This is a genomic window from Anaerorhabdus furcosa, assembly GCF_900167375.1.
Lineage (GTDB): Bacteria > Bacillota_I > Bacilli_A > Erysipelotrichales > Erysipelotrichaceae > Anaerorhabdus > Anaerorhabdus furcosa.
Genome location: NZ_FUWY01000006.1, coordinates 57672 through 173014, shown reverse-complemented (window position 1 = coordinate 173014; position 115343 = coordinate 57672). Strand labels below are relative to the sequence as shown.

At 31.7% G+C, this 115343-nt stretch carries 96 protein-coding genes and 4 other annotated features (2 of these 100 cut by a window edge); of the genes, 77 read left to right on the top strand and 19 right to left on the bottom strand.

Annotated elements, in window-relative coordinates; translation table 11 throughout:
• The 7 genes from B5D14_RS09955 to B5D14_RS09920 form a co-directional block, all read left to right on the top strand.
• Positions 1-526, top strand: the 3' portion of a protein-coding gene (locus B5D14_RS09955) for a hypothetical protein (protein ID WP_078712484.1). 335 nt of this gene lie to the left of the window's left edge; 526 of the gene's 861 nt are visible here — the last part of the coding sequence; the start codon falls outside the window, past its left edge; the stop codon is at positions 524-526.
• A 5-nt stretch (positions 527-531) separates the two neighbouring features.
• A complete protein-coding gene (locus B5D14_RS12435; RefSeq protein WP_078712483.1) occupies positions 532-786 on the top strand; it encodes a PF20097 family protein in 255 nt (84 codons plus the stop codon).
• A 284-nt stretch (positions 787-1070) separates the two neighbouring features.
• Complete coding sequence (locus tag B5D14_RS09945) at positions 1071-1472, top strand: hypothetical protein (RefSeq protein WP_078712482.1); 402 nt, start codon at positions 1071-1073, stop codon at positions 1470-1472.
• Positions 1473-1875: 403 nt separating this feature from the next.
• A complete protein-coding gene (locus tag B5D14_RS09940) occupies positions 1876-2136 on the top strand; it encodes a hypothetical protein (protein ID WP_078712481.1) in 261 nt (86 codons plus the stop codon).
• Between the two features lie 574 nt (positions 2137-2710).
• Positions 2711-2935: a PF20097 family protein gene (locus tag B5D14_RS09935; protein WP_078712480.1), complete on the top strand. Its 225-nt coding sequence runs from the start codon at positions 2711-2713 to the stop codon at positions 2933-2935.
• 536 nt (positions 2936-3471) lie between these two features.
• Positions 3472-3942, top strand: coding sequence for a M23 family metallopeptidase (locus B5D14_RS09925; RefSeq protein WP_159443780.1), 471 nt, complete (start codon positions 3472-3474; stop codon positions 3940-3942).
• Positions 3943-4065: 123 nt separating this feature from the next.
• On the top strand, positions 4066-4467 hold the full coding sequence (locus B5D14_RS09920; RefSeq protein WP_078712477.1) for a DUF5301 domain-containing protein: 402 nt from the start codon (positions 4066-4068) through the stop codon (positions 4465-4467).
• A 279-nt stretch (positions 4468-4746) separates the two neighbouring features.
• On the opposite strand, the gene B5D14_RS09915 is transcribed toward B5D14_RS09920, so the two are convergent.
• A complete protein-coding gene (locus B5D14_RS09915) occupies positions 4747-6966 on the bottom strand; it encodes an EAL domain-containing protein (protein ID WP_078712476.1) in 2220 nt (739 codons plus the stop codon).
• 384 nt (positions 6967-7350) lie between these two features.
• Here B5D14_RS09915 and B5D14_RS09910 point away from each other — a divergent pair, with 384 nt between their 5' ends.
• The 7 genes from B5D14_RS09910 to B5D14_RS09880 all read left to right on the top strand — a co-directional run bounded on the left by B5D14_RS09910 (position 7351) and on the right by B5D14_RS09880 (position 16959).
• Positions 7351-9441: a hypothetical protein gene (locus B5D14_RS09910; RefSeq protein ID WP_078712475.1), complete on the top strand. Its 2091-nt coding sequence runs from the start codon at positions 7351-7353 to the stop codon at positions 9439-9441.
• Positions 9434-10396 (top strand): hypothetical protein, encoded by a 963-nt coding sequence (locus tag B5D14_RS09905; RefSeq protein WP_078712474.1) that lies wholly within the window; start codon positions 9434-9436, stop codon positions 10394-10396. Before B5D14_RS09910 ends, B5D14_RS09905 begins: the two co-directional genes overlap by 8 nt.
• A gap of 4 nt (positions 10397-10400) precedes the next feature.
• A complete protein-coding gene (locus B5D14_RS09900) occupies positions 10401-11807 on the top strand; it encodes a glycosyltransferase family 2 protein (protein ID WP_078712473.1) in 1407 nt (468 codons plus the stop codon).
• A gap of 328 nt (positions 11808-12135) precedes the next feature.
• Positions 12136-13431 carry a diguanylate cyclase domain-containing protein gene (locus B5D14_RS09895; RefSeq protein ID WP_078712472.1) on the top strand — a complete coding sequence of 432 codons (1296 nt, stop codon included), beginning with the start codon at positions 12136-12138 and terminating at the stop codon, positions 13429-13431.
• A gap of 8 nt (positions 13432-13439) precedes the next feature.
• The gene (locus B5D14_RS09890; RefSeq protein WP_078712471.1) at positions 13440-13970 is read left to right on the top strand and encodes an HIT family protein; all 531 of its coding nucleotides are present in this window, start codon (positions 13440-13442) and stop codon (positions 13968-13970) included.
• Positions 13971-14115: 145 nt separating this feature from the next.
• Positions 14116-15159, top strand: coding sequence for a hypothetical protein (locus tag B5D14_RS09885; protein WP_078712470.1), 1044 nt, complete (start codon positions 14116-14118; stop codon positions 15157-15159).
• 255 nt (positions 15160-15414) lie between these two features.
• Positions 15415-16959: a sensor domain-containing diguanylate cyclase gene (locus tag B5D14_RS09880; RefSeq protein ID WP_159443779.1), complete on the top strand. Its 1545-nt coding sequence runs from the start codon at positions 15415-15417 to the stop codon at positions 16957-16959.
• 39 nt (positions 16960-16998) lie between these two features.
• Here B5D14_RS09880 and B5D14_RS09875 read toward each other — a convergent pair whose 3' ends face one another.
• Positions 16999-18465 carry an SLC13 family permease gene (locus tag B5D14_RS09875; RefSeq protein WP_078712468.1) on the bottom strand — a complete coding sequence of 489 codons (1467 nt, stop codon included), beginning with the start codon at positions 18463-18465 and terminating at the stop codon, positions 16999-17001.
• 69 nt (positions 18466-18534) lie between these two features.
• The gene (locus B5D14_RS09870; protein WP_078712467.1) at positions 18535-18816 is read right to left on the bottom strand and encodes a chorismate mutase; all 282 of its coding nucleotides are present in this window, start codon (positions 18814-18816) and stop codon (positions 18535-18537) included.
• Between the two features lie 236 nt (positions 18817-19052).
• Here B5D14_RS09870 and B5D14_RS09865 point away from each other — a divergent pair, with 236 nt between their 5' ends.
• Entirely contained in the window at positions 19053-20333 is a 1281-nt protein-coding gene (locus B5D14_RS09865) for an EAL domain-containing protein (RefSeq protein ID WP_078712466.1), read from the top strand.
• Positions 20334-20368: 35 nt separating this feature from the next.
• Here B5D14_RS09865 and B5D14_RS09860 read toward each other — a convergent pair whose 3' ends face one another.
• Complete coding sequence (locus B5D14_RS09860) at positions 20369-21271, bottom strand: HD-GYP domain-containing protein (RefSeq protein ID WP_078712465.1); 903 nt, start codon at positions 21269-21271, stop codon at positions 20369-20371.
• A gap of 208 nt (positions 21272-21479) precedes the next feature.
• Here B5D14_RS09860 and B5D14_RS09855 point away from each other — a divergent pair, with 208 nt between their 5' ends.
• The 16 genes from B5D14_RS09855 to ppdK all read left to right on the top strand — a co-directional run bounded on the left by B5D14_RS09855 (position 21480) and on the right by ppdK (position 50695).
• Positions 21480-22832 (top strand): MATE family efflux transporter, encoded by a 1353-nt coding sequence (locus tag B5D14_RS09855; RefSeq protein WP_078712464.1) that lies wholly within the window; start codon positions 21480-21482, stop codon positions 22830-22832.
• A 251-nt stretch (positions 22833-23083) separates the two neighbouring features.
• Positions 23084-27991, top strand: coding sequence for a hypothetical protein (locus B5D14_RS09850; protein WP_078712463.1), 4908 nt, complete (start codon positions 23084-23086; stop codon positions 27989-27991).
• 84 nt (positions 27992-28075) lie between these two features.
• On the top strand, positions 28076-29029 hold the full coding sequence (locus tag B5D14_RS09845) for an L-lactate dehydrogenase (RefSeq protein ID WP_078712462.1): 954 nt from the start codon (positions 28076-28078) through the stop codon (positions 29027-29029).
• A 73-nt stretch (positions 29030-29102) separates the two neighbouring features.
• The gene (locus B5D14_RS09840; RefSeq protein WP_078712461.1) at positions 29103-29474 is read left to right on the top strand and encodes a GntR family transcriptional regulator; all 372 of its coding nucleotides are present in this window, start codon (positions 29103-29105) and stop codon (positions 29472-29474) included.
• Between the two features lie 3 nt (positions 29475-29477).
• On the top strand, positions 29478-30332 hold the full coding sequence (locus B5D14_RS09835; protein ID WP_078712460.1) for an ATP-binding cassette domain-containing protein: 855 nt from the start codon (positions 29478-29480) through the stop codon (positions 30330-30332).
• Positions 30325-31623 carry a hypothetical protein gene (locus tag B5D14_RS09830; protein ID WP_078712459.1) on the top strand — a complete coding sequence of 433 codons (1299 nt, stop codon included), beginning with the start codon at positions 30325-30327 and terminating at the stop codon, positions 31621-31623. The genes B5D14_RS09835 and B5D14_RS09830 overlap by 8 nt, the downstream gene beginning before the upstream one ends.
• A gap of 14 nt (positions 31624-31637) precedes the next feature.
• Positions 31638-32915, top strand: coding sequence for a hypothetical protein (locus tag B5D14_RS09825; protein ID WP_078712458.1), 1278 nt, complete (start codon positions 31638-31640; stop codon positions 32913-32915).
• A 100-nt stretch (positions 32916-33015) separates the two neighbouring features.
• On the top strand, positions 33016-37926 hold the full coding sequence (locus B5D14_RS09820) for a hypothetical protein (protein WP_078712457.1): 4911 nt from the start codon (positions 33016-33018) through the stop codon (positions 37924-37926).
• Between the two features lie 48 nt (positions 37927-37974).
• Positions 37975-38688 (top strand): hypothetical protein, encoded by a 714-nt coding sequence (locus B5D14_RS09815; protein WP_078712456.1) that lies wholly within the window; start codon positions 37975-37977, stop codon positions 38686-38688.
• A 117-nt stretch (positions 38689-38805) separates the two neighbouring features.
• Entirely contained in the window at positions 38806-40077 is a 1272-nt protein-coding gene (gene tig / locus B5D14_RS09810; RefSeq protein ID WP_078712455.1) for a trigger factor, read from the top strand.
• A gap of 40 nt (positions 40078-40117) precedes the next feature.
• The gene (gene lon / locus B5D14_RS09805; RefSeq protein WP_078712454.1) at positions 40118-42433 is read left to right on the top strand and encodes an endopeptidase La; all 2316 of its coding nucleotides are present in this window, start codon (positions 40118-40120) and stop codon (positions 42431-42433) included.
• Entirely contained in the window at positions 42433-43020 is a 588-nt protein-coding gene (gene yihA, locus B5D14_RS09800; RefSeq protein WP_078712453.1) for a ribosome biogenesis GTP-binding protein YihA/YsxC, read from the top strand. Before lon ends, yihA begins: the two co-directional genes overlap by 1 nt.
• A 33-nt stretch (positions 43021-43053) precedes the next feature.
• Positions 43054-43260, top strand: a binding site (T-box leader).
• A 36-nt stretch (positions 43261-43296) separates the two neighbouring features.
• The gene (locus tag B5D14_RS09795; protein ID WP_078712452.1) at positions 43297-43848 is read left to right on the top strand and encodes a GNAT family N-acetyltransferase; all 552 of its coding nucleotides are present in this window, start codon (positions 43297-43299) and stop codon (positions 43846-43848) included.
• Position 43849: 1 nt separating this feature from the next.
• Positions 43850-46462 carry a valine--tRNA ligase gene (locus B5D14_RS09790; RefSeq protein ID WP_078712451.1) on the top strand — a complete coding sequence of 871 codons (2613 nt, stop codon included), beginning with the start codon at positions 43850-43852 and terminating at the stop codon, positions 46460-46462.
• A 109-nt stretch (positions 46463-46571) separates the two neighbouring features.
• Positions 46572-47516 (top strand): alpha/beta hydrolase, encoded by a 945-nt coding sequence (locus B5D14_RS09785; RefSeq protein ID WP_078712450.1) that lies wholly within the window; start codon positions 46572-46574, stop codon positions 47514-47516.
• Positions 47517-47614: 98 nt separating this feature from the next.
• Entirely contained in the window at positions 47615-50695 is a 3081-nt protein-coding gene (gene ppdK / locus B5D14_RS09780) for a pyruvate, phosphate dikinase (protein WP_078712449.1), read from the top strand.
• An 83-nt stretch (positions 50696-50778) separates the two neighbouring features.
• Here the strand turns inward: ppdK and B5D14_RS09775 are convergent, their stop codons facing one another.
• Positions 50779-51291 carry a ferritin-like domain-containing protein gene (locus B5D14_RS09775; protein ID WP_078712448.1) on the bottom strand — a complete coding sequence of 171 codons (513 nt, stop codon included), beginning with the start codon at positions 51289-51291 and terminating at the stop codon, positions 50779-50781.
• A gap of 124 nt (positions 51292-51415) precedes the next feature.
• Positions 51416-51614, top strand: a binding site (T-box leader).
• Positions 51615-51650: 36 nt separating this feature from the next.
• Between B5D14_RS09775 and thrS the strand changes: the two genes are divergently transcribed.
• The 16 genes from thrS to B5D14_RS09695 all read left to right on the top strand — a co-directional run bounded on the left by thrS (position 51651) and on the right by B5D14_RS09695 (position 65103).
• Positions 51651-53390, top strand: a complete 1740-nt coding sequence (gene thrS, locus B5D14_RS09770; protein ID WP_078712447.1) for a threonine--tRNA ligase — start codon at positions 51651-51653, stop codon at positions 53388-53390.
• Positions 53390-54334 carry a putative periplasmic lipoprotein gene (locus B5D14_RS09765; protein ID WP_078712446.1) on the top strand — a complete coding sequence of 315 codons (945 nt, stop codon included), beginning with the start codon at positions 53390-53392 and terminating at the stop codon, positions 54332-54334. The genes thrS and B5D14_RS09765 overlap by 1 nt, the downstream gene beginning before the upstream one ends.
• A 101-nt stretch (positions 54335-54435) precedes the next feature.
• A complete protein-coding gene (locus tag B5D14_RS09760) occupies positions 54436-55167 on the top strand; it encodes an ABC transporter permease (RefSeq protein ID WP_078712445.1) in 732 nt (243 codons plus the stop codon).
• Between the two features lie 2 nt (positions 55168-55169).
• The gene (locus B5D14_RS09755; protein WP_078712444.1) at positions 55170-55670 is read left to right on the top strand and encodes an NADH-quinone oxidoreductase subunit NuoE family protein; all 501 of its coding nucleotides are present in this window, start codon (positions 55170-55172) and stop codon (positions 55668-55670) included.
• A 2-nt stretch (positions 55671-55672) separates the two neighbouring features.
• Positions 55673-56032, top strand: coding sequence for a DRTGG domain-containing protein (locus B5D14_RS09750; RefSeq protein WP_078712443.1), 360 nt, complete (start codon positions 55673-55675; stop codon positions 56030-56032).
• Positions 56019-56444 carry an ATP-binding protein gene (locus tag B5D14_RS09745; protein WP_078712442.1) on the top strand — a complete coding sequence of 142 codons (426 nt, stop codon included), beginning with the start codon at positions 56019-56021 and terminating at the stop codon, positions 56442-56444. Before B5D14_RS09750 ends, B5D14_RS09745 begins: the two co-directional genes overlap by 14 nt.
• Positions 56441-57631 carry a [Fe-Fe] hydrogenase large subunit C-terminal domain-containing protein gene (locus tag B5D14_RS09740; protein ID WP_342585679.1) on the top strand — a complete coding sequence of 397 codons (1191 nt, stop codon included), beginning with the start codon at positions 56441-56443 and terminating at the stop codon, positions 57629-57631. The genes B5D14_RS09745 and B5D14_RS09740 overlap by 4 nt, the downstream gene beginning before the upstream one ends.
• Positions 57618-57950 carry a hypothetical protein gene (locus B5D14_RS09735; protein ID WP_078712440.1) on the top strand — a complete coding sequence of 111 codons (333 nt, stop codon included), beginning with the start codon at positions 57618-57620 and terminating at the stop codon, positions 57948-57950. The genes B5D14_RS09740 and B5D14_RS09735 overlap by 14 nt, the downstream gene beginning before the upstream one ends.
• Complete coding sequence (locus B5D14_RS09730; protein WP_078712439.1) at positions 57950-58645, top strand: PHP domain-containing protein; 696 nt, start codon at positions 57950-57952, stop codon at positions 58643-58645. The genes B5D14_RS09735 and B5D14_RS09730 overlap by 1 nt, the downstream gene beginning before the upstream one ends.
• Positions 58642-59196: an ATP-binding protein gene (locus tag B5D14_RS09725; RefSeq protein ID WP_078712438.1), complete on the top strand. Its 555-nt coding sequence runs from the start codon at positions 58642-58644 to the stop codon at positions 59194-59196. The genes B5D14_RS09730 and B5D14_RS09725 overlap by 4 nt, the downstream gene beginning before the upstream one ends.
• Positions 59193-59555: a (2Fe-2S) ferredoxin domain-containing protein gene (locus tag B5D14_RS09720; RefSeq protein WP_078712437.1), complete on the top strand. Its 363-nt coding sequence runs from the start codon at positions 59193-59195 to the stop codon at positions 59553-59555. The genes B5D14_RS09725 and B5D14_RS09720 overlap by 4 nt, the downstream gene beginning before the upstream one ends.
• Positions 59556-59564: 9 nt before the next feature.
• Complete coding sequence (locus B5D14_RS09715; RefSeq protein WP_078712436.1) at positions 59565-61361, top strand: NADH-quinone oxidoreductase subunit NuoF; 1797 nt, start codon at positions 59565-59567, stop codon at positions 61359-61361.
• A 6-nt stretch (positions 61362-61367) separates the two neighbouring features.
• Entirely contained in the window at positions 61368-63125 is a 1758-nt protein-coding gene (locus tag B5D14_RS09710; RefSeq protein ID WP_078712435.1) for an NADH-dependent [FeFe] hydrogenase, group A6, read from the top strand.
• A gap of 110 nt (positions 63126-63235) precedes the next feature.
• Positions 63236-64189 (top strand): biotin--[acetyl-CoA-carboxylase] ligase, encoded by a 954-nt coding sequence (locus tag B5D14_RS09705; protein WP_159443778.1) that lies wholly within the window; start codon positions 63236-63238, stop codon positions 64187-64189.
• Entirely contained in the window at positions 64182-64709 is a 528-nt protein-coding gene (locus B5D14_RS09700; RefSeq protein ID WP_078712433.1) for a biotin transporter BioY, read from the top strand. The genes B5D14_RS09705 and B5D14_RS09700 overlap by 8 nt, the downstream gene beginning before the upstream one ends.
• A 43-nt stretch (positions 64710-64752) precedes the next feature.
• The gene (locus B5D14_RS09695) at positions 64753-65103 is read left to right on the top strand and encodes a pyridoxamine 5'-phosphate oxidase family protein (RefSeq protein WP_200804805.1); all 351 of its coding nucleotides are present in this window, start codon (positions 64753-64755) and stop codon (positions 65101-65103) included.
• A gap of 28 nt (positions 65104-65131) precedes the next feature.
• Here the strand turns inward: B5D14_RS09695 and B5D14_RS09690 are convergent, their stop codons facing one another.
• Together B5D14_RS09690 and B5D14_RS09685 are read right to left on the bottom strand one after the other, a co-directional pair.
• A complete protein-coding gene (locus tag B5D14_RS09690; RefSeq protein ID WP_159443777.1) occupies positions 65132-66163 on the bottom strand; it encodes a lipid II:glycine glycyltransferase FemX in 1032 nt (343 codons plus the stop codon).
• A gap of 55 nt (positions 66164-66218) precedes the next feature.
• Positions 66219-67913, bottom strand: a complete 1695-nt coding sequence (locus tag B5D14_RS09685) for a proline--tRNA ligase (protein WP_078712430.1) — start codon at positions 67911-67913, stop codon at positions 66219-66221.
• A 105-nt stretch (positions 67914-68018) separates the two neighbouring features.
• Between B5D14_RS09685 and B5D14_RS09680 the strand changes: the two genes are divergently transcribed.
• From B5D14_RS09680 to B5D14_RS09665, 4 genes are all read left to right on the top strand, one after another.
• Positions 68019-69527 carry an IMP dehydrogenase gene (locus B5D14_RS09680; protein WP_078712429.1) on the top strand — a complete coding sequence of 503 codons (1509 nt, stop codon included), beginning with the start codon at positions 68019-68021 and terminating at the stop codon, positions 69525-69527.
• A 78-nt stretch (positions 69528-69605) separates the two neighbouring features.
• The gene (locus B5D14_RS09675) at positions 69606-70061 is read left to right on the top strand and encodes a competence protein ComK (RefSeq protein WP_159443776.1); all 456 of its coding nucleotides are present in this window, start codon (positions 69606-69608) and stop codon (positions 70059-70061) included.
• A 31-nt stretch (positions 70062-70092) separates the two neighbouring features.
• Positions 70093-71259, top strand: a complete 1167-nt coding sequence (locus B5D14_RS09670) for a DNA recombination protein RmuC (RefSeq protein ID WP_200804804.1) — start codon at positions 70093-70095, stop codon at positions 71257-71259.
• The gene (locus B5D14_RS09665) at positions 71240-72103 is read left to right on the top strand and encodes a YitT family protein (RefSeq protein ID WP_078712427.1); all 864 of its coding nucleotides are present in this window, start codon (positions 71240-71242) and stop codon (positions 72101-72103) included. The genes B5D14_RS09670 and B5D14_RS09665 overlap by 20 nt, the downstream gene beginning before the upstream one ends.
• 12 nt (positions 72104-72115) lie before the next feature.
• Here the strand turns inward: B5D14_RS09665 and trpS are convergent, their stop codons facing one another.
• On the bottom strand, positions 72116-73105 hold the full coding sequence (gene trpS, locus B5D14_RS09660; protein WP_078712426.1) for a tryptophan--tRNA ligase: 990 nt from the start codon (positions 73103-73105) through the stop codon (positions 72116-72118).
• A 35-nt stretch (positions 73106-73140) separates the two neighbouring features.
• Positions 73141-73344: a binding site (T-box leader), on the bottom strand.
• Between the two features lie 3 nt (positions 73345-73347).
• A complete protein-coding gene (locus B5D14_RS09655; protein ID WP_078712425.1) occupies positions 73348-74724 on the bottom strand; it encodes an APC family permease in 1377 nt (458 codons plus the stop codon).
• Between the two features lie 108 nt (positions 74725-74832).
• On the opposite strand from B5D14_RS09655, the gene spx reads away from it, so the two are divergent.
• The 4 genes from spx to recD2 are packed head-to-tail and all read left to right on the top strand — an operon-like array spanning position 74833 to position 79330.
• Complete coding sequence (gene spx, locus B5D14_RS09650) at positions 74833-75267, top strand: transcriptional regulator Spx (protein WP_078712424.1); 435 nt, start codon at positions 74833-74835, stop codon at positions 75265-75267.
• Positions 75268-75323: 56 nt separating this feature from the next.
• Complete coding sequence (gene mnmA / locus B5D14_RS09645; protein WP_078712423.1) at positions 75324-76475, top strand: tRNA 2-thiouridine(34) synthase MnmA; 1152 nt, start codon at positions 75324-75326, stop codon at positions 76473-76475.
• Positions 76463-77161 (top strand): CPBP family intramembrane glutamic endopeptidase, encoded by a 699-nt coding sequence (locus B5D14_RS09640; RefSeq protein ID WP_078712422.1) that lies wholly within the window; start codon positions 76463-76465, stop codon positions 77159-77161. Before mnmA ends, B5D14_RS09640 begins: the two co-directional genes overlap by 13 nt.
• 3 nt (positions 77162-77164) lie before the next feature.
• Complete coding sequence (recD2, locus tag B5D14_RS09635; RefSeq protein ID WP_078712421.1) at positions 77165-79330, top strand: SF1B family DNA helicase RecD2; 2166 nt, start codon at positions 77165-77167, stop codon at positions 79328-79330.
• A 293-nt stretch (positions 79331-79623) separates the two neighbouring features.
• Here the strand turns inward: recD2 and B5D14_RS09630 are convergent, their stop codons facing one another.
• On the bottom strand, positions 79624-80310 hold the full coding sequence (locus B5D14_RS09630) for a 5'-methylthioadenosine/adenosylhomocysteine nucleosidase (protein WP_078712420.1): 687 nt from the start codon (positions 80308-80310) through the stop codon (positions 79624-79626).
• 251 nt (positions 80311-80561) lie between these two features.
• On the opposite strand from B5D14_RS09630, the gene B5D14_RS09625 reads away from it, so the two are divergent.
• The 22 genes from B5D14_RS09625 (at position 80562) to B5D14_RS09520 (ending at position 105548) form a co-directional block, all read left to right on the top strand.
• Complete coding sequence (locus B5D14_RS09625; protein WP_078712419.1) at positions 80562-80993, top strand: MarR family winged helix-turn-helix transcriptional regulator; 432 nt, start codon at positions 80562-80564, stop codon at positions 80991-80993.
• Position 80994: 1 nt separating this feature from the next.
• Complete coding sequence (locus B5D14_RS09620; RefSeq protein ID WP_078712418.1) at positions 80995-83928, top strand: acyl-CoA dehydratase activase-related protein; 2934 nt, start codon at positions 80995-80997, stop codon at positions 83926-83928.
• The gene (locus B5D14_RS12375; protein ID WP_200804803.1) at positions 83909-85159 is read left to right on the top strand and encodes a 2-hydroxyacyl-CoA dehydratase; all 1251 of its coding nucleotides are present in this window, start codon (positions 83909-83911) and stop codon (positions 85157-85159) included. The genes B5D14_RS09620 and B5D14_RS12375 overlap by 20 nt, the downstream gene beginning before the upstream one ends.
• A gap of 38 nt (positions 85160-85197) precedes the next feature.
• Positions 85198-85396 (top strand) — a binding site (T-box leader).
• 42 nt (positions 85397-85438) lie between these two features.
• A complete protein-coding gene (gene alaS, locus B5D14_RS09610; protein WP_078712416.1) occupies positions 85439-88063 on the top strand; it encodes an alanine--tRNA ligase in 2625 nt (874 codons plus the stop codon).
• Between the two features lie 54 nt (positions 88064-88117).
• The gene (locus tag B5D14_RS09605; RefSeq protein WP_078712415.1) at positions 88118-88381 is read left to right on the top strand and encodes an IreB family regulatory phosphoprotein; all 264 of its coding nucleotides are present in this window, start codon (positions 88118-88120) and stop codon (positions 88379-88381) included.
• A 2-nt stretch (positions 88382-88383) separates the two neighbouring features.
• Positions 88384-88803, top strand: coding sequence for a Holliday junction resolvase RuvX (gene ruvX / locus B5D14_RS09600; protein WP_078712414.1), 420 nt, complete (start codon positions 88384-88386; stop codon positions 88801-88803).
• A gap of 39 nt (positions 88804-88842) precedes the next feature.
• Positions 88843-89121, top strand: coding sequence for a DUF1292 domain-containing protein (locus B5D14_RS09595; protein ID WP_200804802.1), 279 nt, complete (start codon positions 88843-88845; stop codon positions 89119-89121).
• Entirely contained in the window at positions 89087-90187 is a 1101-nt protein-coding gene (mltG, locus tag B5D14_RS09590) for an endolytic transglycosylase MltG (RefSeq protein ID WP_078712413.1), read from the top strand. The genes B5D14_RS09595 and mltG overlap by 35 nt, the downstream gene beginning before the upstream one ends.
• A gap of 12 nt (positions 90188-90199) precedes the next feature.
• Positions 90200-90829, top strand: a complete 630-nt coding sequence (udk, locus tag B5D14_RS09585; protein WP_078712412.1) for a uridine kinase — start codon at positions 90200-90202, stop codon at positions 90827-90829.
• A 29-nt stretch (positions 90830-90858) separates the two neighbouring features.
• Positions 90859-91326 carry a transcription elongation factor GreA gene (greA, locus tag B5D14_RS09580; protein ID WP_078712490.1) on the top strand — a complete coding sequence of 156 codons (468 nt, stop codon included), beginning with the start codon at positions 90859-90861 and terminating at the stop codon, positions 91324-91326.
• Between the two features lie 43 nt (positions 91327-91369).
• A complete protein-coding gene (locus B5D14_RS09575) occupies positions 91370-91828 on the top strand; it encodes a ComEA family DNA-binding protein (protein WP_078712411.1) in 459 nt (152 codons plus the stop codon).
• On the top strand, positions 91819-93708 hold the full coding sequence (locus B5D14_RS09570) for a ComEC/Rec2 family competence protein (protein WP_078712410.1): 1890 nt from the start codon (positions 91819-91821) through the stop codon (positions 93706-93708). Before B5D14_RS09575 ends, B5D14_RS09570 begins: the two co-directional genes overlap by 10 nt.
• Before the next feature lie 4 nt (positions 93709-93712).
• Complete coding sequence (gene holA, locus B5D14_RS09565; RefSeq protein WP_078712409.1) at positions 93713-94669, top strand: DNA polymerase III subunit delta; 957 nt, start codon at positions 93713-93715, stop codon at positions 94667-94669.
• Positions 94670-94671: 2 nt separating this feature from the next.
• On the top strand, positions 94672-96045 hold the full coding sequence (locus B5D14_RS09560) for an L-serine ammonia-lyase, iron-sulfur-dependent, subunit alpha (RefSeq protein ID WP_078712408.1): 1374 nt from the start codon (positions 94672-94674) through the stop codon (positions 96043-96045).
• Positions 96042-96509 (top strand): DNA-deoxyinosine glycosylase, encoded by a 468-nt coding sequence (locus tag B5D14_RS09555; protein ID WP_078712407.1) that lies wholly within the window; start codon positions 96042-96044, stop codon positions 96507-96509. The genes B5D14_RS09560 and B5D14_RS09555 overlap by 4 nt, the downstream gene beginning before the upstream one ends.
• The gene (locus B5D14_RS09550; RefSeq protein WP_078712406.1) at positions 96506-98731 is read left to right on the top strand and encodes a peptidase U32 family protein; all 2226 of its coding nucleotides are present in this window, start codon (positions 96506-96508) and stop codon (positions 98729-98731) included. Before B5D14_RS09555 ends, B5D14_RS09550 begins: the two co-directional genes overlap by 4 nt.
• Positions 98732-98803: 72 nt before the next feature.
• Positions 98804-101746 (top strand): chromosome segregation protein SMC, encoded by a 2943-nt coding sequence (locus B5D14_RS09545; protein WP_078712405.1) that lies wholly within the window; start codon positions 98804-98806, stop codon positions 101744-101746.
• Positions 101743-102711, top strand: coding sequence for a signal recognition particle-docking protein FtsY (gene ftsY, locus B5D14_RS09540; RefSeq protein WP_078712404.1), 969 nt, complete (start codon positions 101743-101745; stop codon positions 102709-102711). Before B5D14_RS09545 ends, ftsY begins: the two co-directional genes overlap by 4 nt.
• Positions 102701-103015 (top strand): YlxM family DNA-binding protein, encoded by a 315-nt coding sequence (gene ylxM / locus B5D14_RS09535; RefSeq protein WP_078712403.1) that lies wholly within the window; start codon positions 102701-102703, stop codon positions 103013-103015. Before ftsY ends, ylxM begins: the two co-directional genes overlap by 11 nt.
• A 12-nt stretch (positions 103016-103027) precedes the next feature.
• The gene (locus B5D14_RS09530) at positions 103028-104224 is read left to right on the top strand and encodes an acetate kinase (RefSeq protein ID WP_078712402.1); all 1197 of its coding nucleotides are present in this window, start codon (positions 103028-103030) and stop codon (positions 104222-104224) included.
• Positions 104225-104226: 2 nt separating this feature from the next.
• Positions 104227-105156 (top strand): DHH family phosphoesterase, encoded by a 930-nt coding sequence (locus B5D14_RS09525; protein WP_078712401.1) that lies wholly within the window; start codon positions 104227-104229, stop codon positions 105154-105156.
• 110 nt (positions 105157-105266) lie between these two features.
• Positions 105267-105548 (top strand): HU family DNA-binding protein, encoded by a 282-nt coding sequence (locus B5D14_RS09520; RefSeq protein ID WP_078712400.1) that lies wholly within the window; start codon positions 105267-105269, stop codon positions 105546-105548.
• A 467-nt stretch (positions 105549-106015) separates the two neighbouring features.
• On the opposite strand, the gene deoB is transcribed toward B5D14_RS09520, so the two are convergent.
• The 9 genes in view from deoB to B5D14_RS09475 are tightly spaced (at most 10 nt apart) and all read right to left on the bottom strand, a layout consistent with a single transcriptional unit that may run on beyond the window.
• On the bottom strand, positions 106016-107200 hold the full coding sequence (gene deoB, locus B5D14_RS09515) for a phosphopentomutase (protein WP_078712399.1): 1185 nt from the start codon (positions 107198-107200) through the stop codon (positions 106016-106018).
• The gene (locus B5D14_RS09510; protein ID WP_078712398.1) at positions 107187-108095 is read right to left on the bottom strand and encodes a tyrosine-type recombinase/integrase; all 909 of its coding nucleotides are present in this window, start codon (positions 108093-108095) and stop codon (positions 107187-107189) included. The genes deoB and B5D14_RS09510 overlap by 14 nt, the downstream gene beginning before the upstream one ends.
• A 2-nt stretch (positions 108096-108097) precedes the next feature.
• The gene (locus B5D14_RS09505; protein ID WP_078712397.1) at positions 108098-109276 is read right to left on the bottom strand and encodes a DNA polymerase IV; all 1179 of its coding nucleotides are present in this window, start codon (positions 109274-109276) and stop codon (positions 108098-108100) included.
• Complete coding sequence (recN, locus tag B5D14_RS09500; protein WP_078712396.1) at positions 109269-110924, bottom strand: DNA repair protein RecN; 1656 nt, start codon at positions 110922-110924, stop codon at positions 109269-109271. The genes B5D14_RS09505 and recN overlap by 8 nt, the downstream gene beginning before the upstream one ends.
• 9 nt (positions 110925-110933) lie before the next feature.
• Positions 110934-112796, bottom strand: coding sequence for a 1-deoxy-D-xylulose-5-phosphate synthase (gene dxs / locus B5D14_RS09495; RefSeq protein WP_078712395.1), 1863 nt, complete (start codon positions 112794-112796; stop codon positions 110934-110936).
• Positions 112797-112806: 10 nt separating this feature from the next.
• Positions 112807-113643 carry a polyprenyl synthetase family protein gene (locus tag B5D14_RS09490; RefSeq protein WP_078712394.1) on the bottom strand — a complete coding sequence of 279 codons (837 nt, stop codon included), beginning with the start codon at positions 113641-113643 and terminating at the stop codon, positions 112807-112809.
• Positions 113640-113840 carry an exodeoxyribonuclease VII small subunit gene (gene xseB, locus B5D14_RS09485; protein WP_078712393.1) on the bottom strand — a complete coding sequence of 67 codons (201 nt, stop codon included), beginning with the start codon at positions 113838-113840 and terminating at the stop codon, positions 113640-113642. The genes B5D14_RS09490 and xseB overlap by 4 nt, the downstream gene beginning before the upstream one ends.
• Positions 113830-115167, bottom strand: coding sequence for an exodeoxyribonuclease VII large subunit (gene xseA, locus B5D14_RS09480; protein WP_078712392.1), 1338 nt, complete (start codon positions 115165-115167; stop codon positions 113830-113832). The genes xseB and xseA overlap by 11 nt, the downstream gene beginning before the upstream one ends.
• On the bottom strand, positions 115164-115343 hold the 3' portion of the coding sequence (locus B5D14_RS09475; RefSeq protein ID WP_200804799.1) for a transcription antitermination factor NusB. The gene runs 198 nt beyond the window's last position; 180 of the gene's 378 nt are visible here — the last part of the coding sequence; its start codon lies beyond the right edge, outside the window — the gene reads right to left on this strand; the stop codon is at positions 115164-115166. The genes xseA and B5D14_RS09475 overlap by 4 nt, the downstream gene beginning before the upstream one ends.

Below are 115343 nucleotides of genomic sequence, written 5' to 3'. Positions count from 1 at the left end.
TAAACTAAGATCAGTAACAGGAGATATTAAAATAACATCATATGAACAATGGTCAAATGGAGCTGTTCCTGTAAACGTTGATTCAAGAACAGTATCAAATTTTGCAGCAGCAGGAGCTATTTTGATTAGCTTAGTTCCTAGAATAAATATTGGATTAAGCGATTTGATTTCATCGGTTGCAGCAGTTGTTGGGTGGACAATTGATTCAAAGCTACCAATTCAAACTGAAACTAGAGCTGCTGTCAAATATAGAAGAAAAATTGGGAACTATTATTTAAAGACAGGTGTATGGTATCCAAGTGTTCATATTGGAAGAGTAGAATATTGGTACTATGTAACATGTTATCAAAAGAAAACTCAAGATGGTCCATCTATTCCATATCATAAAGATACAATTCCAAATAGTAGTGGAACTAATTATGACAAGTATCAAGAGAAACCTCATTACAGTGATACAAATTGGATTATTTCCAAAGTTAGAAGTTTAGGAAGTTCAGGAAGTACATATTTTGACTTTTATGGATAATTACTATGTGTGAATCAGTTTGCAAAAAATGTGGAGGAGTATTAGAGGAAGGAAATATATTTGCTAATAATTGTCATAGAATACGTTGGTTTCCAAAAAAATTAGCTATTCCTTTTCTCTTTACTAATCCATTTAAAGAAAGACAAAAATCAAAGGGAGTCAGATTTATAACAAGTGACAGTTTATTTTCAGTTATTCAAAAAAAGGCTTATTATTGCAAAAACTGTAACTGCATTATTGTACAATGTGACGATAAGTAATTATCTCATTAATACTAGAATATTTACTTTTCAATTAAAATAAATTGCAATGAAATTGTATGTATAGAAATTATTAGTGCTATATGCAAATCACTCCGTATTGAGGTATTTAATAACAAGATTAAAAGAAGATTAAGGAGAAAATATGAAGAAGATTTTTAAGTATTTATTATATGAATTTTGTATTTCTAACGTGTTAATTTATATAACTTATATAGATAGTTTTGGTTATAAGAAAATATATTCTAGAAATGTAGCTAAGGCATTATATCAAAGCACCGCATATGCTTAAAAAGTATAGAAAGGCAATTTGCTATATATGCGTAATATTATTGTTGTTATTGACTTCTTATAGCATATATATTACTAGAGAATATCATAAAGCAATTAATGGTTATAACCCATTAGGAACATATTCAAATCAGTTTATTGATCAATCAGAATTCTATCAAGAGCTTGTTATTTATTATGATGATGGACTGAAATGTGATATTTATAACCAATTTGAAATAATTATCAAGAGTAAGTTAAATAAAATTAGCAGTAATTTATACAAAATAAAATTAAATGATAATTCAGTCTACTATTTAGAAATTAAAGCTGATAGTTGCCAAGTATTTTCAGAAATGGATAAATATGAATATGAAAAATTATCTAATAATTCTGTTTATGCAAACATTGAGTAGATTAATAATTCAGGATAATAATCTAAAAATTAAGTATCTGATAAAGATATTATAATAGTTCAAAATAAAATATGTACCAACAGTAGCAAGTTTTAGTCGAATGGTAGAATGATTCCGAATGTTGGAGACATTCTTCATTTCGATTAATCAAAGAATTTATGGGAAATATAAAGAATAAGGAATATAAGCTACATGAAAAATGTTTTGCATTTAATAATTTGTGATTTCTATAGTTACGCTAACAATAAATCTGTATCCGTTCAGGTTCGTTGACAAAGAAAGAATTTGATTGCTATTGGAAATGGATAGCAAATATGCTTAAATATGTAGTTGTTTCATTAATAACAGTGAATAAGGTAGGAACTTTGATAAGTCCAGCAAAAGCAAGTTACGAGGTGCTCTTATGTCTTTGATAAATAAAGTAGCTAAGTTTATAAAAGAAAATAAATATTTTACTATTTTCACATTAATTAATTTGTTTGGTGGATTGTTGTATTTAATTAATGTTATCAGTTCCAATGCTTATCAATATTTATTCTATGGTTCAGCATTTATTATTTGTGTTATATATACAATTAAGTTATATCGAAGCGAAGAGAAAATATCCAGTTTAGTGATTGGATTAGTAGCAATCTCGTTTTTGATTGAATTGATAATTATATAAATTTAATCTTAAAATGCTCAGAACTACAAAATTATTAAATAAAAAAATACAATGTTGACTTAATGGATATAATACGAAATAAATAATAATATTAAAAGTTATTAATAGCAAATAGAGAATTAAATTATAGAATATTTCGTTAATATGAATCTAACTATACTGAACAGAATGATTGAATTAGATGCATTTAATGATGGTTAATGAACTACTCAATAATTTATGTTTGTTTTAAATAATTCTAATTGAGAACATCATTGAAATTAAGTCCCTTATTTAGGGACTTCTTTTGTTATAAATAATTTAAATATGTTTCTGCTTGCTAATCTTATGATATCCATAATTCAAAAGTGCTGCTATAGATTCGATAAATGTCATGATATAATGTATGTATAAATTAGAAATCTCAAACGAGGTAATTGAACATAGGTACTAGTTTTATATTCACAATAAATGATAATTATTTCATAGCCATGAATTTTGATAATAATGGCATGAGTTATAGCATTAACATACAAAAAAAGATTGGTTTATTATATATGTAGATATATTATAGGTATAAAGAAGGAATTATTAGATGAAATGTCCATTTTGTTCAAAAGATATGATTGAAGGAAGTATTACACAAGATAGATATGCATTAAAATGGGTAGCTTTAGATAAAGATAGAGGTTTACTTAACTTTACACCAATTGTAAAAGGTATCAAACTAACATCTGCTTTACAAAATCAAAGTGTGAAAGTATTTTATTGTGAGCAATGTAGAAAGTTTATTATTGATCAAGATAATTTATTGGTCTAATTTATGCAGCTAGATTACGACGTTTGTATCAATTTCAAAAAACTAGATTTATTCTTGGTATAGATAATTAAAAATGATACAATGACTTTAAATCACAACGATTTGAATAATGTAGAGGAGTGTAGACAGTTGATGAATAGTTTTCTTAAAATATTAGATAGGTTTTATTGGTTTGGTTTGTTAGGTATTCTTGGTAGTTTTCTTAATATTGAATTTTTCAAGTACTTTTATCTTCTGTTTTTATTTGCTCTGATTAGTATTTCTATTAAAATTATTTTGATATTTACATCTAAAAAAGAAATTGAAGAAGTGAGAAACTTGAAGCTTGTTTTGCAAAATGAACTTATGGCTATAGGTATTCTAGTAATTAACATAAAATATAGATCTAATTTTCCAAGTTATGAAAACTATGATTCAGATAACACATATACGCTCCTTTCAATGGTGAATGGACAGTAGCCAATGGAGGGATTAATAAAGAGGATTCCCATTCATGGGCGGTTTGTAATCAAAGATATGCTTATGATTTTTATATCGTGAAAGATAGTAAAACATATAGTGGAGTTCGAGAAAATTTAAGTAACTATTATTGCTATGGTAAAGAAATCATCGCTCCTCTTGATGGAGAAGTTGTAGAAATCAAGAACAAATATGAGGATACCCAAATTGATCATGATGGACAACCAAATTGCGCAGCATCAGATGTAAGAGGAAATTTCATTAAAATACGACATTCGAATAATGAATATAGCTTGATTGGTCATATTTTAAAAGATAGTTTTAATGTAAGAGTTGGCGATAAAGTGAAAAGAGGGGATTATTTGGCAAATTGCGGTAATAGTGGAAATACAAGCGAACCTCATATTCATTTTCAAGTACAAAAAGGGCCAAGTTTTTATTTTTCTACTGGACTTCCAATTAAATTTGAAAGAGTAATAAATTTTGAGTTGAATCAACCATTAAAATACATAACAAGAAATCAAATTGTTATGAATAAGTTTGAGTAACTTATAAACCAGTATAAGTTATATTTAATTTCTGATTGCTTTAAAGAAAATATTACATATTTCTAAAAATATAGGTGACAAATTAATATTACTAAATTAATAGTAAGAATATGGAGAAAAATTATGAAGAAAAAATACATTGTTGTATTTTTAGTTGTGATTGTTGGGTTTATATTGGGTTCGTATTTCATCTATATAAATATGTTTCCATATGTAATGCCAATTGATTATCCAAAGTTGCAAGAAATAAATGAATCAAAGATAGTTTATTATGATGAAAATGATCAAATGGATATTGATGTTTCAATAGAAGAAGTAATGAATTATATTAAGAGTTCAAAACCAACACGCACACAAAGTTTTAATGAGATTCCTAACAAAAAACCGTATTATTGTATAGAGTTGAAAACAACAAACCAACTTTATACATATTATATCTATGAAAGAAACTCGCAACTCTTTGTTGAATTACCATACAATGGTGTTTATAAAATTGATGAAGAAGTAAAGGATCTATTATCATAAGCATAATAATTTTCTTATCTAGAAGGAGATAAAACAGTGGATAACTCAATTCTTATTTTGTTTGGTGATACTTGTTGTTAGTATTATACTTTGGAAAATGAAGAAACTATCAATTTATCGTGTTTATAAAATTGGTGCATTACTGGTTATTATGATACTAGTTTCATTATTTTATATGTTTAAATAAAAGCGTAAATAAAAACTAACGAATGCAATAATGCTACGTTAGTTTTTTTATTGTATTTAGTGATTCTCTTGCATGAAAATATAACTTCTATTTCATCGAATGAAAATTCCCTTGCTTAGTAAATCAATAAATGCTGATTCACTTAATGGCATGGAGTAGTAATATCCTTGAATATAATCACAATTTACGCTTTTCAAGAAGACTACTTGTTCTAAGTTTTCAACACCCTCAGCTACAATCTTTAAATTTAAATCATGAATAAGTGATACTATATTTCGAATAATAGTATTTGCTTTTTCTTTTTCATCATCCAATGTAGCAAGTAAGAAACCACGATCTAACTTAACGACATTTAAAGGCATTGAACGCAATGTATTTAATGATGAATAGGCTTGTCCAAAGTCATCCATAGCTACTGAATATCCTTCGTGTTGGAGTTGACCGAGAATAGCAATGGATATTTCAGAATCATACGCCATGGCAGTTTCTGTACATTCTATCTCAATACAACTTTTTGGAATACCATATTGTTCAACTAGCGTATTTAATCTTTGGACAAAATCATTGCTAAACAAATGTACTCTTGAGAAATTAGAAGAGATTGTGAATAATTGCTTACCTTGTTTTATTCGCATTTGTTGAAACTTGCAAACTTGTTCTAATACATAGAAATCAAGCTTTTGAATTTGGCCATTCTTCTCAAATAATTCAATAAATTGGGTAGGGGGAACAAGTACACCTTCATTATTGATCCATCGCACTAATGCTTCAGCACCAATTATTTCATTACTATCTACATCTACTTTAGGTTGATAATAAACCACGAATTCATTTTGTGCTAAAGCTTGATCAAAACGTGAAAGAATTTTACTTTCGTATTGATGCAAATCATGTAAGTTTTTATCAAAAACATGAATAAACGAGTTAGCGTCATGTTTCGCAATCTTTTTGGCAATTGTTGCATAATCAAACATTTTGGAAATAGGAATACTACGATCTTCTATTGGGTAAATACCAAAACTAAAACGCATACTAGAATCAATTAATTGGTTAAACATGTTGTTAGCGCGTTTAATATCGGCTAATAATTCGGAAATATCATCCTTATAAGAGATAACTCTAAAGTTATCTGCATAAGATCGGCATATTGCATCTTGGTCACAAAGAAATGTAGTTACTATTTGTACAATCTTTTTTAATAATGCATCTCCTTGTTCCTTTCCATATAAGTCATTGTAGCTACTAAAATGAGATATATCAAAAACAGTGATGAAGTATTGTTTATTTGAACGAGCAAGAATCTTGGTAACTTGTAATTCAAAACCAGAATCAGTATATGCACCAGTTAAATTATCTTTAGATAACAATGCTTTTTCTTTTTGTGCACTAAATAATCGAGCTAATAGTAAAAATAGAACGATAAAAGATGCGGTACCTGCTAAAATGAAGAAACGATATTTGAAGATAGTTTCAAAGAATGAGTATTTATATGGATTATGGATAATATAAGTCATTTGAATGTTGTTGTATTCATCTTCGCCAATAGCGGCAATTGTCTTATTAATAATGGAAATTGCAATTTCATTATTTGGAGTATTGATTCCCATAATAACACTATCGACTACACGTTGATAAGGTGCAAGTACAGTGAGATTTTCATAGAAAGGACTTTGAAGTTCATAAATACCAACATAACGACTAATCATTGCTAAATCAGCTTCTCCGCGATTTACTGCATTGATAACATCATAATTGTTTAAATATAAAACGATTTCGTGATTAGGAAATTGCGTTTTTGAAAATTCATAACCAGCTTGATAACCTTGCATGACCGCAATCTTACCAGTTTTAACGATAGAAGGATTGGTATCTTTTTTTGCAATGCAAGTTGCAGAACCATCACAAAAACGATCTGATAGAATCAAGTTTTGGTCTTTTTCAAAAACATCCAAACGTATCGTTCCTGCAACAAGTTGAAATTCATTATCTATTAAAGCTTCATAAGGTGTTTTCTCTTCAGTGGGTACACAGGTAAATTCAAAACTCAAACCAGACATTTCTGAAATAAGATTTAACATTTCGATGTTTGTACCTTTAAAAGAACCTACTTCATAAGGACAAGCTGAAAGAGGATAAGCATGAGGGATAATACCAGTTAAAATAGGATTTTCTTTAGTATAGTCTATGTATGCTTTTTCCTCAGTAGTAAATTCAATTTCATCTTCTGCAAAAACTTGAATCGGTGAAAGCCATCCAACTGTTAATAAAAAAATATTCATTAAAATAATGTAAATCTTCCGTAATCCTTGCATTTGATATCTCCTGTATATATATAACTGATTATTAGTTAGTAGAAGAAATAAATCATTTGATGTGATACTTGATAGATATTACCTACATTCTAACACAAAGAAATTGATACAACAATGAGATGAAATCATAGTTTAGACAATTATATATCTGAAAACTTTGGTATGTAAATCGTTTAATTGTAGAGGTATAGTTGTAAACAATATGACATGATATTTCAAAATATATACGTTTCATTTGCATGAATACAAAATGAGTTAATGACTAATATTTAGTTTTAAAGAATAGGCGAATAATTTGAAAAAAAATTTAAATAGTATCTTCGCTATCAAGTAAATAAGTAGTATATAATGAATTTAAAGATAATTATCGGTTAAGGGGAATATATGAAGCGTTATATTATATTTTGCATCGTTCTATTTATTGCTGTTGTAAGTGGAAGTAGTTTTTACTTAAATAACTATGTTAATGAGAATTATGTTGTTAAAAAGGTAGAGGGTAAAAACATTAGTACAATGGCCATTGTGAATGGTAACAAAATATATCAAGTAAACAATAATAAAGAGTTAGAGGAGATATTTATTAAAGGGGTAAATATTGGGTTGGGAAAGCCAAATGAATTTCCAGGAGAAGTTGCGATAAGTAAAACTGAATATTTACAATGGTTTAAGAATATCAAGGATATGGGTGCAGATTATATTCGTGTCTACACATTACAGTCTCCTGACTTTTATGACGCATTATATGATTTTAATATGTTTGTTTCACCACTATATTTAATACAAGGAGCTTATCTAAATGAAGATTACATCAATGAGTACAATGATGTTTATCATCCTAAAATTGCAAATGATTTCACATTAGAAATAGAGAATGTAATCAATGCGGTGCATGGTAATGCGACAATAGATAAAAGAAGTGGACATGCTTATGGAGAATACAAATCAGACGTAAGTAAATATACATGCATGTATATTTTGGGTATTGAGTTTTCTGGTGATACAATTGAAATAACAAATTCAAACAACAGTGAAAAGAAAAAATATGAAGGAAAGTATTTATATACTGAAAATGCAACACCTTTTGAAGTCTTCTTAGCAAATAATGGTGACTATGCAATTGACTATGAAACAAAAAATTATAGTAGGCAAACAATTATTGGGTTTGCAAATTGGCCAACGAGTGATCCTTTAGAACATCCAAATGAACCAGAGGATATGAATAAAATGATGGGATTTGATGTTGAGCATATTTATAAGACAAATAATTACTTGTGTGGAATGATTGCATCTTATCATGTTTATCCATATTATCCTGATTTCTTGAATTTTGAAGATCAATCTACATTCCTTAATGAAGCAAAAACAAATCCATACCAAGATTATTTAAAACGATTAAGGAATCACCATACAATACCTGTCATTATTTCAGAATTTGGAGTACCAACATCTAGAGGAATAACGCACAATGATTTATCTCGAAAATTTAATCAAGGTGGTATAAGCGAGAAAGATCAAGGAAAAGCTATTTTATCTTTAACCCAAGATATTAAAGATGCAGAAATGAGTGGAGCAATTATTTTCTCATGGCAAGACGAGTGGTTTAAACGCACATGGAACACAATGGAGTTAACTGATTCAACAGGTAGAGCAATGTGGCATGATGTACAAACATCTGAAACAAGTTTTGGACTAATGAGTTTTGAACCTAAAAATGAGAAACTACTATCAACAAAAATAATGGATGATACGATAGATTTGAAAATATATAGTAATGCTGCTTATTTAACATTAGTATTGAAAACAAGTGATTCTAACTTTTATGATAAAAATTTTGAATTGTTTTTTGATACGATAAATACGTCGGGATTTTCAAAATTGGATACTCAAGATTTACAATATCCAATGGATTTTTACTTGAGCATAAATGATGAAATAGGGGAGTTATTTGTTGATCCATATTATGATAATTTTATCTATCTATTTGGCAAGCAATTAAATGTGCAATTACCACTACAAAAAAATTTAATATACAGCAAAAATGAATTAAATCCAATTCGTCTAAGACTAAGAAATAGAATTCGTTTGCCAGAAAGTGGCAAAGAAATAGAACCAAGCTATTATGCAACAGGTAAATTAACCTATGGAAGTCTTGATATGAATGATGATAGCTATAATTGCCTAAATGATTTTAATTTCGATAAAGATCATTTAGAAATAAGAATTGCATGGGAACTATTAAATTTTAGTAATCCAAGTAAAGGGTTAATCTTAGATGACTTTTATGAAAACTACATACAGCATGTAGATGGAGTTCAAATGAAAACAAAAAAGATTGAATCTTTTGAATTAGGAATAAAGTATAAAGGAAAAATTGATTATGTAAATGTACCTATAAAAAATTGGGATACAGTATCCTATACAGAGCGACTCAAAGAATCTTATTACATTGTAAAGGAAGTATGGGCTAATGAGTAATATAATCCTATTTTGGTATGATTTACCATTTTTAATTAAAACATTTGTGATCGTTACAATCTTTTGTTTATACATCATATTATGTATACAAATTTATTCGTATTTAGAAACTTTAAAATTGAAAAGACAAGTAAAAAAGGAACAAGTAGCTAGACAAAAGTATGTTGCTAGTATCAATACTCTAATAAATGCCATTATTGAGGGTGAGAGTTGTAATCAAAACTCATACCAAGAAATGAGTGAACTTTTGATAAAAAATAAATATTTTGAAATCGTATTTATTAAGGAATTTGTTAAGTCGATTAAAAAGTATTCGGATCCAACAAATAATATGTCTTACGTAACACGAAAAAAATTAATTGATTATGCTAAAGAAATAAATCTGTATAAGATAGTTTTAAAACTAGAGAATACTTTTGGTATATACAATACACTGGCATTGTTAAGTATTATTAGAGATGATAACTCGTTATTTTTCATTGAAAAGAATGAAGAGAATTTTAGGAATAGTAAAAATTTGTATCTTGGTTATTATGTTATGCTTGGTTATGCAAGGCTTGGATGTTTAGATAAATTTAAAAATTTATTTGATTATATACTTAATCAAAGAGAAATCTCAAGCGATGAAATGTATTTAGGATTATTAAAAAATTTTGAAGGTAGTGTAATTGAATGGCAAAGTGAATCATTAGTAAGAGGTAATTTAAATCATAAAATCATTGCGATACAATATTTTATGCAATTAGGTTCAAATAATTTTGTTTCGTTTTCTTATGATGAATTGGATCGACTTACAAGTAAAAAAGAATATGTTGATACAGAATATGTTTACTTTGTTTATTTGATTCGTTACTTAGAAAAATGTGATAACAATTATAAAGAAGAACAACTTGTAGATAAATTAAATAAGAATGGAAAATATGTTTTTGTTTCTATTCTAGAAAGTTTGAGTTAATCCTATGAATCTTCAACAAATTGTAATATTTTTCAATAATATTATTATATTCTATACTTTAATAATTTTGATTTTCTTTTGCGTTATTATAATTGCTTCATCAATTTACTTATCAAATCATAAAAAAGAAGATAGAGAGTTTGGTGTCATCATTGATGATATGTCGGAAAAATATATTCCAGTTTCTATTTTGGTGCCTGCTTATAATGAAGGAGAAGTTATTGTAGATAGTGTGTTGTCTTTATCTAAATTACAATATGAAAAATTTGAAATAATTTTAATTAATGATGGATCAAGTGATGATACATTAGAAAGAGTTTTGAGTTATTTTGATTTAAAAGAATCAAAAAGACTCTTTAAGAAATCAATTAAGACGCAAGAAATTAAGGTTATTTATGAAGGAGAAGTTAATGGTCATCTATTAATTGTTGTTGATAAAGTAAATGGAGGAAAATCCGATGCACTAAATGTGGGGATTAATTTGAGTAGGTATCCTTTATTTATCGCCATGGATGCAGATTGTGTATTAAAGCCAGATGCAATACAAAAACTAGTTTATCCTGTTTTAGTAGATAAAAGAACGATTGCTGTTGGAGGAAATATTAAAATTTCAAACAATTTGGTTATAGAAAATGGAGAAATCATTAGTCAAAAAGTTCCTAAAGGTTTTTTAGTTATATATCAAATTATTGAATATATGCGAGTTTTTATGATATCAAGGGTTGCTTGGAATCAATTTCGAAGTAATTTAATTATTTCAGGTGCATTTGGACTTTTCAGAAAAGACAGAGTGATTGAAGTAGGTGGATATCGAACGGACACAATTGGTGAAGATATGGAACTTGTTATTCGATTAAACTTAGATCAAATAGAAAAGAAAAGAGAATATCGCATAGAGAATCAAGTAGATGCATATTGCTTTACACAAGTACCTAATAAATTCAAAGACTTTAAAAACCAACGAATTCGATGGCATATTGGTTTAATACAAAGTATTAATTTTCATAGAAAAGCAATATTTAATCCAAAGTATGATCGTGTAGGATTATTGGGTATAGTCTATTATACTTTCTTTGAATTGTTCTCTGCAGTTATAGAAGTTTTTGGCTATGTTGTTATTCTGATAGCCCTCTTTATGGGTTTGTTTAACTCAACAATGTATTTATTTCTGTTTATATCGATTATTATCTATAGCTTTAATATCACATTATCTGCACTTTTCTTAGAAAGATACATGACTGAGCGCAGTTCTAATTTTCTATCATCAATGAAAATTGTACTCTTATCATTATTTGAACCCTTTATCTACCGTCAATTGTGCAATTATATTCGTATTTATGCCATGATTCGTTACAAATATTATAAAAATCGTTGGAATAAAATAAAACGAGAGAAGTATAATGCTGACTAACTTTATTTCATATTTTTAATGGAATTTATATAAAAAAGTCTTATCTTTTGTCAAAATGTACTATTTTATTTCGAAAATATGTCGAAATAAAGTAATTCGTATGAATATATTTAAAATGAATATGATAGAATAAAGATAGAATTCACTTGATTTGATAAAACTTGAAGTAATAGAGTAACCCAGTAAATAAATTGAAAAAAGAATGTATATAAAGAACAATTTAAGTCCTTTAGAATCTATAAAAGCTTAAATTTGTTTTTTTATAAATATGGAATCACTAAGACTAATGGGTACAATCTAGATAGAAGTAGATTGTGGGGGAAAGTTCATGACTTTGGAAAAAACAGAATTTCTAATAAAAGCATTAGAAACTTTATTTAAAACATCAGATGATTTGTTATTTATAAAAGATTCTAATTTAATTTATATTAATTGTTCAACCTCTTTTGCCAATATGGTTAATAAGAGAACATCGGATGAATTAATTGGGAAAACAGATTATGATTTATTCGATTTTGAACTTGCAAAACGATACATAGAAGACGATAAAGCACTTATGGAAAGTGAAGTATCCATTATTAATAATATTGAACCGATCCCTGATGAGAATGGTAGAAAGAAATATTCCTCAACCAGCAAGCATTTAATTCGTGATAACAATAACAATGTGATTGGTATTTTTGGTATTGCTCGTGATGTTACAGCTCAAATTGAGTTGGAAGAAGAGAAAGAAAAGAGTGAACTTTCTACAACAATGTTTAAAGATATTTTAGAAGCGGATTTAATGAAAAATCAAATGATACGTGCAGAAGGGGATATGTGGAAGAACTTAATAAAAAATTATGAACGTGTAGAATTCACAAGAATGGTTAAATTAATTTCAAATGATTATATCCATAGTGAGTACGTAGATGAGTTTAATTCATTTTATGATTTAAATGCATTAATCGAAAAATACAATAAAGGTATTAAAGAGTTCACTCATATTACATATATGTGCAATGATAAAAAGAATTATCGTTGGATTGAGATTAAGTCGAAGATGTATATGAGTAAAGTTACTAATTCTTTAAGACTTGTATCTTTTTTACAAGATTCAGATGAAGAAATAAGATTGAAACAACACTTAACTGAGAAAGCACAACATGATGATTTAACTAATTTGTTTAACCGACAAAGTATGAAAGAACGAATAAGTCAATGTTTAGTAGAGCATCCTAATCAAATGAATGCTTTGTTGTTTATAGATTTAGATTATTTTAAAAACATAAACGATACATATGGTCACATTTTTGGTGATAAAATATTGATTAATGCAGCAGAGAAGTTAAAATCAGTTTTTCAAAATGAGTTGATTGGAAGAATTGGTGGCGATGAATTTATTGTTTTAATTGAGGATGTGGATGATATTGAACAAGTAAAGCGAAAAGCAGAGAATATTGTTTCTTTACTTAAATTATATATAGGAAATGAAGAAATTGAAGTTACTTGTAGTGTCGGTATAACATTATTCTCAAAAAATGATTCTATTGATCAAGTAATAAATCAAGCTGATCAAGCGATGTATCAAGCTAAGCAAAATGGTAAAAGCCAAATTTCATTGTATTTTACCGATAAGAGTTAAGGAATACTATGAATAATAACATAATTGAAGAAAAATCTAATATTTTAAAAGACTTTCTAGGGAATGAGTTTAAAACTAATTGCATAGGATGTGCAATTGCGAATCATGCGATAGAAATTCCAGGAGGATTAATTTTCGAAAATGAAAAATTCACAATACAACAAGATCCATTGATCCCCATTAATGGATTTATCATCGTGAATGCAAAAGCTCATGTAAACTCAATTAATAATCTTAACAAAGAAGATAGAAGCGAATTAATAGAATTGATTAATAATGTCATCATATTTTTGAAAGAATTAGATGTAGTAGAAAAAATAACGATTCTTCAAGAAGAACAATCTTCGCATTTACATTTTTGGATTTTCCCTCAGTTAGAATGGATGAAACAAGATAGCAAAAGAATTAATAACATAAGAGAGATATGCAAATATGCTCAATTGAATGCAACAGAGAAAGACAAATATGAAATTTTGGTTACTGTTAAAAAGTTAAAAAGCAAATTCAAAGTAAAATATCATCCAACCGATAAGGAGTAAGATAAACAATACTCATGTTAAATGAGTGTTGTTTTTGTTATAAAATAATTTTAGACATGACAAAGGATGTCAGGTTTTTTAGTATATTATCTTCATAAATACAAGAGATTACTTAGGAAGATAAACGATGGTAAAGAGGAGAGTTATGAGAAAAACACTTCAAGATGTAGCAAATTATTTAAATGAAATTATGGTACCAGAAACAATAGAGAAGTATGAAATAAATTCAATATATACCAATGTATTAATAGAGGACGATATTTATCAAGGCGTAGGTGCGTTTAGAGATTTTTTATCGAATCTCTATGAAGTTTTATCGATTCATGGTTTAGCTTATGATAACTGTAAGAAAATAGCACATGAATATGAAAATCGGACAACACTTTCGGTTTATTATCCTTTTTTAGATTATGTTAGTAATCTATTGATTAACATAGGATATCAAGGTGTCTTTAGCGATGATAAACAATGTTTTATTTGTAAAAATACAATATTTAATCATAAGATTTCTATTCAAAAAACACGTGAATGTTTAGCGTTCTTAATTCTATGTGGTATTGAATTTGAAGGACTTGATTTAAATAAAAAACTTGATTTATCAACAATTGATTCTATTAAGATTTCATATACTAAGAATCCGAATATGTTACTGGGTCTTAAAATTATGGCGATTGCGGAAAGGGATCATCGTACATTAGTTAATCAAGATGTCTTTTTGCGTTGTGATTATAGAGTTTTGAAATCGGATGGAGCAGATGTATTTTCAATATTGCAAGATACAATCAAACCATTAGATAGAGATGTTCAAAATTTTGTAGTGCAATTGCATAATCGATACATTAGTAAAGGACTGTCATGTATAGTTGAGACAAAAGGATATCATATTTATATAAAATATGGATATAAAAGAAAAGATGTATGGGGGATAAATGCTTCACTTAATAATGGCTATCACATTAATGTCAAATCAACAAAGACGAACGAATATGAGGAAGTAATCAAAACATTTTCTCCATTTTTACAAGAGCTAATTGAAAAAGGATATGGTTGTGGGCGAAAAAGAGAAATAGGACATTGTGATGGAGGATGTAGGGGTATTACCATTCCTCTTAATCAATCGGTTTTGGATATACAAGATGAAATTATTCAATGGTTTGATTTGGAGATAGCCTTCTTAAGTAGAAAATAAGTTTTAAATCTTTTAGAATTCATGAATTTGGGTTTTCAATAATGGATAAAGTTAAGAGTTGTTTAAAAAGAAGAGAGGATATCGCCTCTTTTTTTGTTTTATCTCACTTTGGTGCAAAAATTGGATGCTTAATCTAGCATCGGGTTACAAATGGTGAATATAAAGTTTTTAAAATGATCGTGTTTTATTTATATAGGTATATAATAAGATTAATAAAAGATAATTAGTTCCATTTCTTAGGGTTGGGAGAACATGATGAAAAAAAATGCTTTGCAAAATGTGTTTAAATTTGTATTTAAATACATTTGGCTTTTTTGTACTTTGTTAGTTATGGCAGAGGTCTTATCAACTTTAAGTGCAGCAAATATCTTGATGAAGCAATCGTCAAGGGGAGTGATTGAATCTGTAAGTGGTGAAATTTCAGGTCGGGTTGATGGTGTATTACGTTTGTTGCAAGGATTATCCAAAGAAAAAGTTATTTCGGATACAACCATTTCTTTGTTTGAACGTGCAATCCTTACAAAACCTTTTCAGGATAGCTATGGACTCTATATGATTGCATTAACCGATGAAAATGTGAATGTAATTTCGGCTAATGAAACTGAACCACCTAAAGAAAACACAAGTTTGGCTTATAGAGAGTATATGCAAAATTTATATAAGTCAGGGCATTATCAAATCACAGATGCATTTTTAGCAGGTGCTGATCATAAGACTGTTAACTATACGATTGCAGTTCCCATTATGAAAAACGAACAAGTCGTGGGTAGTGTTTTTGGATCTATTTATTTTAGTGATATACAAGATATAATTGATCGAAATGTCGTGAGTAATAAGCTTTCTGAGTTTTATCTTTTAGGTCAAACCAATGTGATTATGGCGGGTAATGATGAAACACTTATTGGACAGTCTTACCTTAATGTCATTCAAAATGTATATCTTTTGAATAAAAATGCAACCGCAATAAATGAAGGTATGCTTAATGGGATTTCTTGTACTAATTGGGAATGGGATGATGGAAGTCTTTGGTATACAACATCGCAACGCATAGAAAATACAAAATGGACGCTTGTTTATCGTGTTGAATATTCTTCTGTTATTATGCTTTTGTTACCAGGATTGCTATTTAAAGTTCTATTTTATATTTTATTGTGTAGTTTTATTTATGTCTTTGGCTCAAAGTACATCAAACGAAATTTAAAGGAAGTTAATCTTTTGTTAGATAAAATGACAATGATGCAAAAAGAACTATTTAGAAGTGATAATTCTGCAAATTTTGATAATATATTAGAAATAACTCGCGATGGATTAAAAGACCAGCTTACTGGATTATATACAAGAACTGTTTTATTTAATCGGTGCGATGAGGTTTTAGAAGCAATGCATTTGGGTGCAGTACTGTTTATTGATTTAGATGATTTAAAGAAGATAAATGATCACTTTGGACATCATGCTGGTGATTTAGCTTTGCAAAAATTTGCTTCAATTATAAAAAAGTTTAATTCGAATGAGAATGATATTGTGGCACGCTATGGTGGTGATGAGTTTATACTACTCATGTCGATTGAATCTAAAAATCAAATAGAAAAACAAATAATAAGTTTAACAGAGTCTTTGAATACATCCGTTACAAGTGGAAATCATACATTTGATATTCATGGGAGTATAGGGGTTACATTCTATCCTGAAAATGGAAAGACTCTTGAGGAATTGGTAGTTAAAGCTGACTTGGCTTTGTATAATGCTAAACATCATGGAAAGAATCGTTATAAATTATTTGATGAAGAGAGTGCAAAGTAAAAAACTTCCTTGACGTTTGATGTCAAAGAAGTTTTTACTTTACATAATAATATTTGCGATTGGATAACCAACGAAAGTCGCAACAAGAACACAAAGAACCATAATGATAAAACCATACTTCATCATTTGTAATGTATTGGTCCAACCACTACTTCCAGCAACAGCAACACAAGGCATTGCAGGAGGGGTAGCGAAGGCATAACTAGCCATCATTCCAATATTGACAACAATACCTGCGATATTAACGTGAGTCATGCTTGCGGTAATAGCAAGTGCAGCAGCAGTTACCACAGTGGATGTAACCATGTTGCTACTAATATTTGTTTGAATAGCAGCCCATAAAGTAAAGATAAGAACCATAATCATAGGCGATAAATTAGCAATCATAGGAGTTAATCCATTAGATAACCATGTGGTTAATCCAATATCGGCATTGGTAATTGCACTTCCTAATGCTAATGTTGATGCACACATAATAAGACTTGGCCAAGAAACACCTTTTGACATAGCCTCACTAAATGAAAGAAGAGGTTTACCATTGAATTGAATAATACAAAGAAGTACTAAACCAATAAGTGGTGGCATTGCAGTACCAAATCCATCAATCCAATTAAAGAAGGAATTAATTGGTCCTGTTGTAATAATTGGAGTGATTAAACCTGGAAGAATCCACAATGCAATTACAAGAATAAAAACACCTAGAATAATTTTTTCATCAGTACCAACTTTACCTTCGATACCACTGATTTTATGAGTATCAAATTCTTTTAATGAACTCATATCTGGCTTTAAGATAAATTTAAATACAAGAATCGATAAAATTGTACAAAGGATACCTACAGGAATTGCGATAGTCATAAAGTTAGCGTAGTTGATTGCAACACCATACATATCTTGGTATAAACCTAAAGCAATGAGTGGGAATACATGGGCAATAGGTGTCATACCACTTGAAATACCACACATGACTACTGTTCCTATCATAAGCATTGCTGCAAGTTTATTTCCTTTTTCTAATTTAAGTAAACTGTATATTTCTTCTACAATTGGTAAGTAGACAAAGAACAATACTGTTGGTGAGATAAAACAACCAATAAAAATAATGGATGCAAAATAAAGTGTAACGAAATGCCATGGTCCTTTACTTGCAATTTTACTGGTAATAAAAGCTAGTGCAGTTCTTTTAATAAAACTAGTTTTGCTAAGTGCATAGGTTACAACGAATGTATACATTAAGAATACAAAGGTTGAGTTACCATATGCTCCTGATAAAATAGCACTAAACTTTAATTCTGGTACAAGTGCTAAAGCACCAAGCATTAATACAGAAGGCCAATCAATTGAAATTGTAAGCCATAATAATAGTACGCCAATAAATACCCCAATTACTTGCATACCTGATGCGGATAATCCTGCAGGAGCAGGAAGCAAACGGAATCCAAACATACAGAATAATGAAATAATGATGATGGTATACCTTTGCAAAGATTTCTTTGAATTTTCCATTTTTATTTTCTCCCTTATATCAATATAACTCATAAGAAAAGACAGTGTTTTTGGAACCTGTCTTAGATGTTATTTTTTAGATGAATCAATGATACTTTGTTGGTAATTTCTTGATACTTCCATTGATTTTTCTAAAAACTCTTTAAAGTAGGGTTTCAGTTCTTCATTCTCTAAACGGTTAATATTTCTTTCAATTACTTCTGCTTCTCTTTTTGCATCTAGAATTGGCAGATTATTTTCCATTTTATAGTGAACAACATGTTCAACAGCTTTCATTCTTTTTTCGAATAATTTTGCCATTTCCTCATCAACTTCATTGATGATGACGCGAGCTTCTTCTAAATTTAACATTGTTACACCTGCTTTCTTTGTATTAGTATATCGTATTTATAACTCAAAATCATGTAAATTTTAATTTTTTGTACTGTTATATGGATCATAAATGATTATGAATTTGCAATTGTATTTGTAATAATTACAACTTTACTAATGACATTAATATACTAAAATGATAGAATTTATAAAGTTACTAGTAGGTATTGAATCCTATTTACATAAAGATATTGTGATAGAAAAGGGCAGATAACATGAGTTTATACGATTTGTATGGACAAATTGATCCAAAAAATGAATTATGGATTAAAGCGAAATATGATCATATTGTAGAAACGAAACAAGAGAATTATTGTTTGGTTACTTTAATGCTTAAGAATTTTAATAGCATTAGTCATGAGTTGGGAAGTGAAGAAAGTGAAAGAGTTATTCACCAAAGTTTTGAAATACTTTCAGATTTATTAGGTCATGACGAGTACATTGCACGAATTCATAGTCATTATTTTAATTTATTGATTAAAAGTGAACCCACTGAGGAGTCATTACATCCACGTGCTCACCAATTTCATTTTGCGATTCGTGATATCATTGAAGAAAAAACAGGTAAAAAGTTATACCTTGAAATGGGTTTTTATCCAATGATAAAAGAAGGTGTTGACTTTTATTCTGCGCGTTACTATGCAGATTTATGTCGCAATATGAGTCATCATCAAAAATATGCTGAAAGTAGTTATGAGTTATACTATCTTTCTTATGTTGATCAAAAAGAGGAATATGCAAAATTTCAAGATCTTGTACAAGATGCTTTAGAAAATGAGAATTTCAAATTATATCTTCAACCAAAAGTTGAATTAAGTACTGGAAAGGTTACAGGAGCAGAAGCTTTAGTAAGATGGATTGATCCTCAGCGAGGTATGTTGCCACTAGCTGAATTTTTGCCAAGTTTAGAAGAAAATGGTTCTATTCGTGATGTTGATCGTTATTTGTTTGATAAAGCATGTAGTTATATTGAACGATGGCACAAAAATTATAATCAAGATTTTGTAATTAGTTTTAATTTATCAGAGGCTTATTACAATGGACCTTATTTTATGCCAGAGTATAAAGAGACATATAAAAAGTATCAGTTTCCAGAAGAATTAATTCGTATAGAATTATTGGAAAGTATTGTATTAAATGATTTAGAGAAACTAAAACCACTGGTTGATGAAATATATGACTTTGGATTTAGTTGTGCGTTGGATGACTTTGGTAGTGGTTTTTCTTCTTTTGATATCTTGATCAATGTGAAATTATCAGAATTGAAAATTGATCGTAGCCTTTTCCAAGATTATCATAATGAAAAAGAACGATTGGTAATCAAAGGAATTGTTGATGTAGCACACAATTTAGGAATGAAAGTTGTAGCTGAAGGTATTGAAATTAAAGAATATGTGGACTATTTAACTGAAATTGGTTGTGATTATATTCAAGGATTCTATTTCTATAAACCAATGCCAATTGATGAATTTGAAAAAATATTTGTTTTGAAATAAGTATAGAAAAACGAAGTTAATTGAATAACTTCGTTTTATTTTATAAAGGCTGTTAAGATATCATCTAAATCGCCATTTTCTACTTTACGGCGAAGAATTGCAATAATACGTTGGTCATATTTGTCTTTGTTAGATTCTAAATATTCAACAACTTGTAGGGGGAGTGATGGTTCGTTATATATCCGCTTACATGTCATAGCATCAAATACATCTGCTATTGCGATGATTCGTGCATCCATAGAAATTTGATCACCTTTTAATCCATCTGGATATCCACTGCCATCTAAACGTTCATGGTGATGTCTAGCGGCCAGGGCGATACGCTCTCCTAGGGTATCTTTTAGAATTTCGTATGAGTCAGCGGGGTGTTTCTTGATGATATCAAATTCTTCTTCAGTTAGTTTTGTGGGCTTTCGAAGAATATCGGCTGATGTATTGATCTTACCTACATCATGCATGGTTGCAGCAGCACTTAAGGAAACAACGTTGTAGGTGGATTCATAGGCGAGGGCTAATCGTTTTGCATATAAAGAGACTCTGCGACTATGCCCAACAGTATAAACATCTTTTTCTTCAACAATGGTAAGCATATTGTTTACAGCAGCATCTTCTGATGTATCTTGATTTGCCTCACTAGTTACAACAATGATTCGTGTAAATCCCTCTGCTTCAGCATAATAACTTTCCTCGATATTTTTAAGCATAATCATATCGTGAGTATTTATTTCGTAAACATTATGAGATGAATGGATGTGGAGTTTTCCTTCGTCAACGATGATTGTCGAGGTTACTTCGTAATCATCAGGACTAATATTTATACTTTCTTTGTTGCCTAGAGTGTAAATAACGAGTTGCATTTTATTGTCATTAAAGCATTCCGTACTAGTTGAAACTGTACCTTGATAAAGGTTTTGACTGCGCCAGATTTCTATACTCATATAAAGTTTTCCTTATTTATCTATATATTAATTATACTGTAAAAAAATAAGTTTAAAATAGTATTTGAATTTTTTTGTGAAAATCGCTACAATGTTAAAGCAATGGTGTGACCCATACACTAACGCCCGCTTTGCATAAAACATTGGAAACTATCAGAGTGTATTAAGGAACCCCGGGTTCCTTTTAGTTTGAAATGGAGGCAAAATAATGGAAGAAAACAAAATGGGCAGTATGAAAATCAACAAGTTAATTATGACCATGTCTTTACCAATTATCATCTCAATGCTTGTGCAAGCATTATACAACATCGTAGATAGTATGTTTGTCGCAAGAGTATCAGAAAATGCTTTAACTGCAGTATCTTTGTGTTATCCTATCCAAATGATTTTAGTTGCTGTAGCTTGTGGAACAGGGGTAGGTATTAATGCTTTGTTATCACGTAATTTAGGTTTAAAGAAACAAAAGGATGCAAATCAAGTGGCATTACATGGTTTGATGTTATCTCTATTAAATGGTGCGGTATTTGCAATTCTAGGTCTTCTTTTTTCTAAACAATTTTTAAGTTTATTTACAGATAATCCAGAAATATTAGAAATGGGAATTAGTTATATGCAAATTTGCATGGTATTCTCAGTGGGTGTATTTGTACAAATTACATATGAACGGATTATGCAATCAACAGGAAATACTGTATATAACATGATTATTCAAGGTGTAGGAGCATTAACAAACATCATCCTTGATCCAATCTTTATCTTTGGGTATTTTGGTGTACCAGCAATGGGAGTTGCAGGTGCTGCAATCGCAACAGTTATTGGTCAAATGGTGGCAATGATCCTGGGAATCGTCATAACTAAATACAAAATAAAACTGGTTCAATTGCATTTAAAAGATTTCAAACTTAGCACTACCTTATTAAAATCAATTTATCGTATTGCAATACCAGCAATCTTAATGCAATCTATAATGAGCTTCATGACAGTGTTTATGAATATGATTCTGGTTCAATTTTCAACATTGGCAGTATCTGTATTTAGCATATATTACAAGTTGCAACAATTTGTATTCATGGCTGTGTCGGGTATCACCAATGCCATTATTCCAATTATCTCATTTAACTTTGGTGCCAAACATAAACAGAGAATTTTAGATGCAATCTATTTTTCATTAAAATTAGCATCAATTATTATGATTTTGGGTACAATTGTATTCCAGTTATTTCCAGAACAACTACTTTATTTGTTTGATGCTAAGGCAGATATGTTAGCGATTGGAATACCGGCATTACGTACGATCAGTTTATCTTTTGTCTTTGCAGGAATCTCAATGATTTTATGCTCAGCATTTCAAGCTCTTGATCATGGTCAAAATTCATTAATTATCACACTTTTAAGACAAATGATCTTACTTGTACCATGTACTTATGTTTTTGCGCAACTCTTTGGTCTTAATCTTTCTTGGTGGTCATTTGTGATTACTGAAGCACTTTGTTGCTTATTGAGTTTAGGTTATTTACATACAATAAAAGCAAAAACGATTCTGACGATAAAAGAAGCATAACCGAAATATAAGGAAACATCGTAAATTATGTATAGATAAATAGAATATTTATTAGACATTCCATGAAAAGTTTATTATAATATTCGTAGTTCAATGAGTGGATTGAGCAATTATGATTAAATTAGATTTAGTTGAAGTTGAAAAAATTATAAAAAAAGATAGGGAGCTATCTTTTTTATGCTTTTAAGGAGATTTTGGGTTAATTTTTTACAGCTCTTATAAGTAGAAATGGATTAAATGGGGGAGTGTATATGGGAAAGTTCAATTTGTTTAAAGGATCGATTCGAGTAAATGATTCGACGCCTAAAGAAATTCAAGAAAAAATCAAGAAGAAAAAGGAAGACATTGAGCAACTACATCAAGAAATTGAGTTGGTTGATAGCAAAGTTAATCAAAGTGAACTGAATTATCAAAAGGATATTGAAAATAGAAGTCAAGACTTAAGTGAAAATCAAAAAGAAGTTGAAACTAAAGTAGCTTCAATGAATGATGAATTCATTAAGGTGAATGAAAAAGAGGATCAACTTAAAGAAGATATCATGATAAATACTGTTAATTTAACAGAAGAAAACAGTTCAATCAAAAATGATTATCACGCTAAAATCAAAGATGAAGAAAAACAATTTGAGGCTCATCAAAGTGAATTAAATGAAAGTCTTCAAAAAGTAAAGAAGAACCAAGATAATCAGTTCATAGAAAAAAGAGATGAGTTGATACAAAACACAAATTCACAAAAAGAGGATCTTTTAGCAAAAAAAGAGATTGAATTGCAACGCTATTTAGAAGAAATTGAGCAAATGAAGATGGAGTACGATACGTTTAAAGTTGACTATGAAAATCAAATTAGCATTTTAAATGAACAATTATTAAATGAAAATGAAAATAGTGAGCAAATAAAGTTTGAACAAGAAAAAGAACAAGAATCATTAAAGAAACAATATGATGAAAAGTTGAGTGCTTTATCATTAGAGATTCAAAATAAAGAGGCATCTTGGGAAATTTCTTTTAATGAGTTTGTTGAGAGCAATAGTTCAATAAAACAAAAAATGATATTGGAATTGGACTCATTAATCCAAAAAGAAATAGATTTAAAAGAAATCCTTAAACAGAAGAAGAAAAATGCTGAAATAAAGGAAAAGCAACTACAAAAAGAACACCAAATTAAGATAGATGAAATAAACAGTCTTAAAATAGGATTAAATCAAAAAATAGAGAAACTTCAAAATGAACTCAAGATTGAGAGTGAAACTTATCAAAATGAACTAGAAGCTTTTGCACAACAAAGAGTTTTGGAAGATCAAAGTATCGCTCAACTCATTGAAGACCTTGAGATAGAGTTGAAAGAAGTTAAAGCGGACTATTCTAGAAAATGGCTTGAATTAGATGACGACTTTAAATTAGAGTGCAAGAACATTGCACAATTTTATCGTGATTTATTGGATTCTGAAGAAATAAAACAAGAGCAAATTATTCAATCAATTAAAGATGAAATAAAACGTGATGAAACTAATTTCTTTACAGATAAGAAAGCACTAAGTGAAAAACGAAACATTGCAGAAAAGCAATTTATCGATGAAGTTATGGCGATTAAAAGTAAAATTGATGAGTGTAATCAATTAATTCAACAAAAAGAATTGGATCATCAAAACATAATTCTCCAATTGCAAAATAACTATACAATTGAACATGGGAACCTACAAAAAGAATTACATGAAAAAGAACAAGCATATCATCAAAAGAAACAAGCAATTGAAACTGAAATAAAAGAACTTGAAGCTAGCCATGTATTGCAATTAGAAAAAATTGAAAATATCAAAGAAGATATGAGTAAAGAAATTATATTTTTGGATGAATGCTTAACAAAGTTACAAGAGGAACAAAGTTTACAAATATTAAGCAAAGAAAATGAACTTCTTAACATAGATGATGAAATTCAACAACTGACAGAAGCTTTAAACGAATGGGAAGAAAAACGCAAAGAAGAAAATGTTAGAAATGCGAAACGAATCCATGAATTCACTTTAAGAAGACAAAGTATAGTTATTGAGCATGAAAATACAATTCAAACATTAAAAGAGGATTATAATTCTCGCATTAATGAATATGAAAATGAATTTTCAAATCAAAAGGTTACAATTGAAGACAAGTATAATCAGGATTTAGAACGCTTAATATCAGAAAAAAATGAAAAAATCAGCATCTTAGAAAATGCACGAACTGAAGCGTTAAAAGAATTTGATGAAAAGAGAAGAGAACTTGAAGCAAATACAGAACAATTGCAAATAACATATTTGGACACGATTGCTACTGAGAATGCTTCATTGAATGAAATCGAGAATAATCTTCAACTTATACAAATTGAAAATGCAAAGGAAATTGAAGAAATCACGAAGATAAGTGAAGAAAAACTTCAACTTATTCAATTGAAAATTAATGAGAAGGTAAATGAACTTCATGAACAAGAATTAACATATCGAAATGAGATTCAGCTTCAAATTACTGCAAAACGGAATGAAATTGATAACTTGATGAAAGAACAAGATCTTTTAAATGAGGATTTTGAAAAACTTCAATTGAATTTCAATGAAGAAAAAAATCAATTATTACAAAAAACAAGAGTAGAGTTGGATACCTACATTGTGAAATTGAAGGATGCCGAGAGTAGACTTGATGAGAGACAAAAAGCAATTGAGATTGAAGAAGCAGCTTATCAAACTTTACTTGTGGAATTTGCAAAAACAGAAGAAAATGAACAAACGAAGCTAAATGAATTAAAAGAATCCTATTTAAAAGAGCAAATGCATCAAAGAAATGAGCTAGATGAATTATTGACGGCAAGAGCTCAAATGAAAGATACTCAACTTGAGGCAATACAAGCTCATTTTGATAATCAACGCTTACAACTTAAAGATGAACTGGATAGAGAATGCAGTCAAAAGGAAAGTGAACTTGAACTAGTTCGTTATCATTTGCAAGATGAAAAGAAGAAACTTGAGCTTGCCTATAAAGCACATGCGAGTGAATGCAAAGAGGCAATCGAAAAGATTCAAGAAGAAGTCAAAAGGGCGAATCAATTAAGAGAAGAAGCAGAAAAAGAACATGAAGCTAACTTAAAGAAACTAGAGCGTTCATTCCAATTCGATGCATCCATGTTAGAAGAAGAATTGCGCCAAAAGAAATTAAATAGTGATAAATATCTGGAGGATTTAGTCGAGATATTTGAACAAGATGAAAAAGAATTGAATCTTGAAAAAGTCAAAATTCAATCAATCATTGAAAAAAGACAACAAGAATTAAATGAGAAGAAACAAGCAATTCAAGATTATATTGCTCAAATGCATGCAAAAGAAGATGAAATTGATAAGCAAAGAAATCAAGAAATGAATCAGTATTTGAATAATATAAATGCCTTAGATATTCATCTTGAAAATCTAAGAAAAGAACAAGAAGAGAGCAAACTAGATAAACAAGTACAAATCGATGCAATTCTTAGTGAACAAGAAAGAGTCAAAGAAGAGATGAATATTTTCATTTCTAATCGTTCAGAGAGTTTTAATCTTGCTTTACAAAAGGTTCAAGATGAGCATGAGAAAGAAATTAGTGATTATCAAGAACAATGTGATGCAAAGCTAACTGAAATTTCTAGCCAAAATGAACAAGTGCTACTTTCATATCAACAAGATTTAGACAACTACAAAGAAGTACTTGAACAAGAATTAGCACAAGAACAAGTTGTATTGGCTGAATTAATTGAAAAAGAGGAACAAAATCTAATTCAACAAAAACAGGATTTTGAAGCTTACATGGATAAAATTCGTATTGAGGAAGATGAAAGAATTCAAGTTAGAGAAGCTGAAAGAAATAGACTAGTTGAAGAGTGGACAGGCAATTGCAATGTGATTAAAGATCGCATCGCTGAAATAGTGAATAAATTTAAAAAAGAAGAAGAGGAATTTAGACAAGTCCATAATATTCAAATTCAAAGATACATGAGTGAGAAAAAACAACTTGAAAGTGAAGAATCAAGATTGAAAGAAGCACTCATTGGTTTGGAAAATGAACTAAATGAAAAGAATATTGAATTTGCTAATAAATCACAACAAGCAGAAGAAGAGTATTTAAGCAAACTAAATAAGTTAGAAAATGATATTGTACTCAAAGAAAATGAAATTCATAATTATCGTGAAAAAATGAGTCAAGAATTTAGAAGTCTTATTGAAAATCAAAAAATCGAACAAGAACGTTTAGCAGAAATTGTTAATGAAAAAGAACGATATATGCTAGAAGAAAAAATTAAAATTGATGAAGCTATTTTAAATCAAAAACGTATTTTTGATAAATTAGCTAGTAAAAAACGAATTGAACTAGAAGAGGAAATCGAAAAGAACAATAAGATTTTAGAAAAAGAACTTCGCCGAGTTGAACATGAGAAATCTAAAAAAGGTGAAGAGTTTGATTTGTCATTGCAACAATTGAAACAAATTATTTTAGATAATGAATTGAAATACAATAAGATGATTCAAGAGCAACAAGTTCGTAATGAAGAATACTTAAGTGAATATAAGAAATCAATTGATTTGCGAAAAGAACAAGAAGATATAAACAATGCAAATGAGTTGGATACTTATGAAAAGAATAAACAAGAACTACTTCTAGAGGAACAAGAAGTCATTTTACAAAAGCAAATTGAAACACAAGAAATCAAGAAAAATAGCAATGATTTAGTTACGTCACTTATCAATTCAAATAATCAAATCAAACATCGAATTGATTTACTTCAACGACAATATCGTGAAATGAATAATGAGTTGAAGAGTGATCTAGTTCCTGAAGACTACATGCGATTCTTTGATGAATTACATCAAAAACTAGCAGATCGAACAGATTTCTTAAAGAATTTAGAAAATGAAGAGTTTAGTCTACACAAAGAACGTTTCGAACAAACAAACAATCAAAACATGTCTTATCATCAAGCAATACGTGAACATCAAGAGAGAATAATCAAAATTGAACAAGAGATGTTTACGGAACAAAAACGTTTAACTGATTTCGAACAAGAATTAAGTGAAAAACGTCGTCAACAAAAAGAATTAGAAATTACAAACAAAAATCTCTTTAAGAAGCAATTGGACTATTTAAAGGATAAAATGTTTAACTAATGGACTGGGCATATTAGAATACAAAGAATTAAAGGATTGCTAAAATAATGATGTAAGCAAATGCTTATAGAAGGAGATTTAGCAATGAAAAAAGACCGTAAAGTTGTATTAGTTGGAACTGGTTTTGTTGGAATGAGTATGGCTTATTCATTTCTAACTTCTGGTGGAGTAGATGAATTAGTCTTAATTGATGTAGATAAAGAAAAAGCATTAGGGGAAACAATGGATTTACAGCACGGATTACCTTTTGCAAGAAATAAAATTGTTATTAAAACAGGTGGTTATGAAGAGTGTAGTGATGCAGAAATTGTCGTTATTACTGCAGGTACCGCACAGCGACCTGGTCAATCTCGTTTGGATATGACAGCAGTAAATGCAAATATTATGAAAGGCATAACTGAAAACATAATGGCTTCGGGGTTTGATGGTATCCTTGTTGTTGCATCAAATCCGGTTGATCTTATGACTTATGTTGCTTGGCATGTATCAGGTCTACCAAAAAATCGTGTGATTGGTTCGGGGACAATACTAGATACAGCAAGACTTCGTTATCTTATGAGTGAATATTTAGGAATATCAACTAATAACATCCATGCCTATATTATGGGTGAACATGGTGATTCAAGTTTTGTACCCTGGACACATGCTTATGTAGGAAGTAAATGCTTACTTGAATTGTTGGATGAAAAAAGTAAAGACTTAAACGACTTAAATGAAATCTATCATCAAGTACAACAAGCTGCCTATGAAATTATTAATCGTAAGAAATCTACATATTATGGTATTGGATTAGCACTTAATCGTTTAGTTCAAACAATTCTAAATGATGAACATGCAATACTTACTGTATCTGCTTATCAAGAAGGTGAGTATGGTTGGCATGATATGTTTATTGGAGTTCCAGCAATTATTGGACACAATGGTGTTGAAGAAATCATAAAGCTTCCACTCAATGAAGTTGATCAAGGTAAATTTGATCACAGTGCTTCTACTTTAAAAGAAGTTCAAGAATCAACAATTAAACCGAATTTGAAGTAATCGATGGATTACTTCTTTTTTATGTGTTGATTTCAAACTGTGTCTATGTGATAATAACAGTGAGGAGAGGTATATGATCCTAAAAATTGATGAAAAGTCAAATCTTGCTAACTATCTTCAGTTGATGAATCAGATCAAAGAGAAGATTTTTCTAGGTGAGTTAACTATCAATGATCAATTGCCCTCGATACGAGTCTTAGCCAAAGATTTAAATATCGCCATCATTACAGTTAAGCGAGCATACGATGAGTTAGAAAAAGAAGGTTTTATCGAAACACGGCAAGGGAAGGGTTGTTTTGTTAAAAAATTGCACTTAGATCAACTTAAGGAAAAGAAACTGCTTGAAATAGAAAAAAACTTAAATGAAATTATTCATGATGCAAAACAATTTGGGTTAAGTGATTTAGAAATTACGAATTTAATAAAGAAAATACTGGAGGAATAAGCAATGAGTGAAAAAGCACTAAACGTTAAGAATCTAAGAGTCATGTATGAACAATTTTGTCTTTATATTGATGATTATTCAATTGATTCAGGGTATGTAACAGGGTTAATTGGTAAAAATGGAGCAGGTAAAACAACCTTTATCAATGCGTTTTTAGAACTTATTCGTCGTGATTCTGGTGAAATTAATATTCTAGGTTTCAATTTTGATGATCACGAAATAGAGATTAAAGAAAGAATTGCTTATGTTAATGATCAATTTATTTATCCTTTATCATTAAATCTTGAGCGATTAGGAAAAGAAATTGGTTCTTTCTACAGTAAGTTTGATTATCAATTATTTAAAACACTGTGTGAGAAACATAAGTTACCAATGACGCAAAATTTTAAGAATTATTCTAAAGGAATGCTGGCAAAAGCAGCGATTCTTTTCGCTATTTCCTATTCGCCTGACTTCATCATTTTGGATGAGCCAACCGCAAATTTAGATCCAGTAAGTCGTAGAGAAGTTTTAGAACTACTTTATGAAGTGATGCAAGATGAGAATAAGACCATTTTATTTTCTACACATATTACATCTGATTTAGATAAAATTGCAGATAAAATTACTTTGATTCATAATGGCAAAATTGAATTTACAAAATCAAAGGATGAAATTGAAGAAGATAATCAAATTGTTGCGATAGAGGGTGATATTCCAGGCAAGATAAGAAACTATTTACGTGGTATCACAAAAACAAGTAATGGCTACAAAGCTCTATGTACAGATACTAAGAAATTTATCCACGATGAACAATATAAATTTCAAAAGGCATCAATAGAAGATATTATGTATTATTGGGAAATTCACAATGAATAAATTATTTAGATACTTTAGAATAAAAAGTTCATATTTTCTCTATCTCTATTTCTATCTCTTTATTTTGATTTCATGGTGGGATTCTAATAGTGCATTTTCAACTGTAGTTTATTCCATTGGATTATTTCTGATTTGTGAGTATTTTCAAGTATACTTTGATTTTGATTATCAGAAATCCTTTACTAATAAAGTACAACTTTTGGATTTGTTGCCAGTTAATAAAAAGACATATCAATTAGCTCAAACCATGTTAGTAATTGGATTTATTGTATTGAATACACTACTTTTGTTGTTTTCTAGATATCAATTACCATTTATCTTAACTCGTTTATCTATTCGTAGAACCGATGATGTACTCTATTTTGTTGAATTCTATTGGATATTTATTAGTCTTATTTATTTTTTATTTCATCTTTGGGAAACTTATTTTGCAAAGGATATTAGAAAAATTACTTCGGTAAGATTTATCTTTCTTTTTGCTACTACATTGATGTCTCTTATCACGTTGTTATTAACAATTCCAAATGAATACACAAATCGCTCTGTGATATCTGGATGGACTAGTATCATCTTAGTAAGTGTGGGTATCATTGGTATTGTGAGTTTTATTCTTTTTGGTAAATATTTCAATGATTACAGAAAAAAGTATAAACAATTTAAACTCTCTAAACTTACAATTTGGAATATCAGAAAATTATCTAAATTGCAGATCGAAACTGGTGTAAAAGAGATAGCCTACTTAGGATTCTTTTCTTCAATTTTCTATAATATGATTTTTTTAGGAAATCAAATCGAATTTTTCATGATACTTTTTCTATCATTGGTTGCCTTATTTCTTTCTGTTACTAAAAATGTAAATCAATATTTTAGAAGGGGTAGTCTATTGAAAATGATGCCTTTTACAAGAAAAGAAGTTTATGTAAGTTCCATTGTAGGGATGTTTATGGATTGGTTACTTTATGCAGTGTTGTTTATTGGAACTTTATATGTTGTTTATTTCTTTCGTGGTAATACAAATTTTAATATAGATGTTTCATTGGGTGTTGTAATAGCTACTGTGATTGTCCATATTGTATTGTTTTATATTTTAAATAAAACACTGTTGAGTGCAGATGGAATGATGTATGGTATTTTTGGAGGATTTGTTCTTTTCCCAATTTTTATATTTTTTAACTCCTTGATTGATTTTGTGAATACGAACCTTGGTGTAAGTATGGCGGTTTTGGGTATGATGCTAATCTTGCTACCATTTTCTTTAAGAAATCAATACAAGAAGGCAATGATTAAATAAAGGGAGGTTACTTTATGTTAATGATGTTCAATTACTTGAAAATTAAACAGTCTTGGTTTCTCTTTGTTTACTTTGTCTTTTTGTTTTCTTTTTCATCATTTGATTTTACAGGAATTATGCCATCAATTATTTATTCATTGGGATTGTATATCATCTGTGAAAACACACAAGTCTTTTTCGATTTTGATCATGATAAAGACAATTGTATTGTTGAATTATTGCATCAATTACCGATAAAGAAAAGAGCTTATCAAATGTTCATTACATTGTTTAATGTAAGTTTTGTAATTATTTCAACACTGATTTCTTTTCTAACGATGAGCGTTAATTATCAATTATTTCAAGGTGAATTAATCTTCTTTGTGATGAATTGGCTGTATATTTCAATGAGTTATTTGCTATTTCATTTGTGGGAAACATGGATTTTGAAGTCCAATATAAATGTGAGTAAATATCGCAAATATTTATTAATTGCATCAATGCTTACATGCTTCATAAATCCACTTTATATATCAAATGGTGCTGCTTATAATTTAAATAAAAATAAATTGATGAATCAAATGTTATTTTTTGGAATCTTTGTGGTAGGTGCAGGTGTCTTTGCGTTTGTAGATACTCGTTATAAGAATTCAAGAAATAGTCCAAAAAACTTTAAAAAATCAGCAAGTAAATATAGTAATATCATAAAGTTATCAGAATTAACCTATTCAAAAGGAAAAGATGCTGTGAATGCTATTTCATTTGTTTGGATCATTTATTTGCTATTTGATTTTGTTGGTAACTACCAAAACTATGAATATTTATTCTCTATTTATTCGATAGGATTGATGACTTTCTTTTTTCTTATGGATATACTGTCGAGTGTATATAGTAAAAATACGTTTCTTAAACTGGTTCCTTTTAGTCGAAAAGACATATTTCTTGTGACATTTATCAAAACAATTCTTTATGTTGCAATAACGGAAACTTTACTTCAGTTGGCATATTTCGGTTTGCTTCTGATTAAGGGAGAGCAATTTGTATTTTCGATTACCATTTCGTCACTATTGATTGGGATTGCGTTGTTTATCTCTTCGCTATGGATTACCTATTATGGTTATGCTAGTCGTTATTATAAATTCTTTTATATCTGTTTAGGCGTAGCATGTTGGCTTGTTATTTTGGGTCTTGGACCGAAACTACTAACCTTAAATACTGAGGGATTGATACTGGTTATCTTTATCATATTGGGAGGTATTTTATTGCTAATTAACTTTTTCAAGACTGGGTTTAAACGACTTTCCTATAAATAACGGGGTATCATTGTTATAAAACATTGTTAAATAAGAAGTTTTGAGTTAATATTTAAGGTATAGGAACACGTAATTTACTGTGGTAATAGGGAGAGTTAACATGGCGAAATTTAATTTTTTGGATGCATTTAAAAAACAAGAAGAAACCAAACCGAGTGATATCCAAATTGAAATCGAAGAGAGAGAAAAGAGCATTGAACAATTAGAAAAGAAATTAGAACACTCAGGTGTTCTTTTAGGCAATGAAGAGAAGACTCAAAACATTGAATACAGCGCAAAAAAGAAACAAGTTGAAGTTGCAAAGAAAGAAGCAACACAACTCATGGATGAAATTGAAGATAAATCTGAGAAACTTCAAAATTCAATGAAAGAGCTTTCTAATAAATCGGAAAAAGCAGCAAAAGATGTAAATAAGAAGAAGGCAGCTCTATTAGCGGATGCAAGCAAAAAAAGTAATGCACTCAAGAGTCAAATTGCAAAGAAAGAAAAAGAAATAGAAGAAGAGATTAAAGGAATCAAACAATCTCAAGATAAATTATTTATCAAAGAAAGAAATCGCTTGATTCAAGAAACAGAAGCACTTAAAGAGAGTTTATCTTCTGTAGCAGCCATCGAAAGTGAAAAACAGAAGAAAGAACTAAAAAAGATGGAATCACAAATCGAAAAGATGAAAAAGTCTTTTGATAAGGAAATCATCGATTTAGAAAATAAATTAAGCGAAGCTTTAAAGAATGAAGAAATTACCCTAGAAAGTTATAACCAAGCAATTCAAAATATTAAAGACAGTCGTAAAGCAGAAATTGACAATAGAAAAGTAGAATTACAAGCTAAGGTCAGTCAATGGGCTGCAAGCTATAATGAATTTGCACAAAACAATCGTGTATTTTTAGATGCGAAAAAAGCAGAGTTAGAACTACTTAAACAACACGAATCTAGTTTGAAAGATTTATTGAAACAAAAACAAGATAAAATTGATATTGAAAAGAACAATCTAATTCAAGAATATGCTAGTAAAGTAAAAGAATTAGAAGTAAATCACAATCATTTGCAAAATACATTAGCTGGAAGTAAGCAACAGTATCGTTCATTAAGTGATATGTACAAGCAGGAAGTTGATAACTTTGCAAGTTTAAGGGATGCTGAACAACGCCAAATTCAAGAATTAATTGAACAACTGGGTAAAGAATATGAACAATTCCAACAAGAGATAGTAGAAAAGACCAATGGATTGGATGTAAAGCTTAAAGCTGAAGCAGATTCAATCTATAACTTTTATCGTGACTTGTTAGCAAGTGAAGAAGAAAAGTTAAATAGCAATATTAATTTTGTAAAAGAAGAAATACGTCGCGAAGAGGATAAATTATCATTAACTAGAAAAGAATATGAAGAAAAGAAGAATACGATTGAAAACATTCATTACCAAAAGTTAAATGATATTAAAGAACGTATCTTACAATGTCAAACTAATATCAAAAATGCTGAAATAGAACATCATCAATACTTAGCAGAATTGAATGCACAATTTGAAAAAGAGAATGTTGTGTTGCAAGAACAATTGAAAACACAAGAAAATGAATTTGCAAAGAAACGTAATGAACTTGATCTCAATGTTGAAGCATTTATTAAACAACTAGAAGATAAAAAGGATCAAGTTGCATTAATACAAAGAAGTAATAATGAAGAAGTGCTACATTTAGATAATCAAATTAAAGAGTTAAAGAATGATCACACAATTGCAATACAAGAGAAACAAAAATTAATTAATGACTTACAAAATGAACTTGAGCATGTAAATGATAAGATTCAATCAGTTCATGAGATTCGTGAAGCAGAAAGAAATAAACATGAAGAGAAATTACGCGAATTTGAATTGAAGCGTGAAGAGTTAACTAATGCTCATTACGAAAGAGTTAATGAAATCAAAGATAAATTCCAAGAAAAGATTGAACTATTTGAACAACAAGTGCTTGCAAAGAAAGAAGAAATGCAAGCTAAATATGATGAAAGTATTCTAAAATTACAAAAAGATCATGAAGCAAGAGTTGATGAATTCAAGTCAAAGAGTGCTCAATTTACGCAAGATCTCAATAAAGAGATAAAAGCAACTAAGAGTAAAATTGAAGCAATGGAAGCAGAATTTGAAAATAAAATGCTTCAGGAAAATGGTGTATTACAAGATACCACAAGTAGTTTTAATGAATTAAAACAATCGAATGCTACTGAAATAGAAACTATCAAACGTAATCATCATGAACAATTAACTAAACTTAAAGAAGTTACACAAAATTCAATTGATGAGATTGTACGTAATATTGGTGAATATACACTAAATACAAATAACCATATTACGAATATCCGTGATGAAATTGCACATTTAACAGATGAGGAAAAAAATCTTGTGTTGCAAATGTCGTTATTGCAAGAAGATTTTAATGCTAGAAAAAATTCACTAATTGAACTAAATAGTAATCAACTTCAAGAACATTTACAATCAATTAATAATTTTGAACAAGAAATAGATCAAAAACGTCAAGAAATAAGGAATGCAGAAGAATCGTTAACAGATTTAATCAATCAATATAAATTAATTCAAGATGATGAAAATCAAAAGGTATCTAAGTTAAAAAATATTTTAGCTAATGAACTTGATGAACAAAAGCGTGAAATAGAAAATTCTATTTCTCAATTAGAAGTTCAAAAAGAAGAAAGAATTGACTTATTAAGAGCAGAATATGATTTAACTAGAAAAACAATTTCAAATAAATTGAATTCTGAATTAGTAGATATTCAACATAACATTGAAGATGAGAAAAACAGAATCTTGCAAGAACAAGGTGAATTAGAAGCATCTTATGCAAATAAACTAGAAACGAATAATCAAATCCTTAATCGAATTCGTGAACAAGTTAAAGTTCTGTCTGTTGAATTTGAAAAAGCAGAAGAAAATCATAAAAATGAAATCAGTTTACTAAGAGAAGACTTTGAACATCGTAAAGCTCAGTTAGAATACGAAGCTGAAATTGCTAGAGAAAGTAATTTGAAACAGTTTAATGATTTAAAAGCTGATTTGGATTCGAAATTGAATCAAGTACAGATTGAAAAAATCCAGCTTAAGAATTCTGTTGATGCAAAAATTAAGCAACAACAAGCAAAGAAAGAAACAATTGAAAGTTTCATATTGGATTATGAGCGTAACAATAAGATACATGAAGAAGATCGCCAACGAGAGATTGAAAATTATCAAGCAATGGTTGAAAGACTCAATGCTAATATTGATGAATTGAATTCAGATTATGAAAATACAAAGCAAAGCAATCAATTAAAAGTAGAAGAGCTTCTTCAAATGCAAAAGAATGTTGAAGAAGAAATCAATCAAATCATGGCTACTCGTGGTGAAAATTATCAAAAGGCAATTGATCAAGTTACTCAGGAACACGAAAATAGAATTCAAGAATTTATAAATGAAGAAGATGCAAAACAAAAAGAATTGAATAGCCAAAACGAAGAGATTCTAAATAACTTCTTGACTAATTTTGAAGAGTATAAAGTTCATTTGGATGAGCAACTATCAATAAAACGTTCAGAAATTACTGAATTTATCCGTTTAGAAGATGAAAAACTAGAAAATGAAAAAACTAAGTTTGAATCGATAATGTTGGCAATGGAAAAAGAAGAAGAAACTCGTATAGAAGAAAGAAATGCTGAAAAAGAAAACTTTAAGAAGTATTGGGATGATTCTTTGGATACAATTCGTAAACGAATTAAAGATGCTACAGATAAAATGCTTGAGCAAGAGAAGGAAATTCGTAACCATTACAATCCTCAAATTGAACAACTGAGTTTTGAGAATGAAGAACTTAAAAATCAAGAAGTACAAATTTCGCAAGCAATTCATGAGTTGGAAGAAAAATTTGAACAAAGGAAATTTGAAAATGATCAAAAACGTCGCCAATATGAAGAAGAATGCACGCAAAATATTGCGAACATTGAACGTTTGATTAAAGATAGACAAGAACAAATCAATTCAATTAAACAAGCAATGGATAATGAAGCAAATCGTTTTGTTCAAATTCGTCAACAAGAAGAAGATAAACTCAAAACATCTCTTCAATCAAAAGAAGCTATTTTACAAGATGAAAGAGCAAAAGTTAATGAAATCATTGATAAGCAACAAAAAATATTTGATAAACTTGCAGCAAAGAAAATGGCTGCCATTGAAGATGAAAATAGACGTAACAATAAGATTCTAGAAAAAGAATTAAGAAGAGTTGAAAAAGAAAAAGCATTTGCTGGTGAAAATTTTGAGTTAACAATGGATGAACTAGATCAACTTATTCGTGAAAAAGAGAAACGTTATGAGTCGTTATTAAATGAACAAATAGCGAAAAATGATGCGTATATTCAAGAATACAAAGAAACTGTTCGCAAACGTCAAGCAATTGATGAACGCAATGATAGCGTTGAACTTGAGACGGTGGCTCATTTACGTGATCAATTACTAGAAAATGAAAAAATTGCTCAAGATGAACTTCAAGAGAATCTAGATGAAACAAAGAGTAAATACTTGCAAGATATCTATTCATTGCAAGAAAAGAATGGTCAAATACTCAAAGAAATTACTGGTCTTCGCCGTGAGTATGAGTCATTAAATGCGACATATCGTTCAAATGATGATACAATAAGTTTCAAAGATGTATTTGATGCATTTGAAGATAAGTTAAATATGCGTAAAAATCGTCTAAATGAGCTTGAAAAAGAAGAACAAGAATTACGTCAAGAAAAGGCGAATCAACATGTTGAACAATCAGATGTTTATGATCAAATGATACAAAAACATCGTCAAGCATTAGCTCACATTGATCAAGAGATTGAGAATGAGCAAAATCGTTTGGTTGAGTTTGAAGGTCAAATGAGTGAAAGACGTCGACTTCAAAAAGAAATGGAAATCGACAACAAGAATTTATTTGCAAAGAAATTAAACTATTTAAAAGAGAAGATGTTAGATAATTAGAGGATGGACCTTCAACAAGTGTTGAAGGCCCATTTTAGAGGAAAAAGTATGAAAACGTATTATGATGAGATCTTGGAAACCATTCAAAACCACATAAAGATGAAAGAATATGATGAAGCAAAAGCATTAATTTATACAGAACTAAAGATGCCCTATATTCCTGTTGATTTTGAGAAGGAGTTAAAGGATTGTCTATGTGATATAAAGGAAGCAAGTGGTGTAAATCAGCAAGTTGAATTTAATATTGAAGACTTAGAAAAGTATTTGTTTGATGAGGATGAGTTGCAACTTGTGGCGGTTAGTAAGTTAAATACAATGAATTTAAGGCAATATACAGAGATTATTGATCGTTATTTAAGAAGTAATCCATATCCATCAGCTGCTGCTTTATTAATCGATTCATGTATTGAACAAAAGTTGGATGAATCCTTTCTCTACATAAAGAATCAAGTTGAATACGAATTTACCCCTAGTTGTTGCTTAAGACCCATTGAATCAGGTGGGTTTTGTGAAGCTCAATCTTATCTGTCTGAATGGTTTGAGAACCATGATCCTTCATTTTATGAATTCACAATTCAACACCTAATACAAGAATGCTTTACTTATCTTCCCTTGAGTTATGATAAAGAAGATGGTTATCAATTAGCGCTACTAGTTGTCCGCTTTGTTTTAGGACTAATGGGGCGTGAAAATGAGTGGGAATCACTTGAACATACGCTTGTCGAAAGAGAAGATTTAACAAATTATCGTCTACTTTCATAAAAACGTGTATTTCCTGTAAAAAAATAGGCAAAATAATGCATATTACTTCTCAAGTTGTTTGAAATTGAGGATAATTTTGTTATAATAGTTAGGCTGAACATTTAGGAGGAATAAGAAATGTCAACTTGGAATATAATCGAAAAATCAAAAGGTGAATTAAAAGTAACTATTGAAGGTCAAGCTTGGAAAGATGCTCAAGTAAAAGCTTTTGATAAATTAGCTAAAAATGTAGAAATACCAGGATTTAGAAAAGGTCATGCACCTAAAAACATGATTGAAAAGAGTGTTTCTCAAAATAACGTGATGATTGAAGCTATCGAAAGTGTTGCTAATCAATTATTACAAGAAGGTATCAAGGAATATGACTTATGGCCAGTGGCAAGACCTGAACTAGCTATTGATGATATGAATGAAGATAAAGCTGACATTCGTTTTATAATCGTTGTTAAACCTGAAGTAACATTAGGTGAATATAAAGGATTACCTTATGCGGAAGATGCATCTGAGGTAGCTGATGATGAAGTAAATGCTGAATTAGCAAAATTACAAGAAAACTACGCTGATATGATTACTAAAGAAGGCGCAGTTGAAAATGGTGATACTGCTGTAATCGACTTTGAAGGTTTCAAAGATGATATCGCATTTGAAGGTGGTAAAGCAGAAGGTCATCACTTAGTAATTGGTTCTGGAAGCTTTATACCAGGATTTGAAGAACAACTAATTGGTGCAGTAGCTGGTGATGAAAAGGATATTAATGTAGTATTCCCTGAAAATTACCATGCAGAAGAATTAAAAGGTGCTCCAGTTGTATTTAAAGTAAAAGTAAATGAAGTTAAGAGTAAACAACTTCCTGAATTAAATGATGAATTTGCAAAAGATGTAAATGCACCAAATGTTGAAACTCTTGAAGATTTAAAGAATTTAATCAAAAAAGATTTAGGGGAAAATAAGAAAACAGAAGTTGAAAATAAAGCGATGAATGATTTAATCACGAAAGTGGTTGAAGGTGCGACAGTTGATATTCCACAAGAAATGATCGAAGATGAAACAAACCAACTTGTAAATGATTTCGCTAATCGTTTACAACAACAAGGTTTTGCTCTTGATCAATTCATGCAAATGACTGGTCAAACAATTGAACAAATTCGTGAGCAAATGGGGAAAGATGCTGAAAATAAAGTAAAATTGCGTTTAGTCCTTGAAGCTATTGCTAAAGCTGAAAAAATAGAAGTAAGCGATGACGAAGTAGAAAAAGAATATCAAGCAATTGCTGATCAATATAAGATGGAAATTGCTAAAGTTAAAGAGTTAATTTCAACACTTAGCTTGTCAGAAGATATTCGCATTCGTAAAGCATACGATCTAATTAAAGATACAGCTACTAAATAAGACGCAACGCGTCTTATTTTGTTCTATGGAGGTATAAAGAATGAAAAATAAAAGCTTACAAGTAACAATTCCTGTAGTTTGTACTAGAGGTATTGTGGTATTTCCAAACCAAGATGTAGTCATTGAGGTTGGAAGAGAAAAAAGTGTCAATGCTGTTGAAGAATCACAAAATCATTATGAAGGTCATGTGTGGGTAGTTTGCCAAAATGACATCATGATTGATAATCCAACAGTCGACAATATTTACAAATTTGGTACACTGTGCCATATAAAAACAGTTCGTAAAAAAGATGGTTTTATGCGTGTGACATTTACTGGTTTAGAAAGAGCTGAATTGGTTGAATACATTGATGGCGAAAAATTATCAATGGCTTTAATTCAACCTGTTACAAATATTGCTGGGGATGAAATTGAAGAATTGGCCCTAGTAAAAAGAGTAGCAGTTGAGTTTGAAAATGTTGCTAATTCAACAACAAATTTTCCACCAGAGGTAATTGCACAACTTACAAAAGGCGTATCTGCAGTTGTTCTTGCAGATCAATTTGCACAATACTTTCCTTTATCACTGGATAAGAAGCAACAACTTTTAGAAACATTGAATGTTAATGAACGCTTGATGTTAATTATCAGTGAACTTGAAAAAGAAAAGGAAATGTCTCGTGTTGAAACAAGCATCAATGAAAAAGTAAGAGAACGTATTGAAGAGGGTCAACGTGAATATTATTTGCGTGAAAAAATGCGTGCTATTAAAGAAGAATTAGGTGATGTTTCTAATGTAGTAGATGATACTGCTGAGCTACGTGAAATGATAGAAAAGAACCCTTATCCAGATCATGTTAAAGCAAAAGCATTAGAAGAATTAAGTCGATATGAAATGCTTCCTGCATCTTCAGGTGAAGCTTCAGTAGTTAGAACATACTTAGATTGGTTATTAAAGACACCTTGGTATGGTGTAACAAATGATAACGAAGACTTAGTTTTAGTTCAAGATCGTTTAAATCAAGACCATTTTGGATTATTAAAAGTAAAAGATCGTATCATGGAATATTTAGCAGTTAAGCAAATGACAAAGAGCTTGAATGCTCCTATATTATGTCTTGTTGGTCCTCCAGGTGTTGGTAAAACATCACTTGCAAAATCCATTGCTAGATCACTTGATCGCAAGTTTGTTAAAATGTCGGTTGGTGGTGTAAAAGATGAATCAGAAATTAGAGGACATCGTCGTACTTATTTAGGAAGTATGCCTGGAAGAATCATTCAAGGAATGAAAAAAGCAGGTGTATTAAATCCAGTATTCTTAATTGATGAAATTGATAAATTGGGTTCAGATTATAAAGGTGATCCAAGTAGTGCAATGTTAGAGGTATTGGACCCTGAACAAAATGCATTTTTCTCTGATCACTATCTTGAAGAACCTTATGATTTGTCCAATGTAATGTTTATTGCAACTGCAAACTATTTAGAAGATATTCCAGCTGCACTTCGTGATCGTTTGGAAATTATCCAACTATCAAGTTATACTGAAGTAGAAAAAGTAAAGATTGCTGAAAATCATTTGATTCCAAAGCAATTATTGATGAATGGACTAAAAGAAAAACAATTTAAACTTGAAGAGGCTGAATTGTATTACTTAATTCGCCACTATACACGCGAAGCGGGGGTTCGTCAGTTAGAACGTGTCATCGCATCATTATGCAGAAAGTCAGTTCTTCTTATATTAAAAGAAAAGAAGAAGACAATTAAAGTAAATAAAAAACTAATTGTTGAATGGCTTGGCAAAGAAATCTTTGAATATGGACAAAAAGAAAAGAAAAACCAAATTGGTGTTGTAACAGGTCTTGCTTATACTTCATTTGGTGGTGATGTATTACCAGTAGAAGTAACTTATTTTGATGGTAAAGGAAGATTTATTGTTACAGGACAATTGGGTGATGTTATGAAAGAGTCAACATCCATTGCACTTGATTACATAAAATCAAATGCAAAGAAATTTAAAATTAATCCTGAATTCTTTGATAAACATGATATTCATATTCATGTACCAGAAGGTGCAGTACCAAAAGATGGACCTAGTGCTGGTGTTACGTTAACTACAGCTTTAGTTTCAGCAATTACAGGTGTTGCAGTTCGATCTGATTTAGCAATGACAGGTGAAGTTACACTTCGTGGTCATGTACTTGCAATTGGTGGTCTACGTGAAAAGAGTTTAGCTGCACACCGTGTAGGTATTAAACACATTGTTATTCCTAAGAGTAATTTAAAGGATTTAGATGATATTCCAGATACTGTAAAAGAAAGTGTACAATTCATACCTGTCGAAAACATGGAACAAGTATTGAAAGAAGCTTTAGTTTAATGGCTTATCATGAGGTAGAATTTCTTACGAGTTCACCAAAAGTTGAAGATTGTCCGCAAACTGATTTACCCGAGTTTGTCTTAGCAGGTAGAAGTAATGTAGGAAAATCATCACTTATTAATGCACTCGTTGATCGTAAAAAAGCTGCATATGTTGGGAATAAACCAGGAAAAACACGATTTTTGAACTTCTTTAAAGTAGATAATCGTTGTATTTTTGTCGATGTTCCAGGATATGGGTTTGCCAATCGCAGTCAAAAAGAATTAATTCAATTTGGTGAGATGATGGATGGTTATTTTACAAATCGTCAACACCTTAGAGCGTTAATCCTCATTGTTGATTATCGTCATAAACCAACAAAAGATGATATTACAATGATTGAATATGCAAGAGAGTTGCATATGTCGATTGTTGTTGTTGCTACAAAAAAAGATAAATGTAAACGAAGTGAGTTAAGTAAATTGAAGAAATGTATTAGTGAAACATTGGGAGTACCTACAACCAGTATTTTGGACTTTAGTAGTACTGAAAAAGAGGGTGTAGATGAACTTTGGGGTATCATTGATTCATTTATTAATGATAAATAATTTGACAATCTTCAACATCTTGATAAAATAGTCTTAATAACTTGGAATAGAAGGAAGTAAATAGTTAGTGACACATAGAGAAATCTTGGCTGGTGAAAAAGATTCGGTATAACTATTGAACAGTAGTCTAGGAGTTGATTCTTTAAGTAAATAGAAGAATCCGTACACTTGCGTTAAAAGTTTGAGTGCATAGTTTAAACTATGAATTAAGGTGGTACCGCGTAATCAAACGTCCTTTTGTTTAAGGACGTTTTTTATATTATAAGGAGAAGAAAAATGAAACTATATAAAGAAACAGAAAGATTAATCCTTCGACCAATAACGATGGATGATGCAGAAGACATGTATGAGTATGCAAGTGATGAAGAAACAATTGAACACTTAACATTTCCACGACATACTTCACTAGAAGTTACCAAAGATACATTAGAGAAGTTTTTTCTTCATCGTGAAAGTCCAACGATGTTTGTAACTACATGTATGGAGTCAAAAGAAAATCATGAAATGATTGGTATATGCGAGTTTGTTGGATATAATCCAAGTAATTTAACTGCAGAGATTGGCTATGTATTGAAAAGAAAATATTGGGGTAAAGGTTACATGGTTGAAGCAGTGAAAGGCTTACTTGATCTTGGCTTTAATGATTTGGGATTAAGAAGAATTGATATTGGTCATTTTGTTGAAAATACAAAAAGTCAACGTGTTATTGAAAAAGTAGGTTTCCATTTTGATGGAATTCTTCGCCAACAAATGAAAGATGGCAAAGGTATATATCGTGATAAGAAAATATATTCAATATTAAAAGATGAATATGATGGGAGGAAATAAGATGAAAGAATTAAATGCAAAGTATAATCATTTAGAAGTAGAAACAAATAAATATAATCATTGGGTAGAGAAGGGATATTTTACTGCTGGTGATAAATCTAAAGAGCCATTTACAATTGTAATTCCCCCACCTAATGTTACAGGTAAATTGCATTTGGGGCATGCATGGGACAATACATTGCAAGATATCATTTCACGTTATAAACGTATGCAAGGATTTGATATGCTTTATCTTCCCGGAATGGATCATGCTGGTATTGCAACACAAGCAAAAGTAGATGCACGTTTAAAAGATGAAGGAATTAGTCGTTATGACTTAGGTCGTGAGAAGTTTCTTGATCGAGCATGGGAGTGGAAAGAGGAGTATGCAGAGCATATTCGTAATCAATGGTCGAAACTTGGGAACTCTGTTGATTATTCTCGCGAACGCTTTACATTGGATGAAGGATTAAACAAAGCAGTAACAAAAGTATTCTGTGATTTATATAATGAAGGATTAATTTATCAAGGTGAACGAATTATCAACTGGGATCCAAAAGCAAAAACAGCGTTAAGTAATATTGAAGTTATTCATAAAGAAGTAGAAGGCGCTTTTTATACTTTTAATTATTCTGTAAAAGAAACTGGAGAAACTTTCCAAGTTGCAACAACACGACCTGAAACAATGTTTGGTGATGTTTGTGTTGTAGTCCATCCAGAAGATGAAAAGTACAAACATTTAATTGGTAAGCATGCAATCAATCCTGCAAATCATGAAGAAATTATTATCATTGCAGATGATTATATTGAAATTGGATTTGGTACAGGTGCTATGAAATGTACACCTGCTCATGATCCAAATGATTTCCAAATTGCAGAACGTCACAATTTACCAAAGATCGTTTGTATGAATCCAGATGGAACAATGAATGAACTTGCAGGCGAATACAATGGAATGGATAGATTTGAGTGCCGCAAAGCATTAACTGAAAGAATAAAACAAGAAGGCAATCTGGTTTCAATTGAAAAACATATTCATCAAGTAGGACATTCTGAAAGAACGGATGTTATTGTAGAGCCTTACTTATCAAAACAATGGTTTGTAAAGATGAAACCACTTGCTAATGATGTATTGACAGCACAAAACAATCCAGAACAAAAAATCAATTTCTATCCAAATCGTTTTGAAAATATTTTTAACCAATGGTTAGAAAACATCGAAGACTGGTGTATTTCAAGACAACTTTGGTGGGGTCATCGTATTCCAGCTTGGTATCACAATGAAACAGGTGAGATTTATGTTGGAATAGAGGCACCAAGCGATATTGAAAATTGGACACAAGACGAAGATGTATTAGATACTTGGTTCTCAAGTGCACTGTGGCCATTTAGTACCTTGGGTTGGCCAAATGAAACAGATGATTTAAAACGCTACTATCCAACTAATTGTATGGTGACTGGTTATGATATTATTTTCTTCTGGGTAGCTCGTATGGCATTCCAAGCTAGACATTTTACCGACTGCTATCCATTTAAAGATTGTTTGATCCATGGTTTGATTCGTGATGAACAAGGTCGTAAAATGAGTAAATCACTTGGTAATGGAATAGATCCTATGGATGTGATTGATGAGTATGGTGTTGACTCACTTCGTTTCTTCTTAACGACGAATTCTACACCTGGTCAAGATATGCGTTATATTCCAAGTAAGGTAGAAGCATCTTGGAATTTCATTAATAAAATTTGGAATGCTTCACGTTTTGTGATGATGAATTTACCAGAAGACTTTGATACATCAACGTGCATTATCGAAAATGCATCCATGACTGATCAATGGATTATCAATCGTTTCAATGAAATATTGGAACATACCAATACGAATATGGATAAATATGAATTTGCGATTGTAGGAAATGAACTTTATAACTTTGTATGGGATGATTTCTGTAGTTGGTATATTGAATTTAGTAAGTCAGGATTGAACAGTGAAGATGAGCGTATTAAAAATGCTACACGCTCAACACTTGTGTTGATGTTGGATGGTATCATTAAAATGCTTCATCCATTCATGCCATTTGTTACAGAAGAAATTTATCAAGCATTGCATAATACCGAAGCATCCATTTGTGTTGCTAATTGGCCAAAGACAATTACATCTGTTGATACAAGTAGTAGCAAGCAAGTTGATCAGTTAATTGAGATTATTACAATTATTCGTCAAATCAAAACGGATAATAATTTAAAACCAAGTACACCATTAAGAATGATGATTCAAAATTTAGACGCAACACATAAAACTTATGATAAAGAAGTTGCATCAATATTAGAGAAAATGTGTAAAGTAACATGGGTAGATTCAATTGATGATGAGCTAATGATTCGTCCAATTGAAGGTGGATCAATTTCGCTACCAATGAGTGAAGTAATTAATTTAGAAGAAGAAATTGAAAAGCTAAATAAAGAAAAAGAGACACTTGAAAAAGAAATAAATCGTGGAGAAAAAATGTTGTCAAACGAAAGCTTTATTTCAAAAGCATCACCAAATAAAGTTGAAGAAGAAAAAAATAAGTTAGAAAACTATAAAAATCAATACGAAATCGTCTCAAATCGCTTAAAAGAATTGACTTCTAAATGAATTTATCATTAAATATTAATAGGTGATAAATGTGAGAAGAGAAAACTTAAATAAGAATTTTTAATTAGAATTCTTTTAAAGTCTCTTCTTTTTTTGTTTGGAGGTTAGTATGGCAGAGAATAGTAGTAGCAAAGTTGGAAAAGTTTTAGCAGTAACAGCGGGAGTAACTCTTGCAGTTGGTGCAACATATTGTGCATCTTGTGCATATATTTTTACTAAGGTTTTCAAAAGAAAGAAAAATCCAAGTTATTTGGAATTTTCTAATTCTTTGATTACAAAAAAAGAAAATGATGCATGGTTTGAAAATGCAGATAAATCAATTGTAGAAATTGTATCATATGATGGACTTAGATTAAGTGGTACGTTAGTTAATAATAATTCTGATAAGTATGTGATTGTATTTCATGCCTATGATTTTTTTGGAGCACAAGTTTTGGATGTTCCTAAACATTTCTATGATGAAGGATATAATTGTTTAATTGTTGATCAAAGAGGATATGGATTAAGTGAGGGTGATTACACAACACTTGGCTGGAAAGAACATTATGATTGTATTGATTGGATTGATTTTATAATCAAACAAAATCAAAACGCGAAAATTGTATTGCATGGAACATCTTTGGGTGCAACAGCGGTACTCAATGCAACAGGTGAGTTCTTACCTAGCAATGTAGTTTGTGCAATCTCAGATTGTGCGTTTACTTCGATTGATAGTTTGTTGAAGTATCAAATCAAACGATTCCTAAAAGTTCCACTAGGAGCACTAGTTCCAGGTGTAAATATTTTGTGTAAATCAAAAATGAATTTTAATTTGTATGAAGCAAATACTTTGCGTCAAGTAAAGCAATCAAGTACACCTACATTGTTCTTACATGGTGAACTAGATTGTTTCGCACCATTTGAAATGGTGTTTGATTTATTCTATGCGTGTACTGCAGAAAAAGAGCTTTGTACATTCCAAGAATCTAAACATGCTGAATCATTTTTAGATCATAAATATTTTGAAAAAGTATTTGAGTTTATAAATCTTCATATAAATAAAAATGAGAATTAATTTTTTGGTTGTGAAAAAACGTTGAATAGTTTATTATTAGATTAGAGTTAAATGTAACCGTTTTAAATTTTAGTTCATATAATAAATAGGAGGAAAGTATGCCAACAAAAAAATACGTTTACAAATTCTCAGAAGGTAATGGATCAATGCGTGACCTTTTGGGAGGAAAGGGTGCTAATCTTGCAGAGATGACAAGTTTAGGAATGCCTGTACCACAAGGATTTACAGTTACTACTGAAGCATGTACTGCTTACTACAATGATGGAGAAAAAATTAGTGATTTAATTAAAAAAGAAATTTTCCAAAATGTAGAAGCTCTAGAAAAACTTACAGGGAAAAAGATGGGAAGTAAAGATAATCCACTTCTTGTATCTGTACGTTCTGGATCTCGTGCTTCAATGCCAGGGATGATGGATACAATCTTAAATCTTGGTATTAATGATGAAGTAGTTGAAACAATCGCAAAGAAAACAAATAATCCACGTTTTGCTTACGATAGCTATCGTCGTTTCATCCAAATGTTTGCGGATGTTGTTATGGGACTTCCAAAAAGTCGTTTTGAAGAACTTATTGATGAAATGAAAGAAGAAAAACGAATTACTTTGGATACTGATTTAACAGCGGATGATTTAAAAGATTTAGTAATCAAGTTTAAAGCATTCTATCGTGAAAACTTAAAAGAGGATTTCCCTACAGATGCAAAAACTCAACTTGTAAAATCAGTTGAAGCAGTGTTTAAATCTTGGAATAATCCACGTGCTATTTTCTATCGTAAGATGAATGATATTCCAAGTTCTTGGGGAACAGCAGTTAATGTTCAATCCATGGTATTTGGTAATATGGGTGATGATTGTGGTACTGGAGTTGCATTTACAAGAAATCCAGCTACTGGAGAAAACAAATTATTTGGAGAATTCTTAATGAATGCTCAAGGTGAAGATGTTGTTGCTGGTATTCGTACACCTCAAACTATTAATGAACTTAAAAATATTATGCCAAAAGCATATAAACAATTTACAGAAATTTGTAGTCGTTTAGAGAAACATTATAAAGATATGCAAGATATGGAATTTACTATTGAAGAGGGTAAACTTTATATGCTTCAAACTCGTAATGGTAAACGTACTGCAGCTGCAGCATTAAAAATTGCATGTGACATGGTAAAAGAAAAACTAATTACAAAAGATCAAGCACTTATGATGGTTGATCCTAAGTCTTTGGATTCTTTATTGCATCCTCAATTTGATGCTTATGAAATGCAAGCAGTTAAACCAATTGCTAGTGCACTTCCTGCATCACCTGGTGCTGCTTGTGGACAAATTGTATTCACAGCTGAAAGTGCTATTATTGAATCAAATAAGGGTAAAAAAGTTATCTTAGTTCGTTTAGAAACAAGTCCTGAAGATATTGAAGGTATGCATGTTGCTCAAGGTATCTTAACAGTACGTGGTGGTATGACATCACATGCAGCAGTAGTTGCTCGTGGTATGGGTCGTTGTTGCGTATCGGGATGTGGCGAAATTAAAATAAATGAGAAAGAACACTACTTCGAAGTGGGTGGTATTCAATATCACGAAGGAGATTTCATTTCATTAGATGGTTCAACTGGAAATATTTATGGACAAGCAATTAAAACTGTTCCTGCATCTATTTCTGGTGATTTTGATACATTTATGAAATGGGCTGATGCTCGTCGTACAATGAAAGTAAGAACAAATGCTGATACACCAAATGATGCTAGACAAGCAATTCTATTTGGTGCAGAAGGTATTGGACTTGTACGTACTGAACATATGTTCTTTGATGCAAACCGTATTAAAGTAGTAAGAGAAATGATTGTTTCAAGTGATGAAGAACATCGCCGTGCTGCATTAGATAAATTACTTCCAATGCAACGTGGAGATTTTGAAGGAATTTACGAAGCAATGGAAAACCGTCCAGTAACAATTCGTTACTTAGATCCACCATTGCATGAATTCTTACCAACAAATGAAAAAGATATTGAAGAATTAGCACATGAAATGAAAATGACTGTTAATGAACTTAAACAAGTTATTGCATCACTTCATGAATTTAATCCAATGATGGGTCATCGTGGATGTCGTTTAAGTGTTACTTATCCAGAAATTGCAGAAATGCAAACTCGTGCTGTAATTGAAGCAGCAATTAATGTAAACAAAAAACATCCTAAGTACAATATTGTACCTGAAATTATGATTCCACTTGTTGGAGAAGTTGCTGAATTAAAATATGTAAAAGACATCGTAATTAGCACAGCAGATTCAATTATTAAAGAATCAGGAGCTAAACTAAATTACATGGTTGGTACAATGATTGAAATTCCAAGAGCTGCATTACTTGCAGATGAAATAGCAAAAGAAGCTGAGTTCTTCAGTTTTGGAACAAACGACTTAACTCAAATGACATTTGGTTTCAGTCGTGACGATGCTGGTCAATTCTTATCAGATTATTATGATAAGAAAATCTATGAGCAAGATCCATTTGCTAGATTAGACCAAAAAGGAGTGGGTAAGTTAGTCGAGATGGCTGCTAGATTAGGCAGACAAACTCGTCCAAATATTAAATTGGGCATATGCGGTGAGCACGGAGGGGATCCAAGCTCTATTGAGTTCTGTCATCGCGTAGGATTAACTTATGTATCTTGTTCACCTTATCGTGTGCCAATTGCTAGATTGGCTGCAGCACAAGCTGCAATCAAATATGATTCGGAACAAAATGCTAAGAAGGAGGCTAATAGAATGGTAGCAAAAAAACCAGTAGCTAAGAAAGCAGTAGCAAAAAAACCAGTAGCTAAAAAGGCAGTGGCTAAGAAAGTTGAAGCTAAAAAACCAGTAGCTAAAAAAGCTGTAGCAAAAAAACCAGTTGCTAAGAAAGCAGTAGCTAAAAAAGTTGAAACTAAGAAACCAGTTGCTAAAAAAGCAGTGGCTAAGAAAGTTGAAGCTAAAAAACCAGTTGCTAAAAAAGCTGTAGCAAAAAAACCAGTTGCTAAGAAAGCAGTAGCTAAAAAAGTTGAAGCTAAAAAACCTGTTGCTAAAAAAGCAGTAGCTAAAAAAGCTGTAGCAAAAAAACCAGTTGCTAAAAAAGCAGTAGCAAAGAAACCTGTTGCTAAAAAAGCTGTAGCAAAAAAAACAGTTGCTAAAAAAACAACTAAAAAATAAATTATAGGGATTAGGACTGTTACTATTAACAGTTCTTTTCATTTATTAGAAAAGATATTCAATAAAGAATATCTTTTTGTGTATTATAGTCTAAACTTCTTAATATCTTCTTTAAGGCGGTCAATGTCTTTGAGCCAACTTTCGATATCTTCTTCATGTTCTAACTCATCATTTAGAATTGTAACTGCCATTTGATAGGTTGAAAAATCTTTTCCTTCAGTAAATTTTGCGATTTGTTGATAGCGTTCAATAGCACAACGTTCTCCATCAAGATTTTGATCAAGGATAACTTCAACGTAAGGATCACTTGGTATTTGATATTCGCAATCAGAGAGTTTCATCCAATCGGCTGGAGTAAGTACGGGAGTACCTCCTAGTTGAATGATGCGATTAACAACTAATGTTGCATGATTTAATTCTTCATTGGCATGAATTAATAGTTCTGGTTCAATTTCACTACGCATAGGACCTTCCATAATTCTTGCACCAATCCAGTATTGATAGTAAGCTAACCACTCTTCTGCTAGTGCTTTGTTTAAATACTCTAACAGCTTCTCAACATCTACATCTACAATATTTACAGATTTTTTGCCCATGATATATCCTCCTTTAGCTACCTGTATAATTCTATTATATCTTCCTTGCTAATTAATAAAAGGAAAGTGATTTAAGTACGATGCAAGGGTGTTGACAAATTTGAGGTAGAAGTCTATTATAGTTACAGATACGATGAACAAGACATGATGATAAATACTTTGATTAGAGAGATAGTTGGTTGGTGAAAAACTATTGATGAGATTTATGATTACCACTTGGGAGTAGCATTTTTGAAAAGATGCCGGAAGCAACCGTTATTGTTTGAGTGCTTAGTTAAATAACTAGGAATTAAGGTGGTACCGCGTAATTATACGTCCTTTTATTGAAGGGCGTTTTTATTTGTTTAGGAGGAGAAAACATGATAAACATTAAAGAAAATGAAAAACTGAATGTATTGAATCACAGTTGTGCACATTTACTGGCACAAGCAGTAAAAAGAATTTATCCACAAGCTATGTTTTGGGTAGGACCAGTTATTACTGATGGGTTTTACTATGATATAGACTTAGGTGATGTTTCACTTAAAGAAGAAGATTTAGAGAAGATTGAAAAGGAAATGAAAAAGATTTCCAAAGATGGTAAACGTATCGTTCGTGAAGAATTATCAAAAGAGGAAGCTTTGGAAATGTTCAAAGATGATCCTTACAAAATCGATTTAATTTCAAATATGGATGAAAATGATACAGTGATTACATGTTATCGCCAAGGTGAATTTGTTGATTTATGTCGTGGACCTCATGTGGATACAGTAAAAGAATTAAAGTATTTTAAACTTCTAAAAGTATCTGGAGCTTATTGGAAGGGCGATGCTAAGAACAAAATGCTTCAACGTGTTTATGGTATTTGTTTTGAAAATGAAGAAGATTTAAAAGAACATTTATATTTATTAGAAGAAGCTAAAAAACGTGATCACAAGAAACTTGGACGTGAATTAGATCTATTTATGATGAGTGAATATGCACCAGGAATGCCTTTCTTTTTACCAAATGGCATGATATTACGTAATATTCTTGAGCAATATTGGTACAATGAACATACAAAAGAAAACTATGTGTTCATTAAGACTCCAATTATGATGTCAAAAGAGTTATGGGAAGTATCAGGGCATTGGTTTAACTATAGAGAAAATATGTATATTTCTGATGTCGATGATCGTGAGTTTGCGATAAAACCAATGAATTGTCCAGGTAGTTTGCTTGTATTTAAAAGTGGTTTGCATTCTTATAAAGATTTACCAATTCGTATGGGTGAACTTGGACAAGTACATCGTCATGAAGCAAGTGGTGCTTTAAATGGATTATTTAGAGTTCGTACTTTTACTCAAGATGATGCTCATATTTATATGACTCCTGAACAAATTGAAAGCGAAGTAGTTTCACTGATTGCCTTTATTGATCGCATCTATTCTCAACTAGGATTAGAATATTCAATTGAATTAAGTACTCGTCCTGAAGAAAAATACATTGGTTCAATTGAGATTTGGGATAAGAGTGAAGAAGCACTTGCAAAAGCTTGTAAAGCTGCTGGTAAAGAATTTAAAATTAATCCAGGTGATGGTGCTTTCTATGGTCCTAAACTTGATTTCCATATTCGCGATTCACTTGGAAGAGTATGGCAATGTGGAACTATTCAATTGGATATGAATCTTCCTGAAAGATTTGATTTGAATTATATTGATCAAAATGGTGAGAAAGTTCGTCCAGTGATGTTACATCGTGTAATTTTTGGATCAATTGAACGTTTCATTGGGATTTTAATTGAACATTTTGCAGGGGCATTCCCATTGTGGTTAGCACCTGAACAAGTTGTTATTGTTCCAGTTCATCATGAAAACCATTTAGAATATGCACAAAAAGTAGAGGCTATATTAAAAGAAAATGGCATTAGGGTCAAAATTGATGCAAGAAATGAAAAATTAGGCTATCGTATTAGGGAAGCTCAAACTCATAAAATTCCAGTTCAACTTGTAGTTGGTGAAGGTGAAATTGCATCAAATAGCGTAAATGTAAGACGTTATGGAAAACAAGAATCTGAAACTGTTGAATTAAATGAATTTCTTGAGAAGGTACTTCTAGAAATTAACGATAAGGTGAGATAATGAAAAAAATGATTGCAGTACTAAGTGCTGTCTTATTGCTTGTTGGCTGTAGTACAGCGCCAATTGATAAAACAGCTGATCCTGAAGTGAAAACTGAACCTGTTGTATTAAGTGTTCTTGCACCAAAAGGGGCAACATCACTTCCACTGATTCCAGTTGTGCTTGATAAAAGTGCAGATGTAACATTTGTAGATGGAACGGATGTAATTCAAGCAGCTTTTGTTAATCCAAATCCTGAATACAGTGTAATTATTGCACCTACTAATTTAGGAACGAAGCTGGGTAGTGCTGGAAAAACAAATTACAAAATGTTAGGTATTCTTACTTGGGGTAATTTGTACCTTGTAGCAGATAGTGAAGATGCATTGAGTAATGAAGGTGAGTTAGCAGCATTTGGAGAAGGTGCCGTACCAGGTCTTGTGTTTAATGAAACAGTCGTGGATATTAAACCCAATGTGACTTACTATAACTCAGTTACAGATGCTCAAGCAGCATTATTATCTGGAAAAGCAAATGTTGCTTTACTTGCAGAACCTGCAGCAACTGCAACGATTGCTAAGGGAAAAGAGCAAGGAAAAGAATTTAAAATTATTATGGACCTTCAAAAAGAGTTTGAAGCAAAATCAGGAACTGTAGGTTATCCTCAAGCTGCAATTTATGTACTTGAAGATAAATACAATGAAAATAAAGTAGTCTATGATCAATTCATTGCATCCATTCAAGATTATGTAAGTAATGTTAATGCTGATACGATGGATCAATTGAAACTAGATATTGATGAAATAACACCAGAAGAGCTAGGGGTTCCAAGTAGTGAAATTGTTTCTAAGACATGGGATCGAATGAATATTCGTTATGTGCCTGCTAGTGAATCAATAGAGCAGTTGCAAGCATTCTTAGCACTATTTGGTATTGAAAATTTTGAGGAATCTATTATTAAGTAGGAAGCGAAAAATCGCTTCCTTTTCTTGTGAAAAAGTCTATTTTTTTATTAAGGGTAATGGTATAATGAAAACATCTTAAATGTAAATGATATGGTGAATACATGAAAAAGGAACATGGTATTACAATCTTGATACTGGTTGCATTATGGCAAGTTTTATCCATGGTTGTTCATAATGATATTCTAATACCTTATCCACTGGATGTACTTCAAAATGTTTGTCTATTGTTTACAAAATCTATTTTTTATCAAAGCATATTTTCTACGCTAGGAAGAGTCGTTGTTGGATTTGGAATTTCGTTTATTTCGGCGATTTGTTTATCAATAGTATCAAGTTATTCTAAAGTGTTTCGAAACTTATTTGCACCATTACAACTTCTAACTAAATCCATTCCCAATATTAGTTATATTATTATTGCATTAGTTTGGTTTGGTTCAGAAAAAAGTGTAAGTATTATTTGTTTTCTTATTTTGTTTCCAATATTTTATAATAACTTTCTGTTTTCAATGGATAATGAACCACAAGAATTAAAAGATGTTCAATCCATTTATCCAGAATCATTCTTTGAATTAGTGAAAAAGAAAACGTTACCGATGTTAATCCCAACCATTTTAAGTTCAAGTAAAATGGCTTTCGGTTTAGGATTTAAAGTTGCAGTTATGGCAGAAATTCTAGGACAAGTTAGAAATGGTATCGGTAAACAATTGCATATAGCAAGACTTAATTTGGATACAACAAGTTTGTTTGCTTGGACAATTATCATCATCTGTATTTGTTTTATAATTGATTGGATATTCGATCAATTCATAAATAGAAAATCAAATGGAGGTTAATTATGGAAAAGTTAAATGCTGAATCGCTTCGTAAAATTGATGAGATTGTAGCAAAACATGAGAGTCGACCAGGACCTATTAAACTCATGTTACATGATGTTCAACATGAATTGGGTTATGTACCTTTTGAAGCAATGGAAAAAATTTCTAATGCTACAAATGCTTCTGTTGCTGAAGTATATGGTGTAGTAACATTCTATTCCCAATTTACAACTGAACCTAAAGGCAAACACATCATTAATGTTTGTATGGGAACAGCATGCTATGTTAAAGGAGCACAAAATTTAGTTAACGATGTAATTAATATGACGGGAGCTACTGTTAATGGAACAAGTTCTGATGGCTTGTTTTCTTTGGATGCTACTCGTTGTTTAGGTGCGTGTGGACTTGCTCCAGTTGTTATTATTGATGGAAAAGTTTATGGTAATGCAGATTCTTCAAAAATTATTTCTGAAATTATTCAATCCATCTTAGATTCTGAAAGAAAACCAATGGGTGCATAGTTATGTTAGCAAACCAAATCGTTCAAAAATTAAATGCAACTGCCTTGGGTGTGTGGAATCAAAACCTCATGAACAAGGACTATCAATATGTGTTCGCAACAGATTTAATGAGCGATGCTTTAGCTATGATTAATAACTCTTGTGACCAAACTGTTTTACTTACTGGCTTATGTAATGCACAATCACTTCGTACAGCAGAGATGTTAGATCTTGAATTAATAATTTATGTACGTGGTAAGAAATTGGATGAAGAAGTATTGAAACTCGCAATGGAAATGGGATTTAATGTATTTTCTACCGACTACTCAATGTTTGAAGCATCTGGTATTCTCTATCAAGAAGGTTTACATGCAGGTGATTAATCAGCAGTTTATCGTTGAACGTGATGATTATGCAAATGCTGGAAAAGTATCAAGCCAAGTAAAACAAACATTAAATCAAATAGGTATTCCTGGTGAATTATTAAGAAGAGTAGCGGTTGCTTGTTATGAAGCTGAAATTAATATGATTATTCATGCTTGGGGTGGAACAATACAATGTACACTTGAAGATAATGGAGAATTAACGCTAACATTTAAAGATCCAGGTCCAGGTATTCCAAATATTGATAAAGCATTAACTCCAGGTTGGTCAACTGCTAGTGAAAAAGCAAGACAATTGGGATTTGGTGCGGGTATGGGCTTATTCAATATTAAACGTGTTTCAGATCACTTTGACATTCAAACATCACCTCAAGGTACTACACTAACGATTGGATTTTTAGTTACAAGTTGAGAAGTGTAGTTACTTATACATTGAGTCAATGTGTGAAATGTATGAAGTGTCTAAGAGCGTGCCCAACCAACGCAGTATTTATTCAAAAAGATCGTGTTCACATTAATCATAGTAAATGTATTAATTGTGGTAAGTGCTTGGATGCATGTCTAAATCAAGGACTTCAATCCAAAGGAAGTACACTTGTTGATATTAGTAATTACGACTATACAGTTTGTATAGTTCCAAGTTCTATGATTAGTGATTATAAAACACATGAACAAGTAGAAGAATTATTCTATGCAATAAAATTATTAGGATTTGATGAAGTCATTGACATTAGTGATATAGAAGGGCAAGTAACAAAGGAAGCCATTCTTTTATCTGATATTGAACGTGGTAAAAGTTTGATTTCTTCATTTTGTCCAGTAATCAATAAATTAATCGAAGTAAAATTTCCAATGTTATTAAGCAGTATTACTGCAATTGATTATCCAAGTGAAATAGCTGCAAGACAAATTAGAAAAAGATGCAGTGATAAAGGAAAAGTTGGTATCTTTAATTGTTGCGAATGTATTGCAAAATTAAACCTAGCAAAATATCCTTATGGAAATCATCAATTTGAAGTAGATCATGCTTTAGCTATCGTGGATATATTTCCAATTATTAAAGCAAATATGGGTAAGGGTAAATTGCCAGTTACCTTATGTAAAGAAGGACTACAAAGTTGTAATCCAGCGATGATGATGCTTGCAGAGAATCATTTAGTTGCGGATGGGTTTGACAAAGTATGCAATATTTTAGAGCATGCTGAATTTGGTTTATTAAATGAATTTGATTTATTAACATTGTTTCCATGCTTTAATGGTTGTTTGGGTGGTAACTTGTTATGGGGAAATAGTTATTTAACTAAAAATAACATTCATCAATTATGCAAGGCAAAGGAAAAACCGATTTCTGATCTACCATTTGAAGAAATCTATGGTGAAAGTACCATTGATAATGTTAATGATATGAGAAGTATTCAAGAGAAACTCGTTTTCTTCTCCAAAGTAAATCAACAACTAGAAAAACTACCAGGTTTTGATTGTGGTGCATGTGGCTTTGCAAGTTGTCGTATTATGGCAGAAGAAATCGCAACAGGTAAAAAGACATTAGAAGATTGTCGTATCCATCGAAATGAGGTGATTCAGGATGAAAGTAAATGAGTTAATTGAGAAAACAGGGTGGAAGAATATTTCAACGGAGGCATCCTTAGATAAAGAAATCATGGGTGTTTATGTAGGTGATTTACTAAGTTGGGTAATGGGAAAAGGTGAACAGGGCCAAGCTTGGATTACCGTTCAATCCCATCTAAATGTGATTGCGGTTGCAGTCTTACTTGAATTTAGTTGTGTCATCATTGCTGATGGAGTTATTGTTCCTGAAGATGTACTACAAAAGGCGATTGAAGAAAATCTAGCGATAGTTCTTGCGGATTGCTCACCCTTTGAATGTACTAGAAAGTTAATTGAATTTGGCTACTAATGTTTTATGATTTTCATATTCATAGCTGCTTATCACCTTGTAGTAACAATGATATGACACCCAACAACATTGCACAGATGGCAAAAATCAAAGGTTTAGACTATATTGCAATTTGTGATCACAATTCTTTGCGACAACAACCTGCATTTAAAATTGCGTGTAATCAAGTAGGAATTAAAATGATGTATGGTGTAGAAATTCAAACAAGTGAAGAAGTTCATGTTTGTGCATACTTTTTGGAGATGAATGATTGTAATTTATTTCAAGAATGGATTGATAAAAAAACAAATCCAATCAAGAATAATGAAAGCTTTTTTGGGGAACAAAATTTATGCAATGAGTTTGATGAAGTGATTGGTAAAGAGGAATATCTACTTATCAATTCATTGAATGCAAGTTTAAACGAAACAATCGATGTGGTGCATTGTTTTCATGGCAAGGTTGTATTAGCACATGTACTTGACCGTGTTAATAGTGTTACTCATCAATTGGGTTTCATTCCACAAGATTGTAAATTTGATGGATTAGAAGTAAAAAACTTAAATCAAATGATCACCGTTAAACAAAAGCATCCTTGGATTCAAGAGACAACGTGGTTTATTAATTCGGATGCGCATCAGTTGATTGATATTAGCGAACCGGAAAATGCAATGAGTAGTAAAGAATTCGAATTGTTTTGGGGGAAAACAGTATGATGCAAGATTGTGCAATGCAAATTCTTGAACTAATTATGAATAGTATCCATGCGGATTCAACCTATATTGTAATTTCAATTCAGGATAGTGTTAAAAAGAATGAATACAAATTTACTGTTGAAGATAATGGAAAAGGAATGAATGAAGAAACTGTTCAAAAAGTAACTAGCCCATTTCTTACTTCAAGAACTACACGTAGAGTAGGGCTCGGAGTCGCCTTTATGAAAGGATTAACTGAACAGTGCAATGGAACATTTAAAATTGAATCAAAGCTAAATCATGGTACTGTGATTATCGCTACGGTTCAAAGAGATCATTGGGATACACCAACATTGGGAGACTTAGGTGAAATGATGATGTGTAGTATCCAGGCGAATGAAAAAATTGATTACTATTTCACCTATGAAACCGATACACAAAAATTTGTCTTTGAATCTAGAGAAGTAAAAGAAAAGATTGAAGGTGTTCGTATTACTGAACCTGATATCCTTCTTTGGATTAGAGAATACATTAATCAAGGAATACAACTTGCGAAGGAGAATCGTATATGAAAAGTTTAGAAGATTTAAAGAAAATGAGAGAAGAAGCTTTAAAAAAGGTCGATATGCGTGATAACGATAAAGACTATCGTGTTGTTGTTGGTATGGCTACATGTGGTATAGCTGCAGGAGCTCGTCCTGTTTTAAATCGTCTTGTTGAAGAGGCATCGAAAAATAATTATTCATGTCTAGTTACCCAAACGGGTTGCATTGGATTATGTGTGTATGAACCGATTGTTGAAATCTTTGATCGTGATGGAAATAAAACAACCTATGTTCATGTAAATCCCGATAAAGCTGCAATCATTTTACGTCGACATGTAGGTTTAGGTGAACGTGTTGATGAATACACGATAGATAGTGTTAAATAGGAGGTAGATATGGAGAGAATAAATGTACTAGTATGTGCTGGAACAGGGTGTACATCATCTAACTCAATGCTTGTTGTTGAAAAGTTTCATGAAATGTTAGAGAAGTATCATTTAACAGAAGAAGTGAAAGTAATCAAAACGGGTTGTTTTGGATTGTGTCAAAAAGGTCCTATTGTTGCAATTTACCCAGATAAAGTTTTCTACAATCATGTGGCTGTTGTTGATGTTGAAACAATTGTTAGTGAACATCTTTACAAAGGAAGAAAAGTAGAACGTCTTGAAATGACAGATATCGATGAGGAAACAAAAGAAAAGATATTTGATATTGATAGTATTCGCTTTTATGCAAAACAAAAGCGTATTGCTTTAAAAAATTGTGGTGTAATTAATCCGGAGGATATTCAAGAATATATTGCGAAGGATGGTTATATGGCATTAGGTAAAGCTATTACTGAAATGACACCTCAAGATGTAATCGATGAAGTTAAAAAATCTGGATTAAGAGGAAGAGGTGGGGGAGGATTCCCTACAGGACTTAAATGGCAATTTGCAGCTGATCAACCTAAAGGTGATAAGTATGTAATTTGTAATGCGGATGAGGGAGATCCAGGAGCATTTATGGATCGTTCTATTCTAGAAGGTGACCCTCATGCGGTACTGGAAGCAATGGCAATTGCTGGTTATGCTATCGGTGCTCAACAAGGATATGTGTACATTCGTGCTGAATATCCAATCGCTGTTGATCGTTTGAAAATTGCAATTGATCAAGCTAAGGAATATGGATTACTTGGAACAAATATTTTAGGTACTGATTTCAGTTTTGATATTGAAATTCGTTTGGGTGCGGGTGCATTCGTTTGTGGTGAGGAAACAGCACTCATCATGTCCATCGAAGGAAAACGTGGTATGCCAGTTTCGAAACCACCATTCCCTGCAGTTTCTGGGGTATGGGGTAAACCTACAATTATTAATAACGTAGAAACTTTTGCGAATGTGCCACAAATCATTTTAATTGGTGCTGATTGGTTCTCATCAATTGGTACAGAAAAATCAAAAGGGACAAAAGTATTTGCGCTTGGTGGAAAGATTGCGAATACAGGATTAGTAGAAATTCCAATGGGGACTACACTTCGTGAAGTAATTTATGAAATTGGTGGAGGATGCCCAAATAATAAAAACTTTAAAGCAGTTCAAACAGGTGGACCATCAGGTGGATGTTTAACAGATAAGCATCTTGATACAAAAATCGACTTCGATAATTTAGTATCACTAGGATCCATGATGGGATCTGGTGGAATGATTGTTTTGGATGAAGACAATTGTATGGTTGACGTTGCACGTTTCTATATGGACTTCATTGTAGAAGAATCTTGTGGTAAATGTACACCATGTCGAGTAGGTACAAAACGACTTTTGGAAATGCTTGAAACAATTTGTAGAGGTGAGGGTACACTTGAACTACTTGATGAAATGGAAGAGTTGTGCAACCGCATTAAAGAAACAGCACTTTGTGGTTTAGGTCAAACAGCACCAAATCCAATTTTATCTACATTATCTCAATTTAAAGATGAATACATTGCTCACGTTGTTGATAAGAAATGTCCAGCTGGAGTATGTAAAGCATTATTACAATACAAAATTGATCCAGATAAATGTCGCAAATGCAGTATGTGTGCTAAAACATGTCCTGTGGGTGCGATTTCCGGAGTACCAGGTAAAGAACCATATGTAATTGATATAACAAAATGTATTAAATGTGGTGCTTGCTTTACTACATGTCGCTTCCAAGCGATTGAAAGGGGATAACAGTTTATGGCAATTGTAAATATAAAAATAAATAATATTCCAGTTCAAGTAGAATCTGGAGCTACAATCTTAGAGGCTGCACAAGTTGCAGGTATTAAAATTCCAACACTTTGTTACTTAAAAGGATTAAATAAATCAGGTGCATGTCGTGTTTGTTTGGTAGAAGTAAAAGGTGCAAAGAATCTTGCTGCTTCATGTAATTATCCTGTAAGTGAGGGTATGGAAGTATTCACTCACTCAGAAAGAGCATTATCAGGTAGACGTAATTCTGTTGAATTACTAATGTCAAATCACAATAAGAATTGTTTGAGTTGCAAACGTAATCAAACTTGTGAACTACAAACACTTGCAAGCGATTTAAATATTCGTGAAAATAAATATGAGGGTCATTTTTCTAAACCTACATTTGATGAAGTATCACCTGGAATCGTACGTGATACAAGTAAGTGTGTTCTTTGTGGACGTTGTGTCTCTGCGTGTAAGTTCTATCAAGGCCTTGGGGTATTGAGTTTCCAAGGAAGAGGATTCGAGTCAAAAGTTGGACCTGTATTTGATAAGAGTTTTAATGAAGTTAACTGTATTCAATGTGGTCAATGTATCAATGTTTGTCCAGTAGGTGCATTAACAGAAAAAGAAAATATACATGATGTGTTTATGGCACTTAATAATCCAAATAAACATGTTATTGTACAAACAGCACCTGCAGTTCGTGCTTCTCTTGGTGAAGAATTTGGTTATCCAATTGGAACACGTGTTACAGGTAAAATGGTAGCAGCTCTTAAACGATGTGGATTCAATCGTGTTTATGATACAAACTTTGGAGCTGATTTAACTATCATGGAAGAAGGTACGGAATTCATTGGACGTGTTCAAAAAGGTGGTACTTTACCAATGATTACATCTTGTTCACCAGGATGGATAAAGTATATTGAATATGAATATCCAGAATTATTACCTCATTTAAGTACATGTAAGAGTCCTCACATGATGTTAGGTGCGATTATTAAATCATACTATGCTAAAACTAAGGGAATTGATCCACGTAATATTTATGTTGTATCAATTATGCCTTGTACTGCAAAGAAAACTGAAATCTTACGACCTGAAAATCGAGTTGGAGATATCCAAGATGTTGATGCTGTATTAACAACAAGAGAATGTGGTCGACTAATTAAATTGTTTGGTATTGATTTCAATAACTTACAAGATGAGGAATTTGATCAAGACATGTTTGGTGAGTATACAGGTGCAGGTGTTATTTTTGGAGCTTCTGGTGGTGTTATGGAAGCTGCACTAAGAACAGTAAAAGAAATCTTAGAGAACAAACCATTGGATGAACTTGATTTCACAGAAGTACGTGGAATGGGTGGTATTAAAGAAGCAAGTCTTCAAATAGCAGGTTTAGAAGTAAATGTTGCAGTAGCAAGTTCAATGTCGATGGCAAAAGGACTATTAGATCAAATCAAAAAGGGAACATCAAAATATCATTTCATTGAAATTATGGGATGTCCTGGTGGTTGTATCAATGGTGGAGGACAATCAATTGTTCCAGCATCAATTAGAAATGCTGAGGCAATGAATAACTTCAAGAATCTACGTGCAAAGACGTTATATGATGAAGATTTGGATTGTGAAAAGAGAAAATCTCATGAAAATGAACAAATACAACAATTGTATAAGAATTTCTTAGGTGAACCTTGTTCACATAAATCACATGAATTACTTCATACAACATATAGCAAGAAAGAAAAATTTACAATCTAAATTAATGAGACCAGTGCAAACTGGTTTCTTTTTCTTTCCATTGTTAACCAACATAAACACATAGTTGACAATAAAACAAAAATAAAGTATTCTTATACACGGTGATGAAAATGAGTACGAAAGAGAAAGTATATACATGTTTAATTGAATCAAATCTTCCGTTGTCGGGAGAAGTTATAGCTAAGAAATTAAATGTATCTCGTACAGCTATTTGGAAGGCGATAAATTCACTAAAAAGTGAAGGACATTTAATTCAAGGAAAACCAAGTGAAGGTTATTTTATATTGCAAGAGAGCCAAGAATTTAATAAAGAAGCTATACTGCGTTACTTGAATGAAGCAAATCGTTCAAAAGTAATGGTTTATGATACGCTAGAATCAACCAATACCACAGCTAAGAAGTTAGCTGAAGAGGGTGGAGATGAATGGACAGTTGTATTAAGTAAATCTCAAACAAAAGGAAGAGGACGATTTGAAAGAGACTTTTATTCACCAAAAGGTGGATGTTACTGCTCTTTTATTCTTCGACCTACAACTTCTGTACAAGATACACTACGTGTAACGATGTTAGTTGCTATTGCGATATGTAAGACTGTTAGTGAACTTTGCAATAAACAATTAGATATTAAGTGGGTAAATGATTTATTTTATCATGATAAAAAGGTATGTGGTATTTTAACTGAAGCATCACTTAATCTTGAAACAGGATCACTAAATTATTTAGTCATTGGATTTGGAATTAATTTAAAATTAAATGAAATTCCAAATGAGTTAACAGATGTGATTACAGATATCGATTATCAAGGAGATAAGAATTTATTTGTCGCAAGCATCATTAATAAATTTCAAGAATCACTAAAGTTACCGATGGAAGACATCGTACAATTTTATCGAGAGCATAATTTATTAAAAGATAAAACAGTACTTGTACGCGGTGGTGAAACTGGTAAAGCAAAAGTACTCGACATTACTACAAGCGGAAATTTACTTGTATTATTTGAAGATGATAGAAAGAGAGAGTTAACTTCAGGAGAAGTTACACTGTATAAAACAAGAGATGAATAAAAAAACTTTACAATATGTTCAATGTGCTCTTTTTGCAGGGCTTATTGCAGTATGTTCACAAATTCAAATACCACTCCCAATGGTTCCTATTAATTTGGCATTGCTTGCAGTTCATTGTACTGGGATATTATTAAAACCTAAATATGCATTACTTACAGTATTACTTTATATTTTGTTAGGTTTTATTGGATTACCTGTATTCTCAAACTTTTCTGGAGGTGCTCAAGTACTACTTGGATCAACTGGAGGGTATATTGTAGGTTATATTCTAGATGCCGTATTGATTAGTTTGGCTTTAGAGAAATTAAAACCTACATTACCAACAATTTTCATACTTTGTTTGGTAGGTACTCTTAGTTGTTATGCATTTGGTACAGTATGGTTTATGAGTGTTACTGAAATGACTTTATCATCAGCACTTGTCTATTGTGTTTATCCATTTATTCCAGGCGATATTCTAAAAATAATAGTAGCTACAATTCTTGCAAAGCGATATCTAATCAAGAAACGATTAGGGTAATTTAGATTAATAGTTATGATATAATTCTGTTTCATCACGAATGATGAGTATCATAAAAATAAAGAATAAGTTTTACTTTCAAACAGATAGTACATTCAGAAAGTATGATCAGTTAATTCAGAATCAATGGGTTGCTTTGTGTATTGATAACATTCAAATTGAAGGAGTTTGCAAAGAAATTGGTAAGCCAAGTAGTCATGATGAGTTTATGCATAAATTCAAAGAACATTTTGAAAATTCATATCATGCTTATTCACATTTAGAAAATGAAAGATTATTTGAAGTAACACCCACTAGAATCGAATGTTGGATATATGATAATGGGGACCCTTATATGGAAGTATTTGATATTGAACATTGTGAATATGGGTTGCATAAGTATCAAGGAAAATAAAGAAAAGCATATTTTATGATATGCTTTTTTACATGATATATTTTTTTAGCATTGGATAGAAAACTTGTGTAAGCTTACTCAATAGTGGAATAGGTAGTAAATCAAATTCACCTACAAATACATGGATAAGAGGATTGAAACTAGATTTAAACATCGTTAAGCCATCATCTAGTGTACCTTCAACACCACCGAAACTAAATTCAGTGCATCCATGCTCTTTTGCCCATCGAATTGATTCGTAGCGTAAAGGGTAGGTAGAATTGTATTGTTTATAATTGTCATCATATCCAGAGTATAGAATTTCTGTGGTATTTTTACTCTTAACTAATAGACAAGCACTTAATAAAATATCATCACTGTAGCAGGCTAGAACACATGCATTCTCTTTAAATGCATCTAAAATGTCATTGAAGTACTTTTCATTTCTAAGTTTAATTTGATGTCTTTGTTCAGTGCAATGAACCATTGCAACTAAACTCTTTGAATCATGTTCCTCTTTTATGATGACATCTTTCTTAATACTTGCACGCACTTTTTTCATTGTTTTAGATGGAATACGATGATCAAAGGTTTCTTCAAGTGGATAAACCAGTTGAATTCTTGGCTGGATTGTATCCTTGATTAATAATGTATACCCACAATGCTTTAATCCTACATGGTTTAATTCTTGGATGAGGACATCATTTTTAGCAGTTGGTACTTTTTCTTTTTCATCAAAAGGATAGGAAGCGATGACTATATTGGGATCAAACTTTGCTAATAAAACCTTTTTAGTTTTAAGAAATGATTTAATGTTCGATATAAAGAAGTTCAATAATTCTTTGTCTTTAAAATTGAGTAATGGACCTCGAGGTGCATAGGCAAAGTTAAACCCAAAAGGAACACTGCGGCATAAAACTAAACAAGCAGCGATAAGTTCTTCATTATCTTTTACACCTAAATAATAAGGTGTCCAGTTTGATTTAAGTTTAGCCCACGCTTCTGATTGAAATATACTTGATTCATTTGAATGATATGCATATTCATTGAATTCATCGATAGATAATTGCACAAATTTCATATAACTCATCCTCACTTCATTATTATAACACACAAAAGAAAAGGGAAAATCTCCCTTATCTTTTACACAGTTCAGTCAATTTATTCATTAAATCATCTAAATGAACTTCTTCCACTTCACTTAGACCACGTTGTTTAAATTCAACAATGCCTTCGCTTGCTTTTTTACCAACAGTAACTCTAAAAGGAACACCAATTAAATCCATATCTTTGAATTTAACTCCAGGTCTTTCGTCACGATCATCTAATAGACAGTCAATTTTATTTGATTGCACCATGTTGTAGATTTTATTTGCAAGTTCTGTTTGAACTTCATCTTTAATTGAGATTAAGACAACTGCAACTTGATAAGGTGCAACAGCAATTGGCCATTTTAGACCATCTTCATCTGCATATTGCTCAGCTATTGCAGCCATGCAACGAGCAGGGCCAATACCATAACTTCCCATCCATACTGGTTTAAGTTGGTTTTCAGAATTCAAGTATTCTAAGCCCAAAGCATTTGAATACTTAGTACCTAATTTAAATGTATTTCCAACTTCAATACCATGTTTGAAATGAATTTTACCACCACATTTAGGGCAAGTATCACCTTCTTGAATATTTCGTATATCAGCTACATGAGTAGGTTTAAAATCAGAATGATTTACACCAATATAATGATATCCTGTTTTATTTGCTCCAGTAATGAAATTATGCATTTTACTCACTTCATCATCCATAACCAATTCACATTGAATATCAATTGGTCCAGCAAATCCTACTTGAGCATTTGTAACACGTACAACGGTTTCAGGATCTGCAAGTTCAACTTCCAATGCATTGTATAATTTTCTAAGTTTTGTTTCATTAACTTCGCGATTTCCTCTTACCATACACGCTACTACTTTATCATCAACTTTGTAGATTAATGTCTTCACGAATTTCTCAGCAGGTTGTTGAAGGAAATTTACAACTTCTTCAATGGTTTTAGCATTAGGAGTTTCGACTAATTCAAGCTTCATTGCTTCTAATGTTGTAGGTAATTCTTCACTGATGCATTGTGCGACTTCAATATTACTTGCGAAATCACATTGGTCACATAAAACTAAGATGTCTTCTCCAATATCGGTTACTGCTTGGAATTCTTCCGATAACAAACCACCCATAACTCCTGTATCTGCTCTAACAATTTTATAATCTAAGCATAAACGATCGAATATATTCTTATAAGCATTAAATTGTTTTGCATAAGCAATGTCTAGTCCAGCTTCATCAACATCAAATGTATAAGCATCTTTCATAATAAATTCACGAACACGAATTAAACCAAAACGTGGACGAGGTTCATCACGATATTTTGTTTGGATTTGATATAAAGAGAAGGGTAAGTCTTTGTATGATCTTATCTTCATTTGTGCAGCAATTGCGAATAATTCTTCGTGTGTTGGGCCAAGTACAAAAGGTTTATTGAAACGGTCTTTTAATGAAAACATACTTTTACCAAAACCTTCACGTCGTCCAGATGCTACATAAACATCTTCAGGTAATAAAGCTGGCATGATTAATTCTTGGCAATCAGTAGCATTCATTTCTTCACGGATGATTTGTGTAATATTATTTAATACTTTATACCCTAAGGGTAGAATCATATAAGCACCGGCAGAACTTTTTTTAATCATTCCGGCGCGTACTAATAGATTACTACTCTTTGAATCTTCATCTTTTACATTTTCTCTTAATGTATAAAAGAAACTATTTTTTAACTTCATATTCTCTTTCCTCGCTATCTATATGATTATATATCAAAATGCCTTTACTTAAAAGATAATTTGAACTATAATTACATAAATTAAAATAAGGAGGAGAGTCATTTCATGGCATTTTATTACAACGAAGCAAGTCACACATTCAGTGAATATTTATTAGTACCAGGTTATTCTAGTAGTGAGTGTGTACCAAGCAAGGTTTGTTTAAAAACACCGCTAGTTAAATTCAAAAAGGGTGAAGAACCTGCAATTTCATTGAATATTCCAATGGTTAGTGCAATTATGCAATCTGTTTCAGGTGAACAAATGGGTATCGCACTTGCTAAAGAGGGTGGAGTTGCCTTCATTTTTGGATCACAAAGCATTGAATCTCAAGCTATGATGGTTTCAAAAGTAAAAAATTATAAAGCGGGCTTTGTAGGAAGTGATTCTAATTTAACACCGGATCAAACTTTAAATGATGTAATGGATTTACTTGAGAAAACTGGACATTCAACAATGCCAGTAACTCATGATGGTAGTGCAAATGGAAGACTTCTAGGTATGGTTACTAGTCGTGATTACCGTGTTTCTCGTTTAGATGGTAATTCAAAAGTAGCTGAGTTCATGACACCATTTGATAAACTAGTTACTGCAAATGTAAAAAGTACTTTAAGTGAATGCAATGACTTAATTTGGGACCATAAATTAAATACACTACCAATTATTGATGATAACAATAACTTGGTTTATCTTGTTTTTAGAAAAGATTATGATTCTCATAAAGAAAATCCAAATGAATTATTGGATAATGACAAACGTTATGTTGTTGGTGCAGGAATCAATACCCGTGACTTTGCCGAACGTGTACCGGCTTTGGTTGAAGCAGGTGCGGATATTCTTTGTATTGACTCAAGTGAAGGATTTAGTGACTGGCAAAAACTTACAATCGATTGGATTCGTAGTAAATATGGTGATCGCGTTAAAGTAGGTGCTGGAAATGTTGTCGATAAAGAAGGTTTTGAGTTTTTAGCAAAAGCTGGTGCTGATTTTATTAAAGTTGGTATTGGTGGAGGTTCAATTTGTATTACGCGTGAAACAAAGGGTATTGGACGTGGACAAGCAACATCTGTCATTGAAGTTGCTAAAGCACGTGATGAATATTTTGAAAAAACAGGTGTATATATTCCAATATGTTCAGATGGTGGTATTGTTTATGACTACCACATCACGTTGGCGTTAGCTATGGGTAGTGACTTTGTTATGCTTGGACGTTATTTCTCTCGTTTTGAAGAATCACCTACAAATAAATTAATGATAAATGGTAACTTCGTTAAAGAATATTGGGGTGAAGGAAGTAACCGTGCACGTAACTGGCAACGTTATGATTTAGGTGGTGCTGGAAAACTAAGCTTTGAAGAAGGTGTTGACTCTTATGTTCCTTATGCTGGACCATTAAAAGATAATGTCTTAACAACTCTTGCAAAAGTTAAATCAACAATGTGCAATTGTGGAGCGCTTACCATTGAAGAACTTCAACAAAAAGCCAAATTAACATTAGTAAGTGCGACTTCTATTGTAGAGGGTGGAGCACATGATGTTATCGTAAAAGATAAAACAAATGATAATTATAAATAATTCGCTCAAAAGGCGAATTTTTTATTTACAAAATATATGAGAGATAACTGTACTCATTGTAGAGAAGAAGGTATAAAAATGTATGTTTATTGTGATGTGATGTTTTATGATAGCAAAACAAATGAGACTGTATTAATGAAACAAAACAACGAATTAAAACGATTAGAAGGAAAACCACTTTCTTGGTTAAATAAGTGGTGTCTAGCTGCTGGTTCATCTTTAAAAGGAAGAGAAGATAGTTTTAAATATTTATGTGGTATTAGACAAAAACCATGTATTCTAGTCAATGAAGTCGATCTAGTATTATTTTTACCAACTCATTCTATTCATTCAAAAGATTGTGTTTATGTGCAATACAAGATAATTAACAAAATCATGACAACAGATGATAACAAAACCATTCTCTTAACAAAAGAGGGGTTTCGTTATGAATTAGATAGTGATTCAAGAATTCTAAAGAAGCAATATAAACGAGCAACAGACTATCTAATTAAATTACATTTAATAGAACGAAAATTCATATTTATCAGATAATAACCATGGTATAATATCATGGGTGATAAATTTGAATACAGATAGCATACTTTATTTATTATTATTCTTGTTTATTTTGGTGTTTATTGGCATTGGTATTTTAATTTATGTTGTTAGTAGAAATAACATGAAGCAACAATATTTTATCAAAGATACGATTCGGCAATCAAAGATTGAAACATCAGAAGAAATGGATAATTTAAAAACAAAAATGATGGAAGATTTAATTTTCTTTCAAACCAATATTGTAAATTCAATGAAAGGTGATTTCAATCAATTAAATGAAAACACGGTCACACGTTTGGTAAATATTGAAACTAAAGTAAATGAGAGTTTGCTTCAAGGATTTGATAGAACCAATAAAGCATTTACAAATATTCTTGAACAAATGGCAAGAATTGATGAAACGCAACAAAATTTAAAGTCACTTTCATCAAATATTACAAGTTTACAAAATGTTTTAACTGATAAGAAAACTAGAGGTACTTATGGAGAGATAGAGCTTTATTCTATTTTAGAAAATGTATTTGGAAACAATGAAAATCGTTTTTCTAAACAAGTGAAATTATCCAATGGTTCAATAGCAGATTGTGTACTTCATGCACCCTCACCACTAGGAGAGATTGTTATTGATTCTAAATTTCCTTTAGAGAATTTCAATAGAATGTATGATGAGCAGACTTCTTCGCAAGAATTAATTCGTGTTAAGAATGAATTTAGAAAAGATGTAGCAAAGCATATCAAGGATATTAGTAGTAAATATATTATTCAGGGTGAAACCGCGGAAATCGCATATATGTTTATTCCAGCAGAAGCAGTTTTTGCAGAAATATATGGTCACTATGATGATTTGATTCAATTGTCATATCAATCTAAAGTTTTCCTTGTATCACCAACAACCTTAATGGCATATATTACTGCTATAAAAGCAATCTATTTAGGTCAAGAACGAAATGATAGGGTTGTAGAAATACAAGAAGAATTCATTAAACTATCAAAAGAATTTGAACGCTTCCAAGACCGCTATATGGCAGTTACTAAAGATTTTGATAAGACATACAAAGATATGCAATCAGTAAGTATCACAAGCGACAAAATTATCAAAAGATTCAAGCAAATAGAATCTGTCCAATTAGATGAGGAAAAGCCAGTAAGAAGACTTTTAGAGGAAGACGAAGATGGATCAGAAGAAAATTAGAAATTTTATCCGCACAATCACTATTGTTATATTTTCATCATTAATTTATTCAATATCAATGAATGCCTTTGTTGAAGCGGGTAATTTGTTTCCTGGAGGATTTTCAGGAATTTCATTATTGATTTCTCGTTCTGCTAAAGCATTCTTCAATGTCAATATTTCATTTTCGGTTTTATATTTCTCTTTAAATATTTTAGTAACCATTTTGGTATATAAATATGTGGGTAAAATGTTTATTACATATTCTATATTATGGTTTACTTGTACAAGTATATTCACTTCAATTTTACCCGAATTTCCATTAACGCAAGATCTATTATTAATCACAATTTTTGGTGGTATTTTGAGTGGGTTAGGAATGTCCATTGCACTTAGAAATAATGCTAGCAGTGGAGGATTGGATTTTATAGCAATCTATGCATCAAGCAGATTTAATGTGTCTACTTGGAATTATGTCTTTATGTTCAATTCAGGAATTCTAGTCATTGCAGGTTTATTGTTTGGTTGGAATCAAGCGTTATATTCAATCATCTTTCAATTCTGTAGTACACAAATCATTAATGAATTACACACACGATACAAACTAAAAAACTTATACATTATAACAACAACACCTGACGAAGTATGTGAAGCTATTTTTAGAAATACACGTCACGGTATTACAAAATTATGGGGTGAGGGTGCATATTCTCATCAACCACGGTGCTTTATGTTTATGACAATCAATGCTTATCAAGTTAATGAAGTCGTTGAATCGATATTACTTGCAGATCCAAAAGCATTTATTAACGTAGCAAATAGTGATCGTATTGTAGGAAATTACTATCAAAAGCCATTAGAGTAAAAAAAGAATTGGTTATCGAATTTCGATACCAATCTTTTTTTGTACTTTCATTAATTTTTTATGTGCCATAGCGCGTGCTTTATTAGCACCATCTTCAAGAACTTTTTCAATTTCTCCACTAGCCATGATTTCATTATATCGACTTTGGATCATTTCAAGTTCACTAACAACAACATCTGCAACAGCTTTCTTGAAGTCACCATAACCAGCATGTTCAAATTGTTTTACTAACTCATCAATTGGTGTTCCTGTTAAACTTGACATGATTTCGAGTAAGTTAGAAATACCGGGTTGATTTTGTGGATCATAATTCACTTTTGCTAAATTATCTGTTACTGCAGACATTACTTTTTTACGAGCTGCCTTTAAGTCGTCCAATAAATGGATACATCCTTTATCACCTTTATCAGACTTACTCATTTTCTTAGTTGGTTCACTTAGTGACATTATGCGTGCACCAACAGTAGGTACAATTGGTTCAGGCACTTTGAATAATTCTGTTTCATAACGATTATTGAAACGTAAAGCCAAGTCACGTGTTAATTCAACATGTTGTTTTTGATCTTCTCCAACAGGTACATAATCAGGATCATAAATTAAGATATCAGCTGCCATTAAAGAAGGGTAGGTATAGAGACCTCCAGTAAGGTTTGTTTCTCCTTTTGCTTGTTTATCTTTGAATTGAGTCATACGGTTTAATTCACCCATATAAGTTGAACAACACATAATGAATCCAAGTTGTGCATGTTCCATTACATCTGATTGTAAGAAAATCGTGCTACGATTTGGATCTAAACCACAAGCTAGATACAATGCGATTGCATCTTTTAAATTCTTTTTTAGTTCAATTGGATCTTGCGGTACTGTTATGCAATGTAAGTTTGCGATAAATACAATCATTTCATATTCATCTTGATACTTTACAAAGTTTCTTAGTGCTCCAATGTAATTTCCAAGTGTCAATTGCCCACTTGGTTTAATTCCGCTCAACATTTTTTTCATTTGCTTTGTCCTCCTAAAATAAAAAAGCATCCTCATGAAAGGACGCTTGAACGTGGTACCACCTGACTTATTCTCATAATTGAGAATCACTTCTAGATAACGGTTAGTTTCCGTAAATGACTCATGCCATTTAATGCTCCAAAGTCCCATTTCATTAAATCATGTATTATGGTTTTCACCAGCCACCATATCTCTAAATAGTACATCATTTAATTACTTATCTTTTTCAACGCTAACTATATTTAAGCACTTTTCTTCTTTCTAATCAAGAGTCCAACTGCAATTAATACCAAGGTAATCAACATGTAGACATTAAATTTAGGTCTTGTAATGCCACCGTAAAGAATGATTAATGAACCCAAGATTGCTAAAACTGGGTAGATAAAGCGTCCTGCAAAAGAATTTGTTTTAACTCTATCTGGTCGAAGCAAGACTCCAAAATACATACAACACAAGAATAAATAGTTCATAACAATAGGTAAGTCATCAATTGCTAATCCTTCAAACATAGATAATCCATACACTGCAGCACCATCTAAAGATAGAAAATGGAAGGATAAGAAGATTAAGTTAATAACAAAACATACTAGACTTGCATTAATTGGTGTATCAAATTTTTTATTGATTTTAGCAATGGTTTTACTAAATGGAATTTCGCCACGCACCGCAAGGGCATAAGGTGTACGAATGTAACCAAGTATTAATCCATTGAGAGTTCCAAGTACAGAGAGTACAATAAACAATAAAACAATTTTAATTCCCCAAGGTCCTAAGATAGCATTTGAAATACTTGAAATAGGATCAACACCTGCTAATAAAGCATCTGGTCCTAAGAAGGCGCATACACCACAGAAATAAAGCAGATACAAAGCAATAATAATCATAGGTGCAATGACAAGTGCTCTTGTTAAATTCTTTTGTGGATCTTTTATTTCATGTGCAATACTTGGTGCTATCATCCATCCATCCGTTGCGAAGGCTACAGCAATCACCGCAGTAAGAAACCCTGTAGAAGTTGTTACATAATTTGGATTGGGTGCAATTACTGTTGTTGGGCTTCCTAATAAAAGACCAGCTATTGATAAAACTAATAGTGCAAATATTTTAGCGAACATAGCAAAACTTTGAAATTTACTAGCATTCTTTGTTTGAAATGTATTGATTGCATAATAGAAAACTAGATAAACAACTGCTAGTGGCCAAATTGCTGGGTTAAAATCACCAGTAGTTAATAAATTAGGTAAACCAAATAGGCCGAAGGTATAATTAGCACCTACCCATGCAATAACTGCAATAATTGCAGGATAGTAAATTATTGATTGAAACCAACCAGCTAAAAAGCCGAGTATTTCTCCCCAACTTGTTTCACAATAGGAGACAAGACCACCGATATTATTATCATTGGAAGAGTATTGAGAAATCGTTAATCCTCCAAATATAATTCCTAAAGCTGCTACAACAAATGCAAGGATCCCCATAATCACATTACCATTTGTATTTTGAATAATGACTGGCGTTTTAAAGAAAATTCCTGAACCAATGACGATACCAACAATCATGGCAATGGTCGTTAAAAGGCCGAATTTTCTTTTTGGTAAATTGGGTATATTGTTATTCATATTAAATCTCCTCTTTCTCTAAATATATAAAAAAAGTCATATTTGTCAACATATTTCTATACGTATGCTAAACTTTATTGTATAATTATTAATAGATGGAGGTATTCTATGATCGTTGTATACACTTCTCCTGGCTGTGCATCATGTAGGAAAGTTAAGAATTGGTTGAAAGAGAGAAACTTACCCTTCGTTGAGAAAAATATATTTACAACCTTGCTAAATGAAGTGGAAATTAAACATTTACTTCAAAGAAGCGAAAATGGAACGGAAGACATAATTTCGAAACGTTCTAAAATCATGCAAGAAGATAAGATAGATTTAGACCTGTTATCTCTAAACGAACTTGTAAAATTTATCCAAAAGAATCCATCTATTCTAAAGCGTCCTATTATCCTAAATGAATCAGTATTCCAAGTAGGATATGACGAAGAAGAAATAGATGCATTCATTCCACATGAACTTAGAAAATTGGCAGTTTTCTCTTGTAACACATCTTGTCCAAATTTTGATGGCTGCGGGAAAGTCCGTGAAACAGAAGAGTAGAGCTATTTATTTAGCTCTACTTTTGTATTATAATAGGAAGGCAATGAGGTGTTAATGTGAAAATATTAGTTGGTTTATCAGGTGGGGTTGATTCCGCTGTTTGTGCATATTTATTAAAACAACAAGGACATGATGTAACTTGTGCTTTTATGCGTAATTGGGATGCACTTGCGAATAATGATGTTTTAGGGAATCCTACTCTTGAAAATGATGTATGTCCACAAGAGAGTGATTGGATGGATGCAAAAAGTGTTGCAGATACACTAGGTCTAGAACTTTTACGTGTGGATTTTGTAAAAGAGTATTGGGATGATGTTTTTATGACTTTTATTAATGAATACAAAAAGGGTAGAACGCCAAATCCAGATATCTTATGTAATAAATACATTAAGTTTCAAAGTTTCTTTGAATTTGCAAAGAAGCATGGTTTTGATTGGGTAGCTACAGGACATTATGCAAAGGTAGTTCATCAAGAGAATGGATCATTTATGTATAAAGCAGATGATGACAACAAAGATCAAAGTTATTTCTTGTGCCAAATCAATCCAGAAGCATTGAAACATACTTTATTTCCACTAGGTGATATAGATAAACCAGAGGTAAGACGTATCGCTTCAGAATTGAATCTTACAATCGCAGCAAAGAAAGATTCTACTGGAATTTGTTTTATTGGTGAAAGAAATTTTAGAGAATTTCTTAAAAACTATTTACCTGCAAAACAAGGAAAAATTATTGATATTGAAACAAACAAAGAATTAGGACCACATGATGGTGTATTGTATTATACAATTGGACAAAGAAAAGGGTTAAATATTGGTGGTGCTGGCGGACCTTGGTTTGTTGTAGGAAAAGATGTAACGACAAATGAACTCTACGTTGCAAGTGGAGAAGATAACAAATGGTTACGATCTACTCGTTGCATTGTACGTGGTATGAATTGGTTGGCAAGTCATGACTTTGATACATTGGATTGCCAAGCGAAATTCAGATATCGCCAAAAGGATAATGAAATTAAGCTTCATATTCTCGATGAAGACACTGTGGAGTGTATTTATCCTCATGGAATTAAATCTGTAACACCAGGTCAAGAAGCTGTTTTCTATAAAGATGGTTTGGTGCTTGGTGGAGGTGTTATCGATGAAGTTTATCAAGATGAAGAAGATTTATTTAAGAAAATAATTCGTGAGAGAATGTTATGTTTGAAATAAAGAATAAAAATAAAATAATTGTTTTGATTCAATACTTAATAGGATACTTAGTTGTTTATCCTATTTTATTAGGTTTCCTTGCATCGTTTGCATACAAGATAATAGGAGTAGATATTTCTTATGGAATTCAACTGGTATTTTATGTTGCATTTCTTCTCTATTTTTGTTATTTATGTAAACCTTTATTATTAGAGATGAAGGTATCACTAAAAGAACGATTTGGTTCAATATTAAAGATAACAGGTAAAAATGTACTTTATTCTTATTTGTTAAACTATGTTATTAATATGTTTTTACTTTATTTCACTTCACAAACATCTTCAGCAAATCAAGTGAATATCGAATCACAACTTTCATCAACGCCTTTATTGATTGTGTTTGTGGCAGTAATATTTGCACCATTTGTCGAAGAGTTTGTATTTAGAGGTGTTATCTATAAACATATTGAAGAAAGAAAAGGGTTTTGGATTGCCGCGCTTGTTAGTTCGTTTTTATTTGGTGGAATGCATGTTTTCTTTTCCATTTTCTCATTAAACTTTGTTGATTTACTCTTTGCTTTTCCTTATATGGTGCAAGGGTTTATGATTGCGAAGAATTATCGCGATACACGAAGTTTTGCAGGAGCATGGATGTTTCACTTTATTAATAATTTCGTAGCGGTAGCAGTTTTATTACTCTTAGGGTAATCTATGGAAAAAATCACAGGGAAGTTCACACATACAATTTATCGACATGACGAGTCCTATTTTACAGTGGCTCGTTTTGAACTTCACTCTTTGGATGAAAAAGGAATCATTGTTACAGGCTATTTACCAACTATCGATGATTTGGATCTTCTTTATGAATTAGATGGAGATTATATTGAACATCCCAAGTATGGTATGCAATTTAGTATAAAAGCTTATCGTAAAGTTACACCTACTGATACTGACTCCATTGTACGTTATTTATCAAGTCCTTTGTTTGAGGGAATTGGGAAAAAGTTTGCAGAGAAAATCGTTGATATTTTAGGTACAAACTGCATCGATATGATAAAAGAAGATGTATCTTGCTTAGATCAAATCCCAAAAATGACAGATAAGAAAAAAGAGTCATTGATGAAAGGATTATCTTCAAACCAGGATTCATTTGAAGAAGCTTTGCAATTCTTTACGATGCATGGACTAGGTATAAGGAACATCATTCGTCTAAACCGTGCTTATGGTAGTGATTCGATAAAGAAGATATCAGAGAATCCATACCGCGTTATTGAAGAATGTGATGGATTTGGATTTAAGACTGCGGATAAAATTGCGTTATCTATGGGTTATGAATTAGATCATCCTTATCGTGTTGAAGCCTTTTTAGCAACACTTGCGATGGATTGTTGTATGCGTACGGGTAATAGTTATGTCTTAGATGAGGTACTTCAGGTTGAATTTATAAAGGCTTGTAAACAAATTGAAGTCAACTATGAAGAATATAGAAATTTATTGATTAAAAAAAGAAGACTTGTACAAGAAGAAAATCGTATTTATCCAGTAACTCAGTTTGATGCAGAAAATGGAATTCAAGGTTTCTTGAGTTTGTTTCCTTATGAAAAACTTGATCCCTATAGTGAAGAATTACTAAATGATTCTCTACAAGAGATTCAAGAAAAGTTAAATATTGAATACGATCCAAAACAAATGGAAGCAATCCATTCTTTTATCTCTCAAGATATTATGATTCTTACAGGTGGGCCAGGTACTGGTAAGACAACTGTTGTTCGTGGAATGGTATCCATCTTTAAGAAACTATATCCTTTAGCCAATATCGCTTGTTGTGCACCCACTGGAAGAGCAGCAAAACGATTAGCTGAATTAACTGAGGTGGATGCATATACAATTCATAGTTTACTGCAATGGGATTTAGAATCAAATACGTTTGGTAAAAATGCTAATGAACCATTATTTATTGATTTATTGATTGTTGATGAATTCTCCATGGTTGATAATTGGTTATTTTATAATTTAGTTCAAGCATCTGTTCATGTTAAAAAGATATGTATTATTGGTGATGAGAATCAATTGCCAAGTGCTTCACCTGGTTGTTTGCTAAAGGATTTAATTGATTCTAATTTATTTCCAGTAATACGACTTGAACATATATTTAGACAACAAGATGGCTCTGATGTAATTGAACTTGCTGCTCAAATTAGAGAAGGTCATTTGGATTTTACTAAGTTAAAAAATGATGTTGCTTTCTTTAATGCGAGTCAATATGATGTAAAAGATATGGTAGTTAAGATTGTCCAGAATGCCTTAGACAAAGGATATGACTTAAAAGATATTCAAGTTTTAGCATGTATGTATTCCGGTGTCGCTGGAATTGACCGCTTAAATAATGCACTACAAAATTGTTTTAATCCTCAAGATTCAAGCCGTCGTGAATGGAAGGTAGGGTATCGAACCTTTAGAGAGAATGATAAGATTCTTCAATTAAAAAATCAACCTGATGATGATGTATATAATGGCGATATTGGAACACTGATTGAAATTATTTATCCAATTGAAGATCCAAACAATACAGTTCGTTTTATTGTTGATTTTGAAGGTATCTATGTTGAATATTCACCTGAAACATTTGAAAGAATTACGCATGCATATTGTATCTCTGTTCATAAGAGTCAGGGAAGTGAGTATCCAATTGTCATCTTGCCTCTTATTTCACAACATCGCCATATGTTGAAGAAAAGCTTGGTTTATACAGCAGTAACTCGTGCAAAGAAGTCGCTTGTACTACTTGGAAGTGAATCCATTGCATTAGAAGCGTGCCATACAATTGAGAAAAGAAGAGAGACAACACTAATTAAACGATTAAAAGGAATTTTGTAGATGAAAAAAAGTTCTAGAGAGACTAATCATTCTAATAGAATTTCACGAAAAGCTTAAAAAATACAAAATACTAAATTAAAGACAAGAATGTCACATGATATTTTTGTCTTTTTATTTAGTTTAGATAGATTATTAATATCGGTATGATTAAGGAACAGCTTTATCACTTGTAATTCAGTCATGATCTAGCCACTATTAATGGATAGTAGCATTTCTGTCGAGTATGCAAAAACAGCTAATCTTTATAAGACGAGCTGTTCTTCAAATAGGAAGTTATTTGTATTGATTGTATTTCAGTACATATTCAAGTCTTTTAAAAAGCTTAGTGTAACATCTTTAGCAACAATAGATGCTTTTTTACAATTGTTTTCAAAGTTTTGCTTGCCAATATGATTAGCTGTATCTGTAATTGAACGGATTGCAATAAAAGGTATCTTATTTACGTGACATACATGAGCAATACTTGCTGTTTCCATATCAACTGATAGTGGGGAATATTTTGCATTGATGACATCTCTTCCATCATCTTCAATAAATTTTTTTCCTGTAACCATTCGACCAAAATAAATCTTAGGATGATTGCTAAAAACATTTTTTGCAACATCAAGTAAATACTTGTCAGCATCAAAATAAATGGAAGGTAGCCATGGATGAAATTCTGTTAATATCCCATCATCTACGTCATGATAAGCAATTTGCGTAGAGATAACAGTATCAAAAAGTTCTATTTTCTCATTCATTCCACCAGCAACACCTGCATTTATAATCATAGTGACATTGTAAAAATCAATTAATATTTGTGATGCAATGGCGGCGTTGACCTTACAAACACCACTGTATAATAAAACAACGGGAATATCATCTATCAGACCTTCATAAAATTTTAACATTGCTTTATTGGATACTTTAACATTTTCCAAATGCAATAAAAATGGAGCTAGCTCTTCATCACCTGCACATAGAATACCTATTTTTTTCATGCGATGCACATCACTTTTTTTAATCCTATTATATTGATAAGTATCTGTCAAATTTTACTAGAAAAATTTTTTAGGAAAGTATATTTGTTTTATTCTTACATGTAATTTAATTAGTTGTTATTCTGCATGAAAGTGTAAATATAGCTTTATGTCAAACAATTTTATTGATAAGAGAAGTAATACAAATACATCATTTAAGTTGAATTTTCAATCTAAAGTGGTAAAATATAAAACATATGTGAGGTAAACTAATGAGAGAATTTAAAGTAGAACTAATACCTATTCTCATGGGTAAAGTAGAAAAAGAATTTCGTTCGAAGTTAAATGATGAATTAAAGGATTCTCCTGCTAAAGGAAAGGATGTAGTTTATTTATTAATTCTTTCGCAATATGAAGGTTGTACACTAAAAGATTTAACCGAGTTAAGTAGTTTTGATAAAGCGTATACAACCAATGCAATTAAAAAGTTGGGTGAACTAGGGTTTGTATTCTGTGATAAAAAAAATGCTGATTCACGGAAATTTTCAATCTATTTAACAGATGAGGGAAAAGCATATGTTAAATTTGTAAATGAAAAGGCGAATAAAATTCGTAAGGATATTTTTAGTTTTCTAACTGACGCCGAAATTGATTCGATGAATCATATCGCAATGAAAATAGGAGACTATTTTTGGAGGAAATAGTATGAAATTAGGTTTTGATATAGGATCAACAACCATTAAATGTATTTTGTTTAATGATGAAAAAGAAATTATTTATAAGAATTATCGAAGACATTATTCAAAGATTAATGAAGCCTTGTATGAAGAGTTACAAGCGATATCTAACCAGGTTGAGAATATTTTAGATAGTAAAATGGAAGTAGCAATTTCTGGATCTGCAGGTATGGGTTATGCAGAAGTGATTCAATTACCTTTTGTCCAGGAAGTCTATGCAACCAAAGTAGCTGTAAATGAATATTTAAATGAAGCTGATGTTGTGATAGAACTTGGTGGTGAAGATGCGAAGATTCTTTTTTTAAGTGATGGTTTGGAAGTAAGAATGAATGGTTCTTGTGCAGGTGGTACGGGAGCATTTATTGATCAAATGGCAACTTTATTAAATAGTACGCCAGACGAAATGAACATTCTTGCAAAGGATCACTCAAAAATTTACTCTATTGCATCACGTTGTGGTGTTTTCGCAAAATCAGATATTCAACCACTTTTAAATCAAGGTGCTCAAAAAAATGATATCTCCGCAAGTATCTTCTATGCGATGGTTAATCAAACGATTGCAGGTCTTGCACAAGGTCGTGAATTAAAAGGAAACATTGTGTATCTTGGTGGCCCACTTACGTTTCTTTCTGAATTAAGAAATACATTTGATAAGGTATTAAAATGCAAGGGTAACTGTCCAAAAAATGCATTGTATTTTGTAGCACTTGGAACAGCACTCATGGCAAGTGAACCTATTTTATTTCAAGAGATGTTTGAAAGAGTAAAAAACTATGTTGCTTCTTTTAATTATATTTCAACACGTCCACTTTTTCAAAGTGAACAAGAATATGAAGAGTTTGCTAATCGTCATAATCAAAGTACAGTAAAAACAATTGAAAATAAAAATTATTCAGGGAATGTTTATTTAGGTATTGATGCTGGATCGACTACTGTGAAAATGACGGTTCTTGATGAAGAGGAAAACATTCTTTTATCAAGCTATCAATCCAATGAAGGAAGCCCTGTAGGTATCGTTAAGAATTTTCTTGAACAATTTTATGTTGAGTATCCACATGCAACCATCAAGTCTAGCGCTGTAACTGGGTATGGAGAAGAAATGTTGCGCAATGCATTATCACTTGATTTTGGTATTGTCGAAACAATCGCTCATTTTAAGGCTGCTAAGAAATTTAACCCGCAAGTTGATTTTATTATTGATATTGGTGGTCAAGATATCAAGTGTTTCAAAGTATTAAATGGTGTCATCGATGATATATTTTTAAATGAAGCTTGCTCATCAGGTTGTGGTTCTTTCTTACAAAGTTTTGCAGAAGTACTTGGTTATTCCATTGAAGATTTTGCAAAGATTGGTTTGTTTGCTAAAAATCCAGTTGATTTGGGATCACGTTGTACCGTATTTATGAACTCATCCATTAAACAAGCTCAAAAAGAGGGTGCCACAGTAGATAATATTTCGGCAGGTCTTTCAATGAGTGTCGTTAAGAATGCTCTATATAAGGTTATTCGTATTACAAGTGCCAAAGAATTAGGTAAAAATATCGTTGTTCAAGGTGGAACATTTTATAACGATGCTGTTCTTCGTGCCTTTGAATTAGAAATTGATGGTCATGTTGTTCGTCCAAATATTGCAGGTTTGATGGGTGCATATGGTGCTGCTTTGTATGCAAAGCAAAATCAAAAGGAGATATCAACGATTTTAACTTTAGAACAATTGAATGATTTTACACATGAAGTACAATCAATCAATTGCCAAGGTTGTAATAATCATTGTGCTTTAACAGTAAATACATTTGGTGAAGGTCGAAAGTATATTGGTGGAAATCGCTGTGAGAAACCAATTACCAATTTAACTCAATCTGACCAAGATAACATGTATGAATACAAACGTAATCTTCTCCAAGAATATCGTATGAAAAAAGTGGAACACAAAAAAGGTGTTGTAGGTATTCCATTAGTTCTTAATATGTATGAACTTCTTCCTTTTTGGACAAGTTTCTTTAACACTTTAGGAATTCAATGTGAGGTGACTGATTTTTCAACACATAGAATGTATTTAAAAGGACAGCATACAATACCATCCGATACCGCATGTTATCCCGCTAAACTTGTTCATGGTCACATCGAAGAATTATTGACCAAAGAAATTGACGCTATATTTTATCCATGCATGACTTACAACATTGATGAGTCACTTGGTGATAATCATTATAACTGTCCAGTTGTTGCTTATTACCCTGAAGTTATTCAAGCGAATGTATCAGAAATAAAGAATATATCTTTTATTTATGATTACATAGGCATTCATCGTCCAAAAGACTTTGCGAAGAAGATGACAAAGATATTAGGGAATACATTTAAAGGAATTCAATTAAAAGATGTTACCAAAGCAGTTGAAGCAGGTTTTAAGGAAAACAATATCTATTTTGATAAAATTCACTGTAAAGCAAAACAAATCATTGAAAATGCAGAAAAGAAGAATCAACCTGTAATAGTATTAGCGGGTAGACCTTATCATATTGATCCTGAAATTAATCATGGGATTGATAAATTAATTTTGTCGTGTGGCGCTGCCATCATTACTGAGGACAGTATTAGCCATTTATCAAAGAAAGTAAGTACAACGGTTTTAAATCAATGGACATATCATTCTCGTCTTTATGCAGCTGCAGATGTTGTAACACATCAAAAGAATCTTAATCTAATTCAACTTGTGTCTTTTGGTTGTGGTGTGGATGCGATTACTGCCGATGAAGTTCGATTGTTATTAAATAAAGGGAATAAAATCTATACGCAAATAAAAATTGATGAAATCACAAATTTAGGTGCAGTGAAGATAAGGCTGCGCAGTTTATTTGCAGCATTAAAGGATGGTGATAAAAATGACAGATCAACGAATTGAGTTTACTAAAGAAATGAAAGGGTACAAAATACTTGCACCCAATATGTTGCCAATTCATTTTTCACTTTTATGCAATGTTTTTAAAATTCATGGCTATGATGCTGAAATCTTAGAAAATGTAGGTCCTAGTGTTACGCAAAATGGATTAAAATATGTTCATAATGATACATGTTATCCAGCACTTTTAGTTATTGGTCAATTAATTGATGCATTAAATAGTGGCAAATATGATGTGAATAAAACAGCGTTAATGATTACGCAGACTGGTGGTGGATGTCGTGCTTCAAATTATATTCATTTATTACGCAAAGCTTTAGTTAAAGCAGGCTATTCACAAGTTCCTGTTATTTCATTGAATTTATCTGGTTTAGAAAAAAATTCTGGATTTAAATTCACTTTGAAAATGATTCGACAAGCATTAATGACTTTGATTTATGGGGATATGATTATGTTATTAAATAATCAAATCGAACCTTATGAAGTAATCAAAGGAGCATCAAAGAATAAAATACAATACTGGATTCAATACTTAACTGAAGAATTTAGTCAAGGTCGCGGATTGAGTTATAAAGATATGAAGAAGAACTTAAAATCAATTATTAATGATTTTGATACCATTGAAAAACGAAGTGAAGAGAAAATAAAAGTAGGTATAGTAGGTGAAATCTATATCAAATACTCAGCACTTGGTAACAATCATTTAGAAAAATTTTTGCTGGAGCAAAATTGTGAAGTGATGGTTCCAGGGGTTATGGGCTTTATGTTGTTTAAAGCAGATAACCGCATGGAAGATATCAAATTGTATGGAGGAAATCCAATCAAATATAAAGTTGTTTCTGTGTTATTCAATTACATTCAAAAACTTGAATCCGCAATGATTGAAGTAGTAAAAGAAAATGGTCATTTTCAACTCCCTTCTAGTTATATGCATTTGAAGAAGTTAATAAAAGGGTATGTTGGTTATGGTAACAAAATGGGTGAGGGGTGGTTATTGACTGCCGAGATGTTGGAGTTAATTGAATCAGGTTATAACAATATAGTTTGTGCTCAGCCCTTTGGCTGTCTTCCAAATCACATCGTAGGAAAAGGAATGACGCGTAAAATTCGTGAGCATTATCCAACATCCAATATTGTTCCAATTGACTATGATCCAAGTGCAACTCGTGTTAATCAAGAAAACCGAATCAAGCTGATGCTTGCGATTGCTAAAGAAAATGCAAATCAAATTTAGTATTTGTTGCAAAAGGCTTTAAATATGCTAAAATAATAAAGAAATCGAAGAAAAAGACGAGTAAATTAAATACGAGTTCTAGAGAGAAGATGGTTGGTGTAAATCTTCACAGTATTTTATTGAAGCTACTTTGGAGAGTGGTTAATACCCATCGTGAATCTCGCGTTAAGGATAATCAAGGTGCATATCACAACGATATGAATCAGGATGGTACCGCGTAACTTTTACGTTCCTGTTAGTGCAATAGGAACGTTTTTATTTTGTCAGGAGGAAAAGAAAATGAAACAATTAACAGGAAATCAAGTAAGACAAATGTTTTTAGATTATTTTGCAAGTAAGGGACACGCTATTGAACCTGGTGCTAGTTTAGTACCTCACAATGATCCTACATTACTTTGGATTAACGCTGGAGTTGCAGCATTAAAAAAATACTTTGATGGTTCAGAAAAACCAAAGTGCAATCGCATTACCAATGCTCAAAAAAGTATTCGTACCAATGATATTGAAAATGTTGGAAAGACTGCACGTCACCATACTTTCTTTGAAATGCTGGGTAACTTTTCTATTGGTGATTACTTTAAAGAAGAAGCAATTCAATATGCTTGGGAATTTTTAACATCACCAGAATGGATTGGTTTTGATAAAGAAAAAATGTACATCACAGTTTATCCTGATGATGAAGTTGCTTACAATACTTGGGTGAATATTTGTAAAGTAGATCCAAGTCATATTTTAAGAACTGCTGATAACTTTTGGGAAATAGGGGAAGGACCTAGTGGACCAGATAGTGAAATTTTCTATGACAGAGGACCTAAATATGATCCTGAAGGATTGGGTGAAAAGTTATTCTTTGAAGAAATGGAAAATGATCGTTACATCGAAGTATGGAATGTTGTTTTCTCTCAATATGATGCAAAAGAGGGAGTAGATCGTAAAGATTACAAAGAGCTACCTCAAAAAAACATTGATACAGGCATGGGATTAGAACGTTTAGTTGCATTAATACAAGATGGAGAAACCAACTTTGATACTGATTTATTTATGCCAGTTATAAATGCAACAAGCAAGATAGCTAAACATCCTTATGAGGGTGAATACAAGATGGCATATCGCGTTATTGCTGATCATATCCGTACTGTAACATTTGCACTAAGTGATGGTGCTGTTTTCTCTAACGAAGGAAGAGGTTATGTTTTACGTCGTGTACTTCGTCGTGCTGTTCGTTTTGGTATTAAATTAGGTATTCAAGGTGCATTTATGTACCAACTAGTTCCTGTTGTTGCAGATATGATGGAAGATTTCTATCCGTATTTACAAGAAAAAGTGGATTTAGTTACACGTTTAGTTAAAACGGAAGAAGATACATTCCATGCAACATTAACTAATGGTGAAAAACTTCTTATGGAAGCATTGGATGCAGCATCCAATACAAAAGTATTAGATGGTGAAGTTATGTTTAAACTCTATGATACGTATGGATTTCCAAAAGAACTTACAAAAGAAATTGCGGAAGAGAAGGGTTATAGTGTTGATATAGAAGGATTCAATCAACAAATGAATCTTCAAAAAGAAAGAGCTCGTAATGCTCGTGATGATGAACAATCAATGTCAAGTCAATCCATTGATTTAATGAATTTTGAAATTGAATCATTCTTTACAGGATATATAGATACAACATGTCATAGCAAAGTAATTGCATGTTTTAAAGATGGTATTCAAGTTGATAGTATTACTGGTGAAGGTGATATCATCCTTGATCAAACTTGTTTCTATGCTGAAAGTGGTGGGCAAATTGCTGATACGGGTACTTTCTGTAATGATTCGTTCACTGCATTTGTTACCGATGTTAAAAAGGCACCACACAAGCAACATCTTCATCATTTAGTAGATATTAAAGGAACTCTTGCAGTAGGTGATATTGTGGATGGAACAATTGATATTGAACGTCGTTTAAATATTAAAGCTAATCACTCTTCATTGCATTTACTTCAAAGTGCTTTAAGAAAAGTAGTTGGAACACATATCGCACAAGCAGGTTCTTATGTATGTGCTGATTATGCACGTTTTGACTTTACTCATTTTGAAAAACTAAGTGATGAGCAATTACGTAAAATTGAACAAGAAGTAAACGCAATGATTATGCATGATAATCCAGTAATTACAGAAGTACTTACAATAGATGATGCAAAAAATTCAGGGGCAATTGCTTTATTTGATGAAAAATATGGAGATACTGTACGTGTTGTTTCCATGGGTGATGTTTCTAAGGAATTTTGTGGAGGAACACATGTAAGCAATACGCAAGAAATTGGAGTATTTAAAATTGAAGCTGAAGAAAGTATTGGATCTGGTATTCGTCGTATCACATCAAAGACAAAAATGGCTGCTTACTTTGATTTAATTGCAAGAGAAAATACAATGAAATCTATCGCAAATAATATGAAGTTAAATTCCATCAATTTACTAGAAGAAAAAGTAGCACTCATGATGGAAGAAAATAATCAATTAAAGAAAGATTTACAAAAACAAAATGAAAAAATGATGATGCTTGAAGCTGATGAAACTGTTAAACAAGCAAAATCAATTGGTGGTTTGAATGTCATCATGTTACGAAAAGAAAATGCTGATCCAAATTCACTAAAATCCTATGCCGAAGTATTAAGAAATAAATGTGAAGACTCGTTTGTATTTATTGCGAATGTGAGTGATGATAAAGTAACTTTCGTTGTTGCTTCAAGCAAAGCTGCAATCGACAAAGGATTAAAAGCAGGAGACATTGCTAAACTTGCTGCATCCATGAGTGGTGGAAATGGTGGAGGTAGACCAGATCTAGCTCAATCAGGTGGTAAAGATTCTTCAAAAATCGATGAAATCTTTAACACAATCGAAGCAAAACTTGCTTAAACGCTTTTATTTTAAACGATTTTACGCTAAAATAATGTAAAGGGGGAAAGACCTATGACAAATAAAGATTTAACTGAAACAATGAATTTCAAATCAGATGAAATTCGTCGTAACAACATCAAACAAGTTCTTCGTCTTACAAAAGAAGCACTGGAAGAAAGAGGATATAATTCTGTTAATCAATTGGCAGGATATTTAATCTCAAATGACCCCGCTTACATTTCAAGTCACAGAAATGCAAGAAGCATTATTCAATCCGTGGAAAGACATGAGCTTATCGAAGAATTAGTGCGATACTACTTAGAGGAAAATAAATAGACATGAAACGTGTTCTAGGCTTAGATTTAGGTAGTGTAACATGTGGCGTAGCAGTTAGTGATCCTTTGGGAATCGTTGCTAGAGCAGTAAAAACAATTCGCTTTCCAGCTGATCAATATGAAAATGCTTGTGATCAAGTACTAGAATGCGTCAAAGAATTTGCACCAGATGAAATCGTATTAGGATTACCAAAGCATATGAATAATGACATTGGTATTCGGGGACAAATCTGTATCGACTTCAAAGAAATGCTTGAAGAAAAATGTTCTTGTCCAATTATCCTAGTCGATGAACGTCTATCAACTGTAGCTGCTGAAAAGATTCTCATTGCTGCAGATGTTTCAAGAAAGAAAAGAAAAAAGGTCATTGATCAAATGGCTGCCGTTCAAATATTACAAGGATATCTTGATAGAACTTACTAGGGCGTTTTTACGCCCTTTATTTTGAAAAGGAGAACAATCATGGAAACAAATAAAATTACAATTACTGAAGAAGATGGTTCACAAAAAGAAATGGAAATACTTTTTACTTTTGATGATGATTCAAGAGAAAAAAGCTACGTTCTATTTACTGACCCACAAGATCCTGAAGGAGAAGTATTCGCTTGCTCCTATACACCTGAAGGAGAAATGGTACCCGTTAATGATCCTGATGAGTGGAATATGATTGAAGAAGTATTTGGGGCTTTTGTGGAGGAAATTGAAAATGACGAAGAAGATAGCGAAGAAGAGAAAGCGTAAGTTAAACATTAAAAATCTACTTATTTTAGTAGTCCTTGTGTTCTTATTAGCAGGTGGAACTTCTTACTTTATTTATACAGATTCTCTAAAACCAGTATCTAAAGATTCTATGCAAGCGTCATTTGTGATTGAAAGTGGTCAATCAATGAAAACGGTATTAAAGAATCTAAGAGATGAAGGATTTATAAAAAATGATTTCACAGCATTGTTATTTGCTAAAACAAGCAATCTTACTAGTGTAAAAAAAGGTGAGTACACATTAGATAAAAATTGGAGTACTAAACAAATTTTAGAATATTTAAATGATTCCAAATCAGCAAATGTCAATGATACTCGTATTACCATTATTGAAGGTGATTGGGCAAAACACATTGCTTCAAAAGTAACTGCAACAACCAATGTTTCTGAAGATGAATTATTTGCATTATGGAATAATCAAGATTATATTCGATCATTAATGCCTAAATATCCTTTCTTAACTGAAGATATCTTTAATGATAATAGTCGTGTTTATTTAGAGGGTTATTTATTCCCTAATACATATGATTTCTTCCAAGAAACAACTGCACAAGATGTAACAGAAAAAATGTTAGATCAAACTTTAAAAATCTATGATAAATACAAAGCTGACTTTGATCGTGTTTCTGCTGAAAGAGGAATGAGTATACATGAACTCTTTACATTAGCTTCAATTGTTCAATATGAAGCTAGCAAAGCAGAAGATATGAAGTTAATTGCGGGTGTATTCTACAATCGCTTGGATACAGGAATGATGTTACAAAGTAGTGTTACTGTATGTTATGCAATTGATATCAATAAAGGTGATGATTGGATGAAATGTGAAGTAAATCCTAGTTTTGATTCACCATACAATACATATAAATATACTGGACTTCCTCCAGGACCTATTTTAAACCCAGGTGAGGCTGCAATTGAAGCCGTTTTAAACCCAACTTCTTCTAAATATTATTACTTTATGGCTGATGTTTATGGAGATGGAACTGTTTATTACGCAGAGACTTACGCTGAACATCAAAAGAATGTAAATAAATATTTAAAAAAATAGGAGGATGAATGAATGAGGCCAATTGTTATTGGAATTGCTGGGGGCAGTGCATCTGGAAAAACAAGTGTAGCGAGAAAAGTAATGGAAGCGTTTGCTGATACAAATTCTGTAACTATCATACGTCAAGATGATTACTATAAGGATCAAACACATTTGCCAATGGAAGAAAGAGTAAAAACAAACTATGATCATCCATTTGCGTTTGATACTGATTATTTACTTGAACAAATTGGTGAATTATTACAGGGTCATACTATTGAAAAACCGATTTATGATTTTGTAAATCATACGCGAAGTCGTGAAACAGAGATAGTTAAGCCTTGTGATGTATTAATTCTTGAAGGATTGTTTGTTTTAGAGAATGAGCACCTTCGTGATCTATTGGATATTAAGTTATTTGTAGATACAGATGCTGACATTCGCTTCATCAGACGTGTTAAACGAGATGTTGAAGATCGAGGTAGAACCTTGGATTCTGTCATCAATCAATATATGAAAACAGTAAGAGATATGCATAGTTTATTTATTGAACCAAGTAAGCGATATGCTGATATTATCATCCCAGAGGGTGGTAAAAACAGCGTGGCTATCGATTTACTAACCACAAAAATAAGTAGTATTATTACCCGTAATATGCTATAATACGGTACGTTAGGAGTGATTTTATGGTAATGGATGAAAAAATTTATGTAACCCAAGAAGGGTTAGATGAATTAAAAAAGGAATATGACAATTTAGTACACGTAGTAAAAAATGAAGTTATTGAAGATTTAAAAGCTGCTCGTGCACAAGGTGACTTATCAGAAAATGCAGACTACGATGCTGCAAGAGATCGTCAAGCACAAGTAGAAGCACGTATTCGTGATTTAGAAGTCATGTTAAACAATGTGGAACTAATCCAAGAAAAGAAGGGTCGTTCTCAAATTGTTAAGCTAGGTTCTACGGTTGAAATTCAAGACTTAGATACAAATGAAAAAGAAACATTTATTATTGTAGGTTCAGTAGAATCTGATCCATTGAATGGTAAACTTTCAAATGTAACTCCATTAGCTGTGGCACTTCTTGAGAAAAAAGTTGGTGCAGTGGTTGAAGTAGAAGTTGATGAACCATACCAAGTAAAAATTCTTTCTGTTAAGTAGGAAGACATAATTGTAAACCATAAAAATAAGTAGGTGATCTAAAATGAAGATACTACTTATTTTTTTGTTGCTTTACTCAATAACATGTCCAAAACTAGAGCCCATTCAAATTGAATCTGTAAGCTGTATTCGTGTATCAATTCAAGGAGAAGTCGCAGAAGAAAAGGAAGTATGTTTAAAGCCTTATGCGACGATTCGTGATGCATTAAGAGAAGTAGAATTAACTAAATCTGCTGATACATCGACAATCAACCCTCAAATTGTACTTGCGGATGGTGATGTGATTCAAATATCAAAGAAAACTGAAATAAAAAAGATATCCATCAACTTTGCAAGTAAAGAGGAATTAATTACTCTAAAGGGAATTGGTGAAAGTACTGCAGATAAAATCATACAATTTCGAAATAAAAACGGTCTATTTCAATCATTAGAAGATTTGATGAATGTTCCTGGAATCAAGCAAGCACGATTTAATCAACTCAAGGATCAATTATGTTTGTAAATCGATGTTTACCTTTATTTCTTAATTGTTTCATTATTTTGTATTTTAAAGAATATTCTTATGTTGCAGTTCCTTTTTTAGTTCTACTTTGGTTCTATAAGTATCGTGACCTGACAGTAATTTTACTTATTATTTTATCTGGGCTTATCATCAGCAGTACAAACATTCCTTATGCAACAATTTATGAAGGCAAAATTGTTCAGTTAACTACGAATAGTATTGTGATTGAACATAAGGGTGTTCGTACATTGGTTTCAAACTGTAAAATACGTGATTATGATAGTATCATTCAAGTTGAAGGAAAGGGGAATGAAATTCAAAGTGCACCATCTTCATTTGGATTTTCTTTTGAAACATGGGCAAAGCAGCAATCCTTAAACTCCTCAATTTACGCTACAACTTGCCATAAGGTAAAAGAGGGAACTACCATTCGCCGTAATTTTCAAAAAATAATTGAACAGCATCCTCAAAAAGAATATCTAAATAAGACATTCTTTAATGTGTCCAGTGATCGCGAGGATTTTGTGGGGGTTTTAAATGCAATTGGATTTCCATTTGTTGGATTCCTTCTTATTTTACGTAAACTGCTTCGTTTTTTTATGTATGAGAAATCCATTCGATGGATAGAAGGATTTCTAATTTTTCTTAATCTATTAATTACTGGATTCAGTTTTGTATCATTGCGTATTTTGTTCTCTTATTTGTGTCGTTTTATTCATGGAGATAGTAAATTTCGTACAGGTTGTTTTGGCTTTCTTTGTTTGTTGAGTAATATAAATCAATGTACATCGTTATCTTTCATTATTCCGTTTGGTTTTCGTTTACTTCAAGTAACAACAAATCATAAAAAGATAGTGCGATTCTTATTTATTTGTGTGATTCAATCTTTTTTCTTTTCTAAAATACATGTTGGTCTTGTTTTCTTTTATTTCGTTATTGTATTAATTCAAGGATTAATGACCTGTTATTCTATTCTTCTTCTTTTTTTTCCATTTTTGGGTTCCTCTTTTTATGAACTACTATCCTCTATTGTAGATTTGCTCCATGTCTTTGAGTTAACTGGTAATCCCAAAGGATTTGGGCTTATTCTATATTTGCTTGTCCCATTTTGTTTTAAAAAACATCGTATGGAAGCATCACTAGTTATTTATCTACTTTTTATACAATTTGGATTTTTTCATCCGTTGAGTGAACTTGTTTTTCTTCAAATAGGGCAAGGAGATAGTATGTTAATACGTGAAGCTTTTAATCAAAAGAATATTTTAATTGATACAGGATCAAGTAAGAATTATGAACTTCTTAAGTCAAACTTAGAAGCTCGTACAATCCACAAAATAGATGTTATTTTCATTACACATTATGATGAGGATCATGCAGGGAATCTAGGTAGTTTAATGAACGATTTTGAAGTCAAGGAAGTCATTGATACCACCGATTCCTTTACAACGCAAAAACTCAAAATTGAAAGCTTAAATCAAAGAACATTTGAAGAGGATAATGATAATTCGCTGATTCATTTTATACAAATGAATCAAACTCATTTCTTGATGATGGCGGATGCATCCAAACAAGTTGAACATAATCTGCTCAAAGATAAGCAATTGTTAAACATTGATATTCTTAAAATTGGACATCATGGCTCAAAGACTAGTACTTCTAAAGCGTTATTAACGAAATCTAGACCTAAATTAGCGATTATTTCGAGTGGCTTAAACAATCGTTATGGTCATCCTCACCAAGAGACACTGGAATTATTGAATAAATTCAATGTTTATACACTAAATACTGCACAAGATGGTGATATCAGTATATTTTTTACAAGATTTCTCAATTTCATACTCACGAGTAGGGGAAAAATTGGTATAATATCTAGGTGGTGATAAAATGAATTATTTAATCCTAGGTTCAGAGTCATATCTTTTACGAAAAGAACTAAATAAAATCATAGGCCAAAGTGGAACGGATAGTACTTCGATGGATACTATTTTTTATGATGGACAATCACCAGACTTTTCCATTCATACAGTCTTGGAGGATTGCAATACACCTCCATTCTTTAATGAGAGGAAAACTGTTATTATTAATAATCCTGTATTTTTATCTGCTCAAAAAAGTCTAAGTGATACTGAGATGTTGAGTTTAGAAAAGTACTTAAAAAATTCAGCTTATGATGCTGATTTGATTTTCTATGGTGATGTGACTGTTGATAAACGAAAGAAGATAGTAAAACTGCTTCAAGGAAATGCACGTTGTTTTCAATATGACCGTCTTTCTTTGCAAGATTTTAAGTCTTATGTTTCAAAGGCACTCAATGAAAATCATGTAAAACTAACACTTGATGGTAAAGAAGAATTGTTATCTAGACTTCCTAATGATTTAGAAAACTTTCATTCTGAACTTGAAAAAATGGTTTTATATGGAAGTGAAATGAATAAAAATGATGTAGCACACTTAATTAGTCGACCTCTTGATGAAGATGTATTTCATCTAGTTAATGACGTAGTAAGCAGAAACATTAAAGGTGCTTTGCATTTATGGAATGATTTATTCGTTTTGAATAAGGACCCAATCTATTTAGTAGCTTTACTTGCAAGTCAGTTTAGACTTTTATATCAAGTTAAAACTTATCTAGATATGGGATTAGGTGAAAAAGAAATACAACGAGAACTAAAAGTTCATCCATTTCGAGTAACAAAAGCAATTGAATCACTACGTGGATTATCGAAAGATCGTTGTCTTACTATTTTAAACTCTTTAGCTGAATTAGATCAGTCTTTTAAGATGGGATTAGTTGATAAAAAAATTGGATTTGAATTATTTTTAATTAGAACGGCGAGGTAACTATGCAATCATTACGCGAATTATATAAAATTGGACCTGGTCCTAGTAGCAGTCATACACTAGCGCCAAAACGAGCTTGTCTTTTATTCTTAGAAGAATATGGGCAATTACCTCGATATGAAGTGGATTTATTTGGTTCTCTTTCCTTAACTGGAAAGGGACATTTTACTGATAAGATTATTGAAGATACACTTGCACCATCTAGTGTAGAAATTCATTTCAATGCAACATGGGAAGAAAGACATCCAAACGGATTCTATCTAAGAGGATATAATCAAGAAAATGTGTGCATTGCTTTGTGGACTGTTTTCTCTTTAGGTGGAGGAAGTATTGATATCAAAGAAAAGAAATTATCATATAACGAAGAATGTTATCCAGAGAAATCATTGGATGAAATAAAAGAGTTATGTACAAATCAAAAAATAAATCTTGTTGATTATGTACTAGAAAATGAAGATGATAACATTGAGCAGTATTTAAATGGTGTTTTAACAGCGATGTTGAATTCTGTTCATCGTGGTATCAATGCTACAGGAATTCTACCTGGTAGACTCAACGTAGAGAAATGTGCAAAGTCATTAAACATACAAGCTCAAACTACACAAGATGATAATGAAAAAACAAAGCTACTTTTAATGTCTTATGCCTATGGTGCATGTGAAGAGAATGCTTCTCTTGGTGAGGTGGTTACTGCACCCACTTTAGGTGCTTGTGGTGTGCTTGCATCCTTGATGTATTACTACTATAACGATGTAGGGATTTCTAGAAATAAGTTGATTCGTGCCTTAATGGTTGCGGGAATATTTGGAAACTTAATTAAAACTAACGCAACCATATCGGGAGCTATTGGCGGATGCCAAGCTGAGGTTGGTACTGCTTGTGCTATGGCCAGTGCAGCAGCAGCTTACTTAAATGATTTAAATATTAAACAAATCGAATATGCTGCAGAAATTGGAATAGAACATAATTTAGGATTAACTTGTGATCCAGTAGAAGGATATGTGATTATTCCTTGTATTGAGCGCAATGCAGTGGCCGTATTAAGAGCACTTGATGCGTGTACGCTTTCTAAATATATGTACAAGATAAAACCAAACAAAGTAACATTCGATATGATTGTTAATACAATGAATTATACAGGACAAAAAATTGCGATTGAATTAAAAGAAACTTCATTGGGTGGCTTAGCAAATGAATTCAAAACAAAAGATGAACCTAAAATCCTTCTTGAAGCCAAAGACTGTTATGAGGAAAAACAAAAGATTATCTTACCTTTAACGGAAGATGATATTGAACTTGAAGATACCCTTGTTTTTGATGACATTGTACTTGATGAAAACGATGAACCTACAAGTCCAATAAAATTCAAACTATGATTGAACATCCATTAGAACCAATCATTGATAAGAAAAGTAAGGTATTAATTCTAGGATCATTTCCTTCTGTTATTTCTCGCAAGCAATCATTTTATTACGCTAATCCTCAAAATCGTTTTTGGAAAGTATTAAGTGCAATCTACAATGAAGAAATTATAGATCGTAAAGAATTTATCTTAAGACATCATTTAGCACTATGGGATGTTATCCAATCTTGTACGATAGAAAATAGTAATGATGCTACGATTCAAGATGTAAAAGTAAATAATATTGAACAATTGATTCAAGATTATCCCATTCAATGCATCATTCTCAATGGCAAAAAAGCTGAAAGTTTATATAAAAAATATCTGAGTCATTTAAAGATTCAAGTGATTGCGTGTCCTAGTACAAGTAGTGCAAATGCAATATTTAAATTAGATGATTTAATCAAACAGTACAAAGTGATAAAGGAAATCAAATGAAAAAAATAGAATGTTTAGCACCTGCAGGTACAATGGAGGCATTACAAGCCGCTATTATGGCTGGAGCAGATGCAATTTATTGTGGTGGTAGTCAATTTGGTGCTCGTGCTTTTGCGGGTAATTTTAATCATGATGAAATGATTGAAGCCACGATGTCATGTCATTTATGGGGTGTTAAACTCTATGTCACAATGAATACACTTTTATATGAAAATGAAATTGATGAGGCCATGAAGGAAGTTGCATTCTATTATGAAATTGGTGTGGATGCACTTATTGTTCAAGATTTAGGCTTATTTGAGCGATTAAGAAGTGAATATCCTGATTTTGAAATTCATTGTTCAACACAAATGCATATTCATAATGTATCAGGTGTTTGCGTTATGAAGTCATTGGGCGCAAGTCGAGTTGTATTAGCAAGAGAAACACCACTTGAAATCATTGAGGAATGTTGTAAGCAGGGGATAGAGATTGAAGTCTTCTCCTATGGTGCTCTTTGTGTAAGTTATTCTGGACAATGTTTAATGAGTAGTTTACTCCAACACCGCTCTGGTAATCGTGGTGCTTGTGCTCAATATTGTCGTATGCAATACAATTTATTCAACGAAGATAAACAACAAGTTATTTCTTCTGTAGATAAATATTTATTGAGTCCTCGTGATTTAAATGTTATTGATGAATTAGATCAACTCATTAAAGCTGGCGTTACGAGTTTGAAAATAGAAGGACGAATGAAACGTCCTGAATATGTCTATCTAGTTACACGTTGTTTTAGAGAAGCTATTGATAGTTATTACGAAGGTAAATCGTATAAAATTACACCAAAGCGATTAGAAGAATTAAAGCTATTATTTAATCGAGGCTTTACAAAAGGTCATTTATTTCATACAAATGGAAAAGCATTGATGAGTATGAATCGCCCTAATCACATTGGGATACCCTTGGGTAAGGTTGTTAAAGCAAGCAAAGATGGTTTTACAATTCAACTTAACCAAGAACTAAATCAACATGATGGATTACGAATTTTAGATGATAAAGAAGATTTGGGTTTAGTTGCAAATAAAATTGAAGTAAATGGAAGATTAGTAAATCATGCATCCGTTGGTGAACTGGTTACATTTAGTGATCAACGTTATGTCAAGGTAGGTAGTCCTGTCGTAAAAACAACTGATTCAAAATTAATGCAGGCTTTAGAAAAAGGCGAATGTGTTCGCAAAGTTAATTTATCCATGCATGTAGATGTTGAAGTCAATAAACCACTTGTTCTTACAATAAGTGATGGACTTCATACAGTTACAAAACAGTCTCAAAGTGCAGCCCAAGAAGCAATGAAAGCACCGATTGATAAAGAGCGACTCAATGAGCAGTTATTAAAACTCAATGATACAGTGTATACATGTAAAAATATCACTGGAAAGATTGAACCTTTCTTCATGCCTCTAAAACAAATCAATGAATGTCGTAGAATGGCTATTGAAGAGTTAAATCATCTACGCTCAACAGCAATATCACGAAATACAATTCCATATGATCATAAAAACTATACGCTTAATTCAAACTATGATCAGGGTTGGGTTGAAGTCAATACGGAGGAACAATTTCAAGCAGTCCCAAGTGATTGCATCGTTTCCTCATCAAATCCGGTATTGATAGATCATCACCCGACATGCTTTGGATTATGCAATGTTGTTAATGAACAGGGTGAGTATCCAAAAGATAGATCCCTTATATTAAGTGAAATAGGTGGTCTCTTCCAAGAAAACCGACTCTTTGCTACCCATCATTTCAATGTCACTAATAGCTATGCATTGCATTTTCTATACAAACAAGGGATCCAATGTGTAGAGCTATCTCAAGAAATGGATGATCAGGAAGTAGAACAATGTGTATCTTCTTTTGTACAAAGATATGGAATAAAACCACAAATTGCCTTATTTAACTATGGCTATCGTGATCTAATGACAACAAAAACATGTGTTGTTAACAATTTATGCAGTGATGGCAATAAGAAAAATTGTTCACTTTGTAAAATACAATCTTACAGTTTGGTGGATATCAAAGGAAATCATTATCCTTTATTTGGTGATGCAAGTTGTATACAACATCTTTTGGAGGCAAATCCTTACCAAAAGATGGAAAACAGTGACTATCCAAAAGTTATTCGTTTCACAATTGAAAATAATCAAGAAACTCGCATTATTTGTGAGGAAAATGAACTTTAGAACTTTAATTAATTCTTCAAAAGAGCTACTAATTTTGGTATAATATTTTAATGAACTAGCAAGGAGGCACCCATGTTTCTTAAAAGAGTAGAAATGCAAGGATTTAAATCTTTTGCAGACAAAGTAGTTATTAACTTTGAACATTCTGTAACAGGTGTAGTTGGCCCAAATGGATGTGGGAAAAGTAATATTACCGATGCGATACGTTGGGTATTAGGTGAACAATCAGTTAAGTCACTTCGTGGTACAACAATGACTGATGTCATCTTCGCAGGAAGTGCCGATCGTAAAATGGTTGGTATGGCAGAAGTAACACTTGTATTTGATAATACAAAACGTTCTTTAAACTCAGAACTTGATGAGATTGAAGTAACACGTCGACTTTACCGTAATGGTCAAGATGCAGAATATTTAATTAATCGAAACAACGTACGTTTAAAAGATGTTGTTGATTTAATTTTGGATTCAGGATTAGGTAAAGATTCTTTATCTATGATTTCTCAAGGAAATATTAGTAGTTTTGCTGAAGCAAAACCACAAGACCGCCGTGCAATCTTCGAAGAGGCAGCAGGGGTTAGTAAATACAAAAAGAGAAAGATGGAGTCTTTAGCTAAACTTGAACGTACAAAAGAGAATATCGATCGTACACAAGATATTTTATCCGAACTTGAACGTCAAGTATCTCCATTAAAGCGTGCTGCAAAAAAAGCAGAACTTTATAAAGAAAAGAAAACACGTCTTGAAGAAATTGAAATCGCTGTACTTGTAGAAGATATTAATACCATCAATCAACAAATCGAAGATGCGAAGAAAACACTTTTTAATATTGAATCACAAACGACAATGTTTCAAACAACAATTCAAGTTCATGAAACACAAAACTTAGAATCTAAAAAGGAAGTAAATGATTTAGAAAAAGAAATCAATAAACTTCAAGAGAATTTGATGAAAGTAGTTAATGAAATTCAAATATTAGAAACTCGTAAAATTGAATTAGATGAAAAAAGAAAATATGTAGTTGAAGTTGGAACAAGTGAAGAAAAAGCAAAACAACTTCAAAGTTTGCTTGAAGAAGCAAGAGTTGAATATGAAGATCGTAAATCTCGTTATGATCAATGCCAAATTAATATTGAACTACTTAGTGAACAACTTTCTCAAGTGGCTATGCAATATGCAGAATTCTCACAAAAAAATAATGAAGAGAATGGAATGCTTCGTCGACTACAAAATCGTAAAGAATTTTTAGATAACTTATTAAAAGATCCGTTTAATAGCCAAGGTGGAGTTAAGTCGGTTGTAGATAATGCTGCATCACTTCATGGAGTACTCGGTGTAATTGCTCAAATCATGCAACCAACTGAGGGCTATGAAGAAGCAATTTCAGTAGCACTTGGTGGAACAATGTATAACATTGTAACTAGTGATGAAGAAGCTGCAAGAAACGCAATTAACTTCTTAAAGAAAAATCAAAGTGGTCGTGCTACATTCTTACCACTAACTGTTTTACAACCAAGAAATATATCTCGTGAAAATCAAATTGTATGTGAAAATACAAAAGGATATTTGGGTGTCGCAAGTGATTTTGTGCAATGTGAGAATCGATTTATTCCTGTTAAAGAAGCATTCTTACAAAATGTATTGGTAACTGATACTTTAGAAAATGGAAATAATCTTGCTTCACTATTAAAATACAATTATAAAATTGTAACACTTGATGGTGATGTAATTCATAAAGGCGGTTCAATGACAGGTGGTAAGTCAAAGAACAGTACTTCTTTATTAACAGTTAAGAAAGAGGTTGATGAAATTAATCAATCCATTGAATTACAAATTGCTGCTTGCGAACTTGCAGAAAAAAATGTGCAAGAAACACAAAGAAAAAGAGAAGAATTAGAACGTGGATTAATGGAATCACGTATTGGTTCTGCACAACTTGAACCAGTTGTGGATGCAAAACGTGCAAAATATGAAAAACTAAAAAATGATTATGAACTAATTCGACCAAACGGTGATGATGGATTAGGTGATGCAAACTTTGCTGATGAAGTTGTTCTTAAACTAAATGAAGCTTACTCAGGGCGAGATGAAATCACAAACTCAATTCGTAGCAAACGTGAATATCGTATGAAGATGAGTCAAGATGTTGATCGTAAGGAACAACAAATTCGTCAAATCAGAAAAGATTTAGAAACTGCTAGTGCTTCTCAAAATGCAATTAGAATCGATCAAGCACGTTTAGAAACAAAGTTAGAAAATAACTTACAACGCCTAGCAACCGAATATCAATTAACTTATGAATTTGCGAAAACAAAAGTGAATGATAGTCATATTGAAAATGCTAAAGAAGAAGTATTACAACTTCGTAGCGAAATAGAACGTCTTGGTAATATCAATATGAATGCTCCACAAGAATTTGAAGAAGTAAATGAACGTTATGAATTCTTGGATAAACAAGTAAAAGATTTAATTAGCAGTCGTGATAAAATTCTATCTGCGATTGATGAGATGGATCATGTAATGAAAAAGCAATTCAAAGAAATGTTTGATGCAATCAACAATGAATTGAATGATACCTTTAGAGCATTATTTGGTGGAGGTAAAGCAAAACTTGTCTTAGAAGATCCTAGTGATATTTTAAATACAGGTGTTGATATTGATGTACAGCCTCCAGGAAAGTCAGTTCAAAATATTCGTTTATTCTCAGGTGGAGAAAAGAGTTTAATTGCGATTTGTGTTCTCTTTTCAATATTAAAAGTACGTCCTGTACCTTTATGTATCTTTGATGAAGTTGAGGCTGCACTTGACCAAGGAAACGTAGAACGTTTTGCACGTTACTTAAAGAACTTTAGAGAAGATACGCAATTTATTGTGGTAACTCATCGTCCAGGAACAATGCAACAGTGTGAAGTTCTCTATGGAGTTACAATGCAAAAACAAGGTGTATCACAGATGTTACGTGTTGAACTTAAAGATGCAATTGATATGGCTGATGGACAGGAAGAAGTGAAATCATGAGTTTCTTAGATACCTTAAAAGAAAAATTTAAAAAACGTGATGATCAAGCAGTTTATTTAAGTGGTTTTAAAAAGACTAAAGATTCAATGGGTCAAAAGTTAAATGACATGGCTTATAAGTACAAAGGAATTAATGATGAGTTCCTTGAGGAATTAACAATTGTTCTTCTTGAAAGTGATGTTGGTATTGAAACTGCAGATGAAATTTGTGAACGTCTAAAACGTAAAGCACAACAATATAGTACGATTACTTTCCGCTATGCAATGAGTTTCTTAATGGAAATATTGCAAGATTTATACAATGAAACACCTAGTCCTGAACTAGAGTACCCTCATGAGATTAATGTTATCTTCTTGGTGGGTGTCAATGGTAGTGGGAAGACTACTTCATGCGCTAAACTCATTCGTTACTTTAAAGATCAAGGTAAGAGTGTTGGTGTAGTTGCTGCAGATACCTTTAGAGCTGGAGCAATAGATCAATTAGCTCGATGGGCTGATAAGTTAGGTGTTACTTGTATTAAAGGAAAAGAACAAAGTGATCCAAGTAGTGTTCTTGTGGATGGATGTCGTTGGGCAAAAGAGAACAAGATTGATATTCTACTATGTGATACAGCAGGTCGTTTGCAAAACAAACAGAATTTAATGAATGAGTTAGCAAAGATGCATCGTGTTGTTGGAAGAGAAATAGAAGGAGCTCCACACCATGTGTGGTTAGTACTTGATTCTACTACAGGACAAAACGGTTTATCTCAAGCTAAGATTTTCCAAGAAGCAACTAATGTTTCTGGAATCATTCTTTCAAAAATGGATGGTACTGCAAAAGGTGGTATTGTACTTGCGATTAAAAACATTCTTCATATCCCAGTTTATTTTATTGGACTTGGTGAGAAAGAAACTGATTTAAGGCCATTTGATTTGGATTCATATTTATATAGTATATCCGAAGGTATACAACATGTTCAGTAAGAAAGAACAAATCAATTACTATTTAGATTTTTATGAAAGGTTACTAACAAACAAGCAACAAGAGATTTGTAATTATTATTATCGTGAAGATTATTCAATTACAGAGATTGCAGAGATTGAAAAAATAAGTAGGGCAGGGGTTCACGATGCTTTAAAAAGAAGTGAAATCTTGCTGGAAGAATTTGAAGCTAAACTTCATTGTTTTGAATCATTTTCTAAAAGAATGGAATACTATAACAAAATTAAAGAATACAATCATGAAGAAATAAACAAGATTGTAGATAAGTGCATAGAGAGCGAATAATAGGAGGAAAATATGAGTAAAATTATTTCTGTAAATGCAGGTTCATCATCACTAAAATTTCAATTGTTTGAAATGCCAAGTGAAACAGTATTAACTTCAGGTATTGCTGAAAGAATTGGTTTAGAAGAAGGTATCTTCACAATTAAAGTGAATGGTGAAAAACACACTAAGAAACTACCTATTCCTACCCACAATGAAGCAGTTGATTTATTATTGAAATCATTAATTGAATTTGGAGTTGTTGCTGATTTAAATGAAATCAATGGTGCAGGTCACCGTGTTGTTCAAGGGGGAGACTTTTTTGATCAATCAGTTAAAGTTACACCTGAATCAACTAAAATTGTAGAAGATTTAGCTGAATTAGCTCCTTTGCACAACCCAGCAAATTTAATTGGATATCGCGCATTTGCAAAAGCATTACCAAACATTGAGCATATCTTTGTATTTGATACTGCATTCCATCAAACAATGAAACCAGAAGCATTTATGTATCCTGTACCTTATGAATGGTATACAGATTACAAAGTACGTCGTTATGGTGCTCATGGTACATCTCACCAATATGTTGCTGAACAAACAGCAAAAGCAATGGGGAAAGATATTAAAGATGTAAACATTATTACATGTCATTTAGGTAATGGAGCTTCTATTACTGCAGTTGAACATGGACAATGTGTAAATACATCAATGGGCTTTACACCTCTAGCTGGTGTTATGATGGGAACTCGTTGTGGTGATATTGACCCTGCAATTGTTACTTTCATGCAAAACAAAACAAACATGACTGCAGATGAAATCAATGATATTTTAAATAAAAAATCAGGTATGTTAGGTATTTCAGGAATTTCTAGTGATGCTCGTGACATTGAAGATGCAGTAGCAGAAGGAAATGAAAGAGCTAAATTAACTCATGCAATCTATGTTAACCGTGTTGTTAATGTTGTAGGTGGTTACTTTATGCAAATGGGTAGTGTGGATGCATTGGCATTTACTGCAGGTCTTGGTGAAAACGATACATTAATTCGTGAATTAATTTGTAAAGGTTTAGAAAAAGGTTTAGGACTTTCTATGGATTATGATTTAAATAAAACAATTCGTGGTAAAGAAATTGTCATCTCAAAACCAGATTCTAAAGTAACAGTTTGGGTAATGCCTACAAATGAAGAATTAGTTATCGCAAGAGATACAGTAAGAATTTTAGGTCTGTAAAAATGAAAAACATTTTCCAAGAAACAATCGAAAAATATGATATCATTACTATTTTTCGTCATGAAAATCCAGATATGGATGCACTTGGAAGCCAATGCGGTTTAAGTAATTGGTTAATAGAAAACTATCCAACTAAACAAATTCATATGTGTGGATTTGATTTTGGTAGACATCCTGAACTAAAAACAACTTATCCCGTTTCTGATGAAACAATTAAAAATAGTCTTGCTATTATCTTGGATACTGCAAATAGTGCTCGTGTCGATGATCATCGCTATACCTTAGCTAAAGAAACAATGCGAATTGATCACCATCCTTATGTAGAGAAATTTGCAAATATCGAAATTATCAAAGTAGAAGATGCTGCAACTTGCCAACTATTAGGCGAACTTTTTATTGAAATTGGATTAGATACAATCTCACTTAAAACAGCAGAATATCTTTATCAAGGTATATTAACAGATACACTTTGTTTTAGAACAAATAACACAACTCCAAATACGTTGTATATAGCATCTTTAATTGCGAGTCGTGGAATTAACATTTCTAAAACAAATCAAGAGGTCTTTGATATCGATATTGATACTTTCAACTACATTAGTATGCTTAGAAATAAAGTAATGACTAGGGGAGGGGTTGCATATGCAATTATTACCAAAGAAGATATACGCCCTTTCAAATTGTCAATCAATCAAGCTAGAGAGTTTGTTTCTGAACTTGGAAATGTAAAAGACTATTTAATATGGTGTATCTTTACACAAGATGAAGAGAACCCCAATGTTTACAAAGGATCACTACGTTCAAAAGAAGTTGCTATCAATGATATTGCATCGCAATACAATGGTGGTGGTCACAAAAATGCTTGTGGTGTAAAAAACCTAACAATTAGCCAAGTCAATACATTAATTGATGAATTAGAGAGATTGTTATAATTATTACAAATTTCACAAGTTATTATGAAAATAGGATAAAATGCATATATTCTATTGTATAAGTAGTTCAATCAATGATAAAATAGTATATGGAGATGGAGGTATTTCATATGGAAATCACAAACAAAAAAGTATTAGCAGATTTAATTGCTGAAAAGAATGACATGACTAAGAAAGCTGCAACAGAAACTTTAGACTTAGTTTTTGACACTATTGCTGAAACATTAAAAAATGGTGGTAAAGTTGATATTAGCGGGTTTGGTAAATTTGAAGTTAAACATAGACCAGAACGTAAAGGTATCAATCCAGCAACTAAAGAAGCTATCACAATTGCTGCTAGCAAAGCTCCTGGATTCAAAGCTGCAAAAGCACTTAAAGACATCGTTAAATAAGTGAAGAATTAAGAGTCTCATATCAATGAGACTTTTTTTATTTTACGCTAGAGCAGATTTAAGAGATCTACTATAAGGAAATAGATACTAAATAAACATCAATAGGATTCACATAAGCTTTAATAAATAGAAAAAAAGAATACTTTATTGTATTCCCGCTTTTTTCCTTGTACTTCGCATAATGTTTATTATACGATTTTTATTTATGAGTAATTTAATGGGTACTTCTTTCTCATACCCTCATTATAAATCATGATATCTTATTTACAATAAGATTCTTTTCTTTTTAATAGGTAAGTATCTAAATTAAATTAAGATAATAAAAGCGTAACCATTCTATTTGTAACAATAGAGCTATAAATTAGGATGCATCTAAAGCAGAATGAAGGGTGCCCCTCTTTTTTAGGCTAAATGCAATGAAAAAGAGCGATGTGATACAAATCACGATAGTCGCTCTTTTATTTTCATTAATTTAGTGAATCTAGGAATGACTCTCCATTTTCAGGGAGTTCAACTTTGAAGTTATCTGCAACTGTTGCACCAATATCAGCAAATGTTTGACCTTGTCTAATCAGACCAGAGCCATTCATATTCTTAGCATAAGCTACAACTGGTATCATTTCACGTGTATGGTCAGTACCATGATGTGTTGGATCATTACCATGATCTGCTGTACAGATTACTAAATCATCCTCATTCATTGTTTCAATTAACTTACCTAATAGAACATCAAAGTCTTCTAATTCCTTAGCATAACCTTGTGGATTGCGTCGGTGTCCCCATTTAGCATCAAAATCTACCAAATTTACAAAGCATAGACCATTAAATGGTTTGCCTGCAATTTCAATGGTTTGTTCCATTCCATGAATACTACTTTGAGATTTATGTGACTCTGTAATTCCTTCACCAACAAAGATATCATTAATTTTTCCTACGCTAATAACATCAAAGTTGCAGTCTTTTAAAGAGTTAAGTACAGTGTTTGCGAATGGTTTTAGTGCTAAGTCATGACGATTTGGTGTACGTTGGAAATTACCTGCTTTATCACCAATGAATGGACGTGCAATAATTCTTCCTACTTTCCATTCTGGCTTCATTGTAATTTCTCTTGCGATTTCACAACAACGATATAATTCTTCCAAACCAAATGTTTCTTCATGTGCTGCGATTTGTAAAACTGAATCTGCCGAAGTATAAACAATCATTTCTCCAGTTTGCATATGTCTTTCACCTAATTCATCAAGAATTTCAGTACCACTTGCAGATTTGTTTCCAATGATTTTATGTCCTGTTTTTTCTTCTAATTCTTTAATTAATTCATCTGGGAATCCAGTTTCAGTAAATGTTTGAAATGGTGTATCAATATATAAACCCATCATTTCCCAATGTCCTGTCATTGTATCTTTTCCTACACTTTTTTCTAATAACTTTGTGTAGTAGCCCAAAGGTGCATCAACTGGATCAATTCCTTTAATATGATGTAGATTACCTAAACCTAACTTTTGCATAACAGGCATTTTTAAACCTCCTACAGCATCTGCAGTATGTCCAATTGTATCTGCTCCCTCATCATTGTATTTGGCTGCATCAGGAAGTGCTCCAGCCCCTACTGAATCCATTACTACTAAAAATATTCTATTATATTTCATCATCATCGTCTCCTTCTTTATTACCTGGATGAAACTTTGCATAACTTTGCTTTAATCTATTTTCTTGTACATGAGTATAAATCTCTGTTGTTTCAATATTGCTATGTCCCAACAACTCTTGTATAGCTCTTAAATCTGCATCACCTTGCAATAGATGCGTTGCAAAACTATGTCTTAATTTGTGGGGTGTTACATGCTTTGTAAACCCCAATTCATTGCACTTATATCTTAACACACTTTCAACGTATTCCGTCGTTATGTGCTTCCCAAAATGATTCACAAAGAAGAGATTCGATCCTCTTTTATTCCATACAGGTCGAACTGTATCAAAATATCTTAATAGAATATTTCTTGATTCATCTGGAATAGGTACAATTCTTTCTTTATCCCCTTTTCCTAATACTCTAACCATATTTGTATTCAAATCAACTCGATTCAAAGTCAAATGAACACATTCACTAACCCGTAATCCACACGCATAGATAAACTCCAACATTGCATGTTGGAAACACTCATTAGGTACTTCATCATTGAAAGAATCCATTAATTGATTGATTTCTTCAATCGTGCAATACACTGGCAGTGCTTTTTTACCTCTTCTTACTTCCAAGTTTAAAGATGGGTTATTAAAATCATACTTAAAATTTAAAAATTGATGAAAACTTCGTATCGCACAACTTTTTCTTGCGATCGTATTTCTCGAATAATGATCAATCGATAGAATGTACGATTCTATATCCCGATACTTTACTTTTTGAATATCATCAAATCCTTTTTCCTTAAGGTACTCTAAATAGGCAGTCACATCAATAATATAATTCTTCACAGTGCGTGCTGCTTTCGGATCTCTATTTTCGATTTCCATACGGTATTCTTTTAGAGCTTTACTTAAGTCCATAATTACCCCTTCTTCTTTAATAAAGATGATGCCGGCTTTAATAATGGTTTTGAAACTGATTTATTTAACTCTTTAATCAATTTATTAATTTCAGATATTTCAGTTAACTCTTGATTTTGTGTAAATAAGTTAATTTGTACTTGAACTTCTTCTTTGTACTTTAAGTTACTTACCCCTACTCCAACTAATCGAATCGGGTTCTCATCTGAATTTTCATCAAATAAATCAAGTGCATGTTGAAAGATTTCATCACCATTGTTGATGTATTCTGTTATTTTCTTTGAACGATTACTTGTGGAAAAATCAAAATACTTAATTGTAATTGAAATCAAATTACCAATTCTATTTTCTCTTTGTAAACGCAATCCTAGTTTCTTAGACAAGTGATAGAATTCACTTTTAAGTTCATCATAATCTGTAATATCATTTGCGAATGTCGAGGATTGTGACATTGTTTTTACATCCCATTCACATAGAATCTCACTATCATCCAATCCATTCGCTCTTTGAATTACAGAATCTGTATTTTTACCAAATACACTTCTTAATTTTTCGATATCTTTTGGTTTTGCTAAGTCACCAATCGTATGAATTCCCATATCATGTAAAATCGGGGCTGTTTTCTTACCAACACCACGCATCTCATCTACCTTGAGTGGCCACAATTTAGTGGGTACCTCTTGAATTCTTAATACTGTAATTCCCATGGGTTTTTTCATATCACTTGCCATTTTCGCAAGAAATTTATTGGGTGCAACACCAATTGAACATTTTAGTCCTAAATCATTTAACAATTCTGTTTGTATTTGCCACGCTAAATCCATCGGTCTTTTAAATAACTTTACAGCATCACTCATATCAGCGTAGCACTCATCAATACTTGCTTGTTCAATTATCTTTGTATATTTTTTGATGGTATCAATAAATTTAGTAGATAACTCTTGATAAAATGACGAGTGTCCATTAACAAGAATAAGATCTGGACAAAGCTGCAAAGCCATTGCCGTAGGCATTGCTGAATTTACACCATATTGTCTTGCTTCATATGAGGCAGTAGAGATTACACCTCGTCGACTATGACCTGCAACAGCAATAGGCTTTCCTTTTAAAGTTGGATCAAGTAAAACTTCTGCAGAAGCATAGAAAGAATTTAAATCAATATGATAAATAACTTTACCCATTCGACATCACTTGACTCTTTAAATACAATTCTTTTGCTGCTTCTAAACTAGCTGAAGTGATATCACCACTTGCAATAAGTGCTAATTGCTTAATTTTTTCATCTTCATTAAGTAATATGACTTCTGTATCAGTTGAATTATTTTCTTGATTTTTCTGAACGTGATAATGATGACTTGCACAGGCTGCAACCGGTGCTAAATGAGTTACCGAGAAGACTTGAGAACTCTTGGATAACTCTCTCATCTTAAGCCCAATTGATGTTGCAACAGGTCCACTAACACCACTATCAATTTCATCAAAGATGACAGTTTGAATTCCTTGAAGTGATGTAAAGATTGTTTTTAAACCTAACATTAATCGACTTAATTCTCCTCCAGATGCAACTTTTGCTAATGGCTTTAGTGATTCACCTGGATTCATAGAAATCAAAAATTCAATATTGTCTATTCCTGTTTTAGAAGGACTACCCTCGGTAATACTTGTTTTAAATTCAGCATTGGGTAACATCAAATCTTTTAAATGAGTCATAATATCTTTATCCAATTGAATGGATGATTTTTTACGTTTATTTGATAACTCCATAGCTACTTGATTAAACTCAGTCAAACTTTGATCAACATCCTGTTGCATTTTTTCAAGTACTTCTTGGCGATTTTGAATACGATCAATCTTTGCTTGTATTTCATCTTTCGTATCTAGAATATCTTGGATAGAATGCCCATACTTATGTTTAAGACGTTGAATTTCAAATAGACGCTCTTGGATAGCATCAATATCAATTTCACTTGTTTCAAGTGATCCAAAAAACTTTTTAAACACATCAAATGATTCTTCTAATTCATAATAACAACTTGATGTATGTTCTAATAAATCTTTGCATTCATTCCCACCGTTCAATGTTTCTAAGATTTTCTTTAACTCATATAAATGTGGTTGAACTTGATCATCATAAATTTCTAATACCTTTGTATATTTTTCTAAATTCTTAGAAATAGATTGATACATTTTTTCCTGTTCACTTAACTCTGTGTCTTCATTTAATACTAAATTGGCTTTCTCAATTTCATTAACTTGAAATTGGAAATATTCTAAATCATTCTCATTGTAATCTTCTTGTTTAGCACGTTCTAATTCGCTAAGCAATGCAGAATAGATTTTGTATTTTGATTCAACTTCTTGTGGTAATTTTGAATCATGCATGTATTGATCCAATAAACGAATATGAAAACTACGATTTAATAGATATTGATTATCATGTTGACTATGGATATCAATTTCATATTGCAAAACTTGTTTCAATAAATTCAGTGTAACTATACGATAATTAATCTTTGCAGTACTCTTACCATCATTTTTTAACTCTCTTGATATAACAACCTCATCAAAATGATCAAACCCTTCATTTGATAAAAGTTGGATTGCATCCTCATTATTTGATAAATCAAATATTCCTTCAATTAAAGCACTATCTTTTCCATGCTTAATCATCGATGAGCTAGCACGATCAGCAAGAAGCAAACCAATCGCATCAATAAGTAAAGATTTTCCTGCCCCAGTTTCTCCTGTAAACGCACTAAAACCCGACTCAAAGTCGAGTTGTATTTGATCGAATAAAACAAAGTCTTTAATAAATAGGTGTTTTATCATAAGTCCCCCTTATTTTATAAGTTTGTCGATCTTTTCGAATAATGTTTCAATATCGATTCCTGCTTCTTTTCTAATTTGATTCAAAGAACCATGTGTAATGTATTCATCTTGAATTCCAATACGACTTAGATTTAGTTGTAGATGGTGATCACATGCCCATTCAAGAATACTTGTCGCTAATCCCCCTTCAAGCATATCCGTTTCATAAGTGACAATTGGACATTTTTCATTTGTGATTTGTCTTAACATGTCTTCATCAATTGGCTTAAAAAATCTACAGTTAATTACCTCTACTGGTAAGTCATTTGATTTGATTTTAGTTAATACTTTATCCACTTCTGGACCATAGGTCATCACGATACACTTAGTACGATCCGATGTATTAAATCGAGTCCAACTTCCCATTTTAATTTCTTCTAATGTTGTGATTGGTTTATACACTTCAGTTCCCCGTGGATAACGTATTGCAAGAGGATGATTTTGCATAAAAGCACTCACAAGTAATTGCTGTGCTTCATCTCCATCCTTAGGTTGACAAAGAATTAAGTTAGGAATGGATTTTAACATTGAAATATCAAAGACACCATGATGTGTTGACCCATCTTCCCCTACTAGTCCAGCACGATCAATTCCAATTACAACCGGTAAATCCATACGACAAATATCATGATTTATTTGATCATAAGCACGTTGTAAAAAAGATGAATAAATACATAAGTAAGGACGTTTACCTGCAATTGCAAGCCCTGCAGCAAATGTTGTCGCATGCTCCTCAGCAATACCACAATCAAAACTACGGGTAGGAAATGCAGCAAAGAATTTTTCTAACTTACTTCCTGTAATCATAGCTGGTGTTATTGCTACAACATCTTCATTCGTTTTTGCAATACGACATAATGTTTCAGAAAGAATTTCTGACCAAGTAAGTTTTCCAACAGGTGTTGAACTTAATGATTTACCTGTTAATACATCAAATGGTCCTACTCCATGCCAACTACCCAATTTGTCATTTTCACAAGGTTTGTATCCTTTTCCTTTGCGTGTTAATACATGAACAACAACTGGTCCATCATGTTTTTTTGCAGCTTCAAGGATATGAATTAAATCTTTGATGTTATGACCATCAACAGGTCCCAAATACTCTAATCCAAATTCTCCAAACAAACCGCTTTCAACAACTGAATCTTTTAGTTTGTCTTTAATTGCACTCATACCAGCAAGTAATGTTTTACCAGCTTCATTCTTCTTTAATATACTTTTTACATCTGTTTTAAAACTCGTGTAGGGTTTTGATGTTCTAAGTTTAGAAAATCCATTAGTCAAAGCTCCTACATTTTGTGATATGGACATGTTGTTGTCATTAAAAATGATAATCATATTTTTGTTTTCTGAGCCAATTTGATTCAATGCCTCAAGTGACATCCCAGACACAATACTTCCATCACCAACAACTGGAATAACATTGTAAGTTTTATGCTCTAAATCACGCGCTACTGCCATACCAAGGGCAGCACTTAAAACAGTGGAACTATGTCCTGCTTCCCAACAATCATAGTCACTTTCTTCTCTTTTTTGAAATCCTGAGATTCCTTTGTATTGTCGTAGTGTTTTAAAATCTTTCGCTCTTCCTGTAAGTATTTTATGGATATAACTTTGATGTCCTACATCAAATAAAATTTTATCTTCAGGACTATTAAATACTTTATGTAAAGCAATTGTCAATTCAACCACACCTAAATTACTTGATAAATGACCACCTGTTTTTGATACTGAATCAATGAGAAAAGAGCGAATATCATTCGCTAATGTATTGCATTCTTTAATTGTTAAATCCTTTAGAAAAAGCGGATTTTGAATTTTATTAATATCCATGAATTGCCTCCTACATTTGACGAGTACGAATACTCATGAGTAGTTGTATTAAATCTGTAGAATTAATTTCCAATGATTCAATCATTCCAACAACTTCATCAAAATGTTTTGCAAGTATCTTATTTGCTTCTTCTATCCCTAATAATGTTACGCTAGTTGATTTGTGATTTTCTACATCACTATTACTTTTACCTAATTCTTCACTTGTTTTTGTAATATCTAAAATATCATCTTGAATTTGAAAAGCCAAACCCAACTTCTCACCTATTTCTTGCCAAAATGGTAGATGAACTTTGTCGTCCGCTAAAACGGATGCCATCATAAAAGCTGCCGCAAACAACTTCCCTGTTTTATTGCGATGCAATCTTTCAAGTTCATTCCATGATATTTGTTTATTCTCCGATTCAATGTCTAGAGCTTGTCCTAAAATCATGCCATTAACTCCTGCACAATTCGCTAAGATCTCAATACATTTAATTTTTTGATCATCACGACAAATCGCTTGACTCATCACATAGAAAGCTTCGGTATTTAACGCATCTCCAGCTAAAATTGCAGTCGCTTCATCAAATTCAACATGACATGTATTTCTACCTCTTCTTAAAACATCATTATCCATTGCCGGTAAATCATCATGAATTAAAGAATATGTATGAATCATTTCAAGTGCACACGCAAACGGATTTGCAATATTAGTATCAACACCATAAGCTTTACATGTTTCAAATAAAAGTAATGGACGAAGCCGTTTACCACCTGCAAGAAGTGAGTAATTCATTGCTTCTAATACTTTGGACGATTCACAATTTTCCAATGATTTTTCAAGTTCCATCTCTATTGGTTTCATTCTTCTACCTTCTTACTTGCTAATTCATCTATTTTCTTTTCAAAACCTTTTAACTGCTTATCACACTCTTGTACTAAACCTAAACCTTCTTCAAACAGTTTAATGGTCTCATCAAGAGGTTGTTCATTCTTTTCTAATAAGTCAACAATGATGTTTAATCTCTCCATTGATTGTTCAAATGTTTTCTTAGTTGCCATGACGTGACTCCTTTCGATTTACTTTTGTAATAAGTTCTCCATCGGTTAAACGGACTGTCAGTTCATCTCCAACTTGAACTTGTTTTACAGAAGTACATATTCCTTTAGAATTTGATGTAATTGAATATCCTCTTTTTAAAACATTTAATGGTGAGTAGGCATCCAATAAATGAATCATACTTCCTAATTTTTTATTTTCTCTATCAAAGCGTTGCATAACATTTTGATTAATAAATTGTGCTTTAGTTTGAACCTCTAATCCAACTTGATGTAATTTTTTAGAGACAAGTGATTTAAAGTTTTGCGACACTTGTTCTAATTCAATTCGTTTCTTTTGCGATGAGTATGATACAATTTGCAAACGATTCGAAATATAATCTAACTTCATTTTTCTTTGGTCTACTAGTGTACCTGGTGATATAAACCAAGTCATGTTTTTGAAACGATTAACTTGTGCTCGTTCAAATTCAACATCACTTCGGCATTGCTTTATCAGTGCTTGCTTCAATAGAGCTAAATTTTGTTTAACATCTTCTTGATCAGGTGTTGCAATCTCGCAAGCTCCCGTTGGTGTTGGTGCTCTTAAATCCGATACATAATCCACAATGGTTGTATCAATTTCATGACCTACTCCTGTAATGATGGGTATAGTACAGTGATAAATACATTTTGCTAAAGCCTCATCATTAAAAGCCCATAAATCCTCAATAGAGCCACCACCTCGAACAAGTAATAAAACATCAACTTCTTCTTTTTCCATTTTTCCAATCGCTTGGATAATTTGAGCAGATGCTGCTTCACCTTGTACAAGCGTATTGATTTCTACTAAGTCTGCAATTGGCCAACGTCTTGCGAGTGTAGATACAACATCTTCTCGAGCTGCTGTATTTTTTCCTGTTATAAGGCCAATACGCATTGGATATTTTGGTATTTCTAATTTATGATTTTCATCAAAATACCCTTCTTCAAATAACTTCTTTTTAAGTAACTCAAATTGAATATGCAAATCTCCAATACCGTCCAGTTTGATTCCAGTAACATACAACTGCAACTGTCCACTTGATTCAAACACAGAAGTATTAGCTTGTAATATAACTTTGTCACCGTCTTTTGGATAGTATTTACTACGAGAAGCACTTGATGAAAACATAACACAACTTAAGCGCGATGCTTCATCCTTGAGTGTAAAATACCAATGTCCACTTCGATGATGTACAAAATTACTTATTTCCCCTGAAACAAGAATACGTTGTAAATAGTTATCTTGATCAATTTTCGATTTTAGATAACTGACAAGTGTACTAACTTTTACAACCGCTTGACTCATAGACGATCCAACACTCCATTAATTAATTTGTAGGCGTTGTCATCTCCATACTTTTTCGCAAGTAAAATTGCTTCATTGATGATAACTGGTGTTTCTGCAATCTTATTATCAAATTCTGTACAAGCCATTAATAAAATCGCTTGTTCAATAAATCCTAAACGGTCAAAAGTCCATTC

What these genes read in the sequence shown, in the direction of transcription:
- B5D14_RS12435 (WP_078712483.1), top strand. Translation starts at nt 532, where the DNA reads ATGTGTGAATCAGTTTGCAAAAAATGTGGAGGAGTATTAGAGGAAGGA.
- B5D14_RS09945 (WP_078712482.1), top strand. Translation starts at nt 1,071, where the DNA reads ATGCTTAAAAAGTATAGAAAGGCAATTTGCTATATATGCGTAATATTA.
- B5D14_RS09940 (WP_078712481.1), top strand. Translation starts at nt 1,876, where the DNA reads ATGTCTTTGATAAATAAAGTAGCTAAGTTTATAAAAGAAAATAAATAT.
- B5D14_RS09935 (WP_078712480.1), top strand. Translation starts at nt 2,711, where the DNA reads ATGAAATGTCCATTTTGTTCAAAAGATATGATTGAAGGAAGTATTACA.
- B5D14_RS09920 (WP_078712477.1), top strand. Translation starts at nt 4,066, where the DNA reads ATGAAGAAAAAATACATTGTTGTATTTTTAGTTGTGATTGTTGGGTTT.
- B5D14_RS09915 (WP_078712476.1), bottom strand. Translation starts at nt 6,966, where the DNA reads ATGCAAGGATTACGGAAGATTTACATTATTTTAATGAATATTTTTTTA.
- B5D14_RS09910 (WP_078712475.1), top strand. Translation starts at nt 7,351, where the DNA reads ATGAAGCGTTATATTATATTTTGCATCGTTCTATTTATTGCTGTTGTA.
- B5D14_RS09905 (WP_078712474.1), top strand. Translation starts at nt 9,434, where the DNA reads ATGAGTAATATAATCCTATTTTGGTATGATTTACCATTTTTAATTAAA.
- B5D14_RS09900 (WP_078712473.1), top strand. Translation starts at nt 10,401, where the DNA reads ATGAATCTTCAACAAATTGTAATATTTTTCAATAATATTATTATATTC.
- B5D14_RS09895 (WP_078712472.1), top strand. Translation starts at nt 12,136, where the DNA reads ATGACTTTGGAAAAAACAGAATTTCTAATAAAAGCATTAGAAACTTTA.
- B5D14_RS09890 (WP_078712471.1), top strand. Translation starts at nt 13,440, where the DNA reads ATGAATAATAACATAATTGAAGAAAAATCTAATATTTTAAAAGACTTT.
- B5D14_RS09885 (WP_078712470.1), top strand. Translation starts at nt 14,116, where the DNA reads ATGAGAAAAACACTTCAAGATGTAGCAAATTATTTAAATGAAATTATG.
- B5D14_RS09880 (WP_159443779.1), top strand. Translation starts at nt 15,415, where the DNA reads ATGAAAAAAAATGCTTTGCAAAATGTGTTTAAATTTGTATTTAAATAC.
- B5D14_RS09875 (WP_078712468.1), bottom strand. Translation starts at nt 18,465, where the DNA reads ATGGAAAATTCAAAGAAATCTTTGCAAAGGTATACCATCATCATTATT.
- B5D14_RS09870 (WP_078712467.1), bottom strand. Translation starts at nt 18,816, where the DNA reads ATGTTAAATTTAGAAGAAGCTCGCGTCATCATCAATGAAGTTGATGAG.
- B5D14_RS09865 (WP_078712466.1), top strand. Translation starts at nt 19,053, where the DNA reads ATGAGTTTATACGATTTGTATGGACAAATTGATCCAAAAAATGAATTA.
- B5D14_RS09860 (WP_078712465.1), bottom strand. Translation starts at nt 21,271, where the DNA reads ATGAGTATAGAAATCTGGCGCAGTCAAAACCTTTATCAAGGTACAGTT.
- B5D14_RS09855 (WP_078712464.1), top strand. Translation starts at nt 21,480, where the DNA reads ATGGAAGAAAACAAAATGGGCAGTATGAAAATCAACAAGTTAATTATG.
- B5D14_RS09850 (WP_078712463.1), top strand. Translation starts at nt 23,084, where the DNA reads ATGGGAAAGTTCAATTTGTTTAAAGGATCGATTCGAGTAAATGATTCG.
- B5D14_RS09845 (WP_078712462.1), top strand. Translation starts at nt 28,076, where the DNA reads ATGAAAAAAGACCGTAAAGTTGTATTAGTTGGAACTGGTTTTGTTGGA.
- B5D14_RS09840 (WP_078712461.1), top strand. Translation starts at nt 29,103, where the DNA reads ATGATCCTAAAAATTGATGAAAAGTCAAATCTTGCTAACTATCTTCAG.
- B5D14_RS09835 (WP_078712460.1), top strand. Translation starts at nt 29,478, where the DNA reads ATGAGTGAAAAAGCACTAAACGTTAAGAATCTAAGAGTCATGTATGAA.
- B5D14_RS09830 (WP_078712459.1), top strand. Translation starts at nt 30,325, where the DNA reads ATGAATAAATTATTTAGATACTTTAGAATAAAAAGTTCATATTTTCTC.
- B5D14_RS09825 (WP_078712458.1), top strand. Translation starts at nt 31,638, where the DNA reads ATGTTAATGATGTTCAATTACTTGAAAATTAAACAGTCTTGGTTTCTC.
- B5D14_RS09820 (WP_078712457.1), top strand. Translation starts at nt 33,016, where the DNA reads ATGGCGAAATTTAATTTTTTGGATGCATTTAAAAAACAAGAAGAAACC.
- B5D14_RS09815 (WP_078712456.1), top strand. Translation starts at nt 37,975, where the DNA reads ATGAAAACGTATTATGATGAGATCTTGGAAACCATTCAAAACCACATA.
- tig (WP_078712455.1), top strand. Translation starts at nt 38,806, where the DNA reads ATGTCAACTTGGAATATAATCGAAAAATCAAAAGGTGAATTAAAAGTA.
- lon (WP_078712454.1), top strand. Translation starts at nt 40,118, where the DNA reads ATGAAAAATAAAAGCTTACAAGTAACAATTCCTGTAGTTTGTACTAGA.
- yihA (WP_078712453.1), top strand. Translation starts at nt 42,433, where the DNA reads ATGGCTTATCATGAGGTAGAATTTCTTACGAGTTCACCAAAAGTTGAA.
- B5D14_RS09795 (WP_078712452.1), top strand. Translation starts at nt 43,297, where the DNA reads ATGAAACTATATAAAGAAACAGAAAGATTAATCCTTCGACCAATAACG.
- B5D14_RS09790 (WP_078712451.1), top strand. Translation starts at nt 43,850, where the DNA reads ATGAAAGAATTAAATGCAAAGTATAATCATTTAGAAGTAGAAACAAAT.
- B5D14_RS09785 (WP_078712450.1), top strand. Translation starts at nt 46,572, where the DNA reads ATGGCAGAGAATAGTAGTAGCAAAGTTGGAAAAGTTTTAGCAGTAACA.
- ppdK (WP_078712449.1), top strand. Translation starts at nt 47,615, where the DNA reads ATGCCAACAAAAAAATACGTTTACAAATTCTCAGAAGGTAATGGATCA.
- B5D14_RS09775 (WP_078712448.1), bottom strand. Translation starts at nt 51,291, where the DNA reads ATGGGCAAAAAATCTGTAAATATTGTAGATGTAGATGTTGAGAAGCTG.
- thrS (WP_078712447.1), top strand. Translation starts at nt 51,651, where the DNA reads ATGATAAACATTAAAGAAAATGAAAAACTGAATGTATTGAATCACAGT.
- B5D14_RS09765 (WP_078712446.1), top strand. Translation starts at nt 53,390, where the DNA reads ATGAAAAAAATGATTGCAGTACTAAGTGCTGTCTTATTGCTTGTTGGC.
- B5D14_RS09760 (WP_078712445.1), top strand. Translation starts at nt 54,436, where the DNA reads ATGAAAAAGGAACATGGTATTACAATCTTGATACTGGTTGCATTATGG.
- B5D14_RS09755 (WP_078712444.1), top strand. Translation starts at nt 55,170, where the DNA reads ATGGAAAAGTTAAATGCTGAATCGCTTCGTAAAATTGATGAGATTGTA.
- B5D14_RS09750 (WP_078712443.1), top strand. Translation starts at nt 55,673, where the DNA reads ATGTTAGCAAACCAAATCGTTCAAAAATTAAATGCAACTGCCTTGGGT.
- B5D14_RS09745 (WP_078712442.1), top strand. Translation starts at nt 56,019, where the DNA reads ATGCAGGTGATTAATCAGCAGTTTATCGTTGAACGTGATGATTATGCA.
- B5D14_RS09735 (WP_078712440.1), top strand. Translation starts at nt 57,618, where the DNA reads ATGAAAGTAAATGAGTTAATTGAGAAAACAGGGTGGAAGAATATTTCA.
- B5D14_RS09730 (WP_078712439.1), top strand. Translation starts at nt 57,950, where the DNA reads ATGTTTTATGATTTTCATATTCATAGCTGCTTATCACCTTGTAGTAAC.
- B5D14_RS09725 (WP_078712438.1), top strand. Translation starts at nt 58,642, where the DNA reads ATGATGCAAGATTGTGCAATGCAAATTCTTGAACTAATTATGAATAGT.
- B5D14_RS09720 (WP_078712437.1), top strand. Translation starts at nt 59,193, where the DNA reads ATGAAAAGTTTAGAAGATTTAAAGAAAATGAGAGAAGAAGCTTTAAAA.
- B5D14_RS09715 (WP_078712436.1), top strand. Translation starts at nt 59,565, where the DNA reads ATGGAGAGAATAAATGTACTAGTATGTGCTGGAACAGGGTGTACATCA.
- B5D14_RS09710 (WP_078712435.1), top strand. Translation starts at nt 61,368, where the DNA reads ATGGCAATTGTAAATATAAAAATAAATAATATTCCAGTTCAAGTAGAA.
- B5D14_RS09705 (WP_159443778.1), top strand. Translation starts at nt 63,236, where the DNA reads ATGAGTACGAAAGAGAAAGTATATACATGTTTAATTGAATCAAATCTT.
- B5D14_RS09700 (WP_078712433.1), top strand. Translation starts at nt 64,182, where the DNA reads ATGAATAAAAAAACTTTACAATATGTTCAATGTGCTCTTTTTGCAGGG.
- B5D14_RS09695 (WP_200804805.1), top strand. Translation starts at nt 64,753, where the DNA reads ATGAGTATCATAAAAATAAAGAATAAGTTTTACTTTCAAACAGATAGT.
- B5D14_RS09690 (WP_159443777.1), bottom strand. Translation starts at nt 66,163, where the DNA reads ATGAAATTTGTGCAATTATCTATCGATGAATTCAATGAATATGCATAT.
- B5D14_RS09685 (WP_078712430.1), bottom strand. Translation starts at nt 67,913, where the DNA reads ATGAAGTTAAAAAATAGTTTCTTTTATACATTAAGAGAAAATGTAAAA.
- B5D14_RS09680 (WP_078712429.1), top strand. Translation starts at nt 68,019, where the DNA reads ATGGCATTTTATTACAACGAAGCAAGTCACACATTCAGTGAATATTTA.
- B5D14_RS09675 (WP_159443776.1), top strand. Translation starts at nt 69,606, where the DNA reads ATGTATGTTTATTGTGATGTGATGTTTTATGATAGCAAAACAAATGAG.
- B5D14_RS09665 (WP_078712427.1), top strand. Translation starts at nt 71,240, where the DNA reads ATGGATCAGAAGAAAATTAGAAATTTTATCCGCACAATCACTATTGTT.
- trpS (WP_078712426.1), bottom strand. Translation starts at nt 73,105, where the DNA reads ATGAAAAAAATGTTGAGCGGAATTAAACCAAGTGGGCAATTGACACTT.
- B5D14_RS09655 (WP_078712425.1), bottom strand. Translation starts at nt 74,724, where the DNA reads ATGAATAACAATATACCCAATTTACCAAAAAGAAAATTCGGCCTTTTA.
- spx (WP_078712424.1), top strand. Translation starts at nt 74,833, where the DNA reads ATGATCGTTGTATACACTTCTCCTGGCTGTGCATCATGTAGGAAAGTT.
- B5D14_RS09640 (WP_078712422.1), top strand. Translation starts at nt 76,463, where the DNA reads ATGTTTGAAATAAAGAATAAAAATAAAATAATTGTTTTGATTCAATAC.
- recD2 (WP_078712421.1), top strand. Translation starts at nt 77,165, where the DNA reads ATGGAAAAAATCACAGGGAAGTTCACACATACAATTTATCGACATGAC.
- B5D14_RS09630 (WP_078712420.1), bottom strand. Translation starts at nt 80,310, where the DNA reads ATGAAAAAAATAGGTATTCTATGTGCAGGTGATGAAGAGCTAGCTCCA.
- B5D14_RS09625 (WP_078712419.1), top strand. Translation starts at nt 80,562, where the DNA reads ATGAGAGAATTTAAAGTAGAACTAATACCTATTCTCATGGGTAAAGTA.
- B5D14_RS09620 (WP_078712418.1), top strand. Translation starts at nt 80,995, where the DNA reads ATGAAATTAGGTTTTGATATAGGATCAACAACCATTAAATGTATTTTG.
- B5D14_RS12375 (WP_200804803.1), top strand. Translation starts at nt 83,909, where the DNA reads ATGACAGATCAACGAATTGAGTTTACTAAAGAAATGAAAGGGTACAAA.
- alaS (WP_078712416.1), top strand. Translation starts at nt 85,439, where the DNA reads ATGAAACAATTAACAGGAAATCAAGTAAGACAAATGTTTTTAGATTAT.
- B5D14_RS09605 (WP_078712415.1), top strand. Translation starts at nt 88,118, where the DNA reads ATGACAAATAAAGATTTAACTGAAACAATGAATTTCAAATCAGATGAA.
- ruvX (WP_078712414.1), top strand. Translation starts at nt 88,384, where the DNA reads ATGAAACGTGTTCTAGGCTTAGATTTAGGTAGTGTAACATGTGGCGTA.
- B5D14_RS09595 (WP_200804802.1), top strand. Translation starts at nt 88,843, where the DNA reads ATGGAAACAAATAAAATTACAATTACTGAAGAAGATGGTTCACAAAAA.
- mltG (WP_078712413.1), top strand. Translation starts at nt 89,087, where the DNA reads ATGACGAAGAAGATAGCGAAGAAGAGAAAGCGTAAGTTAAACATTAAA.
- udk (WP_078712412.1), top strand. Translation starts at nt 90,200, where the DNA reads ATGAGGCCAATTGTTATTGGAATTGCTGGGGGCAGTGCATCTGGAAAA.
- greA (WP_078712490.1), top strand. Translation starts at nt 90,859, where the DNA reads ATGGATGAAAAAATTTATGTAACCCAAGAAGGGTTAGATGAATTAAAA.
- B5D14_RS09575 (WP_078712411.1), top strand. Translation starts at nt 91,370, where the DNA reads ATGAAGATACTACTTATTTTTTTGTTGCTTTACTCAATAACATGTCCA.
- B5D14_RS09570 (WP_078712410.1), top strand. Translation starts at nt 91,819, where the DNA reads ATGTTTGTAAATCGATGTTTACCTTTATTTCTTAATTGTTTCATTATT.
- holA (WP_078712409.1), top strand. Translation starts at nt 93,713, where the DNA reads ATGAATTATTTAATCCTAGGTTCAGAGTCATATCTTTTACGAAAAGAA.
- B5D14_RS09560 (WP_078712408.1), top strand. Translation starts at nt 94,672, where the DNA reads ATGCAATCATTACGCGAATTATATAAAATTGGACCTGGTCCTAGTAGC.
- B5D14_RS09555 (WP_078712407.1), top strand. Translation starts at nt 96,042, where the DNA reads ATGATTGAACATCCATTAGAACCAATCATTGATAAGAAAAGTAAGGTA.
- B5D14_RS09550 (WP_078712406.1), top strand. Translation starts at nt 96,506, where the DNA reads ATGAAAAAAATAGAATGTTTAGCACCTGCAGGTACAATGGAGGCATTA.
- B5D14_RS09545 (WP_078712405.1), top strand. Translation starts at nt 98,804, where the DNA reads ATGTTTCTTAAAAGAGTAGAAATGCAAGGATTTAAATCTTTTGCAGAC.
- ftsY (WP_078712404.1), top strand. Translation starts at nt 101,743, where the DNA reads ATGAGTTTCTTAGATACCTTAAAAGAAAAATTTAAAAAACGTGATGAT.
- ylxM (WP_078712403.1), top strand. Translation starts at nt 102,701, where the DNA reads ATGTTCAGTAAGAAAGAACAAATCAATTACTATTTAGATTTTTATGAA.
- B5D14_RS09530 (WP_078712402.1), top strand. Translation starts at nt 103,028, where the DNA reads ATGAGTAAAATTATTTCTGTAAATGCAGGTTCATCATCACTAAAATTT.
- B5D14_RS09525 (WP_078712401.1), top strand. Translation starts at nt 104,227, where the DNA reads ATGAAAAACATTTTCCAAGAAACAATCGAAAAATATGATATCATTACT.
- B5D14_RS09520 (WP_078712400.1), top strand. Translation starts at nt 105,267, where the DNA reads ATGGAAATCACAAACAAAAAAGTATTAGCAGATTTAATTGCTGAAAAG.
- deoB (WP_078712399.1), bottom strand. Translation starts at nt 107,200, where the DNA reads ATGATGAAATATAATAGAATATTTTTAGTAGTAATGGATTCAGTAGGG.
- B5D14_RS09510 (WP_078712398.1), bottom strand. Translation starts at nt 108,095, where the DNA reads ATGGACTTAAGTAAAGCTCTAAAAGAATACCGTATGGAAATCGAAAAT.
- B5D14_RS09505 (WP_078712397.1), bottom strand. Translation starts at nt 109,276, where the DNA reads ATGGGTAAAGTTATTTATCATATTGATTTAAATTCTTTCTATGCTTCT.
- recN (WP_078712396.1), bottom strand. Translation starts at nt 110,924, where the DNA reads ATGATAAAACACCTATTTATTAAAGACTTTGTTTTATTCGATCAAATA.
- dxs (WP_078712395.1), bottom strand. Translation starts at nt 112,796, where the DNA reads ATGGATATTAATAAAATTCAAAATCCGCTTTTTCTAAAGGATTTAACA.
- B5D14_RS09490 (WP_078712394.1), bottom strand. Translation starts at nt 113,643, where the DNA reads ATGAAACCAATAGAGATGGAACTTGAAAAATCATTGGAAAATTGTGAA.
- xseB (WP_078712393.1), bottom strand. Translation starts at nt 113,840, where the DNA reads ATGGCAACTAAGAAAACATTTGAACAATCAATGGAGAGATTAAACATC.
- xseA (WP_078712392.1), bottom strand. Translation starts at nt 115,167, where the DNA reads ATGAGTCAAGCGGTTGTAAAAGTTAGTACACTTGTCAGTTATCTAAAA.